The 115,343-nt window shown below is 57.0% G+C and carries 95 protein-coding genes, 1 riboswitch and 1 other annotated feature; of the genes, 38 read left to right on the top strand and 57 right to left on the bottom strand.

All coding sequences use genetic code 11. The features are described from left to right. Positions 1-275 precede the first annotated feature (275 nt). The 19 genes from lpxC to ilvI form a co-directional block, all read right to left on the bottom strand. Complete coding sequence (gene lpxC, locus PAG01S_RS17645) at positions 276-1,193, bottom strand: UDP-3-O-acyl-N-acetylglucosamine deacetylase (RefSeq protein ID WP_010253894.1); 918 nt, start codon at positions 1,191-1,193, stop codon at positions 276-278. Between the two features lie 101 nt (positions 1,194-1,294). Beyond that, entirely contained in the window at positions 1,295-2,449 is a 1,155-nt protein-coding gene (gene ftsZ / locus PAG01S_RS17640) for a cell division protein FtsZ (RefSeq protein ID WP_010253892.1), read from the bottom strand. A 71-nt stretch (positions 2,450-2,520) separates the two neighbouring features. After that, positions 2,521-3,777, bottom strand: coding sequence for a cell division protein FtsA (gene ftsA / locus PAG01S_RS17635; protein ID WP_010253890.1), 1,257 nt, complete (start codon positions 3,775-3,777; stop codon positions 2,521-2,523). Continuing rightward, entirely contained in the window at positions 3,774-4,613 is an 840-nt protein-coding gene (gene ftsQ, locus PAG01S_RS17630) for a cell division protein FtsQ (RefSeq protein ID WP_010253887.1), read from the bottom strand. Before ftsQ ends, ftsA begins: the two co-directional genes overlap by 4 nt. Before the next feature lies 1 nt (position 4,614). Then, a complete protein-coding gene (locus PAG01S_RS17625; protein WP_010253885.1) occupies positions 4,615-5,535 on the bottom strand; it encodes a D-alanine--D-alanine ligase in 921 nt (306 codons plus the stop codon). After that, positions 5,525-7,003 carry a UDP-N-acetylmuramate--L-alanine ligase gene (murC, locus tag PAG01S_RS17620; RefSeq protein ID WP_010253883.1) on the bottom strand — a complete coding sequence of 493 codons (1,479 nt, stop codon included), beginning with the start codon at positions 7,001-7,003 and terminating at the stop codon, positions 5,525-5,527. The genes PAG01S_RS17625 and murC overlap by 11 nt, the downstream gene beginning before the upstream one ends. Positions 7,004-7,073: 70 nt before the next feature. Beyond that, positions 7,074-8,132, bottom strand: a complete 1,059-nt coding sequence (murG, locus tag PAG01S_RS17615; protein ID WP_031594404.1) for an undecaprenyldiphospho-muramoylpentapeptide beta-N-acetylglucosaminyltransferase — start codon at positions 8,130-8,132, stop codon at positions 7,074-7,076. Beyond that, entirely contained in the window at positions 8,129-9,343 is a 1,215-nt protein-coding gene (gene ftsW / locus PAG01S_RS17610) for a cell division protein FtsW (protein WP_010253879.1), read from the bottom strand. The genes murG and ftsW overlap by 4 nt, the downstream gene beginning before the upstream one ends. After that, positions 9,343-10,659, bottom strand: a complete 1,317-nt coding sequence (murD, locus tag PAG01S_RS17605) for a UDP-N-acetylmuramoyl-L-alanine--D-glutamate ligase (protein ID WP_010253876.1) — start codon at positions 10,657-10,659, stop codon at positions 9,343-9,345. Before murD ends, ftsW begins: the two co-directional genes overlap by 1 nt. 2 nt (positions 10,660-10,661) lie before the next feature. Next, a complete protein-coding gene (gene mraY / locus PAG01S_RS17600; protein WP_003854755.1) occupies positions 10,662-11,744 on the bottom strand; it encodes a phospho-N-acetylmuramoyl-pentapeptide-transferase in 1,083 nt (360 codons plus the stop codon). Then, a complete protein-coding gene (gene murF / locus PAG01S_RS17595) occupies positions 11,738-13,096 on the bottom strand; it encodes a UDP-N-acetylmuramoyl-tripeptide--D-alanyl-D-alanine ligase (RefSeq protein ID WP_062759488.1) in 1,359 nt (452 codons plus the stop codon). The genes mraY and murF overlap by 7 nt, the downstream gene beginning before the upstream one ends. After that, on the bottom strand, positions 13,093-14,580 hold the full coding sequence (murE, locus tag PAG01S_RS17590; RefSeq protein ID WP_062759487.1) for a UDP-N-acetylmuramoyl-L-alanyl-D-glutamate--2,6-diaminopimelate ligase: 1,488 nt from the start codon (positions 14,578-14,580) through the stop codon (positions 13,093-13,095). Before murE ends, murF begins: the two co-directional genes overlap by 4 nt. Continuing rightward, positions 14,567-16,333, bottom strand: coding sequence for a peptidoglycan glycosyltransferase FtsI (locus PAG01S_RS17585; protein WP_010671821.1), 1,767 nt, complete (start codon positions 16,331-16,333; stop codon positions 14,567-14,569). Before PAG01S_RS17585 ends, murE begins: the two co-directional genes overlap by 14 nt. Before the next feature lie 16 nt (positions 16,334-16,349). Further along, a complete protein-coding gene (ftsL, locus tag PAG01S_RS17580; protein ID WP_003854764.1) occupies positions 16,350-16,670 on the bottom strand; it encodes a cell division protein FtsL in 321 nt (106 codons plus the stop codon). Next, positions 16,667-17,608: a 16S rRNA (cytosine(1402)-N(4))-methyltransferase RsmH gene (gene rsmH, locus PAG01S_RS17575; protein WP_010253859.1), complete on the bottom strand. Its 942-nt coding sequence runs from the start codon at positions 17,606-17,608 to the stop codon at positions 16,667-16,669. The genes ftsL and rsmH overlap by 4 nt, the downstream gene beginning before the upstream one ends. A gap of 2 nt (positions 17,609-17,610) precedes the next feature. After that, complete coding sequence (gene mraZ / locus PAG01S_RS17570; RefSeq protein WP_009092149.1) at positions 17,611-18,069, bottom strand: division/cell wall cluster transcriptional repressor MraZ; 459 nt, start codon at positions 18,067-18,069, stop codon at positions 17,611-17,613. A 494-nt stretch (positions 18,070-18,563) separates the two neighbouring features. Continuing rightward, positions 18,564-19,574, bottom strand: coding sequence for a catabolite repressor/activator (gene cra, locus PAG01S_RS17565; protein WP_010253851.1), 1,011 nt, complete (start codon positions 19,572-19,574; stop codon positions 18,564-18,566). Positions 19,575-19,770: 196 nt separating this feature from the next. Continuing rightward, positions 19,771-20,262, bottom strand: a complete 492-nt coding sequence (gene ilvN / locus PAG01S_RS17560; RefSeq protein WP_010253849.1) for an acetolactate synthase small subunit — start codon at positions 20,260-20,262, stop codon at positions 19,771-19,773. Between the two features lie 2 nt (positions 20,263-20,264). Beyond that, entirely contained in the window at positions 20,265-21,986 is a 1,722-nt protein-coding gene (ilvI, locus tag PAG01S_RS17555; RefSeq protein WP_031594410.1) for an acetolactate synthase 3 large subunit, read from the bottom strand. A gap of 731 nt (positions 21,987-22,717) precedes the next feature. Between ilvI and leuL the strand changes: the two genes are divergently transcribed. From leuL to leuD, 5 genes are all read left to right on the top strand, one after another. Further along, positions 22,718-22,801, top strand: coding sequence for a leu operon leader peptide (gene leuL / locus PAG01S_RS22750; protein WP_099257765.1), 84 nt, complete (start codon positions 22,718-22,720; stop codon positions 22,799-22,801). Positions 22,802-22,890: 89 nt separating this feature from the next. Further along, the gene (leuA, locus tag PAG01S_RS17550) at positions 22,891-24,453 is read left to right on the top strand and encodes a 2-isopropylmalate synthase (RefSeq protein WP_062759486.1); all 1,563 of its coding nucleotides are present in this window, start codon (positions 22,891-22,893) and stop codon (positions 24,451-24,453) included. A gap of 2 nt (positions 24,454-24,455) precedes the next feature. After that, positions 24,456-25,547 (top strand): 3-isopropylmalate dehydrogenase, encoded by a 1,092-nt coding sequence (gene leuB, locus PAG01S_RS17545; protein ID WP_062759485.1) that lies wholly within the window; start codon positions 24,456-24,458, stop codon positions 25,545-25,547. 4 nt (positions 25,548-25,551) lie between these two features. Beyond that, positions 25,552-26,958: a 3-isopropylmalate dehydratase large subunit gene (gene leuC, locus PAG01S_RS17540; protein ID WP_022625402.1), complete on the top strand. Its 1,407-nt coding sequence runs from the start codon at positions 25,552-25,554 to the stop codon at positions 26,956-26,958. Between the two features lie 3 nt (positions 26,959-26,961). Next, positions 26,962-27,567, top strand: a complete 606-nt coding sequence (gene leuD, locus PAG01S_RS17535; protein ID WP_062759484.1) for a 3-isopropylmalate dehydratase small subunit — start codon at positions 26,962-26,964, stop codon at positions 27,565-27,567. A 470-nt stretch (positions 27,568-28,037) separates the two neighbouring features. Here the strand turns inward: leuD and PAG01S_RS17530 are convergent, their stop codons facing one another. Further along, the gene (locus PAG01S_RS17530; protein ID WP_022625401.1) at positions 28,038-29,216 is read right to left on the bottom strand and encodes an MFS transporter; all 1,179 of its coding nucleotides are present in this window, start codon (positions 29,214-29,216) and stop codon (positions 28,038-28,040) included. Positions 29,217-29,470: 254 nt separating this feature from the next. Between PAG01S_RS17530 and sgrR the strand changes: the two genes are divergently transcribed. The 4 genes from sgrR (at position 29,471) to thiQ (ending at position 34,574) form a co-directional block, all read left to right on the top strand. Beyond that, the gene (gene sgrR / locus PAG01S_RS17525; protein ID WP_045140778.1) at positions 29,471-31,132 is read left to right on the top strand and encodes an HTH-type transcriptional regulator SgrR; all 1,662 of its coding nucleotides are present in this window, start codon (positions 29,471-29,473) and stop codon (positions 31,130-31,132) included. Positions 31,133-31,167: 35 nt separating this feature from the next. Beyond that, positions 31,168-31,270: riboswitch (TPP riboswitch) on the top strand. 46 nt (positions 31,271-31,316) lie between these two features. Continuing rightward, positions 31,317-32,303, top strand: coding sequence for a thiamine ABC transporter substrate binding subunit (thiB, locus tag PAG01S_RS17520; RefSeq protein ID WP_010253828.1), 987 nt, complete (start codon positions 31,317-31,319; stop codon positions 32,301-32,303). After that, positions 32,279-33,889 carry a thiamine/thiamine pyrophosphate ABC transporter permease ThiP gene (gene thiP, locus PAG01S_RS17515; protein WP_062759483.1) on the top strand — a complete coding sequence of 537 codons (1,611 nt, stop codon included), beginning with the start codon at positions 32,279-32,281 and terminating at the stop codon, positions 33,887-33,889. The genes thiB and thiP overlap by 25 nt, the downstream gene beginning before the upstream one ends. Continuing rightward, a complete protein-coding gene (gene thiQ, locus PAG01S_RS17510) occupies positions 33,873-34,574 on the top strand; it encodes a thiamine ABC transporter ATP-binding protein ThiQ (RefSeq protein ID WP_031594583.1) in 702 nt (233 codons plus the stop codon). The genes thiP and thiQ overlap by 17 nt, the downstream gene beginning before the upstream one ends. A gap of 5 nt (positions 34,575-34,579) precedes the next feature. Here the strand turns inward: thiQ and PAG01S_RS17505 are convergent, their stop codons facing one another. After that, positions 34,580-35,344, bottom strand: coding sequence for a DedA family protein (locus tag PAG01S_RS17505; protein ID WP_010253821.1), 765 nt, complete (start codon positions 35,342-35,344; stop codon positions 34,580-34,582). Positions 35,345-35,512: 168 nt separating this feature from the next. Between PAG01S_RS17505 and polB the strand changes: the two genes are divergently transcribed. From polB to rluA, 3 genes are all read left to right on the top strand, one after another. Next, positions 35,513-37,873, top strand: a complete 2,361-nt coding sequence (polB, locus tag PAG01S_RS17500) for a DNA polymerase II (RefSeq protein WP_088234232.1) — start codon at positions 35,513-35,515, stop codon at positions 37,871-37,873. 152 nt (positions 37,874-38,025) lie between these two features. Beyond that, positions 38,026-40,932, top strand: coding sequence for an RNA polymerase-associated protein RapA (rapA, locus tag PAG01S_RS17495; protein WP_062759481.1), 2,907 nt, complete (start codon positions 38,026-38,028; stop codon positions 40,930-40,932). A 39-nt stretch (positions 40,933-40,971) separates the two neighbouring features. Then, on the top strand, positions 40,972-41,625 hold the full coding sequence (gene rluA, locus PAG01S_RS17490; RefSeq protein ID WP_062759480.1) for a bifunctional tRNA pseudouridine(32) synthase/23S rRNA pseudouridine(746) synthase RluA: 654 nt from the start codon (positions 40,972-40,974) through the stop codon (positions 41,623-41,625). Between the two features lie 67 nt (positions 41,626-41,692). Here rluA and djlA read toward each other — a convergent pair whose 3' ends face one another. Further along, the gene (djlA, locus tag PAG01S_RS17485) at positions 41,693-42,502 is read right to left on the bottom strand and encodes a co-chaperone DjlA (RefSeq protein ID WP_010253811.1); all 810 of its coding nucleotides are present in this window, start codon (positions 42,500-42,502) and stop codon (positions 41,693-41,695) included. 182 nt (positions 42,503-42,684) lie between these two features. Here djlA and lptD point away from each other — a divergent pair, with 182 nt between their 5' ends. Genes lptD through apaH form a run of 6 tightly spaced genes read left to right on the top strand, consistent with a single transcriptional unit; the run spans position 42,685 to position 49,498 of the window. Then, complete coding sequence (gene lptD / locus PAG01S_RS17480) at positions 42,685-45,060, top strand: LPS assembly protein LptD (protein ID WP_010671814.1); 2,376 nt, start codon at positions 42,685-42,687, stop codon at positions 45,058-45,060. 54 nt (positions 45,061-45,114) lie between these two features. Continuing rightward, positions 45,115-46,410 (top strand): peptidylprolyl isomerase SurA, encoded by a 1,296-nt coding sequence (gene surA / locus PAG01S_RS17475; RefSeq protein WP_010253800.1) that lies wholly within the window; start codon positions 45,115-45,117, stop codon positions 46,408-46,410. Then, positions 46,400-47,392: a 4-hydroxythreonine-4-phosphate dehydrogenase PdxA gene (gene pdxA / locus PAG01S_RS17470; protein ID WP_010671813.1), complete on the top strand. Its 993-nt coding sequence runs from the start codon at positions 46,400-46,402 to the stop codon at positions 47,390-47,392. Before surA ends, pdxA begins: the two co-directional genes overlap by 11 nt. Beyond that, a complete protein-coding gene (gene rsmA, locus PAG01S_RS17465; RefSeq protein WP_062759479.1) occupies positions 47,385-48,206 on the top strand; it encodes a 16S rRNA (adenine(1518)-N(6)/adenine(1519)-N(6))-dimethyltransferase RsmA in 822 nt (273 codons plus the stop codon). The genes pdxA and rsmA overlap by 8 nt, the downstream gene beginning before the upstream one ends. A 3-nt stretch (positions 48,207-48,209) precedes the next feature. Further along, on the top strand, positions 48,210-48,587 hold the full coding sequence (gene apaG / locus PAG01S_RS17460) for a Co2+/Mg2+ efflux facilitator ApaG/CorD (RefSeq protein WP_003854807.1): 378 nt from the start codon (positions 48,210-48,212) through the stop codon (positions 48,585-48,587). A 53-nt stretch (positions 48,588-48,640) separates the two neighbouring features. Then, positions 48,641-49,498, top strand: coding sequence for a bis(5'-nucleosyl)-tetraphosphatase (symmetrical) ApaH (apaH, locus tag PAG01S_RS17455; protein ID WP_010253765.1), 858 nt, complete (start codon positions 48,641-48,643; stop codon positions 49,496-49,498). 33 nt (positions 49,499-49,531) lie between these two features. Here the strand turns inward: apaH and PAG01S_RS17450 are convergent, their stop codons facing one another. The 12 genes from PAG01S_RS17450 to ribF form a co-directional block, all read right to left on the bottom strand. Continuing rightward, entirely contained in the window at positions 49,532-51,415 is a 1,884-nt protein-coding gene (locus PAG01S_RS17450; RefSeq protein ID WP_062759478.1) for a PhoX family protein, read from the bottom strand. Between the two features lie 90 nt (positions 51,416-51,505). Next, complete coding sequence (folA, locus tag PAG01S_RS17445) at positions 51,506-51,988, bottom strand: type 3 dihydrofolate reductase (RefSeq protein WP_010253752.1); 483 nt, start codon at positions 51,986-51,988, stop codon at positions 51,506-51,508. Between the two features lie 234 nt (positions 51,989-52,222). Continuing rightward, positions 52,223-53,362 carry a porin gene (locus tag PAG01S_RS17440; RefSeq protein ID WP_010253747.1) on the bottom strand — a complete coding sequence of 380 codons (1,140 nt, stop codon included), beginning with the start codon at positions 53,360-53,362 and terminating at the stop codon, positions 52,223-52,225. Between the two features lie 253 nt (positions 53,363-53,615). Next, positions 53,616-56,843, bottom strand: coding sequence for a carbamoyl-phosphate synthase large subunit (gene carB, locus PAG01S_RS17435; protein WP_010253739.1), 3,228 nt, complete (start codon positions 56,841-56,843; stop codon positions 53,616-53,618). A 14-nt stretch (positions 56,844-56,857) separates the two neighbouring features. Next, a complete protein-coding gene (gene carA, locus PAG01S_RS17430) occupies positions 56,858-58,006 on the bottom strand; it encodes a glutamine-hydrolyzing carbamoyl-phosphate synthase small subunit (protein WP_010253731.1) in 1,149 nt (382 codons plus the stop codon). A gap of 62 nt (positions 58,007-58,068) precedes the next feature. Next, positions 58,069-58,383 carry a hypothetical protein gene (locus PAG01S_RS22300; protein ID WP_140417629.1) on the bottom strand — a complete coding sequence of 105 codons (315 nt, stop codon included), beginning with the start codon at positions 58,381-58,383 and terminating at the stop codon, positions 58,069-58,071. A gap of 91 nt (positions 58,384-58,474) precedes the next feature. Further along, a complete protein-coding gene (dapB, locus tag PAG01S_RS17425) occupies positions 58,475-59,290 on the bottom strand; it encodes a 4-hydroxy-tetrahydrodipicolinate reductase (protein WP_010253726.1) in 816 nt (271 codons plus the stop codon). A 223-nt stretch (positions 59,291-59,513) separates the two neighbouring features. Further along, entirely contained in the window at positions 59,514-60,467 is a 954-nt protein-coding gene (ispH, locus tag PAG01S_RS17420) for a 4-hydroxy-3-methylbut-2-enyl diphosphate reductase (protein WP_010253724.1), read from the bottom strand. Beyond that, positions 60,448-60,918 carry an FKBP-type peptidyl-prolyl cis-trans isomerase gene (gene fkpB / locus PAG01S_RS17415; protein WP_010253720.1) on the bottom strand — a complete coding sequence of 157 codons (471 nt, stop codon included), beginning with the start codon at positions 60,916-60,918 and terminating at the stop codon, positions 60,448-60,450. Before fkpB ends, ispH begins: the two co-directional genes overlap by 20 nt. Before the next feature lie 3 nt (positions 60,919-60,921). Then, entirely contained in the window at positions 60,922-61,428 is a 507-nt protein-coding gene (gene lspA, locus PAG01S_RS17410) for a signal peptidase II (RefSeq protein WP_010253719.1), read from the bottom strand. Continuing rightward, positions 61,428-64,244, bottom strand: a complete 2,817-nt coding sequence (ileS, locus tag PAG01S_RS17405; RefSeq protein WP_033770948.1) for an isoleucine--tRNA ligase — start codon at positions 64,242-64,244, stop codon at positions 61,428-61,430. The genes lspA and ileS overlap by 1 nt, the downstream gene beginning before the upstream one ends. A gap of 29 nt (positions 64,245-64,273) precedes the next feature. Beyond that, positions 64,274-65,203 (bottom strand): bifunctional riboflavin kinase/FAD synthetase, encoded by a 930-nt coding sequence (gene ribF / locus PAG01S_RS17400; RefSeq protein WP_010253714.1) that lies wholly within the window; start codon positions 65,201-65,203, stop codon positions 64,274-64,276. A gap of 306 nt (positions 65,204-65,509) precedes the next feature. Here ribF and rpsT point away from each other — a divergent pair, with 306 nt between their 5' ends. Continuing rightward, complete coding sequence (gene rpsT / locus PAG01S_RS17395; protein ID WP_008925553.1) at positions 65,510-65,773, top strand: 30S ribosomal protein S20; 264 nt, start codon at positions 65,510-65,512, stop codon at positions 65,771-65,773. 38 nt (positions 65,774-65,811) lie between these two features. On the opposite strand, the gene nhaR is transcribed toward rpsT, so the two are convergent. The 4 genes from nhaR to dnaK form a co-directional block, all read right to left on the bottom strand. Then, positions 65,812-66,720, bottom strand: a complete 909-nt coding sequence (nhaR, locus tag PAG01S_RS17390; protein ID WP_062759477.1) for a transcriptional activator NhaR — start codon at positions 66,718-66,720, stop codon at positions 65,812-65,814. Positions 66,721-66,750: 30 nt separating this feature from the next. Further along, a complete protein-coding gene (nhaA, locus tag PAG01S_RS17385; protein ID WP_062759476.1) occupies positions 66,751-67,929 on the bottom strand; it encodes a Na+/H+ antiporter NhaA in 1,179 nt (392 codons plus the stop codon). Positions 67,930-68,734: 805 nt separating this feature from the next. Then, positions 68,735-69,880: a molecular chaperone DnaJ gene (gene dnaJ / locus PAG01S_RS17380; RefSeq protein WP_010253699.1), complete on the bottom strand. Its 1,146-nt coding sequence runs from the start codon at positions 69,878-69,880 to the stop codon at positions 68,735-68,737. Positions 69,881-69,984: 104 nt separating this feature from the next. Beyond that, a complete protein-coding gene (gene dnaK / locus PAG01S_RS17375) occupies positions 69,985-71,895 on the bottom strand; it encodes a molecular chaperone DnaK (protein WP_052271120.1) in 1,911 nt (636 codons plus the stop codon). Between the two features lie 302 nt (positions 71,896-72,197). Here dnaK and satP point away from each other — a divergent pair, with 302 nt between their 5' ends. After that, positions 72,198-72,767 (top strand): acetate uptake transporter, encoded by a 570-nt coding sequence (gene satP / locus PAG01S_RS17370; RefSeq protein ID WP_062759475.1) that lies wholly within the window; start codon positions 72,198-72,200, stop codon positions 72,765-72,767. Between the two features lie 53 nt (positions 72,768-72,820). Here the strand turns inward: satP and PAG01S_RS17365 are convergent, their stop codons facing one another. The 3 genes from PAG01S_RS17365 to tal form a co-directional block, all read right to left on the bottom strand. Continuing rightward, the gene (locus PAG01S_RS17365) at positions 72,821-74,128 is read right to left on the bottom strand and encodes an MFS transporter (protein WP_033770945.1); all 1,308 of its coding nucleotides are present in this window, start codon (positions 74,126-74,128) and stop codon (positions 72,821-72,823) included. A 106-nt stretch (positions 74,129-74,234) separates the two neighbouring features. Continuing rightward, a complete protein-coding gene (gene mog, locus PAG01S_RS17360; RefSeq protein WP_010253692.1) occupies positions 74,235-74,822 on the bottom strand; it encodes a molybdopterin adenylyltransferase in 588 nt (195 codons plus the stop codon). Between the two features lie 126 nt (positions 74,823-74,948). Then, on the bottom strand, positions 74,949-75,902 hold the full coding sequence (gene tal / locus PAG01S_RS17355; protein WP_013356716.1) for a transaldolase: 954 nt from the start codon (positions 75,900-75,902) through the stop codon (positions 74,949-74,951). A gap of 209 nt (positions 75,903-76,111) precedes the next feature. Between tal and yaaA the strand changes: the two genes are divergently transcribed. Then, a complete protein-coding gene (gene yaaA, locus PAG01S_RS17350; protein ID WP_010253688.1) occupies positions 76,112-76,885 on the top strand; it encodes a peroxide stress protein YaaA in 774 nt (257 codons plus the stop codon). A gap of 61 nt (positions 76,886-76,946) precedes the next feature. Here the strand turns inward: yaaA and thrC are convergent, their stop codons facing one another. The 5 genes from thrC to PAG01S_RS17330 all read right to left on the bottom strand — a co-directional run bounded on the left by thrC (position 76,947) and on the right by PAG01S_RS17330 (position 82,673). Further along, positions 76,947-78,230, bottom strand: a complete 1,284-nt coding sequence (gene thrC / locus PAG01S_RS17345; protein WP_010253686.1) for a threonine synthase — start codon at positions 78,228-78,230, stop codon at positions 76,947-76,949. A 3-nt stretch (positions 78,231-78,233) separates the two neighbouring features. Next, positions 78,234-79,163: a homoserine kinase gene (gene thrB / locus PAG01S_RS17340; protein ID WP_010671694.1), complete on the bottom strand. Its 930-nt coding sequence runs from the start codon at positions 79,161-79,163 to the stop codon at positions 78,234-78,236. Between the two features lie 2 nt (positions 79,164-79,165). Then, complete coding sequence (thrA, locus tag PAG01S_RS17335; protein ID WP_062759474.1) at positions 79,166-81,628, bottom strand: bifunctional aspartate kinase/homoserine dehydrogenase I; 2,463 nt, start codon at positions 81,626-81,628, stop codon at positions 79,166-79,168. Positions 81,629-81,654: 26 nt separating this feature from the next. Beyond that, positions 81,655-81,773, bottom strand: a sequence feature (Thr leader region). Then, entirely contained in the window at positions 81,712-81,780 is a 69-nt protein-coding gene (gene thrL / locus PAG01S_RS21930; protein WP_071591720.1) for a thr operon leader peptide, read from the bottom strand. (Overlaps the previous feature by 62 nt.) Positions 81,781-81,968: 188 nt before the next feature. Further along, positions 81,969-82,673 carry a tRNA/rRNA methyltransferase gene (locus tag PAG01S_RS17330; protein ID WP_062759473.1) on the bottom strand — a complete coding sequence of 235 codons (705 nt, stop codon included), beginning with the start codon at positions 82,671-82,673 and terminating at the stop codon, positions 81,969-81,971. A gap of 609 nt (positions 82,674-83,282) precedes the next feature. Between PAG01S_RS17330 and arcA the strand changes: the two genes are divergently transcribed. Continuing rightward, positions 83,283-83,999 (top strand): two-component system response regulator ArcA, encoded by a 717-nt coding sequence (gene arcA / locus PAG01S_RS17325; RefSeq protein ID WP_010253677.1) that lies wholly within the window; start codon positions 83,283-83,285, stop codon positions 83,997-83,999. Positions 84,000-84,070: 71 nt separating this feature from the next. Here the strand turns inward: arcA and creA are convergent, their stop codons facing one another. Further along, positions 84,071-84,544: a protein CreA gene (gene creA, locus PAG01S_RS17320; protein ID WP_010253671.1), complete on the bottom strand. Its 474-nt coding sequence runs from the start codon at positions 84,542-84,544 to the stop codon at positions 84,071-84,073. A gap of 194 nt (positions 84,545-84,738) precedes the next feature. On the opposite strand from creA, the gene robA reads away from it, so the two are divergent. Then, positions 84,739-85,620, top strand: coding sequence for an MDR efflux pump AcrAB transcriptional activator RobA (robA, locus tag PAG01S_RS17315; RefSeq protein WP_062759472.1), 882 nt, complete (start codon positions 84,739-84,741; stop codon positions 85,618-85,620). A gap of 40 nt (positions 85,621-85,660) precedes the next feature. On the opposite strand, the gene gpmB is transcribed toward robA, so the two are convergent. After that, positions 85,661-86,308: a 2,3-diphosphoglycerate-dependent phosphoglycerate mutase GpmB gene (gene gpmB, locus PAG01S_RS17310; RefSeq protein WP_010253664.1), complete on the bottom strand. Its 648-nt coding sequence runs from the start codon at positions 86,306-86,308 to the stop codon at positions 85,661-85,663. A gap of 206 nt (positions 86,309-86,514) precedes the next feature. Here gpmB and yjjX point away from each other — a divergent pair, with 206 nt between their 5' ends. After that, the gene (gene yjjX, locus PAG01S_RS17305) at positions 86,515-87,033 is read left to right on the top strand and encodes an inosine/xanthosine triphosphatase (RefSeq protein ID WP_062759471.1); all 519 of its coding nucleotides are present in this window, start codon (positions 86,515-86,517) and stop codon (positions 87,031-87,033) included. On the opposite strand, the gene trpR is transcribed toward yjjX, so the two are convergent. After that, positions 87,034-87,354 (bottom strand): trp operon repressor, encoded by a 321-nt coding sequence (gene trpR / locus PAG01S_RS17300; RefSeq protein ID WP_062759470.1) that lies wholly within the window; start codon positions 87,352-87,354, stop codon positions 87,034-87,036. Between the two features lie 45 nt (positions 87,355-87,399). Continuing rightward, complete coding sequence (gene sltY / locus PAG01S_RS17295) at positions 87,400-89,319, bottom strand: murein transglycosylase (RefSeq protein WP_033756501.1); 1,920 nt, start codon at positions 89,317-89,319, stop codon at positions 87,400-87,402. 269 nt (positions 89,320-89,588) lie between these two features. Here sltY and atzF point away from each other — a divergent pair, with 269 nt between their 5' ends. From atzF to urtE, 8 genes are all read left to right on the top strand, one after another. Next, positions 89,589-91,385, top strand: a complete 1,797-nt coding sequence (atzF, locus tag PAG01S_RS17290; RefSeq protein WP_062759469.1) for an allophanate hydrolase — start codon at positions 89,589-89,591, stop codon at positions 91,383-91,385. A 2-nt stretch (positions 91,386-91,387) separates the two neighbouring features. After that, complete coding sequence (gene uca, locus PAG01S_RS17285; protein WP_062759468.1) at positions 91,388-95,005, top strand: urea carboxylase; 3,618 nt, start codon at positions 91,388-91,390, stop codon at positions 95,003-95,005. Between the two features lie 9 nt (positions 95,006-95,014). Further along, the gene (locus tag PAG01S_RS17280) at positions 95,015-95,716 is read left to right on the top strand and encodes a GntR family transcriptional regulator (protein WP_010671701.1); all 702 of its coding nucleotides are present in this window, start codon (positions 95,015-95,017) and stop codon (positions 95,714-95,716) included. A 28-nt stretch (positions 95,717-95,744) separates the two neighbouring features. Beyond that, positions 95,745-97,013, top strand: coding sequence for an urea ABC transporter substrate-binding protein (gene urtA, locus PAG01S_RS17275; RefSeq protein WP_033756912.1), 1,269 nt, complete (start codon positions 95,745-95,747; stop codon positions 97,011-97,013). 92 nt (positions 97,014-97,105) lie between these two features. Then, complete coding sequence (urtB, locus tag PAG01S_RS17270; RefSeq protein WP_010253640.1) at positions 97,106-98,671, top strand: urea ABC transporter permease subunit UrtB; 1,566 nt, start codon at positions 97,106-97,108, stop codon at positions 98,669-98,671. Next, entirely contained in the window at positions 98,671-99,744 is a 1,074-nt protein-coding gene (gene urtC / locus PAG01S_RS17265) for an urea ABC transporter permease subunit UrtC (protein ID WP_010671704.1), read from the top strand. The genes urtB and urtC overlap by 1 nt, the downstream gene beginning before the upstream one ends. Next, complete coding sequence (urtD, locus tag PAG01S_RS17260) at positions 99,741-100,532, top strand: urea ABC transporter ATP-binding protein UrtD (RefSeq protein ID WP_010671705.1); 792 nt, start codon at positions 99,741-99,743, stop codon at positions 100,530-100,532. Before urtC ends, urtD begins: the two co-directional genes overlap by 4 nt. Position 100,533: 1 nt before the next feature. Beyond that, positions 100,534-101,232: an urea ABC transporter ATP-binding subunit UrtE gene (gene urtE, locus PAG01S_RS17255; RefSeq protein WP_010253632.1), complete on the top strand. Its 699-nt coding sequence runs from the start codon at positions 100,534-100,536 to the stop codon at positions 101,230-101,232. 7 nt (positions 101,233-101,239) lie between these two features. Here urtE and PAG01S_RS17250 read toward each other — a convergent pair whose 3' ends face one another. From PAG01S_RS17250 to rbsK, 3 genes are read right to left on the bottom strand one after another with little or no spacing between them, the layout of a single operon-like run. Beyond that, positions 101,240-102,253: an aldose 1-epimerase family protein gene (locus tag PAG01S_RS17250; RefSeq protein ID WP_062759467.1), complete on the bottom strand. Its 1,014-nt coding sequence runs from the start codon at positions 102,251-102,253 to the stop codon at positions 101,240-101,242. Then, positions 102,250-103,575 (bottom strand): L-fucose:H+ symporter permease, encoded by a 1,326-nt coding sequence (fucP, locus tag PAG01S_RS17245; protein ID WP_061703614.1) that lies wholly within the window; start codon positions 103,573-103,575, stop codon positions 102,250-102,252. Before fucP ends, PAG01S_RS17250 begins: the two co-directional genes overlap by 4 nt. Positions 103,576-103,584: 9 nt before the next feature. After that, the gene (gene rbsK, locus PAG01S_RS17240) at positions 103,585-104,502 is read right to left on the bottom strand and encodes a ribokinase (RefSeq protein ID WP_062759466.1); all 918 of its coding nucleotides are present in this window, start codon (positions 104,500-104,502) and stop codon (positions 103,585-103,587) included. A gap of 392 nt (positions 104,503-104,894) precedes the next feature. Between rbsK and deoR the strand changes: the two genes are divergently transcribed. The 4 genes from deoR to PAG01S_RS17225 all read left to right on the top strand — a co-directional run bounded on the left by deoR (position 104,895) and on the right by PAG01S_RS17225 (position 108,361). Next, positions 104,895-105,659, top strand: a complete 765-nt coding sequence (gene deoR / locus PAG01S_RS17235) for a DNA-binding transcriptional repressor DeoR (protein WP_010253621.1) — start codon at positions 104,895-104,897, stop codon at positions 105,657-105,659. Between the two features lie 190 nt (positions 105,660-105,849). Next, positions 105,850-107,517 carry an energy-dependent translational throttle protein EttA gene (gene ettA / locus PAG01S_RS17230; RefSeq protein ID WP_010253620.1) on the top strand — a complete coding sequence of 556 codons (1,668 nt, stop codon included), beginning with the start codon at positions 105,850-105,852 and terminating at the stop codon, positions 107,515-107,517. Positions 107,518-107,581: 64 nt separating this feature from the next. Further along, a complete protein-coding gene (locus PAG01S_RS22295) occupies positions 107,582-107,746 on the top strand; it encodes a YhfG family protein (protein WP_109652447.1) in 165 nt (54 codons plus the stop codon). Positions 107,747-107,758: 12 nt separating this feature from the next. Then, on the top strand, positions 107,759-108,361 hold the full coding sequence (locus tag PAG01S_RS17225) for a putative adenosine monophosphate-protein transferase Fic (protein WP_062759465.1): 603 nt from the start codon (positions 107,759-107,761) through the stop codon (positions 108,359-108,361). Here PAG01S_RS17225 and PAG01S_RS17220 read toward each other — a convergent pair. Next, positions 108,342-109,238 (bottom strand): LysR family transcriptional regulator, encoded by an 897-nt coding sequence (locus PAG01S_RS17220; RefSeq protein WP_010253616.1) that lies wholly within the window; start codon positions 109,236-109,238, stop codon positions 108,342-108,344. The genes PAG01S_RS17225 and PAG01S_RS17220 overlap by 20 nt on opposite strands. Before the next feature lie 204 nt (positions 109,239-109,442). Between PAG01S_RS17220 and PAG01S_RS17215 the strand changes: the two genes are divergently transcribed. Next, complete coding sequence (locus tag PAG01S_RS17215; RefSeq protein ID WP_033756486.1) at positions 109,443-110,444, top strand: zinc-binding alcohol dehydrogenase family protein; 1,002 nt, start codon at positions 109,443-109,445, stop codon at positions 110,442-110,444. 45 nt (positions 110,445-110,489) lie between these two features. Here the strand turns inward: PAG01S_RS17215 and nadR are convergent, their stop codons facing one another. From nadR to serB, 3 genes are all read right to left on the bottom strand, one after another. Beyond that, positions 110,490-111,731, bottom strand: coding sequence for a multifunctional transcriptional regulator/nicotinamide-nucleotide adenylyltransferase/ribosylnicotinamide kinase NadR (gene nadR / locus PAG01S_RS17210; RefSeq protein ID WP_010253612.1), 1,242 nt, complete (start codon positions 111,729-111,731; stop codon positions 110,490-110,492). 75 nt (positions 111,732-111,806) lie between these two features. Then, positions 111,807-113,189 (bottom strand): DNA repair protein RadA, encoded by a 1,383-nt coding sequence (gene radA, locus PAG01S_RS17205; RefSeq protein WP_062759464.1) that lies wholly within the window; start codon positions 113,187-113,189, stop codon positions 111,807-111,809. Positions 113,190-113,202: 13 nt separating this feature from the next. Then, a complete protein-coding gene (serB, locus tag PAG01S_RS17200; protein ID WP_061901779.1) occupies positions 113,203-114,180 on the bottom strand; it encodes a phosphoserine phosphatase in 978 nt (325 codons plus the stop codon). 107 nt (positions 114,181-114,287) lie between these two features. Between serB and PAG01S_RS17195 the strand changes: the two genes are divergently transcribed. Further along, positions 114,288-114,938: a YtjB family periplasmic protein gene (locus tag PAG01S_RS17195; RefSeq protein ID WP_010253606.1), complete on the top strand. Its 651-nt coding sequence runs from the start codon at positions 114,288-114,290 to the stop codon at positions 114,936-114,938. Positions 114,939-115,343: the final 405 nt, after the last annotated feature.

Below are 115,343 nucleotides of genomic sequence, written 5' to 3'. Positions count from 1 at the left end.
TGCGCTCTTGTTTTCTGGTACCCGCCGCGAGCCGCAACGGATTTCGGCCTGTAAAAGCGCCACAGATAGTATCATTAATGTGGGGCATCCACACCTGGGATTAAAGTGATGGCGAGAGAAAACACGTGTGATTGTTCAGCAAATCAGCAGAACAGACAACGCTTTGCGAGCGAGGTCGCAGTCATCAGGCGTGTGATAAGAGGCAATAAAAAACGGCTGGCGCCGCTGACCGGAGAGGGTGTCAGCATAACCAGCCGTTTCACGTTCCGGGGTAATTAAGCCAGAACCAGATTCGGTGCTTTGAATGCCAGCGGCAGTTCAGCTTCGTCTTCGAAGGTTGCCCATTCCCAGGCTTCCTGCTTAGCCAGAACCGCTTGCAGCAGTTTGTTGTTCAGCGCGTGGCCCGATTTGAACGCAGTGAATGCGCCAATGATGTTGTGACCACACATAAACAAGTCGCCAATCGCGTCCAGCATTTTGTGACGGACAAACTCGTCCTCAAAACGCAGGCCTTCTTCATTCAGTACGCGGAAATCATCCAGACCTATCGCACAATCTAAGCTACCGCCCAGGCACAGGCCTTTAGACTGCAGATATTCGATTTCACGCATAAAGCCAAATGTACGCGCCCGGCTGATTTGACGAACAAAGGCGTCAGCAGAGAAGTTCATCGCATAACGCTGTGAGCTGGAATCGATAGCCGGGTGTTTGAAGTCGATGGTGAAATCAAGCGAGAAGCCGTTAAACGGTTTGATCTCGGCCCATTTGTCACCCTCTTCCACACGCACGGTCTGCTTAACACGCACAAATTTCTTCGCGCTGTTGAGCTGCTCGATGCCCGCATCCATCAGCAGATAGATAAACGGTGCTGCGCTGCCATCCATGATCGGGATTTCTGGCGCATCGACTTCAACAATAATGTTGTCGATACCCAGACCCGCCAGGGCGGCATTGAGGTGTTCAACCGTTGAAATACGTACGCCTTCATCATTCACCAGGCAGGTACTCAGCATGGTGTCGCGCACGTATTTTGCATCAGCCGGAAAATCTACCGGTGGATTCAAGTCGGTGCGACGATAGATGACCCCGGTATTAGCCGACGCAGGGCGTAATGTCAGGGTGACTTTTTTGCCGGTATGTAAACCGACACCAGTCGCCTGAACAATACGTTTTAATGTCCTTTGTTTGATCATCGTATTATCTCGCAATATCACCTGTCCGACCGCCAGTATACTTTACCAGCGGACAGAGACTTTAGCACAAAGAGCGGAGAATCCCAATTATAGGGTTAATCCTAATCGGCCTGCTTACGTAAAAAGGCCGGAATATCAAGATAATCGGGCTCTTTGTTCGACTGCGCAGCCTGGTCGTTAACGACTTTGGCAGCAGGTTTCTGCTCCTGCGGCAGCGGTGACATACCGTGCTGCTGATAGCGATGATCCATCACTGGCTGACTGGCTGGCTTGTTGGTTACCAGGGTGATTTCAGGACGCTTGTCCATGCCGATACCGGTTGCCACCACGGTGACGCGCAGTTCGTCATTCATTTCCGGATCCAGTGAAGTACCGATCACGACGGTCGCGTTGTCAGAGGCGAAGGCGCGGATAGTGTTACCCACGGTCTCGAACTCATCCAGACGCAGGTCGAAGCCCGCCGTAATGTTGACCAGCACGCCACGCGCACCAGAAAGGTCGATATCTTCCAGCAGTGGGCTGGAGATCGCCATTTCAGCCGCTTCTTCCGCACGATCTTCACCGCATGCGACGCCTGAACCCATCATCGCATAGCCCATTTCGGACATGACGGTACGCACGTCAGCAAAGTCGACGTTCATCAGGCCAGGACGGGTGATCAGCTCAGCGATACCCTGAACGGCGCCTTTCAGCACGTCATTAGCTGCACCAAACGCATCCAGCAGAGAGATACCACGGCCCAGCACTTTCAGCAGCTTGTCGTTTGGAATGGTGATCAGTGAATCGACATGCTTAGAGAGTTCGGCGATGCCCTGCTCGGCAAACGCCATGCGCTTTTTGCCTTCGAAGTTGAACGGCTTGGTGACAACCGCCACCGTCAGGATACCCAGCTCCTTAGCCACTTCAGCCACTACAGGCGCTGCACCGGTACCGGTACCGCCGCCCATACCTGCTGCGATGAAGACCATGTCTGCCCCTTCCAGCGCAGAACGCAGTGCTTCGCGATCTTCTTCTGCAGAGTTACGGCCCACTTCCGGGTTCGCACCCGCACCCAGACCTTTGGTAATGTTATTACCGATCTGAATGGTCTGGCCGACAGCTGTTTTACGCAGCGCTTGCGCGTCGGTATTCACAGCAAAGAATTCCACACCTTCGATACGCTCGCGTACCATGTGCTCTACGGCGTTACCGCCGCCGCCACCGACGCCGATGACTTTAATCACCGCGTCGTTGGTTAATTCCATAGGTTCAAACATGATTTCTCTCCGTTATGTGCCTGTCGCCTGGAGATCACTAAAGAAAACAGCATGATCCCCTTTCACAAAAATTAAAACTCTTTTTTTAACCAACTGTTAATACGCTTGAACCAGTTACCTACTGAGACCCGTTTTTCGGTCTCTGCATCACCGTTCATGTGCGACTCTTTGCCGTAATGCAACAGTCCCACGGCAGTGGAGTAGTACGATTCCTGCGCATAGTCAGTCAGGCCGGTAATATTCAGCGGCTGTCCGATACGCACCTGCGTATGGAATACGCGTTGCGCACAGGCCGCCAGTCCTTCGATTTGCGCTGCACCACCGGTCAGGACAATGCCTGCGGCTAAGTGATGCTTCACGCCCTGCTGACGCAGTTGTTCCTGTAACTGCAGAATCTCGTCATTGACCAGATTCAAAAGTTCGGTGTAACGCGGCTCAATCACTTCAGCCAGCGTCTGACGTTGCAGGCTACGTGGTGGACGTCCGCCCACACTCGGCACCTCAACGTTCTCATCTTTGCCGACAATCGAGCCCAGCGCGCAACCATGGCGCACTTTGATCGCCTCAGCATCCGTTGGTGGTGTGCCAAACGCATAGGCGATGTCGCTGGTAACGACGTTGCCTGCATACGGAATAACCTTAGTGTGCCGTAAAGCGCCGCCGGTATATACGGCTATGTCCATTGTACCGCCACCAATATCGACAACACACACGCCCAGCTCACGTTCGTCTTCAGTCAGAACGGCAAAACTGGAGGCGAGACCGGCAAAAATCAGCTGATCCACTTTCAGCCCGCAACGCTCAACGGCTTTAACGATGTTCTTCGCCATATCGTTGTGGCAGGTGATCAGATGCACTTTCGCCTGCATACGCACGCCGGAAAGCCCGACCGGATTTTTAATCCCTTCCTGATAGTCGATGGCGTATTCCTGAGGAATGACGTGCAGGATGCGATGCTCGTCACGTACTCTCACCGATTTGGCGGTATGTACGACGTTCTCTACATCATCCTGAGTCACTTCCTCTTCGGAAATCGGAACCATCCCGATTTCGTTCTGACAACTAATATGTTTGCCCGATAAAGCAAGGTAGACGGAGGAGATCTGGCAATCTGCCATCAGCTCAGCCTGATCGATGGCGCGCTGAACGCATTTCACCACCGACTCAAGGTCGTTTACGCCACCTTTATCCATACCGCGGGAAGGGCAGCTGCCCACCCCAATAATGTTGACCATACCATCGGGCAGAACTTCCCCAACCAGGGCGGCAACCTTCGCAGTGCCGATTTCGAGTCCAACTACCAGTTTTCTGTCCGTTGCCTTGATCATTGTTGTTTAGCCTGTGCCTGGTTCTGTTGCTGATTACTGTCCTGTGGCTCCATCACGATCGGTGTCCAGCCAACAGAAGCGCCAGAGTCGTATCGTAAATCCACGTAGCTGATACGTTTGCTCTCGTTCTGACCTTGCTGTTGCAGCACCGGGTAGAGCTCAATAAAGCGATTCAGGCGTTTCATGGTGTCGCTGCGGCCCAGTTCGATACGAACATCGTCGCTGGTGACCAGCTGCCATGAACGCCGCGCCGTCATCGACGCCACCTTCAGAGTAAACTTCCGGGCTTTCAGCACATCATCCATGCTGTGATAGCCCGCCAGGACCTCTTTCTCACTCCCTTCCGGCCCGTATAACATCGGCATTGTCTCTTTGCCGACATGACTGGCGGGTACGCTGAAGGAGACACCCTCAGCATCCACCATGTGCAAATCGTTCCAGCGCGCCACCGGTGTGTACTCCACAAGGTGGATCTTCAGTTCGTCCGGCCACTGCTTACGTACGCTGACCTGCTTAATCCAGGGCAGCCGCTCAATCTGCTGCTGCAGGATGTCCACGTCCTGAGACATAAACGTACCAGGCGGACCCAGCGACAAAATCGCCTGACGAATATCATCGTGTGTGGTGTAGTGCGTCTGTCCTGTCACCACCAGTTTTGACAATGGCAGCCGGGACGCATCGTTCATCCACTTCAGTACCACCAGCCCGCCAGCAACCATAATCCCGATGACGATCAGCAGAAAAATAATGCCGAACAGTCGGGCACCGTTACTGCGCCCGGTGCGAATACGCTCCTGCGGTTCACGGTTTCGAACTCTCATCGCCGCCTGTGACATATCAGTCGGCCAGCTCCAGAATATGGGCAACCAGCTGCGGGAAGCTCATGCCCGCCTGTTTCGCTGCCATTGGCACCAGACTGTGGCTGGTCATGCCCGGTGAGGTATTGGCTTCCAGTAACTGAAAGCGCCCTTCCCCGTCGGTCATCACATCAACCCGTCCCCAGCCGCGACATCCCAGCGCACGCCAGGCCGCAAGTACCAGCTGTTGTAATTCCGCTTCACGTTCAGCGCTTAAATCGGCCGGACAGACGTACTGAGTATCGTCAGAAATGTATTTAGCTTCATAGTCATAGAACTCGCTGGCGCTCTTTATTTCAATCGAGGGCAGAATACGATCGCCCACAATCGCGACGGTGTACTCCGCGCCACTGAGAAACGCTTCGACCAGCACGTCATTGTCATGCTTAAACGCCATGTCCAGTGCCGCCGGCAGCGCGCTCAGATCGTTAACCCGACTGATGCCCACGCTGGAGCCTTCACAGGCTGGCTTGACGAACAACGGCAGGCCAAGTGCCGCAATTGCCGCGTTGTTTTCTGCGTCCAGACCGGCATCAAACTGCTGACGCGTCAGCCAGACAAACTTTCCTGACGGTAAACCACGTCCCTGCCACAGCAGCTTGGTGCGCAGCTTATCCATAGTCACGGCCGATGCCATCACGCCGCTGCCGGTGTACGGCAGTTGCAGGAACTCCAGCACCGCCTGCAGCGTGCCATCTTCGCCGCCCCGGCCATGCAGTGCGATAAAGGCTTTGGTAAAGCCCTGCTCTTTCAGCGTCAGCACAGAGACATCACGGGTATCGATGCCATGCGCATCAATGCCCATTTCCCGTAATCCGGCGAGGACGGCCTGACCTGAGTTCAGCGAAACCTCGCGCTCTGCCGAGGTGCCACCCATTAATACTGCAACTTTATCCGCCATGACGATCCTCCGCTTTGCGTTCCGGCTGGAGCTTAGTGTCAGCCAGCTTGCGGGCAACCTTGCCGACGTTACCGGCTCCCTGCACCAGAATCAGGTCATTGCCTGACAGCAGCGGTGCCAGCATCTCTGGCAGCGCGTCATGTTCCGGCACCAGAATCGGATCCACCTTGCCGCGATTACGAATCGCACGGCACAGCGAACGGCTGTCAGCACCCGGAATAGCGGTTTCACCGGCAGAGTAAACATCCAGCATCAGCAACACATCCACATGCGACAGTACGTTGGCGAAATCATCAAACAGATCGCGGGTACGGCTGTAACGGTGCGGCTGAAACACCATCACCAGTTTTTTATCCGGCCAGCCTGCACGCGCGGCTTTAATTGTCGCGTCCACTTCGGTGGGATGATGACCGTAATCATCAACCAGCATCGCGGTGCCCGGCTGTCCGTTGACCGGCTCTGTCGGGAATTCACCCAGCAGATCAAAGCGACGGCCCGTGCCCTGGAAACTCTCCAGCGCAGCCAGGATAGCATTGTCTTCAATGCCCTCTTCACTGGCGACGGCGACGGCGGCTGCCGCATTCAGGGCGTTGTGGCGACCCGGCGCGTTCAGCGTAATCTGCAGCGGTGCTTTATCCTGACGGATCAAGGTGAAATGCCCCTGCGCGCCACTCTGTTCATAATTTTCAATGCGCAGGTCAGCATCATCACTGAAACCGTACGTGGTGATATGGCGTCCCACGCGTGGGATCAGATCACGAATAACCGCATCATCCACACACATCACCGCACGACCGTAAAACGGCAGGTTGTGCAGGAAGTTAATAAACGTCTGCTTCAGGTTCTCAAAATCGCCCTGATAGGTGTCCATATGGTCAGCTTCGATGTTGGTCACAATCGCCACCATCGGTTGCAGATGCAGGAACGACGCATCACTCTCATCCGCTTCAGCAATCAGATACCGGCTGTGACCCAGACGGGCATGGGTGCCTGCTGCTTTGACCAGTCCGCCGTTAACAAAAGTCGGATCGAGACCCGCTTCCGCATAAATACTCGACACCATCGCCGTGGTGGTCGTTTTGCCATGGGTACCCGCAACGGCGATGCCGTGACGAAAACGCATCAGCTCAGCCAGCATCTCCGCGCGACGGATCACCGGGATACGCTGTTCACGTGCCGCCACCAGTTCGGGGTTATCCTGCGAAACGGCGCTGGAAACCACCACCACGCTGGCATCGGTCACGTTTTCGGGGCGATGGTTAAAATAAATGGTGGCACCCAGCGCAATCAGGTTCTGCGTCACCGGGTTAGGGGCCAGATCTGAACCGCTGATATGGTAGCCTTCATTTGCTAACACTTCGGCAATACCGCCCATGCCAGCACCGCCGATGCCGACAAAGTGGATGTGCCGGACGCGACGCATCTCGGGCACGATAGAACGCAGTTTTGCCAATTGTTGTGTATTCATCGCTCTCAGTTACCTGCTATTTCAGTTTGTACCCAGTCCGGGTACAGGTCAGACGCGCTGACCGGAATGATTACTTTGCGGCGCGAGCCACTTCCTGAGCGACCCGTTCAGTCGCATCAGGGATCGCCACCTGACGGGCCTGCTCAGCCATCGTCAGCAGTGTTGCGCGATCCCAGTGGCGTAGCTGATCCGCTACAGCCTCCGCAGTAAATTGCGGCTGCTCAAAAATTCTGGCGGCGCCCGCTTTCTCCAGCGGCAGCGCGTTCCAGTACTGCTGGCGATCTTTGTGCTGAAATGGCACGAAAATCGCCGGTAAGCCAGCGGCAGCGACTTCGCTCACGGTTAACGCGCCGGAGCGGCACACCACCACATCAGCCCAGGCGTAGGCGGCAGCCATGTCATCAATAAACTCGGTCACCTTGTGCTGCGTCTGCCCGACCTGCTGATAAGCTTTCTCTGTTTCGGGCAACGACCCTTTACCGGTCTGATGCCACAGGGTGATCTCATCACCCACCAGCGCGGCAACCTGCGGCAGCGTCTGGTTCAGTATCCGCGCACCCTGACTGCCACCGATCACCAGCACCCGTATCGGGCCATGACGATCTGCCAGACGTTGCGCGGGTAAAGGCAGTGCCAGTACATCAGTGCGAACCGGATTTCCCACCACATCGGCGGCGGGAAACGCGCCCGGAAACGCCTGCAATACTTTCGTAGCGATTTTCGCCAGCCATTTATTGGTCAGCCCGGCAATACCGTTCTGCTCATGCAGCACCACCGGAATACCGCAACTCCAGGCCGCTAAGCCGCCAGGACCGGAAACGTAGCCACCCATGCCCAGCACGACATCCGGCTGCCAGGCTTTCATGATGCGACGGGCCTGACGCCATGCATTAAAGATGCGCAGCGGTGCCAGCAGCAACGCCTTCATGCCTTTACCACGTAATCCGCTGATGCGGATGAAGTCGATGTCGATGCCGTGCTTTGGCACCAGATCGGCTTCCATACGGTCGGCAGTGCCTAACCAGCGGACCTGCCAGCCCTGTTCCATCAGATGATGGGCGACAGCCAGACCGGGAAAGACATGTCCGCCGGTTCCGCCTGCCATCACCATCAATCGCTTACCGCTCATCGACCACCTCGGGTAAACGCCTGCGCTTTCGCCAGGCGCGTTTCATAATCTATGCGTAATAAAAAGACGATGGCAGTCGACATAATGATCAGACTCGACCCACCGTAACTGATCAGCGGTAAGGTCAGACCTTTGGTCGGTAACATACCGGCTGCTGCACCGACGTTAACCAGCGCCTGGAAGCTGAACCAGACTCCGATTGAACAGGCTAAAAAGCCGGAAAAACGCTGATCCAGTTCCAGAGCACGACGGCCAATCGACATCGCACGAAAAGCGACGAAGAATACCATTAAAAGTGCCATTACCACACCGACGTAGCCGAGTTCTTCCCCGATGATGGCGAAAATAAAGTCGGTATGCGCTTCGGGCAGATATTCCAGCTTTTGCACGGAGTTACCGAGCCCCTGGCCCCAGAATTCCCCGCGACCAAATGCCATCAGTGACTGGGTCAGCTGGTAGCCGCTGCCAAAGGGATCTTCCCACGGGTTCCAGAACGAGGTCACACGGCGCATACGGTAGGGTTCTGCAATGATCAGCAGGATCACCGCAAAGATGCCGGAACCGATGATTGCCAGGAACTGCCACAGTTTGGCGCCCGCCAGGAACAGCATCGCCAGGGTCGTCACAAATAGCACAACCACCGTACCGAGATCCGGCTGCGCCAGCAGTAACACGGCCAGCACCACCATCACGCCCATCGGCTTACAGAAGCCCCAGAAGTTGTTACGCACCTCTTCCACTTTGCGCACCAGATAACTGGCGAGATAGCAGAACAGAGAGAGCTTCGACAGCTCTGCAGGCTGAATACGCAGCGGACCCAGCGCGATCCAGCGCGATGCACCGTTAACCGAGCTACCGACTACCAGAACAATCAGCAGCATCGCGACCGTGACCATCAGCATCACGTTGCTGTAGCGCTGCCAGAAATCCATCGGCACCCGCAGCGTGACCAGCGCCATACATACAGCCAGCACGATGTAGAAGGCATCGCGCTTGGCAAAATAAAAGAGATCGTCATTCAGACGCTGACCCACCGGCATTGAAGCCGACGTCACCATCACGAAACCAATCACCGCCAGGCCCAGCGTCAGCCATAGCAGTGTGCGGTCATAGAGCACCAGCGAAGAGTCATCACTTTCGCGTGCGCCCATGACCCAGTCTTTCAGGCGTCCTGAGAAATATCCCGCCAGTCCGGCGCCAGGAATACGCATCAGCTCAGCTCCTTCGCCAGTTGCGCGAACTGCTCACCGCGCTGCTCAAAGTTACGGAACTGGTCAAGGCTGGCGCAGGCTGGCGACAGCAGAACCATATCGCCTGCTTTAACCTGCGGCGCAATCTGCTCCATCGCCTGGCGCATGGTCTCAGTGCGCACGGCGATCTCCGGACGCAGCGCCGCCAGCGCATCGCCATCGCGACCAAAGCAGTAAAGGCGCACATTGTCGCCCTGCAGCCAGGGGATCAGCGGCGTAAAATCGGCCGACTTGCCATCACCGCCCATCAGCAGCCACAGCGTTCCCTTCACCTGCAGGCCATTCAGCGCCGCTTCGGTGCTGCCGACGTTGGTGGCTTTGGAGTCATTGATCCAGCGCACGCCCTGATGCTCATGGACCAGCTGGAAGCGATGCGCCAGACCGTTAAAGTGCGTTAAGGCAGCCAGACTGGAAGCACGTGGCAGACCCACCGCATCGGCCAGCGCCAGCGCAGCCAGCGCATTGGTGTAGTTGTGCTGTCCCACCATCTTCATTTCAGCCGTGTTCAGAACTTTCTCGCCTTTCACCCGCAGCCAGATACTGCCCTGCTGCTTGTTAAGGTGGTAGTCCCCGAAATCGACACCAAAGCTGACGCAACGGGTGTCCGCGCCGCGTACCGGCATCGTCAGGGCATCATCGGCGTTAACGATGCAGACCTGTGCATTTTCATAGACCCGCAGCTTAGCGGCGCGATACTGCTGCATACCCAGCGGATAGCGATCCATATGATCTTCGCTGACGTTAAGTATGGTTGCCGCCGCGGCTTTCAGACTGTGCGTGGTCTCCAGCTGAAAACTCGAAAGTTCCAGTACATAGAGTTGCGCCGGTGACTGCAGCAGACTCAGCGCGGGAAGACCAATATTGCCGCCGACGCCCACCTGCCAGCCTGCGGCTTTCGCCATTTCACCCACCAGCGTCGTGACCGTGCTTTTACCGTTGGAGCCGGTGATCGCCACGATCGGCGCCTGCGCCTCGCGGCAAAAGAGCTCAATGTCACCGACAATTTCGATGCCGGCTTCGACGGCTTCGCTGAGAATCGGATGCGCCAGCGCGACGCCAGGGCTGGCAACAATCAGATCGGCCGCCAGCAGCCAGTCGCCGTTGATGCCGCCCAGATGGCGTTCAACCTGCCCGGGCAATTTATCCAGCCCCGGCGGCGAGACACGGGTGTCCATCACGCGAGGCGTAACGCCCTGCGCTAAAAAGAAATCAACACAGGAGAGCCCGGTGAGGCCCAGCCCGATGATGACGACTTTTCTACCCCGATAGTCAGCCATGATTAACGCACCTTCAGCGTGGCCAGGCCAATCAGCACCAGCATTAGCGAAATAATCCAGAAGCGCACAATGACGCGCGGTTCCGGCCAGCCCTTAAGTTCATAGTGGTGATGGATCGGCGCCATGCGGAAAATACGCTGGCCGCGCAACTTAAACGATCCCACCTGCAGGATCACCGACAGCGTTTCAACCACAAATACGCCGCCCATGATCACCAGTAAAAATTCCTGACGCAGCAACACCGCAATGGTGCCCAGCGCGCCGCCCAGCGCCAGCGAACCCACGTCGCCCATAAAGACCTGAGCCGGATAGGTGTTGAACCACAGGAAGCCCAGCCCTGCCCCGACAATGGCGGTACATACAATCACCAGCTCACCGGCGTGACGCAGATAGGGAATATGCAGATATTCAGCAAACTTCACGTTACCGGTGGCCCAGGCAACCAGCGCAAAGCCCGCGGCGACAAAGACGGTTGGCATAATCGCCAGCCCATCCAGGCCATCGGTCAGATTGACCGCATTACCCGTTCCGACAATCACAAAGTAAGCCAGCAGCACATAAAACAGACCTAGCTGCGGCATGATGTCTTTGAAAAAGGGCACGACCAGTTGGGTCGCGGGGGTATCTTTACCTGCCGCATAGAGCCCGAACGCGACGCCCAGCGAAATCACCGACATCCAGAAATATTTCCAGCGGGCGATCAGGCCTTTGGTGTCTTTGCGTACCACTTTGCGGTAGTCATCGACAAAACCGATGATGCCAAAGCCGATTAACACGAACAGCACGCACCAGACATAGGGATTCGACGGATATGCCCACATCAGCACCGAAATGGTGATGGAGGTCAGAATCATGATGCCGCCCATGGTCGGCGTGCCGCGCTTACTGAAATGCGATTCCGGGCCATCGTTACGGACGACCTGGCCAATCTGTAATTTCTGCAGCCAGGCGATCAGGCGCGGCCCCATCCAGAGAGAGATGAATAACGCGGTCAGCAGGCTGACAATGGCGCGAAACGTCAGATAGGAAAAGACGTTAAATCCCGAATAAAAAGCGACCAGATGCTCGGCCAGCCAAACTAACATGTTCCTTTCTCCTTTAAGCTCTGTACTACCTGCTCCATGGCGGCACTACGTGAACCTTTTATCAGGACGGTAATTTCTGAGTGTTCGGACAACAATTGACGCAAACGTTCAGTCAGCGCAGTCTTATCGCTGAAATGTTCGCCAACTTCACTGCTTTCACTGATGAAATGGCTGAATTTTCCGGTGCTCAGCACGCGATCAATGCCTGCATCACGTGCCGCTTGCCCCACTTCGCGGTGACAACTTTCGGTCTCTTCACCCAGTTCCGCCATATCACCCGTGACCAGCACCCGGTAACCCGGCATCTCTGACAGGACCTGAACAGCTGCTGTCATCGAACCGACGTTAGCGTTGTAGCTGTCATCCAGCAGCAGCTGATGCGCAGAGAGGCGAACCGGGAACAAACGACCTGGCACCGACTGCAGGTTTTTCAGCCCCTGCTGAACGGCGCTAAGCGGTGCATCCACTGACAGAGCCAGTGCCGCCGCCGCCAGGGCGTTGGCGATGTTATGCCGACCCGGCAATGGCAGCACGATCTCAGCTTCGCCACGCGGCGTTATCATCACAAAATGAGTACCATCCTGAGCAATGCGGATATCACGGGCGGAGAATTCACACTCTGCCGCCTGCGGTGAGAAACGCCACACGGTTTTATCCTGCAGCGTGCTCTGCCAGTTGGGCCAGTCATTGCTCTCTGCGTTCAGAATCGCAATGCCGTGAGCCGGTAAGCCCTGGAAGATTTCGCCCTTGGCTTTAGCAACACCGGCCAGCGAACCAAAGCCTTCCAGATGCGCCGCGGCCAGGTTATTCACCAGCGCGCTTTCCGGTTGAACCAGTCCGGTGGTGTAGGCGATTTCGCCCTGATGATTCGCACCGAGTTCGATGACCGCATACTGATGTTCTGCGGTCAGCCGCAGCAGCGTCATCGGTACGCCATAATCGTTGTTAAGATTGCCTGCGGTGTAGAGCGTTTCGCCACACTCACGCAGAATCGCCGCCGTCATCTCTTTAACCGAGGTTTTGCCGGAGGAGCCGGTCAGCGCCACTACACGGGCGGTCGACTGCTGACGAACCCATGCGCCCAGCCTGCCAAAGGCGAGACGGGTGTCTTCAACCACCACCTGTGGCACAGCGACAGGTAAATGCTTACTTACCAGCAGCGCCTGTGCGCCATTCGCAATGGCATCGCCGGCGAAGTCGTGCGCATCAAAGCGTTCGCCCACCAGCGCAACAAACAGGCTGCCCGCCGTGACTTTGCGGGTATCGGTGGTCACGTCACTCAGCGTTAAATCGCTGCCATGCAGCGTGCCGCCGGTGATCTCCGCCAGGGTTTTTAATGAAACCGGAATCATGCAACGCCTCCCAGCAGTGCCGCAACGGTGGCACGATCGGAGTAGTCGAGACGGCGATTGCCAATGATCTGATAATCTTCATGGCCTTTGCCAGCCACCAGCACGATATCGTCGGGCTGCGCCTGCATAACGGCGTTAGTGACCGCCTGCGCACGACCAGAGACCACGCGGGCGCGGCCTGGGTCCAGCAAACCGGTCAGAATATCTTTTACAATCGCCTGCGGATCTTCGCTGCGCGGATTGTCATCCGTAATCACCACCACATCCGCATATTGCTCAGCAATCGCGCCCATTAACGGGCGTTTGCCTTTGTCACGGTCACCGCCGCAGCCAAACAGGCACCAGAGTTTTCCTTTGCAGTGCAGACGTGCCGCTTCCAGCGCTTTTTCCAGCGCATCCGGGGTGTGGGCATAATCCACGACAACCGTCGGTTTTCCTGCGGCGCTGAACACTTCCATACGCCCGTTGACCGGCTGCAACTGCGGTGCAACGCTGATTAGCGTCGCCAGCGGATAATCCAGTGACAGCAGCGTCGCCAGCGCCAGCATCAGATTGCTGACGTTGAAGGCACCCATCAGCGGACTGTCGATTTCGCCGTTGCCCCAGCTGGAGCTGAAACGAATATGTGCGCCGTTATCGTGGTAATCCACCGCATCGGCTTTAAGCCAGCGCCCGTGGCAGCCCGGCTGGAGGTTATCCTCCATGGTGACCGCAACGGCATCAGGTAAGCGCGCCAGCCAACGACGACCGACTTCGTCATCCGCGTTAAGAATCGCCTGCCCGACCTGATGCTCAGAAAAGAGCAGCCATTTAGCTGACTCATAGCTCTGCATATCACCGTGGTAATCGAGGTGATCGCGGCTGAGATTGGTGAAGACCGCTGCGGCAAACGGCAGCGCAGCGACGCGATGCTGAACCAGTCCGTGTGACGAGACTTCCATTGCGGTCAGGGTCGCCCCTTTTTCAGCCAGATCGTGCAGCAGATGCTGAACATCAACCGCTGAACCCGTGGTATTTTCTGCCGCCGCTAAGTGACCTACCAGCCCATTTCCGACGGTGCCCATCACCGCGCTGGTCTCACCCAGTAGCGTCGCCCACTGCGCCAGCAACTGGGTGGTGGTGGTTTTACCGTTGGTGCCGGTGACGCCAATCAGCTTCTGTTTTTCGCCCGGCTGCTGATAAAAACGGCCTGCCAGGGCCGAAAGGCGCTGATGCAGCTGCGCCAGATAGATAACCGGTACGCCGTGCATTTCACGGATTTCGCCGTCGACCGCTTCACCCTCAGCTTCCGCCACCACAGCGGCAACGCCCTGCGCAATTGCCTGCGGAATGAAACGGCGTCCATCAACCTGATGGCCTGCAACAGCGACAAACAGATCGCCAGAAGCCGCAATGCGGCTATCCAGGGTCATGTCACGCAGTGGGCGCGCCGGCGCGCCTGGCACCCAGGGGCCGAGTAAATCGCGCAGGTTACGATCTGTCACTTGATTCCTCACTTCTGTTAGTCACCAGCTCATTCTTGTCATTGGTCGGTAACGCGTCCGGCTCGATGTTCATGGTACGCAGTACGCCACCCATGATGGCTCCAAATACCGGTGCAGAGACCGCACCGCCGTAATACTTGCCGGCCTGGGGATCGTTGATCACCACCACCAGCGCGAATCGGGGATGACTGGCAGGCGCGACGCCTGCGGTGTAGGCAATGTATTTATTGACGTAGCGTCCGTCCGGCCCGACCTTTTTCGCCGTACCGGTTTTTATCGCAATGCGATAACCCTTGATTGCCGCTTTGACGCCCCCGCCTCCGGGCAGCGCCACGCTTTCCATCATGTGCATCACGGTTTTCACCAGTGACTCATCGAAAACGCGTTGTCCCGCGACGGGCGGATCCACTTTGGTGATCGACAGCGGGCGATTAATGCCATAGCTGCCAATCGTTGCGTAGACTCGCGCTAACTGTAACGGCGTTACCATTAGCCCGTAGCCGAAAGAGAAGGTGGCCCTCTCTATGTCAGACCACCGTTGTTTTTTAGGGTATAAGCCACTGCTTTCCCCGACCAGCCCCAAATTGGTCGGTTTGCCCAGTCCAAAGCGCGCGTAAGTTTCTACCAGCGCTGAGGAAGGCATCGCTAACGCCAGACGTGAAACACCGACGTTACTCGACTTCTGTAAAACCCCTGTCAGGGTCAATTCGTTGTAGCGCGCCACATCTTTGATCTCATGACCATTGACGCGGTACGGCACGGTATTCAGGACGCTGTTCTCTCTCACCACACCACGCTGCAGCGCCGTCATCACCACCATCGGCTTCACGGTAGAGCCAGGTTCGAAAATGTCGGTGATGGCGCGGTTACGCATCAGATCTTTTGGCGTGTTGCCGAGATTGTTCGGGTTGTAAGCCGGGCTGTTGGCCATCGCCAGCACTTCACCGGTATTGACATCCACCAGCACCGCCGTACCCGATTCCGCTTTGTTAAAGGCAACGGCGTTATTCAGTTCACGGTAAACCAGCGCCTGTAACCGCTCATCAATGCTCAGCGTCAGGTTATGAGCGGCCCGGCTGTCCACCGAAGAGATATCCTCGATGACCCGACCGTACCGATCTTTGCGCACCGTCCGCTCGCCGGGTGCACCGGTCAGCCACTTATCAAAGCTCTTCTCGATGCCTTCAATGCCCTGCCCGTCGATGTTGGTAAAGCCAATGAGATGGGAGGTGACCTGCCCGGCAGGATAGTAACGGCGCGACTCTTCGCGCAGATGAATACCGGGAAGTTTGAGTTTTTTAACGTAGTCGCCGATAGCCGGATTGACCTGGCGCGCCAGATAGACAAAGCGGCCTTTGGGATTGGCATTCACGCGGGCGGCCAGCTGATCAAGGGGAATAGAGAGCGCATCGGAAAGCGCCTTCCAGCGGCTGTCCAGCGTCACGCCGCCACCGGCGTGCAGCTCTTTGGGATCGGCCCAGATAGCGTTGACCGGCACGCTGACTGCCAGCGGACGTCCGGCGCGATCGCTGATCATACCGCGTGAGGTGGGCACCGCCTGAACACGCAGCGAGCGCAGATCGCCCTCTTTTACCAGCTTGCCAGGATTAATCACCTGCAGCCAGGCCACACGTGACAGCAATCCACCCAGCGCCAGTAAAATACAGCCGCACAGCAACGCAAAACGCCAGCTTACAAAGCTGGCTTTATCTTCCGGTTTCTTCAATTTCAGCGTTCTGCCTGTGCCGCTCATTCGCTATCTGAGGTCCTTATTTCTGCACCACGATATTTTCTTGTGAAGGATCAACGTGCTGCAGTTGCAGCTTCTCGGTGGCGATGCGTTCAACACGGCTGTGATCGCCCAGTGCATTCTCTTCCAGGATCAGGTTGCGCCACTCGATATCGAGTGCGTCACGCTCCAGCACCAGTTGTTCGCGCTGCGCGGTTAACAGTCGTGTTTTATGGGTGGTAGTCACCACCAGCACGGCAGAAACCACCACAGCGATCAGCAACAGCACCGGAATCTTGCCCTTTCGCAGCAGATCCCCGCCGATAACGGCAGGCAGACTGTGACGCTCATTACCGATCATGCGTCGGTTTTCTCCGCGATACGTAATACCGAGCTGCGCGCACGTGGGTTCTCAGAGACTTCAGCATCACCCGGCGACATTTTGCCGAGCAACTTCAGTTCACGCCCACCCAGGGCACGCAGCTGATGTTCAGTCATGGGAATCCCAGGCGGCACCTGCGGCCCGCGACTCTGATCGCGCATAAAGCGCTTCACCAGCCGATCTTCCAGTGAATGGAAGCTGATAACAGAGAGGCGGCCCTGCGGGGCCAGCACTTCAACAGCGCCTTTCAGGGCAATATCGATCTCTTCCAGTTCGCTGTTAATCCAGATACGAATCGCCTGGAAGCTGCGCGTAGCCGGATGCTTAAACTTATCTTTTACCGGCATGGCGATTGAGATCACCTCAGCCAGTTCCCGGGTCCGGGTCATCGGCTGTTCACGATTACGCTCGACAATGGCCCGAGCGATGCGTTTGGCGAATCGCTCTTCACCGTAGGTCTTCAGGACAAACGCGATATCCGCCTCTTCTGCGTGCAGCAACCATTCTGCGGCGGAGTGCCCGCGCGACGGGTCCATTCGCATATCCAGCGGTCCGTCACGCATAAAGGAGAAGCCACGTTCGGCGTCATCCAGCTGCGGTGATGAAACCCCCAGGTCCAGCAAAATGCCGTCAATCTTTCCGACCAGATCCCGTTCGGAGACATACTCTGCCAGCGCGGAAAAAGGGCCATGAATAATTGAAAAACGCGGGTCGGTGATCTCTGCGGCAGCGGCGATAGCTTGCGGATCACGATCGATGGCGATCAGCTTTCCCTTCTCTCCCAGCTGCGAAAGAATCAGGCGTGAATGGCCACCACGACCAAAAGTGCCGTCGATGTAAATACCGTCTTCCCTGATATTGAGGCCGTTAACCGCCTCATCCAACAGCACGGTGGTATGTTTGAAATTTTCCTGCATAGCTATAGCGACAAGTCCTGCAACCGCTCAGATAAAGGCTCCTGAGCCGACTGTTCTGCGTCAATATCGTCCCTGACTTGTTGATACCAGGTCTGTTCATCCCACAGCTCAAATTTATTGAACTGTCCAACCAGCATCACTTCTTTGGTTAATTTTGCGTGCTGCCGAAGCGTATTCGCCAGCAGCAGGCGGCCTGCATTATCCATCTGACATTCACTGGCATGCCCCAGCAGCAAACGCTGCACGCGGCGCTCAAGTGGATTCATACTGGAAAGGCGTGCCAGCTTTTTTTCAATGATTTCCCATTCGGGCAGGGTATAAAGCAACAGGCATGGCTGGTGGAGGTCGATGGTACAGACCATCTGCCCCTGAGACTCCCCAATCAGCAAATCGCGATATCGCGTAGGTACGGCGAGCCGCCCTTTGCTGTCGAGATTGACTAACGTTGCTCCGCGGAACATGCCAGTCTCTTCTCCTCATCACCCATTTACGCCACTTTATCCCACTTTTTACCACGAAACGAGTTTAAGGATCCCATGAAATCCTTGTCAAGCCGGAGCGGCAGGTGAATATCACTATTTACAGAGTGAAGAATTAATCTCTGGCGACGATATAAACGAATAAAAGGGGAAAGTAAAAATTAAGCCGATGAATACCTGAATAAAAAAAACGACCCGGGAAAAAACGACTAAAAATGAAACAATGTAAAGGGCTAAATATTAATCGTGGTTTCTGAGACAGCGGCGGCATTTTAGGGGATTTCCGAAAGGAAGCCCAGCGGCTTCAGGCCAGACGGGAAAGTAAGTTTGTTGAAGTTGTAAGCAGATAATAAAAATAACCCTTTCTGCTTTGTTAGATTTGATGAGCAGAATTTACGCTTTTTTACGTCGACCTGTTTATTTAATCAGTTAAATCGTTAAATAAAAGAGGCGGGCAGCGTAATACTGCCCGTGACTCATTTAACTTTTCGGCTTAATTGTCCGCGACGGTATAAATTACGGCGAATGCGGGTTAACCCGGGTTTTGGTTTTCTGGGTTCATCCAGCGAGGCTAAAACTAATTCCAGCACGCGCTCTGCCACGTCGCGATGACGCTGACCCACCGCCAGCACCGGACACTCAAGAAAGTCCAGTAATTCGTGGTCGCCAAAGGTGGCGATGGCCAGCTCGGTCGGAAGCCGTCCGTCTCGTTTCAGCGTCACATCCATCACACCCTGCAGCAGACCAAATGAGGTGGTAAAAAGCGCCTCCGGCATCGGGTGATCTTCAAGGTATTGTTCAAACAGTGCCGCGGCGGCTGTGCGTTCGAAGCTATTGCAGTAGATGTAGTCAATCGGCCGGGGATCGTCTTTCCATGCATCGCGGAAACCCAGCTCGCGCAGGAAACTTACCGACAGCTCGGGTAACGCACCGAGGAACAGCACATTTTTGACCTCAAGCTGACGCAGTTCAGCCGCCAGCATATGGGCATCGTCCTGATCGGCACCCACTACGCTGGTGAAATGTTCACGATCCAGCGCGCGATCTAACGCAATAATCGGCAGGGGATCGTTGATCCAGCGCTGATAAAAGGGATGCTCTGGCGGTAACGAGGTAGAAACGATGATCGCATCGACCTGGCGCTGTAACAGATGCTCAATGCAGCGCATCTCGTTATCGGGCTGATCTTCAGAACAGGCGATCAGCAGCTGATAGCCGCGCTGACGGGCCTGCCGCTCAAGATAGTTCGCAATACGGGTATAACTGGTATTTTCCAGATCGGGGATCACTAACCCAATTGAGCGCGTACGCCCGGCGCGCAGCCCGGCAGCCACCGCATTAGGGTGATAATTATGCTCACGTACCACCGCCATGACTTTCTCAACGGTTTTGTCGCTGACACGATACTGCCGCGCTTTGCCATTGATCACATAACTGGCCGTGGTGCGCGACACGCCTGCCAAACGCGCAATTTCATCCAGTTTCACGATAACCCCACCATCAAATCCGCTTTTACGGCAGAAATAGCCGCAGTTAAGCTATGGATAACTCATGGCTATCATCTAACAGCAGAAAAGTGCGCGGAGCAACCGCTTTTCTGAATGTAACTCGCCTGGCGCATAAAAAATAAAAAAACCCGGCATTTCGCCGGGTTAGGTGTGGATTGATGATGACGCTGCGTGATTAACGCATGATACGATCGCCGCGTGAAACGCCGACGATACCGGAGCGTGCCACTTCAACAATTTCGGCGACATCGCGGACGGTATTCAGGAAGGCGTCCAGTTTGTCACTGGTTCCTGCCAGCTGAACCGTGTACAGCGTCGGCGTTACGTCGATGATCTGACCACGGAAGATCTCGGCGTTACGCTTCACCTCTTCGCGGCCATAACCGCTCGCCTGAATCTTCACCAGCATGATTTCGCGCTCAACATAGGCGCCCTGCCCCAGCTCGGTAACGCGCAGCACATCTACCAGCTTGTGCAGCTGCTTTTCAATCTGCTCCAGCACCTTCTGATCGCCCACCGTCTGAATGGTCATCCGCGACAGCGTAGGATCATCCGTTGGCGCCACGGTCAGGCTCTCAATGTTATAGCCGCGCTGCGAGAACAGGCCGACGACACGGGATAATGCGCCGGATTCGTTCTCCAGCAGAACTGATAAAATACGACGCATAATTATGTCCTCTCCGTTTTGCTCAACCACATCTCATCCATGCTGCCACCGCGAATCTGCATCGGGTAAACATGCTCGCTACCGTCAACGGTGACATCCACAAATACCAGACGTCCCTTCGCCAGGGTTTCCAGCGCCAGCGTCAGCTTCTCTTCCAGTTCAGCCGGATGTTCAATCGCGATCCCGACGTGGCCGTAGGCTTCCGCCAGACGCACGAAGTCAGGCAGTGACTCCATATAAGACTGGGAGTGACGACCGGAGTAGATCATATCCTGCCACTGCTTCACCATGCCCAGCACCCGGTTGTTCAGGTTCAGCACCAGCACCGGCAGATCGTACTGCAGCGCGGTGGAAAGCTCCTGAATGTTCATCTGGATACTGCCATCGCCCGTTACGCAGATGACTGTTTCGTCCGGCAGCGCCATCTTCACACCCAGCGCAGCGGGCAGGCCAAAGCCCATGGTGCCCAGACCACCGGAGTTGATCCAGCGACGCGGTTTATCGAAAGGATAATAGAGCGCAGCAAACATCTGGTGCTGGCCCACATCCGAGGTCACATACGCATCGCCTTTGGTCAGACGGCTGATGGTTTCAATCACCGCCTGCGGCTTGATTTTGTCGCTGGTGCGATCAAATTCCAGGCAGTGACGACTGCGCCAGCCCTCAATCTCCTGCCACCAGTCGTGCAGGCTCTCAGCGCGCTGGCTTTCACTTTGCGCCAGCAACTCCAGCATCTGCTGCAGCACCTGCTTCGCATCACCGACAATCGGGATATCCGCCGCCACCGTCTTAGAGATAGAGGTCGGGTCGATATCGATATGCATCACCGTGGCGTTGGGACAATACTTCGCCAGGTTGTTGGTGGTGCGGTCATCAAAGCGCACACCGATACCAAAAATCAGGTCGGTGTTGTGCATCGTCATGTTGGCTTCGTACGTGCCGTGCATACCGAGCATGCCAACGCACTGACGATGAGTGCCAGGGAACGCGCCCAGGCCCATCAGCGAGGTCGTCACCGGAATATTCAGGCTTTCGGCCAGCTTTAACAGTTCGGCTTCGCAGCCTGCGGTAATGGCACCACCACCAGCGTAGATCACCGGCTTCTTCGCGGCCAGCAACGTGGTCAGCGCACGCTTAATCTGACCTTTATGGCCCTGAATGGTCGGATTGTAGGAGCGCATGCTCACCGTATCCGGCCAGTGATAAGGCAACTTGTTGGCCGGATTCAGAATATCTTTCGGCAGATCGATCACCACCGGCCCCGGACGTCCGGTGGAAGCCAGCCAGAACGCCTTTTTCAACACGGTTGGGATCTCTTCGGTACTTTTCACCAGGAAGCTGTGCTTCACTACCGGACGAGAGATGCCGACCATGTCGCACTCCTGAAAGGCGTCATAGCCAATCAGCGACGAGGGAACCTGACCCGAGAGGATCACCAGCGGAATCGAGTCCATATAGGCGGTGGCGATACCGGTAATCGCATTGGTTGCGCCGGGTCCGGAGGTGACGAGCACCACGCCGACTTCACCGGTGGCGCGTGCCAGGCCGTCAGCCATGTGCACCGCACCCTGCTCATGACGCACCAGAATGTGATCGATACCCCCGACGGTTTGCAGCGCATCATAGATATCCAACACTGCGCCACCCGGATAACCGAATACCTGCTTAACGCCCTGATCGATTAACGAACGGACGACCATTTCGGCTCCTGACAACATCTCCATCTTCTGCCTCCAGGCTTGCGGACCCGGCTCTGTTAATACGCCCGTTAGCGCGTACCACAAAGCCCTGGTGCCTGCTTTGCCAATCAAAATCTTATGTTTATGCATGACAGCGGAAACAACTGCCGCTGTCCGGTTACAGAGAAATCTGTTGAGTTTATTTTTCTGAGAGTAGGTCGATTACCATAACCGCAGTTAACCGGGCAGGCAAACCGCAAACCCACGTAAATTAAAAGGCAGGGGCGTAAAGGCTCTGCCCGATAAGAATTGGCTGCGCGGATTAAACTAATTACGCGGCAGAACCGCAGAGGAAAATGCTGATTAAGAAATTATTTTCAGCGTGATCTAAGAAATAACGAAAACTTATTACCCGACTGCCCTGGCCCACAATCGCCTGACACTTTTCTTTTCTGGCGTAATTAACCATTAAATCGTTGAAGCGCATTCGATTATGCTAAAGAGCAGGTGATATATCCTGTATCCTCGTGAGACACCCTCCCGATAAAGTCTTTAATTTTCAACATAATAAAATCAAACACCCGCAGAATCAGTGCTCATTCCCGGGTCGATTGCCTCCGCAGCCTCTACGGCGCTGTTCATTACGCTGCCTGACCGTTAAATAACAGAATATCTTCCTCTGACACCACTAAGAATACCCCTGCATTGAAGGTTGACATCCCTGAGTGATTCCAGTACCAATATGTACAGCACAACATTTTATAAGGTTTGAATCCATGTTTCGTTCTGTTCGCCTTCTCGGTCTACTACTAAACGCACTCAGCTTGCGCGGTAGACTTGTGGGCGGAATCAAACACTGATTCAAACCTGCTGAAAGTTAAAAACCCGCGCCTGTCGCGGGTTTTTTTATGCTCGTTGCCAGGCCAGAAAAAGCATAAGGATGATTACGATGAGCCAGCAAGTCATTATTTTCGATACCACTCTGCGCGACGGTGAGCAGGCATTACAGGCCAGCCTGAGTGTGAAAGAAAAATTGCAGATTGCTTTAGCGCTGGAGCGCATGGGCGTGGATGTGATGGAAGTCGGTTTCCCGGTCTCCTCACCGGGCGACTTTGAGTCTGTGCAGACCATTGCGCGCACCATTAAAAACAGTCGGGTTTGCGGTCTGGCACGCTGTGTGGAAAAAGATATTGATGCGGCGTACGAATCACTGCGCGTTGCCGAAGCCTTCCGTATTCATACCTTTATCGCTACCTCACCGATGCACATCGCCACCAAACTGCGCAGCACGCTGCCAGAAGTGATTGAGCGTGCGGTGCATATGGTGAAACGTGCGCGTAATTATACCAGCGACGTTGAGTTCTCCTGCGAAGATGGCGGCCGTACCCCGATTGATGACCTGTGCCGGATGGTAGAAGCCACGATTAATGCCGGTGCCACCACCATCAACATCCCGGATACCGTTGGCTACACCCTGCCAGGCGAGTATGCCCACATCATCAGTGAGCTGATGAATCGCGTTCCTAACATCGACAAAGCAATTATCTCTGTTCACACCCACGATGACCTGGGTATGGCAACCGGCAACGCCCTGGCTGCCGTACAGGCGGGCGCGCGTCAGGTGGAAGGAACGATGAATGGCCTGGGTGAACGTGCCGGTAACTGTGCGCTGGAAGAGGTGATCATGGCGATTAAAACCCGCCAGCAGATCATGAACGTGCATACCAATATCAATCATCAGGAAATCTACCGTACCAGCCAGATGGTCAGCCAGATCTGCAACATGCCGATCCCGGCGAACAAGGCAGTGGTCGGCTCTAACGCCTTCGCTCACTCCTCGGGTATCCATCAGGATGGCGTGCTGAAGAACCGCGAGAACTATGAAATCCTGACGCCGGAATCGATCGGCTTACACAAAATCCAGCTGAACCTGACCTCACGTTCTGGCCGCGCGGCGGTAAAACATCGCATGGAAGAGATGGGCTATGCCGAGCAGGATTACAATCTGGATACGCTGTATGACGCCTTCCTGAAACTGGCCGATAAAAAAGGGCAGGTTTTCGATTACGACCTGGAAGCGCTGGCCTTCATCAACAAGCAGAATGAAGAGCCGGAATATTTCCAGCTGCACGAATTTAACGTCCAGACCGGTTCCAGCATCACCGCCACCGCCTCTGTCAATCTGGGCTGCGGCGATGTCGCTAAATCGGATGCAGCCACCGGTAATGGCCCGGTTGACGCGGTCTACCAGGCGATTAACCGTATCACCCAGTTCGACGCCGAGCTGGTTAACTACAAGCTGACCGCGAAAGGCCACGGCGAGAATGCGCTGGGTCAGGTCGATATCGTCGTGAGCTACAACGGCCGCAAGTTCCACGGCATTGGTCTGGCGACCGATATTGTGGAGTCCTCCGCCAAAGCGATGGTCAACGCTCTGAACAATATCTGGCGTGCCCGTCAGGTTGAACAAGAATTGCAGCGCAAATTTAAAGATCAGAAGGAAACCGTATAACCATGTCCAGCTCATCTCATATCGCAGTTTTACCCGGTGATGGTATCGGCCCGGAAGTGATGGCGCAGGCTATGAAAGTGCTGGATGCCATTCGTCAGCGCTTTGATATGCAGATCACCACCCAGGAGTATGCGGTCGGCGGCATTGCTATCGATCAGCATGGTGAACCCCTGCCACCCGCAACGGTTGCAGGCTGCGAGCAGGCCGACGCGATTCTGTTTGGTTCCGTTGGCGGCCCGAAATGGGAGCACTTACCGCCGGCATCGCAACCGGAGCGCGGTGCGCTGCTGCCGCTGCGCAAACATTTTAAGCTGTTCAGTAACCTGCGTCCGGCTGCGCTCTACAGCGGACTGGAGGCGTTTTGCCCGCTGCGCGCCGACATTGCTGCCAAAGGTTTCGACATTCTGTGCGTGCGTGAACTGACCGGCGGTATCTATTTTGGTCAGCCGAAAGGACGTGAAGGCAGCGGCCCGGAAGAGCGTGCATTTGATACCGAAATTTATCACCGTTTCGAAATTGAGCGCATCGCCCGCATCGCGTTTGAATCGGCGCGCAAACGTCGCAATAAAGTCACCTCGGTTGATAAAGCCAACGTGCTGCAGACCTCCGTGATGTGGCGTGAAATCGTCAACGAAGTGGCCAAAGAGTATCCGGACGTGCAGCTGAGCCACATCTATATCGACAACGCCACCATGCAGTTGATCAAAGACCCGTCGCAGTTTGACGTGCTGCTCTGCTCCAACCTGTTCGGTGACATTCTCTCTGATGAGTGCGCCATGATCACCGGCTCAATGGGGATGCTGCCTTCCGCCAGCCTGAATGAAGCGGGCTTTGGCCTGTTCGAACCCGCGGGTGGCTCGGCGCCGGATATCGCCGGTCAGAATATTGCCAACCCGGTCGCCCAGATCCTGTCGCTGTCGCTGCTGCTGCGTTACAGCCTGAATGCCGATGAGGCTGCCGACAGTATCGAACGCGCCATCAGCCGTGCGCTGGAACAGGGCTATCGCACCAAAGATTTAGCCGGTGATGGCCCAGCGGTCAGCACAGATGAGATGGGCAGCATCATTGCCCGCTTTATCGCCGAGGAAAAATAAAAAAATGAAAACCTTATACCAGAAGTTATTTGATGCACATGTCGTCCACGAAACGCCAGAAGAAACGCCGTTACTCTACATTGATCGCCATCTGATCCATGAGGTGACCTCGCCCCAGGCCTTTGATGGTCTGCGCGCGCACGGACGTAAAGTCCGTCAGCCGGGCAAAACCTTTGCCACCATGGATCACAACGTTTCTACGCAGACCAAAGATATCAATGCTTCGGGAGAGATGGCGCGTATTCAGATGCAGGAGCTGATGAAGAACTGCGCTGAGTTTGGCGTACAGCTGTATGACCTGAATCATCCGTTCCAGGGCATCGTCCACGTTATCGGTCCTGAGCAGGGCATGACGCTGCCGGGTATGACGATTGTGTGCGGCGACTCGCACACCGCCACGCACGGTGCGTTTGGCTCGCTGGCCTTTGGTATCGGCACCTCTGAAGTTGAACATGTGTTTGCTACCCAGACCCTGAAGCAGGGTCGGGCAAAAACCATGAAGATTGAAGTGCTGGGCCAGGCGTCAACCGGCATTACGGCTAAAGATATCGTGCTGGCGATCATCGGCAAAACCGGCAGCGCAGGCGGAACCGGCTATGTGGTCGAATTCTGCGGTCCGGCGATTCAGGCGCTGAGCATGGAAGGTCGTATGACCCTGTGCAACATGGCGATTGAGATGGGTGCGAAAGCGGGCCTGGTGGCACCGGATGAGACCACCTTCAACTATCTGAAAGGTCGTCAGTTCTCGCCGCAGGGTGAGAAATGGGAGCAGGCCGTTGATTACTGGCGCACCCTGAAGTCTGACGAAGGCGCGAAATATGATGCGGTGGTAACGCTGCATGCTGAAGAGATTGCACCGCAGGTCACCTGGGGCACCAATCCGGGTCAGGTCATTGCCGTTGATCAGGTGATCCCGAATCCGGCCTCGTTCGCCGATCCGGTTGAGCGCGCCTCAGCCGAAAAAGCCCTGGCCTACATGAACCTGCAGCCAGGCATCAGACTGACTGATGTGGCGATTGATAAAGTGTTTATCGGCTCCTGCACCAACTCACGCATCGAAGATCTGCGTGCCGCCGCCGCCATCGCCAAAGGCCGTAAAGTGGCGCCTGGCGTGGTCGCCATGGTGGTGCCGGGTTCCGGCCCGGTGAAAGCGCAGGCCGAAGCGGAAGGTCTGGACAAAATCTTCCTGGAAGCGGGCTTTGAATGGCGTCTGCCAGGCTGCTCTATGTGTCTGGCGATGAACAATGACCGCCTGAATCCGGGCGAGCGTTGCGCGTCAACCAGCAACCGTAACTTTGAAGGCCGTCAGGGCCGTGGTGGACGTACCCATCTGGTCAGCCCGGCGATGGCCGCGGCGGCTGCCGTAACCGGCCACTTTGCCGACATCCGTGAACTGACGACAGGAGCTTAAGTCATGGCGAATAAATTTACTCAGCACACCGGCATTGTTTCGCCGCTGGATGCCGCGAACGTCGATACGGACGCGATCATTCCCAAGCAGTTTTTGCAGAAGGTCACCCGCACCGGTTTTGGACAGCATCTGTTCCACGACTGGCGCTTTGAAGATGACGCGGGCACCGTGCCAACGCCCGGCTTTGTGCTGAACAAGCCTGAGTTCAAAGGCACGAGCATCCTGCTGGCGCGTGAAAACTTTGGCTGCGGCTCTTCACGTGAGCATGCGCCCTGGGCGCTGACCGATTTTGGTTTTCACGTGGTGATTGCGCCGAGCTTCGCGGATATCTTTTATGGCAACAGCTTCAACAACCAGCTGCTGCCGGTGAAGTTAAGCGAAGAGGAAGTGGATGAGCTGTTCAGACTGGTTGCGGACCAGCCCGGCATCAGCTTTACGGTAGACCTGGAAGCGCAGACGGTCACCGCTAGCGATAAAGTCTATTCGTTCGAGCTCGACAGCTTCCGCCGCCACTGCATGATTAACGGCCTGGACAGCATCGGTCTGACGCTGCAGCACGAAGCCTCCATTTCGCAGTATGAGCAGAATCAGCCCGCCTTCCTGCGCTGATTGAGTTAAAGCAGGGCGACATCGGGTCGTAATGCTGATCAGTTAAGATTAGATTTGTAAAGGCTGCCACGGTCAAACGTGGCAGCTTTTTTTCCGGGCGAGCGAGCCGCAGTGCGGGCCAGCGCACCTCTTGCTGCTGCCGGGCCGTCCTCGCGCCGCTCACGCGGTACCTTCGGCTTTGAGCCTCCACTCTCGTGCCCTTCTTAACAATACACACTGAAGTTTCAGAGCAGGCCGGGGCCGGGCAGGGGCAGGCAATCCGCAGCGCTGAACAGAATGAGTCTGCCAGGAGAGCCCGCAGGACGCGGGCGAAAGGCGGGGCGGCACAGGATGTGCCATCCCCGGCGGTCCGTCAGGCAGAGGAATGAAGTGAAGGAACCGCGCAGCGGCGCGAGGACCGCCAGCCCCTGCCCGGCACCAGACTGCGTTATCACCTGTCGCTTAACTGACTGGCATTACGCCCTTCTTCTTTATACGTCGCGCACCCGTGCCGACATCACCAGCGCCACAATAGCCAGCCCGAATGCCAGCCAGTAAACCGCCTCATGTCCCAGTCGCTCGCTGAGCGTGCCCTGAATCACCCCAGCCAGAATCATGCCGGTCGAGATCGAGTTGGTGAACATGGTGGTCGCCGCACCAGGCCGTCCTGGCATCAGATCCTGAAACCACAGCATCCCTATGCCAGCAATAATCCCGACAAACACCGCGTTAAACAGCTGTAACACCATCAGCGACGTGCGGGAATTGAATAGCACCAGCCCCAGATAAAACAGTACGCCAGCCGCCACCGCGATCAGCATTAACCGGCGCTTGCCGATACGCCGCGCGTAATGTCCGGCCAGCAGCATCACCGGGATCTCCAGCCCTGCCGCCGTCCCCATCAGCAGACCGGCCAGCTTCTCAGGCAGCCCCAGCGTGGTGCTGATATAGAGCGGCATATCGATGATATACATCGTGTTGCAGGTCCACATCGCGACTGAGGCCAGGAACAGTAAACGCACATCCCGATCGCGCCAGCCACTTAGCGGCAGCCCGCCGCTTTGCATCAGGGGCTGCGAACGTGGCACCGACGGCACGGTGAACCAGATCAGCAGGATACAGATCAGAAACAGCGCGGCGGCCACCATAAATAGCGTCACAAAGCCGTAGTTCAGCGCCAGCGCGAAGGAGAGCGGCGGCCCAATCACCCACGCCAGCGACAGCTGCGCACGCATCACCGAACTGAACATCACCGCTTCACGCGCCGACTGATCGGCATATTCCCGCGCCAGCGCAAACAGCTGAGGCATTGAGACGCTGGCCAGCGCTGACAGCAGCACGCCCAGCGTCAGTAAGGTCAGATAGTGGCGGGTAAAGGCAAACAGTAGCGCATTGACCAGCGCCATCAGGCAGCAGAAGAGAATGATATGACGACGATCGCCGACGCTGTCAGAGCGCTTTGCCACCAGCATGCTCACCACGATACCGGCCACCGCATTGATGGTGAAAAACAGTCCGACCCAAAAGGGCCGCGCCTGCACCTCGCGCGTCAGAAACAGGCTGAGCGTCGGCGCCTGCAGTGCGCCCGCGATGCCCAGCATGAACGAGGCGACCATAAAAGCGAGGTAAACCGGATTGATGCGGCGCTGCCGCGTTAACAGCGATTTCATACCGAAATCCCTTACAGAACAAACAGAGGGGAAAAAAGAAGGGTAGACGATACCGCGCAACATGAAAAAAGCCAGCAGAGATCATCTGCTGGCGGTGTAAATGCACCCTACTCAGAAAAGCACTCCGCTGGACAGCGAAGTCAGGGTCGAACGCCATTCAGTGCTGAATGCCTCCCGCTCTTCCCATAACGCAAAGTTTGCTCTTAAAATAGGGCAAGAAAAACAGAGCGCTTTTCACCGGGAGTTCCTCTTTTATGTCCTCATCACGTCTGAAGCAGCAGTTCATTCGCCTGTGGCAGAGCTGTCAGGGGCAAACGCAGGAGATTACCCTTAGCGAACTGGCTGACCTGCTGCACTGCTCGCGCCGCCATATGCGCAATCTGCTCAACCGGATGCAGGCCGCGGGCTGGCTGATCTGGCAGGCGGAAGCCGGGCGCGGCAAGCGTTCACAGCTTACCTTCTGCTATACCGGACTGGCTTTGCAGCAGCAGCGTGCCGAGGATTTGCTGGAGCAGGATCGCATCGATCAGCTGGTCCAGCTGGTGGGCGATAAAAATCAGGTACGGCAGATGATCGCCGCGCATCTGGGCCGCAGTTTCCGTCAGGGCAAGCATATCCTGCGGGTGCTCTACTATCGTCCGCTGCTCAATCTGCTGCCCGGTTCGCCGCTGCGGCGCTCCGAAACCCACATTGCGCGACAGATTTTCAACGGCCTGACGCGGATAAATGAGGAAAACGGGGAAATCGAGCCCGATATTGCGCACCACTGGCAGCAGACTTCCCCGCTTCACTGGCGCTTCTTTCTGCGTCCGGCGATTCGCTTTCATCACGGCAGAGAACTGGAGATGGAGGATGTGCTGGCCACGCTTGAGCGTCAGCGCCCTCATCCGCTCTTTTCCCATATCGAGCAGATCGACTCGCCCGCGCCCTGGACGCTGGATATCCGCTTAAGCCAGCCCGACGAGGGATTACCCTGGCTGCTGGGCAGCGTCAGTGCGATGATCCTGCCGCGCGAATGGCCGACGCTGCACGATTTTGCCCGCCAGCCCGTTGGCACCGGTCCTTACCGGGTGATCCGCAATCAGGAGAGTCAGCTGAAGATCGAAGCATTTGATGACTATTTTGGTTTTCGCGCCCTGATTGATGATGTCTCTATCTGGGTACTGCCCGACATCAGCGATGAGCTGGTCTATGCTGGTGTCCGTCTGCAGGGCGATGGAGCCGATGAGGTTCAGGAGGAGAGCCGCCTTGAAGAGGGCTGCTACTATCTGCTGTTCGACCAGCGTTCAGAACAGGGACGCAACGAGGCGGTCCGGCGCTGGGTCAGCTACCTGTTTAATCCTATCGCCCTGCTCAATCACGCCGGTGTCGGCTACCAGCGATACTGGTTTCCGGCGTATGGCCTGCTGCCGCGCTGGCATCACCGGCGCGACCTGACGCCAGTGGAAAAACCGCCCGGCTTAACCCACCTGACGCTGACCTGGTACAGCCAGCACGTGGAGCATGAAGGCATCGCTAACGCGCTGCGTCCGCTGCTGGCAGAGCATGGCGTCACGCTGGAGACCCGCGAGATCAGCTACGAAAGCTGGTATCAGGGCGAAGCGGAAAGTGATATCTGGCTTGGCAGCGTGAACTTTACCCTGCCGCTGACTTATTCTCTGTTTGCGCAGCTTTATGAGATCCCGTTGCTGCATCACTGTCTGCCGATCGACTGGCACAGCGATGCGGCCCGCTGGCGCGAGAAAACGCTGCCGCTGGCCGAATGGAGTAAACAGTTAGTCGAAGAAGCGGGTCTTCATCCGCTGTTTCACCACTGGCTGCTGCTTGAAGGTCAGCGCAGCATGCGCGGCGTTCGGATGAATACGCTGGGCTGGTTTGATTTTAAATCCGCCTGGTTCGCGCCACCCGCGCTGTGAGGCTTTCGCCCCGGCGCTGAAATGACTAGAATGTGACGTTCTCAACGGGGTGCCGCCTGCCACCAGCAAGCAGCTGAGAGATACCCGTCGAACCTGATTCGGTTAATACCGACGTAGGGATTTGGGAGGCCTCTGTGCTCAGATCCTTTGCGACTCATCCCCTATTCTCCTGAAGGAGCGCAAAGTGTTAAACAAAGTTCTGCCGGTGCTGCTGTTACTCTCCGCCCCCGTTCTGGCGGCTAAGCCGGTTCTCACGGTCTACACCTACGACTCCTTCTCCGCTGACTGGGGCCCTGGCCCGGCGGTTAAAAAAGCCTTCGAGGCGCAGTGCAACTGCGAGCTGAAATTCGTCACGCTGGAAGATGGCGTGTCGCTGCTGAACCGCGTGCGCATGGAAGGGAAAAACAGCAAAGCCGATCTGGTACTGGGGCTGGATAACAATCTGGTACAGGCGGCGCAGAAAACCGGTCTGTTTGCCGAAAGTCAGGTCGATTCCTCGACATTAAAACTGCCCGGCGGCTGGCACAACACCACTTTCGTGCCGTTTGATTATGGCTACTTCGCGTTTGTCTATGACAAAACCCGGCTGAAGAATCCGCCAAAAAGCCTGAAAGAGCTGGTCGACAGCCCGGAGAAGTGGCGGGTGATCTACGAAGATCCCCGAACCAGCACCCCCGGCTTAGGTCTGCTGTTGTGGATGCAGAAAGTCTATGGCGATCAGGCACCGCAGGCGTGGCAAAAGCTGGCGCAGAAAACCGTGACGGTGACCAAAGGCTGGAGTGAAGCCTATGGCCTGTTCCTCAAGGGCGAAGGCGATCTGGTGCTGAGCTACACCACCTCACCGGCTTACCACATCATCGAAGAGAAAAAAGAGAACTATGCCGCCGCGCCGTTTGCAGAGGGCCACTATCTGCAGGTTGAAGTTGCCGCGCAGTTAGCCAGCAGCAAGCAGCCGGCGCTGGCACAGCAGTTTATGAAGTTTATGGTGTCACCCGACTTCCAGCGCACGATTCCCACCGGTAACTGGATGTACCCGGTAATCGACACGCCACTGCCTGCCGGTTTTAGCGCACTCACTGTGCCCGCCACCGCTCTGCAGTTCTCGCCGGAAGAGGTTGCCAGCCAGCGTTCAGGCTGGATCAGCCAGTGGCAACGCGCCGTCAGCCGCTGATGCCGCGCTGGCTTATCCCCGGTTCGCTCGCCACGCTGCTGTTAATCAGCGTCGCGCTGCTGGCCTTCGGTGCACTCTGGAGCGCCGCGCCAGAGAATGACTGGCGCAGCGTGCTGCAGGATGATTACCTGCATCACGTTATCGCCTTCTCTTTTGGTCAGGCGCTGCTCTCCGCGCTGTTGTCGCTGCTGCCAGCGTTGCCGCTGGCGCGCGCGCTCTATCGACGCCGTTTCCCTGGCCGTCAGCTGCTGCTGCGTCTGTGCGCCATGACCCTGGTACTGCCGGTGCTGGTGGCGGTATTTGGTCTGCTCACCGTCTATGGTCGTGTCGGCTGGCTGGCGCAGCTGTGCCAGCTGGCAGGGATTGATTACCACTTCTCTCCCTACGGTCTGTCGGGCATTTTGCTGGCGCACGTCTTCTTTAACCTGCCGCTGGCGACCCGCCTGATGCTGCAGGCGCTGGAGAGCATTCCGGCGGAACAGCGTCAGCTGGCGGCACAGCTCGACCTGCGCGGCTGGCACCATTTTCTTCTGCTGGAGTGGCCATGGCTGCGGCGTCAGCTGCTGCCGACCGGCGCGCTGATCTTCATGCTCTGTTTCGCCAGCTTTGCTACCGTGCTCTCACTGGGCGGCGGCCCGCAGGCGACGACCATCGAGCTGGCGATTTTCCAGGCGCTGAGTTATGACTACGATCCGGGGCGCGCTGCACTGCTGGCGCTGATCCAACTTGGCTGCTGCGTGACGCTGGTGCTGCTCAGCCAGCGCTTCAGCAAAGCGATTCCCGCCGGAACCAGCCAGCTGAATGGCTGGCGCGATCCGCAGGATTCGCGCGGGGCGCAGCTGGTTGATGCGCTGCTGATCCTGCTGGCGCTGATCCTGCTGCTGCCCCCGCTGGCGGCGGTCATCATCGATGGTCTGCACGGCGGACTGCGCGGCGCGCTGGCGCAGCCTGCACTCTGGCAGGCGACGTTTACCTCACTGCGCATCGCCACCGGCGCCGGTCTGCTCTGTGTGGTGCTGACCATGATGCTGCTGTGGAGCAGCCGCGAGCTGCGCCTGCGTCAGCGCCCGGCGGCGGCAACCCTTATCGACACCAGCGGCATGCTGATTCTGGCGATGCCAGGCATCGTGCTCGCCACCGGCTTTTTCCTGTTGTTTAACGCCACCATTGGCCTGCCGGCGTCGGCGGACGGGCTGGTGATCTTCACCAATGCGCTGATCGCCATTCCCTATGCGCTGAAAGTGCTGGAGAACCCGATGCGTGACGTCGCGGAGCGTTACGGCAGACTCTGTGATTCGCTGGATATCCACGGCTGGAACCGGCTGCGGCTGATTGAACTGCGGGCGCTGAAACGTCCGCTGGCCCAGGCGCTGGCCTTTGCCTGCGTGCTGTCGATCGGTGATTTTGGCGTGGTGGCGCTGTTTGGTACTGCCGATTTCCGCACCCTGCCGTTCTACCTTTATCAACAGATCGGTGCCTATCGCGGTGCTGACGGTGCAGTGACCGCGCTGCTGCTGCTGCTGCTCTGTTTGCTGCTGTTCACCCTGATGGAAAAATTACCAGGCCGCCATGCTGACACTGAATAACCTCACGTACCTTTATCAGCATCTGCCGATGCGCTTTAGTCTCAACGCCACCCGCGGCGAGCGCATCGCGATCCTCGGCCCCAGCGGGGCCGGTAAAAGCACCCTGCTGAGCCTGATTGCCGGTTTCCTGCCGGTGAAACAGGGCACCCTGATGATTGACGGCCAGGAGCACACCCACAGCGTGCCGGCCAGACGGCCCGTGTCGATGCTGTTTCAGGAGAACAACCTGTTTCCGCACCTCAGCGTGCAGCAGAACATGGCGCTGGGATTGCACCCCGGACTGAAGCTGAGCGCCGGGCAGCGCCAGCAGCTTGCAGCGCTGGCCGATCAGGTGGGATTAGGCGATCTGCTGACGCGGCTGCCGGGCGAGCTGTCAGGCGGACAGCGACAGCGCGTGGCGCTGGCACGCTGTCTGCTGCGTGACCGTCCGGTGCTGCTGCTGGATGAGCCTTTTTCTGCGCTGGATCCCGCGCTGCGTGGAGAGATGCTGCAACTGGTGCGTTCGGTGTGTGAAGCGCGCAGCATCACGCTGCTGATGGTGTCGCACAGTCTGGAAGATGCCCAGCAGATTGCGCCGCGCAGCGTGGTGATTGTGGATGGCCGGGTTTACTGGGATGGCGAGACCCGACAGTTACTGTCGGGCGACACGCGGGAGGCCGACGTGCTCGGCATCCCGCGTCGTTAAGCGATTCAGGCGAAGAAAACCTGCCACAGCAGATGACGGAAAATGGGCATCATCGGATGGAACTGAATACCGACGAAAGCCGCGACGGCAATCACCAGCCCCAGCGGCCCTGCCCAGCGCAGGCGCTCAGGCGGCAGCCAGGCCGATGCCCAGTCGCGACTCTTGCCGCTGCGCCACCAGCGCCAGCATAACCAGACACCCAGCCAGATCAGCAGTGCTGCGCCGAGTAACAGCCATTTAAAGCTGCCGCCCTGCGCGGCTTTGGGCACATCGATCGCCACACCCGCCAGAATACCGGGCAGCAGATAGAGCGGCGGCCAGAGAATGCAGCCGATAATGTTCGGCGGCAGGAATTTACGCACCGGCAGCTCCAGCATACCGGCCGCCAGCGGGATCAGCGGACGCGTGGGGCCAACAAAGCGTCCGACCAGAATCGTAAACATGCTGTGCTGATGCAGGGCGTGCTCGGTTTTATCCAGCAGGCCTTTATACTTTTGCAGATACTTCCAGCGATGCAGCGGCCCCTGAAATTTCCAGCCGATGCCGTAGGAAACCCAGTCACCAATCAGGCAGCCCGCAAAGCCCGCCGCCCAGGCCGGGTAAAGGCCAAGTTCGCCACTGCCGACCAGCGCGCCCAGACTGGCCATCATCACCGTACCTGGCAGCAACAGCCCGACCAGCGCCAGCGACTCCAGAAACGTCACCAGCGCAACGGCAAACAGCGCCCACTCCAGGGACTGCGTAATCAGTTGTTGAATCCAGGCTTCCATAATCATCCTAAGTAAAAGCAGAAGGCTGGATTGTCCTGAGCCAGCCACACAGCGTCAAGGCAAGAATTGTAGGACAATGTTGACAAAAGCGGGTGGCGGGAACTGTATAAATATCCATGTTATACTGAAGCGGTTTTCTCATCCTGAAATGCTGAGTCCGGAGAACATCTGAATATGCCCCGCGCAGGTTTTCTGCTCACCCGCCACTGGCGCGACAGCCCGCATGGCACCGAAATTATCCTCTGGCTCGCGACCGATGCGGGCGCGCAGCGCGTGGTGCTGCCGGTGCAGGAGTCCGTCGCGTTTATTCCTGAGGAATTTCAGGCGCAGGTCAGCGAATTACTGAAAGATGAACGTCAGTTTCGGATTCAGTCGCTGGCGCTGAAAGATTTTCGGCGTCGCCCGGTTTTCGGCCTCTACTGCCAGCAGAACCGCCAGCTACAGCGCATTGAAAAACGGCTGCGCGAAGAGGGTATTCCGGTCTATGAAGCCGATATCCGTCCGCCGGAGCGCTACCTGATGGAGCGTTTTATTACCGCGCCGGTCTGGTTTGACGGCGAGCAGCGCGGTGACAGCGTGGTCAATGCGCGGCTCAAACCCCATCCCGACTATCGCCCGCCGCTGAAATGGGTCTCGCTGGACATTGAAACCACACAGCATGGCGAGCTTTACTGCATTGGGCTGGAGGGATGCGGTCAGCGCCAGGTCTTTATGCTCGGCCCGGCCAACGGTGATGCCAGCACGCTGGATTTCGAGCTGATCTATCTCGACAGCCGGCCGCAGTTACTTGAAGCGCTGAACCAGTGGTTTGCAGAGCATGATCCGGATGTCTTAATTGGCTGGAACGTCGTGCAGTTTGACCTGCGGGTGCTGCAAAAGCATGCCGATCGTTACGGCATTCCGCTGCGCCTGGGACGCCAGCATGCCGCGCTGGAGTGGCGTGAACATGGCTTCAAACCCGGCGTATTTTTCGCTCAGGCCAGTGGCCGGTTGATTATTGATGGTATTGACGCGCTGAAATCGGCGTTCTGGGATTTTCCCTCATTCAGCCTCGAGTCCGTGTCGCAGCAACTGCTGGGAGAAGGAAAAGCGATTGATAATCCCTGGCAGCGTATGGAGGAGATCAACTGGCGCTTTGCCAACGATAAACCGGCGCTGGCGCGCTACAACCTGAAAGACTGCGAGCTGGTGACGCGCATTTTTCACAAAACGGCGATTATGCCGTTTCTGCTGGAACGCGCGGCGGTCAATGGACTGGCGGTGGATCGCCACGGCGGTTCGGTAGCGGCCTTTGGTCATCTCTATATTCCGCGGATGCATCGCGCCGGGTTTGTCGCCCCGAACATGGGTGATGTGGCCCCGGAAGCCAGTCCTGGCGGTTATGTGATGGATTCGCGCCCCGGCCTGTATGACTCAGTGCTGGTGCTGGATTACAAAAGCCTCTACCCGTCGATTATCCGCACCTTCCTGATTGACCCGGTGGGTCTGGTGGAAGGGCTGGCCCATCCTGATGATGCCGATTCGATTGAAGGTTTCCGTGAAGCGCGTTTTTCGCGGCATACCCACTGCCTGCCTGCGATAGTTGAACAGATCTGGCTGGGTCGCGAAGCGGCGAAAAAGCAGAATAATCAGCCGCTGTCCCAGGCGCTGAAAATCATCATGAACGCCTTCTACGGCGTGCTGGGCACCAGCGCCTGCCGCTTCTTTGATCCGCGGCTCGCCTCCTCTATTACGCTGCGCGGTCACGCCATCATGCAGCAGACCCGAACGCTGATTGAGGCGGAAGGCTACGACGTCATCTATGGCGACACCGACTCCACCTTTGTCTGGCTGAAGTCGGCGCACAGTGAAGAAGATGCCGCCGCGATTGGTCTGCAGCTGGTGCAGAAAGTGAACGACTGGTGGCGCGACCATCTGCAGCAGACGCAGGGGCTGACCAGCACACTGGAACTGGAGTATGAAAACCACTTCTGCCGTTTTCTGATGCCCACCATTCGCGGCGCGGAACAGGGCAGCAAGAAACGCTACGCCGGACTGATTCGTGACGCCGCCGGTGAGCGCATGGTCTTTAAGGGGCTGGAGTCGGTGCGAACAGACTGGACGCCGCTGGCAAAAGCATTCCAGCAGCAGCTCTACCACCGTATCTTCCACCGTCAGCCGTGGCAGGATTATATCCGTACAACCGTGGCGCAGTTGCTGGCGGGTGAACTCGACGATCAGCTGATCTACAAAAAGCGGCTGCGGCGTCCGCTGAAAGAATATGAACGAAACGTGCCCCCGCACGTGCGCGCTGCCAGGCTGGCCGATGAGCACAATCGTAAATTAAACCGGCCCTTGCAGTACCAGAATGGTGGCCGGATCCGTTATGTCATCGCCACCGCAGGCCCCGAGCCACTGGAGGCGCGCAGCACGCCGCTGGACTATGACCACTACGTGACGAAGCAACTTCAGCCGGTTGCAGAGGGGATTCTGCCCTTTGTCGAGGGGGACTTTGCTACACTTATTACCGGACAGCTGGGGCTTTTTTGACAGGTGACGAACGTCCTGCCATCCAGTACCATAGCGCCCTTCCTGAAACTCACCGCTCTTAAGTACGCTCCAGGCCTTGTTGTCTGGCGGTAACGCTATTGCCTGAGCTTTGGGAACACCTCTAAAAACGTTAAAATTCGAGCAAAAAATATATGGTTTTTACATTAGGTCAGCGCTGGATTAGTGATACGGAAAGTGAACTGGGACTGGGCACCGTGGTGGCGATCGATACCCGCATGATCACCCTGCTGTTTCCGGCCACGGGGGAAAACCGCCTCTACGCCCGCAACGATTCGCCAGTTACCCGCGTCATCTTTAATCCGGGTGATACCATCACCAGCCACGAAGGCTGGCAGATGCGCGTCGATGAAGTACGCAACGAAAATGACCTGATGACCTATATCGGTACCCGTCTGGATACCGAAGAGAGCGAAGTGATGCTGCGCGAAGTCATGCTCGACAGCAAGCTGGTGTTCAGTAAGCCGCAGGATCGCCTGTTTGCCGGCCAGCTCGACCGGATGGATCGTTTTGCCCTGCGCTTCCGCGCCCGTAAATACCAGAGTGAGCAATATCGCCTGCCAATCAGCGGCTTACGCGGCATGCGCACCAACCTGATCCCTCACCAGCTGCATATCGCCCACGATGTCGGCCGTCGCCATGCGCCGCGCGTCCTGCTGGCCGATGAAGTTGGCCTGGGTAAAACTATTGAAGCCGGGATGATCATCCAGCAGCAGCTGCTGGCTGGCCGTGCCGACCGCATCCTGATTGTGGTACCTGAAACTTTACAGCATCAGTGGCTGGTCGAGATGCTGCGCCGCTTCAACCTGCGCTTTGCGTTGTTTGATGACGACCGCTATACCGAAGCGCAGCACGACAGCGATAACCCGTTTGAAACAGAGCAGCTGATTATCTGCTCACTGGACTTCGTGCGCCGTAACAAGCAGCGTCTTGAGATGCTGGCCGATGCCGAATGGGATCTGCTGGTGGTCGATGAAGCGCACCATCTGGCCTGGTCAGAAGGCGAGCCCAGCCGTGAATATCAGGTTATCGAACAGCTGGCTGAGAAAACCGCCGGGGTTCTGCTGCTGACCGCAACGCCGGAGCAGCTGGGCATGGAGAGTCACTTCGCCCGTCTGCGTCTGCTCGACCCTAATCGTTTCCATGACTTTGCCGCCTTTGTTGAAGAGCAGCAGCATTTCCGTCCGATTGCCGATGCCGTCACCGCGCTGCTGGCCGATAAAGCGATCTCCCAGGAGGAGATGAACCGGATCAACGATCTGGTCGGCGAGCAGGATATTGAGCCACTGCTGCAGGTCGCCAACAGCGACCGTGACGGCAAGCTGGAGGCGCGTCAGGAGCTGATCTCCATGCTGATGGACCGCCACGGCACCAGCCGCGTGCTGTTCCGTAATACCCGTAACGGGGTTAAAGGCTTCCCGAAACGCGAACTGCACCAGATCCGCCTGCCGCTGCCTGCGCAGTATCAGACGGCGATTAAAGTCTCCGGCATTATGGGCGCGCGCAAAAGTGCAGAAGAGCGGGCGCGTGACCTGCTCTATCCGGAACAGATTTATCAGGAATTTGAAGGCGACAGCGGTACCTGGTGGAACTTCGATCCGCGCGTGGAATGGCTGATGGGCTATCTCACCACCAACCGCAAAGAGAAAGTGCTGGTGATCTGCGCCAAAGCGGCCACCGCGCTGCAGCTGGAGCAGGTACTGCGCGAGCGCGAAGGTATCCGCGCAGCGGTGTTCCACGAAGGTCTGTCGATCATTGAACGTGACCGTGCTGCCGCCTGGTTCGCCTCGGAAGAGAATGGCGCGCAGGTGCTGTTGTGCTCCGAGATCGGTTCTGAAGGCCGTAACTTCCAGTTTGCCAGCCGTCTGGTGATGTTCGACCTGCCGTTTAACCCGGACCTGCTGGAGCAGCGTATCGGTCGTCTGGATCGTATCGGTCAGGCGCACGACATTCAGATTCTGGTACCGTGGCTGGAGCAGACCGCACAGGCGGTGCTGCTGCGCTGGTATCACGAAGGGCTGGACGCGTTTGAACACACCTGCCCGACCGGCCGGACAATCTATGACAGCGTCCATTCGCAACTGATCGGCTATCTGGCCGCGCCGGAAAACAGCGAAGGTTTTGATGCGTTTATCACCGACTGCCGTAAACAGCATGACGCGCTGAAACTGCAGCTGGAACAGGGTCGCGATCGCCTGCTGGAGCTGAACTCCAACGGCGGCGAATCGGCTCAGCTGCTGGCCAATGCCATCAGCGAGCAGGATAACGACACCGGCCTGGTGAACTTCGCGCTTAACCTGTTTGATATCGTTGGTATCAATCAGGAAGATCGCAGCGATAACCTGATTGTGCTGACCCCTTCCGACCACATGCTGGTGCCCGATTTCCCTGGCCTGCCAGAAGATGGCTGCACTATCACCTTTAACCGCGATCAGGCGCTGTCACGCGAAGATACCCAGTTCATTACCTGGGAACATCCGCTGATCCGCAACGGTCTGGATCTGATTCTGTCGGGCGATACCGGCAGCAGCGCACTGTCACTGCTGAAGAACAAGGCGCTGCCGGTGGGGACGCTGCTGGTCGAGCTGATCTATGTGGTTGAAGCGCAGGCACCGAAGCATCTGCAACTGACCCGGTTCCTGCCGCCAACGCCAATCCGTCTGCTGATGGATACCAAAGGCACTAACCTGGCGGACAAAGTGGAGTTCGAAAGTTTTAACCGTCAGCTGAATGCGGTTAACCGTCATACCGCCAGTAAACTGGTGAATGCGGTGCAGCAGGATGTGCATGCGATTCTGACCCAGGGCGAAGAGAGTGTGGTCAGCGAAGCGCGTGCGGTGATTGATGCAGCGCGTGCCGAAGCGAACGAGAAGCTGGGCGCAGAACTCTCCCGTCTCAACGCGCTGAAAGCGGTGAACCCGAACATCCGTGACGATGAAGTCGAGGCGCTGGAAAGCAACCGTGAACAGGTGCTGGAAAGTCTCGATCAGGCCAACTGGCGTCTCGACGCACTGCGCCTGATTGTGGTGACACACCAGTAAGCTCAGGGGCCGCATGGCCCCTTATTTTTGGAAAGCCCCATGGAACCTTACAATCCACCGCGTGAACCCTGGCTGCACATCCTTTATCAGGATGCGCACATCATGGTGGTGAACAAACCCAGCGGTCTGCTCTCGGTACCCGGTCGGCTGGACGAACATAAAGATAGCGTGATGACGCGGGTTCAGCGTGATTTCCCGCAGGCTGAATCTGTCCACCGACTGGATATGGCGACCAGCGGCGTAATGGTCGTGGCGCTGACTAAGGCTGCTGAGCGCGAGCTGAAACGACAGTTCCGTGAGCGGGAGCCTTCCAAGACTTACGTGGCCTGCATCTGGGGTCATCCGGCGAAGGAAGAGGGATTGGTTGATCTGCCGCTGATTTGCGACTGGCCAAATCGTCCGAAGCAGATGGTCTGCTTCGAGACCGGCAAAGCCGCGCAGACGGAATATCAGGTGCTGGAATATCGTGCGGATAACAGTGCGCGTGTTTCGCTGAAACCGATTACCGGCCGCTCACACCAGCTGCGGGTGCATATGCTGTCGCTGGGCCATCCGATTCTGGGGGATAACTTTTATGCGCATCCGGAGGCCAAAGCGATGGCGCCCCGTTTACTGCTGCATGCGGAGTCACTGACCATTACCCATCCGGCATTTGGTAATGCCATGACGTTTCGTCAGCCCGCCGATTTTTAAGGTTTACTGCTCGCCAGTCAGTCACCGTGGCCTCCTCTGTTGCAGAAGCGGCCACGGAACATGGTATTTACTTAAAGCCTTTCTCTTTGCGAATCAGATCGTACGCCGCCTGAATTTCCTGCGCTTTCTGCTTCGCCATCTCCATCATCTCTGGTGGTAACCCTTTCGCTACCAGCTTGTCAGGATGATGTTCGCTCATGAGTTTGCGGTAGGCGCGTTTGATGGTGGTGGCGTCATCGCTACTCTTCACACCCAGCACGCTACAGGCATCTTCCAGCGTTGGCCCGCGTTGCGCCTGCTGAAAACCGCCTGAACTGCGCTGACCACCGCCAAACTGCTGGCCACCTTCCATCATGCGCAGGAACTGATCGAACTGACCGCGCGAAATGCCCAACTCTTCGGCAATCACATAGAGCACCTGTCGCTCATTGGGATGCAGTGAACCGTCGGCAAAGGCGGCCTGAATCTGGATCTCCAGGAACATCCGAATCAGATCAAACCGGCCAAAACAGGCGCTGCGCAGTTCACGCAGTTTGCTGCGTAACGGATAATCCGCCTGCTTGCCTTCGCGGAACGCGCGCTGGGCAGCCGTGCGAGAGTCACCGTGCAGCTGCATCCGCTCCATTAACAGCGAAGCAATCTGAATATCCGCTTCCGTGACGCGCCCTTTTGACTTGGTCAGATGGCCCATCACCTGAAAGGTGGTGCTGAAAAACAGCGTCTGTCGGGTCTGATTATTTGAGAAGTAAGCCTTGCCTTGCGCGCCGCGTACTTTGTCAATCATATGGCCAATGATCAAACCGATCACAATACCCCAAAAGCCTGCGCCGGAAAGTAATCCCACCGCCAGACCCACAACTTTTCCCCAGTAGCGCATAAACTCCTCAATTCGCCATGCTTGCGGCTGAAAATTGCATTATCATACCTGTCATTTATCTCAGCGCCTAACGGCAACGCTGACTGACCAGGATTAACACTGGCGCAACGCCGGGCAGTAAGTTAGTCTCTGACCCGATTGTCGGCATGATGCCAGTTTTCATGGAATTCTCGATACCGCGTATGAAAAAACATATACCTACCCTGCTGGCCACACTGATCGGCGCAGCCATTAGCCAGCAAGCCTTTGCCGACGATTTGATGTCGCAGTGTATGTTAGGCGTGCCGAGTTATAACCGCCCGCTGGTGAATGGCGATACGAATCAGATGCCCGTCACCATTCACTCCGACGCCGCCAAAGGGAACTATCCCAACGATGCGGTATTCACCGGTAATGTGAATATTGAGCAGGGCAACAGCCGTATGCAGGCGGATGAAGTCCAGCTTCATCAGCGTCAGCAGGAAGGCCAGACCGCGCCCGTACGTACCGTCGATGCGCTGGGTAATGTGCACTACGATGACAATCAGGTCATCCTGAAAGGTCCGAAAGCCTGGTCAAACCTCAACAGCAAAGATACCAACGTCTGGAATGGTCAGTACCAGATGGTAGATCGTCAGGGACGCGGCGTCGCAGATCAGATGAAGCTGCGCGGCGATAACCGCTACACCATTCTGGAAAACGGCACCTTTACCTCCTGTCTGCCCGGCTCCAACAGCTGGAGCGTGGTGGGTTCAGAGGTAATCCAGGATCGCGAAGAGGAAGTAGCGGAGATCTGGAACGCCCGCTTTAAGATCGGTTCCGTTCCGGTGTTCTACAGCCCCTATCTGCAGTTACCGATTGGCGATCGTCGCCGCTCCGGTTTCCTGATCCCGAATGCAAAATATGGCAGCAACAATGGCTTTGAGTTCACGCTGCCCTATTACTGGAACATCGCGCCGCAGGCCGATGCGACCATTACGCCGCACTACATGAGTAAGCGCGGCATGCAGTTTGAAAACGAATTCCGTTATCTGACCACGCTGGGTGCAGGTCTGGTTGAATTCGACTACCTCGGCTCGGACAAACAGTACGATAACGACAAAGCGGTGCGTGGCATCGCCGAAAATGACAGCTCCGATCGCTGGCTGTTCTACTGGCGTCATGCCGGTGTCTATGACCAGAACTGGCGTTTCAACGCGGACTACACCAAGGTCAGCGATAAGTACTACTTCAACGATCTCGACTCGAAGTACTACAGCTCGACCGACAACTACGCCACGCAGAAATTCAGCATCGGCTATGCGGACACCAACTGGGATGCCACGCTCTCCACCAAAGATTTCCAGGTGTTCGGCGATACCACCAGCAATAACGTCTACCGCGCCATGCCGCAGCTGGACGTCAATCTCTATCAGAACGATATCGGCCCGTTTGATGGCCGGGTTTATGCCCAGGCGGTGAAGTTCACCAACGTCAGCAGCCGCTATCCCGAAGCGACCCGTTTACATGTTGAGCCAACGCTGAACCTGCCGCTGTCAAACGGCTGGGCCAGCCTGGATACCGAAGCGAAGTTCCTGGCGACCCACTATCAGCAGACTGACGTTGATTTCTATAACAACGCAGCCAATGGTCTCAGGGGTGATAAGAGCGGCGAACTGGATGAGTCAGTCAACCGCACCCTGCCGCAATTTAAAGTTGATGGTCGTCTGGTGTTTGACCGCGATATGAACTCGGCGGTGGGTTATACCCAGACGCTGGAACCGCGCGTGCAGTACCTTTATATCCCGTATCGTAATCAGAGCAATATCTATCCGTACGACTCAACGTTGCTGCAAACCGACTACACCGGTCTGTTCCGCGATCGTACTTATAGCGGCCTGGATCGCATCGCTTCCGCCAATGAAGTGGCTACCGGCGTCACCTCGCGTATTTATGATAACGATCTGGTTGAACGTTTTAACGTTTCTGTAGGTCAAATCTACTCGTTTACCCCTTCTCGTACTGGTGTGAATCAAACCAGTAAAGAAGATGATACCGGCAGCCTGATCTGGGCTGGCGATACATACTGGAAAATCAGCGATCGCTGGGGCGTCCGTGGTGGGCTGCAATATGACACCAAACTCGACAACGTCTCCCAGGGCAATACCGTACTGGAATACCGTCGTGATGCCGACCGCATGGTGCAGCTGAGCTACCGTTACAGCAGCCCGGAGTATGTTGCGACCGCGCTGAACGATAGCAGCCTGGTCACAAATCCTATCTACAAAAATGGGATTTCACAGGTAGGTACTACGGCCAGCTGGCCGATTGCCGACGCATGGTCTGTGGTAGGCGCTTACTACTACGATACCCGCAACACGCGTCCGGCTTCACAACTGGTTGGCCTGCAATACAGCTCATGCTGTTACGCTATCCGGGTCGGTTACGAACGCAAAATTAACGGTTGGGAAAACAACGACAGTAAGTACGACAACCAAATCTCATTCAACATTGAGCTGCGTGGTCTGAGTCCGAACTATGGCTTAGGCACCAACGATATGCTGCGTCAGGGCATTATCCCTTACCAGCCTGCTTTCTGATGTTGTGATGTTTGACAGGCAATCCCGCAGTGCGGAACCAACAATGGATAAAGTATGAAGAACTGGAGAATGCTGATTCTTGGTGTGGCAATCAGTGCCAACACCGCGTTCGCAGCACCACAAGTCGTTGATAAAGTTGCAGCCGTGGTCAATAACGGCGTGGTTCTTGAGAGTGACGTGGATGGCATGATGAGCACCGTTAAATCTCAGGCCCAGCAGGCTGGTCAGCAGTTGCCGGATGATAAAACGTTGCGCCATCAGATTCTGGAACGTCAGATCATGGACAACATCATTCTGCAGATGGGTGATAAAGCGGGAATTCAGATCAGCGACGAGCAGCTGGACCAGGCTATTCAGAACATCGCTGCGCAGAACAAGATGAGCCTTGATCAGCTGCGTAGCCGTCTGGCTTATGACGGCATGAACTACAGCGTGTATCGTTCTCAGATCCGCAAAGAGATGACTATCGCCGAAGTGCGCAACAACGAAGTGCGTCGTCGTGTCACGATTCTGCCGCAGGAAGTGGATACGCTTGCTACCCAGATCGGCTCTCAGAACAGCCAGGGTACTGAACTGAACGTCAGTCATATTCTGCTGCCGCTGCCGGAAAACCCGACGCAACAGCAGGTTGATGAGCAGGAAACGCTGGCGAAACAGCTGGTTGGCGAACTGAAAAATGGTGCTGACTTCGGCAAGATGGCCGTGACCTACTCTGCCGACTCCCAGGCGCTGAAAGGCGGCAACATGGGCTGGGGTAAAATCGAAGAGTTACCGACCCTGTTTGCTCAGGCACTCTCAAGCGCCAAAAAAGGCGATATCGTCGGGCCGGTGCGCTCTGGTGTGGGCTTCCACATCCTGAAAGTGAACGACCTGCGTGGCGAGAGCAAAAATGTCTCGGTCACCGAAGTCCATTCGCGTCACATTCTGCTGAAGCCATCGCCGATCCTGACAGACGATCAGGCACGCGCGCAGCTGGAGCAGATTGCTAACGATATCCGCAGTGGCAAAACCACCTTTGCGGCGGCGGCTAAACAGTACTCTGACGATCCGGGTTCGGCGAACCAGGGCGGCGACCTCGGCTGGACCTCTCCGGAAGTCTTTGATCCGGCGTTCCGTGACGCGCTGCTGCGCCTGCAGAAAGGCCAGACCAGCCAGCCGGTTCACTCCTCTTTCGGCTGGCATCTGATTCAGTTGCTGGATACCCGTCAGGTAGATAAAACCGATGCGGCCCAGAAAGAGCGTGCTTACCGTATGCTGTTTAACCGTAAGTTCGCGGAAGAAGCGCAGACCTGGATGCAGGAACAACGTGCCAGTGCCTACGTGAAGATTCTGGATGGCAATGCGCAGTAATGCCCGTGTGGTGATCACGCCCGGCGAACCTGCCGGGATTGGTCCCGATCTTACCGTTCAGCTGGCCCAGCAGTCGTGGCCGGTTGAACTGGTGGTCTGCGCCTCGCCTGCCCTGTTGCAGCAGCGTGCGGCGCAACTCGGTCTGCCGCTGACGCTGCGGCCCTACCAGCCTGGCGTGGCAGCCGAGCCACAGCAGGCGGGTACACTGACTATCCTGCCAATTGAAACGGCAGCGCCGGTCACACCCGGCGAGCTTTGCGTCGCCAACAGCGACTATGTGCTGGCCACGCTGACGCGCGCCTGCGACGGTTGTCTCGACGGTGAATTCGCTGCCCTGATTACCGGCCCGGTGCATAAAGGCGTGATTAACGATGCCGGCATCGCCTTTACCGGCCATACCGAATTCTTCGCCGATCGCGCAGGCGGCCATCGGGTGGTCATGATGCTGGCGACAGAAGAACTACGAGTCGCACTGGCCACCACCCATCTGCCGCTGAAAGATGTGCCCGCTGCGGTAACCCGTGAATGTCTGCATGAAGTGATTACGATTCTGCATCGTGATCTGCAGCAGAAGTTTGCGATTGCCGAGCCGCATATTTACGTCTGTGGTCTTAACCCTCATGCCGGCGAAAGCGGTCACATGGGTCGGGAAGAGATCGAGACCATCACGCCGGCACTCAATGAACTGCGTCAGCAGGGCATTAATCTGACCGGCCCGCTGCCTGCGGATACCCTTTTCCAGCCCAAATATCTGCAATACGCCGATGCGGTGCTGGCGATGTATCACGACCAGGGCCTGCCGGTACTCAAATTTCAGGGGTTTGGCCGGGCGGTAAATATCACCCTGGGCCTGCCCTTTATCCGGACTTCAGTTGACCACGGCACCGCGCTTGAACTCGCTGGCCTGGGTCAGGCTGAACCGGGCAGCTTCATCACGGCGCTTAACCTCGCCATCACTATGATCAAGAGCAGTAATGAATAATCGCGTCCATCAGGGGCACTACGCCCGTAAACGTTTCGGGCAGAACTTCCTGAACGATCAGTACATTATCGACAGCATTGTCTCCGCCATCCATCCTCAGCGCGACGAAGCGCTGGTGGAGATCGGCCCAGGCCTGGGTGCCTTAACCGAGCCGGTAGGCGAACGCCTCGATAAATTAACGGTGATAGAGCTGGACCGCGATCTCGCTGCGCGTCTGGAAACGCATCCGTTCCTTGGCCCGAAACTGACTATCTTCCAGCAGGATGCCATGACCTTCGACTTCGCCGCGCTGGCGCAGGAGAGAGGCCAGCCGCTGCGGGTATTCGGTAACCTGCCGTACAATATTTCGACCCCGCTGATGTTCCACCTTTTCAGCTATACTGGTTCGATCAAAGATATGCACTTCATGCTGCAGAAAGAGGTGGTTAATCGTCTGGTTGCCGGTCCGGGTAACAAGACTTATGGTCGCCTGACGGTGATGGCACAGTACTACTGCCAGATCATTCCGGTGCTGGAAGTGCCTCCGCACTCTTTCACGCCACCACCGAAAGTGGACTCTGCCGTGGTGCGTCTGGTGCCGTATGCCGAGCCGCCGTATCCGGTCAGCGATGTGCGTATCCTGAGCCGTATTACCACTGAAGCGTTCGGCCAGCGTCGTAAAACGCTGCGCAACAGCCTGAGCCACATGGTGGCCGCCGGTGCGCTGGAAGAGTTATCCATAGATCCAACCCTGCGTGCCGAGAACGTCTCGGTGGCGCAATATTGTCAGCTGGCGAACTGGCTGGCGAATCATCAGGGAAAACCGCAGGAGTAAGTCATGAGTGAAACGGCCCGCGTCTCCGTCCATGTGCAAAGCCAGTACGTCGCCTCACAATCCTCACCGGATGATGATCGCTACGTCTTCGCCTATACCATTACGATACGCAATCTGGGCCGTTCCTCAGTGCAACTGCTGGGACGCTACTGGTTGATTACCAACGGTAACGGCCGCGAAACGGAAGTTCAGGGTGAAGGCGTGGTCGGTGAACAGCCGCTTATCGCGCCAGGCAATGAATTTCAGTACACCAGCGGTGCCGTGATCGAAACACCGATGGGCACCATGCAGGGGCACTATGTGATGGTCGACGAACAGGGCGACACCTTTCACGTAGAGATCCCGGTGTTCCGCCTCGCCATTCAGACCCACATTCATTGATTCACACGCTTTTTGCCCGTTAAGTCGGGCACCTTCCTGATGGATAAAACGTTATGAGCACATACCTGATTGGCGACGTTCACGGTTGCTACGATGAATTACGTGCATTGCTGCAACAGGTCGACTTCAATCCTGAACAGGATACCCTGTGGCTGACCGGCGACTTAGTGGCGCGCGGTCCTGGCTCACTGGAAGTCTTACGCTACGTAAAATCGCTGGGCGACGCGGTGCGTCTGGTGCTGGGCAATCACGACTTGCATCTGCTGGCGGTCTACGCCGGCATCAGCCGTAACAAGCCTAAAGATCGCCTGACCCCGTTGCTGGAAGCGGATGATGCGGATGAGCTGATCAACTGGCTGCGTCGTCAGCCGCTGTTACAGGTTGATGAAGAGAAAAAGCTGGTGATGGGACACGCCGGTATCACGCCGCAATGGGATATTGAGACCGCGAAAAAGTGCGCGCGTGAAGTCGAAGCGGTTCTCGCCAGCGACAGTTATCCGCTGTTCCTGGATGCCATGTATGGCGACATGCCGAACAACTGGAGTGAAGATCTGACCGGCCTGGCGCGTCTGCGCTTCAGCACCAACGCCCTCACCCGCATGCGCTACTGCTTCCCTAACGGCCAGCTGGACATGATCTGCAAAGATGCCCCGGAATCGGCGCTTCCGCCGCTGAAACCCTGGTTTAACATTGAGGGGCCGGTCGCACGTGACTACACCATCGTCTTTGGTCACTGGGCCTCGCTGGAAGGCAAAGGCACGCCAGAGGGCATTATCGGGCTGGATACCGGCTGCTGCTGGGGCGGAACGCTGACCCTGCTGCACTGGGAGACACAACGCTATGTGGTGCAGCCCTCTAATCGCGAAAAAGCACTGGCCTCCAGCGACAGTCTGGCACCGCCCACGCTATAACGGCGATGCTGGCCATCAGGCCAGCATCCTGTTTTATGCGCCGATAATGCCGCCATCTTCACGGGTGATCATAATCACCGACGACCGCGGACGCGGACTGTTGTCCGGGAAGTGCGAGTCACCCTCTTCGCCGGGATGCTGCACATTCACGAACAGCGTTTTATAATCGGGCGTGAAGGTAATACCGGTCAGCTCGCACGATTTTGGACCGACCATAAACCGGCGGATTTCGCCACTATCAGGATCACCCACCAGCATCTGATTATTCCCCTGCCCCTGATAATCCTCTTTGTTGCTGTATTTGCCGTCGGTCAGGATCCATAACCGCCCATGCGCATCAAACCCCAGCCCATCCGGACTGTTAAAGGTATTCTCCGCGGTGATGTTCGGTGTGCCACGATAGATCCCCTCAGGATGCGCTATCGGGTTGCCACACAGCGCATAGATATCCCACTCAAACGTCTGCGCGGTAGCATCGCCTTTCTCATCCCAGCGAATAATCTGACCGTAGATATTTTTTGGCCGCGGATTCGCTGCATTGACCGGCATGCCTTCATTTCCGCGCTTGTTGTTGTTGGTCAGGGTGCAGTAGGCACGGCCGTCATGCGGGTTAACCGCAATCCACTCCGGCCGGTCCATTCGCGTTGCGTTGACCACATCTGCCGCGGCACGCGCATTGATCAAAACATCTGCCTGGCTATTGAATCCCTTTTCAGCGGTGAGTCCATTTTCGCCCCACTTCAGCGCCAGCCAGCGCCCGGTGCCTTTAAGCGGCGTGCCCTGCGCATCGCCGTTGAACTGCGCCACATAGAGCGTGCCCTTATCAAGCAGTCCGTGATTGGCTTTAGCATCATCCGGAGTGACCTTGTCATCTGAGACAAATTTATAGATATACTCGCCGCGCTCGTCGTCGCCCATATAAACCACCAGCTGGCCGGTTTTCGCGACCGTCACGGCGGCATTCTCGTGCTTGAAGCGGCCCAGCGCGGTCCGCTTTACCGGCACGGAGTGAGGATCGAAAGGATCGATTTCGACAATCCAGCCGTGACGGTTGAATTCGTTGGGATTCTTAGCGATATCGAAGCGGGGATCAAAGTCGGCCCAGTTGCGCTCCGGCTCAGCGGCATTCAGGGTATAGCGCTTCTGCTGTGGGGTCGGCGTAAAGTCCGCCTGATGGGTGCCAAAGTAGGTGTCGTAGTTCTCTTCACAGGTGAGATAGGTGCCCCACGGCGTTTTGCCGTTGGCGCAGTTACCAAAGGTGCCCAGGACATGCATTCCCTGCGGATCGGCGGCAGTCTGCAGCGCTTTATCCCCCGCTGCCGGACCGGAGAAGCGCATCGGGGTATTGGCGGTAATGCGGCGGTTATAGTCAGAAGGACGTACCACCTGCCAGCGATTGTCCTCACCCCGTTTGACTTCAACGATGGAGATACCGTGCGCCGCCTGCGACTTTTTGACATCTTCCAGGCTGGTCGCTTTACTGCCGCCGTGGGCGAACAGCGTTGGCTCATTCACATATTCATTGTTAATCGCCATCACGCCGCGATGGTCATTAATCGCGAAGAAGCTCATACCGTCGTTGTTGTCACCGAACTGCTTTTCCTGATCTTCGGCGCTGTTGTTGCCCTGCGGATCAAACGCGGCTGCGCCATTCACCAGCGGATCACCCCAGGAGATCAACACGTCGGCGCGATAGCCAGGGGCTACCACAATCTCATCGGCCGTGGACGCGGCAATCGCCTGAAAGCCCAGCAGTGGGCTGCCCGCAGGCTTCTCCTGCGCCAGTGCACTGCCCGAGAGCGTCAGGCCGCCGCTGAGAAAGCCGGTCAGGCCGATAGCACCGGAACCGGCAAGGAATTTACGACGCAGTGGATCAGGCAGGCGGTCAGTGCTTAATGCGGAGAGTTCGATTTTCATTAGTGATTGCTTCCTTTGTGTCGATCCCAGAAAAGAAGCAATGCTAATGAATAAAGATGACAGCCAGGTTACAGCCCGGCAGGGGTGGGATTAGCGACGACGGTCAAGGATCTCAAAGCAGTAGCTGTGGGAATTTTGCTCGTCAGCGTCGTGGAATTCGCTGAACGTTGACTGCCACTCATCCGGCTCGTAATCCGGAAACTGCGTATCACCTTCGACTTCCGCATCAATGTGCGTCAGATAGAGACGATCGGCACGCTTCAGCATCTGCTCATAGACGCGGCCACCGCCAATCACCATGATCTCTTCAGCGTCACCGGCTGCCTGTAACGCCTCATCCAGCGAAGTGACCCAGGTAACGCCTTCGGTGGTGCCCGGCTGGCTGCTGACCACGATATTCAGTCGGCCAGGTAACGGACGGCCAATAGATTCAAAGGTCAGTCGGCCCATAATCACCGGTTTCTTCAGCGTATGGCGCTTGAACCACGCCAGATCTGCAGGCAGGTCCCACGGCATGGCGTTCTCCATTCCAATAATGCGATCTGCTGCTAATGCCGCGATAAGACTAATCATGTTAACCACTCACTGAAAAAAATTGGCGCCATGATACGTAAAGGTGAAACTTTCGTCGATAGGGGGAAAGGTCTAATTGCGTAAAGCTTTTCATGACGTCGTTTTTCACGGCCTGTGCAGCGTTTTTCACCGCCTAATCACGTCAGTTTGCCGCAGCTCGCCAGCGATCGGCCTCAGGCTGGCACAAAAGTCGTGCGCAAAAGAAAACGGCTCCCGGAGGAGCCGTCAGGGTTATCAGAAGTCGTAGCGCAGACGCACCAGATTCATATCACCCAGGTTATCGGTGCTGGAGGTAAACACATGTTCGTAATCCACACGGAAACCATAGTCGAGGAACAGCACCACACCCAGACCGTTGTCGATGCGCTGATAATCACGGCCTGTCGCATACTCAATGCGATCGCCCATGACATACGGCTGTACCGCTTTCAGACCATACTGCCCCACCGGAATCTTGTAACCGGCGAAATATTCAATGCCCCACGCGTCGCCGGCAAAGTAGTCATGCACATCTTTGCGTTTGGTGGTCATGAAGTTCTCATACCAGCCACCGCCGGCTGACAACGTCCAGTTACCTGGGGTCCAGCTCAGCGCGGTGCCGTAAATGTTCTGATCGTAATCGCGGCTGTCGCCGTTGTTCGGGTTACGCATCGCCGCGCGGGTGTAGTTCCACGCCGTGCCCCAGCTCAGATCGTCCGTGATGTGGTAGTCCACACCCAGCGAGCCGCCGCCTTTGCGCTTATAGCGCAGGCCGTTGCCTGGCAGATACTCGTTATCTTCGAACAGATAAGAGGCGTAAAGATCCGCATCGCCGAAGCTGTTTTTATACTTCAGCTGTTTGCGTGAGCGGTAAGATCCGTCGTAGTCGCCATTGATCCCGTTACCCGGAGCCTGGCCGACCATGTCGTAATCCCAGATATCGGTCTTGGCGCCCACGGTATCGTAATAGACGCTGTTCTGCTGACCAAAGGTAAGCTGGCCCCAGGTTTTGCTTTTCAGACCGGTGTAGAGCTGACGACGCGTGGTGTTATTGGCACCGTCCGCATAGTGACGATCCCAGCTGAAGACCGCCGGGACGTTAACGCCCAGCTCGTAGTAGCTGATCCAGCTGACGTCATCAAACAGGTAGTAGTCAGCGCCGAAACGGAAACGGGTGCCGCCATCAAAACCGTCGCGCTTGTAGGATTTATCATCCACGCCGGTCTGATGATTGAACTGAGCACGAATGCTGCCGCCAAAAGTAAAGTTAAGACGGCTAAGCGGATCGCCTGCCTGCGGATCCTGTTTTAACAGGGTAATTTCCGCCTGGCTGGCGAAAGGAAGAATTGCCATCAGTGCAGCCACTGCACTCAGAGAAAAAGTACGCATTTTCATTTTTTATTTATGTCCTGATACGCTCCAGTGATGAGCGGCAGGCATAGTACTGACGAAAAATCCGCACAGGAAGTGTTTATATTATAAATTTGTGCGAACCGGCCTTATTCGCACCTATAGCTAAAAAATTAAGCCAAATCAGTCACTTTAATGCAAACTCTTTGCTTTTTATGGACCCTGTTTTCGGATTATCGCCAATAAGATGGTCAAAAAAAACGGCTCCCGCAGGAGCCGTTTTTCACATTACATCGCCTTACATCGCCTTGATCTGGGCATGCATCTCCTGAACGGAGATAACCTGTTCCGTCGGGTCTGCATTCAGTGCCATCGCGGTGGCGAAGCCGCCGTTCAGCGTGGTGTCGTAGTGCACTTTATACTGCAGGGCACTACGGCGAATCAGTTTCGAATCTTCAATCGCCTGACGACCCGCCGTGGTATTGACGATGTAGCTATACTCGCCATTCTTCAGACGGTCCTGAATGTGCGGACGCCCTTCGTGCACCTTGTTCACCAGGCGCGGATTGATGCCCGCTTCGCCCAGCACGACCGCCGTGCCGTGAGTCGCATCCAGTTCGAAACCAAACTTCTGCAGCTTAGCGGCCAGGTCGACAATACGTTTCTTGTCGCCTTCACGCACCGACAGCAGCGCACGGCCCGACTTCTTCATGTTGCTCTGTGCGCCCAGCATCGCTTTAGAAAACGCCTCAGCGAAGGTGCGGCCCACGCCCATGACTTCACCGGTAGAGCGCATTTCTGGCCCCAGAATCGGGTCAACGCCCTGGAACTTGTTAAACGGCAGCACCACTTCTTTGACAGAGTAGTAAGGCGGAATCACCTCTTCAGTGACGCCCTGCTCTGCCAGCGTTTTGCCTGCCATCACGCGCGCGGCAACTTTCGCCAGCGGGACACCGGTCGCTTTAGAGACGAACGGCACGGTACGCGCCGCGCGAGGGTTAACTTCGATCAGGTAGACTTCGTTGTCTTTCACCGCGAACTGGACGTTCATCAGGCCACGAACGTTCAGCTCAAACGCCAGCTTCTCAACCTGCTGGCGCATCACATTCTGAATCTCCTGACTCAGGGTGTAGGCCGGCAGTGAACAGGCGGAGTCACCGGAGTGAACGCCAGCCTGCTCGATGTGTTCCATGATGCCGCCAATCAGCACCCGCTCACCGTCGCAAATCGCATCAACATCCACTTCGACCGCATCATCCAGGAAGCGATCCAGCAGCACCGGTGCATCGTTGGAAACCGAGACCGCCGTCTGGAAGTAGCGCTTGAGGTCGATCTCGTCGTAGACGATCTCCATGGCGCGGCCACCCAGCACATAAGAAGGACGCACCACCAGCGGATAACCCAGGCCCGCGGCTTTCTCAACCGCCTGCTCCAGTGTGGCCACCGTGGCGTTGGCGGGTTGCTTCAGGTTCAGGCGATCAACCGCCTGCTGGAAACGTTCACGGTCTTCAGCACGGTCGATGGAATCCGGGCTGGTGCCGATGACCGGTACGCCTGCGGCTTCCAGCGCACGCGCCAGTTTCAGCGGAGTCTGACCGCCATACTGCACAATCACACCTTTTGGCTGCTCAATGCGCACAATCTCCAGCACATCTTCCAGCGTGACCGGCTCGAAGTAGAGGCGATCAGAGGTGTCGTAATCGGTCGAGACTGTTTCCGGGTTACAGTTGACCATAATGGTCTGATAACCATCTTCACGCAGCGCCAGGGCGGCGTGAACGCAGCAATAGTCGAATTCGATACCCTGGCCGATACGGTTTGGCCCACCGCCCAGAATCATGATTTTTTCGCGATCCGGACTTGGATTAGCTTCGCACTCCTCCTCATAGGTGGAGTACATATAGGCGGTGTCTGTCGCGAACTCTGCGGCGCAGGTATCCACGCGCTTGTAAACCGGGTGCAGGTTAAACTGCTGACGCAGCTTGCGGATTTCGCTCTCTGCCACGCCCGCCAGTGTCGCCAGCCGTGCATCAGCAAAGCCTTTACGCTTCAGGGCGCGCAGGAACGTCTCATCCAGACTATTAACCCCTTCACGGGCAACCTGCTCTTCCAACCGCACCAGCTCTTCGATCTGCACCAGGAACCAGCGGTCAATATTGGTCAGGTTGAACACGCCATCCACTGACATGCCGGCGCGGAAGGCGTCCGCGATGTACCAGATGCGGTCTGAACCGGCATCTTTCAGCTCACGGCGGATGCGGGTTAATGCTTCCGGGTCGTCGAGGTGGACTTTCGGGTCGAAGCCGTTAGCGCCTACTTCCAGGCCGCGCAGCGCTTTCTGCATGGATTCCTGGAAAGTACGACCAATTGCCATCACTTCCCCGACCGACTTCATCTGCGTGGTCAGGCGATCGTTGGCACCGGCAAATTTTTCGAAGTTGAAACGCGGGATCTTGGTGACAACGTAGTCGATGGAAGGCTCGAACGAGGCAGGCGTTAAACCGCCGGTGATATCATTCATCAGCTCGTCGAGGGTATAGCCGACCGCCAGTTTGGCCGCCACTTTAGCAATCGGGAAACCGGTCGCTTTGGAGGCCAGCGCCGAGGAGCGTGACACGCGCGGGTTCATCTCAATGACAATCAGGCGGCCATCTTTCGGATTAACCGAGAACTGCACGTTGGAGCCACCGGTTTCAACACCGATCTCACGCAGTACCGCCAGCGAGGCGTTACGCATGATCTGATACTCTTTGTCGGTCAGCGTCTGGGCAGGTGCCACCGTGATGGAGTCACCGGTGTGGATCCCCATCGCATCGAAGTTTTCAATTGAGCAGACGATGATGCAGTTGTCGTTTTTATCGCGCACCACTTCCATCTCATACTCTTTCCAGCCAATCAGCGACTCATCAATCAGCAGCTCATTGGTCGGTGAGAGGTCCAGACCGCGTTCGCAAATCTCTTCAAACTCTTCGCGGTTGTAGGCGATGCCGCCACCGGTTCCGCCCATAGTAAATGAGGGACGGATAATGCAGGGGAAACCGACATCTTCAGCCACGGCCAGCGCTTCTTCCATGGTGTGCGCAATGCCGGAGCGCGCGGTATCCAGACCGATGCTTTTCATCGCCACGTCGAAACGACGACGATCTTCTGCTTTGTCGATCGCATCAGCCGTTGCGCCGATCATGGTGACGCCAAACTCTTCCAGCACGCCATGACGTTCCAGCTCCAGCGCACAGTTCAGCGCTGTCTGACCGCCCATGGTCGGCAGTACCGCGTCCGGGCGCTCTTTTTCGATGATTTTGCGCACCACTTCCCAGTGAATCGGCTCAATGTAAGTCGCATCAGCCATTTCCGGGTCGGTCATGATCGTCGCCGGGTTGGAGTTCACCAGAATGACGCGGTAACCCTCTTCACGCAGCGCTTTACACGCCTGCGCACCGGAATAGTCAAATTCGCAGGCCTGGCCGATCACAATCGGACCGGCACCAAGAATCAGGATGGATTTTAGGTCTGTACGTTTTGGCATGAATTAGCTCCTGATTACTTCGCTTGCAGACGGAATGCGTCAATCAATTCAATAAAGTGGTCAAACAGCGGCGCAGCATCGCCTGGGCCCGGGCTGGCTTCCGGGTGTCCCTGGAAGCTGAATGCGGGCTTGTCAGTGCGGTGAATGCCCTGCACGGTTTTATCGAACAACGAAATGTGAGTTACACGCAGGTTAGCGGGAAGATTGTTCTCATCGACCGCAAAACCGTGGTTCTGCGCGGTGATCATCACGCGATTGTTATCGAGATCTTTCACCGGATGGTTGCCGCCGTGATGGCCCAGCTTCATCTTCACGGTCTTAGCCCCGCTGGCCAGCGCCAGCAGCTGATGACCCAGACAGATTCCGAACACCGGGATCTCTGTTTTCAGGAAGGCCTGAATTGCGCTGATAGCGTAGTCGCACGGCTCCGGGTCGCCAGGACCGTTGGAGAGGAAGATGCCATCCGGATTAAGCTTCAGTACTTCTTCGGCAGGCGTCTGTGCCGGAACGACGGTCAGACGACAGCCGCGATCGACCAGCATCCGCAGAATGTTGCGCTTGGCACCGTAATCGTAAGCCACCACATGGTAAGGCAGTGATTCAGCGTCGGCCTGCTCTGGCAGCCCTCCCTCCAGCGTCCAGCTGCCCTGCTGCCAGCTGTAGGTCTCAGTGGTGCAGACCTCTTTCGCCAAATCCATCCCTTTCAGTCCCGGGAACGCCTGAGCTTTTTGCAGCGCCAGCGCGGCATCCGGATTATCGCCCGCAATGATGCAGCCGTTTTGCGCACCTTTCTCACGCAGCAAGCGCGTCAGCTTGCGGGTGTCGATATCGGCAATCGCCACGATGTTGTTGCGCTGCAGGTAGGCGGATAAGCCCTCTTCACTACGGAAGTTGCTGGCAATCAGCGGCAGGTCACGGATAACCAGGCCCTGCGCATGAATCTGGCTGGATTCTTCGTCGGCGGCATTGGTTCCGACATTACCGATATGGGGATAAGTGAGAGTAACGATTTGGCGGGAATAGGAAGGATCAGTGAGGATTTCTTGATAACCGGTCATTGAGGTATTGAAAACGACTTCTCCCACTGCCGACCCTGTTGCCCCGATGGCCCGACCGTGGAATTGGGTTCCGTCTTCCAGAACCAAGAGCGCTGACTTAATCAAAACATCCTCCAGGGAATAAACAGTCACAATATCTGCATATTAATTCAAAATAGCCGCCTGAATCAATGCAAAAACCGCCTGAATTGTCGATTTTTGGCAAATTGCGCGCATTCTAATGATCGCCCTGGCCATTGTCTACCCTGCGGCGGGATTTTTTCACCCTTATCTGCCTTCTGAGGAAAATAACGGGCATAAGCAGCAAAAAGAGAGGAAAACTCGGTGGAATAATCGTTTGCCAGGCAGCGTAAAAGCAAAACAGATGCAGCGCGGCCTTTATTTTTGACCAAATGGTCAAAAATAGCATCCAGCAGAGCAAATAAATGAAGAAAACAGGCAAAAACAGAAGTCAGAGATAAATTTATATCGGGAAGGCACATTTAAGGTAAAATTAAGGGCAATGAAAACATTGCCCCTTTTCAATCAAGCGATTATCGATTGAAACAACCACATCACGATGGTTCACAACACTTACAACATCGACAAATCCAGCACATCCCGCATATCAAACAGGCCAGATTTCTTATCTTTCAACCATAAAGCGGACTTAACCGCGCCATTTGCAAAGGTCATACGGCTTGAAGCCTTGTGGGTTATCTCTACGCGCTCGCCGATATCTGCAAACATCGCAGTATGCTCACCGACGATGTCGCCCGCGCGTACTGTTGCAAAACCGATGCTCTGCGGCTGGCGTTCGCCGGTGTGGCCCTCACGCGTATAGACCGCATGCTCATCCAGTTTCCACTGCATCGCATCGGCAATCGCCTCACCCATCGCCAGCGCGGTTCCGGAGGGCGCATCCACTTTATGGCGGTGGTGCGCTTCAACGATCTCAATATCTGCGTACTCCCCCATCACTTTGGCAGCCTTCTCCAGCAGCTTCAGCACCAGGTTAACCCCCACGCTGAAGTTAGCGGCGAACACAATAGGGATATCTTCTGCCGCGGCCCGAATGGCCGCTTTGCCTGCTTCATCAAAACCGGTGGTGCCGATCACCATCGCTTTGCCCTGCTCACGGCAGATCGCCATATACTCCAGCGTGCCTTCCGGGCGGGTGAAGTCGACCAGCACATCAAAATCGTTAATCACCGCGCGTAAATCGTCAGCGATGATGATGCCATTTTTTCCGATGCCCGCTAATTCACCAGCGTCGCTGCCGGTCAGCGATGAGCCCGGGCGAGCCAGTGCCGCACCCAGTTCTGCGCCTTCTGCCTGCTGCGTCGCCTGAATCAGATTACGGCCCATACGGCCCGGCGCGCCCACAATAGCAATGCGGATTGTGTTCATATTTATTCATTCCTAAAACAAAACTATGCATCCAAAGCGTCATCAGGTTAACGATGAGTTAACAGTCACGCCACTATTAATCCGTGATAATAAGAATTTTATGCCAGCCGCCCGTGATTATCAGTAAAAGCAATCACCGCAGCAAATAACGACTTTTTTTGTCAGATTCAAAAAACAAAAAAGGCCGAACAGAGTCGGCCTTTTTATCAGTAATATCGCAGAGTTACTGCACGTTACGCACTTCGACACGCAGCTCTTTGGGCACTTCGAAGACAATATTCTCTTCACGGCCAATCAGCTCAATTGCCGCTTCGCCGCCCAGTTCACGCAGCCGCTGGATCACCTGCTGCACCAGAATATCGGGCGCTGACGCGCCTGCGGTGACGCCGATGCAGGCCACGCCTTTTACCCACTCTTCCTGAATATCATCCGCAGAGTCGATCAGCTTCGCCAGCTTACCGGCACGCTGAGCCAGCTCAGCCAGACGGTTAGAGTTAGAGGAGTTCTTCGACCCCACCACCAGCACCACTTCCGCATCTTTAGCCAGAGTACGAACCGCTTCCTGACGGTTGGTGGTGGCGTAGCAGATATCATCTTTACGCGGCCCGATGATCGCCGGGAAACGCTGACGCAGGGCATCAATGATGTCAGAGGTGTCATCCACAGAGAGCGTGGTCTGCGTCATGAAGCTCAGATTGTTTTCGTCTTTCACTGTCAGTCTGAAGACATCTTCCGGTGACTCCACCAGATACATGCCGCCATTAGGGTTGTTGTACTGCCCCATGGTGCCTTCGACTTCCGGATGACCTGCATGACCAATCAGTATTGCCTCAACGCCTTTACGGCTGGCGCGTGCCACTTCCATATGCACCTTGGTCACCAGCGGACAGGTAGCGTCAAACAGCATAGTCAGATTGCGCGCTTTGGCTTCGGCACGCACTGCCTGAGAAACACCGTGCGCAGAGAAGATCAGAATCGCGTTATCCGGCACTTCACTGATCTCTTCAATGAAGATGGCACCGCGCTCACGCAGGCTGTTTACCACGTAACGGTTATGCACCACTTCGTGACGGACATAGATTGGCGCGCCATACATCTCCAGCGCGCGCTCAACAATACTGATGGCACGATCAACGCCAGCGCAGAAGCCGCGCGGATTAGCTAACAGGATTTGCATCGTTGGCCTCCAGTGCGGGATCGATTTCCAGCACCTCTACATCAAACTGAATACGACGACCTGCCAGCGGATGATTGAAATCCACGGTGATAGAGTCACCGGAGATTTCACGGATCACGCCAGGCATTTCACTGCCGCCCATGCCGCTGAACAGCATGATGGCTCCCACTTCCGGCTCACCCGCATCGATAAAGTCCCGACGCGAGAAATACTGGATCAGGTCAGGGCTGACGCCGCCAAAGGCGTCGTCCGGTTCCAGGGTAAACTGTTTAGTTTCACCCGCTTTCAGCCCCAGCAGTGCCTGCTCAAGTGCCGCAGAGAGGCTGCCATCACCGAGACGGAACAGCGCGGGCTTGCCGTTTGCACGGGTCGATTCCGCCGTCGAGCCATCTTCCAGCTTCAGCGTAAAATGCACCAACACCGCGCTTTCGCGCTGTACGGACTCAGTCATCACTTACCCTTTCTGTTTAGCCTGTTTGCCGTTCGGGCTGAAAAAGCCCTCCAGCACCACCAATGCAGCACCGATACAGATGCCGCAGTCAGCGATATTAAATGTAGCGAAGTGCCAGTTACCGACATAGAAATCGATAAAATCGACCACAAAGCCATGGTATGAGCGATCAAACAGATTGCCTATCGCGCCGCCGATGATCAGGGCATACGCGATGTTAGCGATCTTCTGACTGGCATGATTACGATACATCATCACGACCAGTGAGATCACGATAGCCAGCGCAATACCGGCAAAGAACCAGCGCTGCCAGCCGCCTTTGTCCGCCAGGAAACTGAACGCCGCGCCGTAGTTGTGCGCGTAGAACAGGTTCAGGTAGGGCATCAGTGGCTGGGTTTCATGCAGCATCATGTTGTTCATCACCCACTGCTTGCTGGCGAAGTCGACAACAATCACCACCAGCACCAGCCACAGCCAGCGCAATCCGGTTGATAAAATAGGTTTACGCATCAGGCAAATTCACGCTGTTCGCCGTCACCGGCTACGTTAGTGTAACAACGACCACAGACCTCAGCATGCTCAGGATTCTGTCCGACGTCGGTAGTGTAATGCCAGCAGCGCTGACATTTCTCGCCTTCCGCCTTGTGCAGCGCGATTTTCAGACCTTTCAGCAGCTCACTCTGCTGTGCTTCGTCGTTCGCCAGGGCGTAATCAGCCACCTGTGCGCCAGAGGTCAGCAGCACAAAGCGCAGCTCATTACCCAGCGCCTGCAGTTTAGCCGCCAGCTCCGGATCGGCATAGAGCGTGACCGTTGCTTCCAGTGCGCCACCGATACGTTTATCCGCACGCGCCTGCTCGATCACCTTGTTCACTTCGCCACGCACTTTCAGCAGCTCAGCCCAGTAGGCGTCATTCAGCGCTTCATCTTCAGCCAGGCCAAACAGCCCCTGATACCACTCTTCGGTGAAGACATACTGCGCACGTTCGCCCGGCAGGTAGCCCCAGATCTCATCCGCCGTAAAGGACATGATCGGTGCCATCCAGCGCACCAGCGCTTCGACGATATGCCACAGCGCGGTCTGGCAGCTGCGACGCGCCAGGCCATCGCCTTTCGCGGTGTACTGACGATCCTTGATGATGTCGAGATAGAAGCTGCCCATCTCAATTGAGCAGAACTGCATCAGTCGCTGGATCACTTCGTGGAAATCGTAGTTCTCGTAAGAGGCAACGATATCGGCCTGTGCCGCCTGAGCGCGACCGACGGCCCAGCGATCCACCACCACCATCTCTTCCGGTTTCACCAGATCGGTCGCCGGGTTAAAGCCGCTGAGGTTAGCCAGCAGGAAACGCGCGGTGTTACGGATGCGGCGATAGGCATCGGCAGAACGTTTAAGGATCTCATCGGAGACCGCCATTTCGCCCGAGTAGTCGGTTGATGCCACCCACAGGCGCAGAATATCGGCGCCCAGTTTGTTCATCACATCCTGCGGCGCAACCGTGTTACCGATCGATTTCGACATCTTGCGGCCCTGACCATCCACGGTGAAACCGTGTGTCAGTACCTGACGATAAGGCGCTTTGCCCTTCATCGCCGTGGAGATCATCAGCGAGGACATAAACCAGCCGCGATGCTGATCGGACCCTTCCAGATAGAGGTCAGGCGCATGTCCGTCAAATTCCGGACGCGCATCAACCACGGAATAGCTGGTTGAACCGGAGTCAAACCAGACATCCAGCGTATCCGGCACTTTTACGTAATGATCGGCATCGTCGCCCATCAGCTCGCGCGGATCGAGATCCCACCAGGCCTGAATCCCCTCCTGCTCAACGCGCTGCGCCACTTTTTCCATCAGCGCCAGCGTGTCCGGGTGCAGCTCTTCGCTCTCTTTATGAACGAACAGCGCCATCGGTACGCCCCAGGTACGCTGACGAGAGATACACCAGTCAGGACGGTTCGCCACCATCGATTCGATACGCGCCTGGCCCCAGTCCGGGATCCACTGCACGCCTTTGATCTCCTTCAGCGACTGCGCACGCAATCCTTTCTGATCCATGCTGATGAACCATTGCGGTGTGGCGCGGAAGATGATCGGCGTTTTATGGCGCCAGCAGTGCGGGTAGCTGTGCAGCAGTTTCTCAACGTGCAGCAGCGCGCCCTTCTCTTTCAGCAGCTCAACGATCATGTCGTTGGCTTTAAAGACGTTGACCCCATCCAGCGTCGGATAGGTGCCTGGCAGATAGCGGCCATCCGGTCCGACCGGATTGGCGGTTTCGATGCCATATTTCTGACCGATAACATAGTCATCCGGACCGTGGCCAGGTGCCGTGTGGACTGCACCGGTACCCGCTTCCAGGGTGACGTGATCGCCCAGCACCACCAGCGACTCAAGCGCCAGGAACGGATGCTGGAATTTCTGTAGCTCCAGCGCCGCGCCTTTGCATTCGCCCAGTACCTGCCATTCGCTGACGCCCGCGCGCTTCATCACGCTCTCGACCAGATCTTTTGCCAGGATCAGCGCGCGACCGTCGATCTGCAGCAGCTGATACTCAAATTCCGCGTTTAACGAGATGGCGCGGTTAGCTGGCAGCGTCCACGGTGTCGTCGTCCAGATCACCAGTGAAATCGGGCCATTAACCTGTGCCACACCAAACGCCTGACGCACCGCGTCGGCATCAATGGCGTTGAACATCACATCAATCGACGGTGACGTTTTGTCGTAATACTCCACTTCCGCTTCTGCTAAGGCAGAACGGCAATCCAGGCACCAGTGCACGGGCTTAGCGCCTTTGTGCAGGTGGCCGTTGCCGATGATTTTACTCAGCGCACGAATGATGTTGGCTTCGGTACCGAAATCCATGGTCAGGTAAGGACGATCCCAGTCGCCCAGCACGCCCAGACGGATAAAGTCCGCCTTCTGGCCTTCAACCTGTTCTGCGGCGTATTTGCGGCACGCTTCGCGGAATTCAGCAGCGGTGACTTTCTCGCCTGGCTTGCCGATCATCTGCTCAACTTTGTGTTCGATTGGCAGACCGTGACAGTCCCAGCCCGGCACATACGGCGAGTCATAACCCGCCATGCCTTTCGACTTAACGATAATGTCTTTCAGAATCTTGTTAACGGAGTGACCAATATGAATGCTGCCGTTCGCATACGGAGGGCCATCATGCAGGATAAAGGTTTTTTTCCCTTTTTTGGCTTCGCGGATGATGCCGTACAGGTTGTCGGCATACCAGCGTTGCAACATTCCCGGTTCGCGTTTGGCCAGATCGCCACGCATCGGGAATCCCGTTTCCGGCAAATTCAGGGTAGATTTATAGTCACTCATCAGATTCTCGATTCCGTTTTTCGCTCAGGTTAAAGCAGCCCAAAGAACTGCCGGGCCGTTACCACATCGTTCGCAATTTGTTCTTTCAACGCCTCCAGTGAGGCAAAGCGCTGCTCGTTTCGTATTTTCTGTTTCAGCACCACATCAATGTGACGACCATAGAGATCCATATTGATGTCGAGCAGGTGAACTTCAAGCTGCTGGCGTAAACCTTTTACGGTCGGACGGGTGCCGATATTGGCGACACCTGGCAGTGGCTCGGGCGTCAGACCCCGTACCTCTACCGCATAAACCCCTTTCACCGGCGAGACGCTGCGGCGTAAAGGGAGGTTCGCCGTGGGGAAACCCAGCGTGCGTCCCAGTGCATCACCGTGCACAACGCGGCCGGAAATAGTGAAAGGGTGACCAAGCAGCGACTGCGCCAGCGCTAAATCATCCACGGCCAGCGCCTGACGCACGGCAGTACTGCTGATTCGCTTACCGCCATCACAGAAGGTTTCGGTGCTGACGACCTCAAAGCCGTACTCCGCACCGGCTTTCTGTAATAACAGGAAATCACCCTGGCGACCAGCGCCGAAGCGGAAATCATCGCCTACCGCAAGGTACTTTACGTCCAGCTTTTCGACTAACAGGTCACTGATAAAACGCTGGGCGGACAAAGCCGCAAAGCGACGGTCAAACCGCACGCACAACACTTTATCGACGCCGGCTTCCGCCATGTATCGCAGTTTTTCACGCAGACGCGTCAGACGAGCCGGCGCTTTGTCACCGGCAAACAGCTCCAGCGGCTGTGGCTCAAAAACCATGACCACCACCGGCAGATTGCGCTTACGTCCCTCTTCACACAGCCGCGACATCAGCGCCTGATGCCCACGGTGCACGCCATCGAAATTACCAATGGTCAGAACGCAGCCGCGATGCTGCTCGTTAAGATTATGAATACCGCGGATAAACTTCATGGCTGGCCCAAACCGGTGGAAATCGGCGGATTATACCCTTGAAAGCGACTCAGGTTAACCCGTCAGCACGCCTTTCATGCTTTAGGCGCTGCATTTCCTGTTGCAGAAGCGCATGTTAAGAATTTTGTCGCGAAATACTGTATTCAGCGAGGGGAAGCTGGTAGAATCCTGCGCCATCAAATACGTAACCGAGTGCCGCTCTCAGGGCGACGCTTATTTGCACAAATCCATTGACAAAATCAGGTTAGAAGGGCATAGTCCTCGGCCTTTGATTTGTCTCTATAGAACACATTTGGGAGTTGTACCTTGGCTAATATCAAATCAGCTAAGAAACGCGCCGTAACATCTGAGAAACGCCGTAAGCATAACGCTAGCCGCCGCTCTATGATGCGTACCTTCGTTAAGAAAGTATACGCGGCGATCGCTTCAGGCGACAAAGCTGCTGCGCAGAACGCATTCAATGAAATGCAACCACTCGTGGACCGTCAGGCTGCTAAAGGTCTGATCCACAAGAACAAAGCTGCACGTTATAAGTCTAACCTGACTGCACAGATCAACAAACTGGCTTAATCGCCTGTTGTTAATCGCTTTGTTAAAAAAGCCGGCGCTTACGCCGGTTTTTTTTCGTCTGTACCCTGGCGGGGAAAGAGTTCGCTGAAGTCTGCGTGACAGAGTCGCTGCACCGCCGGATGCTGAATCATCCGCTCCGCGAAGAGTATGTGATACTCCTCTGATACCGCGTCGAGCCGCCCGACTTCATATATTTCCTCACGTTGACCCATCTCCAGCAAAGGCGAGACAAAAATCGCATTCTGTCGCGCACCAAACGCCGTCATCAGTGCCGCATCATCAAACTCACCCAGAATCTCCACCTGCAGCCCCTGGGTGCTGATCCAGTTGAGGATTTTGCGCCCCAGCATGGAGCGGCGCCCCGGAATCAGCAGGGGACGCGTCTCCAGGCAGGCCGGAAAAGAGAGATTGCTGAGCGGCTGGGTTGACCAGAAGCTGATCGGGCATTCCCCCAGCTTCACCGAAAACAGGCCTTCCTGTTGGGTGGGGTCGATGGAGCAGTCAGAGATAATCATATCCAGCTTATGCTGACTGAGTTGCTCCAGCAGCATTTCATGGGTCGATTCAAAACAGCGCAGATGAATTTTCTCCTCTGCGACCACCGCCGTCTCCAGTACCTTGCTGACCAGCTGCTTTGAGAGCGCATCTGCCACGCCAACATCCAGCAGCAGATGGGACTCTTTGCGGTAATTCACAATATCCAGCATCTCCTGACTCAGCATAAACATGCGGTCAGCATAGCGAAAAACCAGCTGCCCCAGCTCCGTCGGTAACAGGCCTCGTCCCTGACGCCGGAACAGCTTGCCCTGCAGGCGATCCTCGAGGGCCTTAATCTGCCCGGTAATGGTCTGTGGCGTCAGGGAGAGTGCCTCTGCTGCCGCCGTAATTGATCCCGCACGGCAGGCGTGCCAGAAGTAGTAGAGATGATTGAAATTGAGCTGATTCATAGAAAAAAGGAGGCTTTCGCCTCCTCTCCATTAACGCAGTTTAATTCGCAGCAGCGTATAGCCGATGACGGCTGAAAGCAGTGAGCCGGTCAGTATGCCCAGTTTAGAAAAGGTCACCAGCTGTTCATGCGCGGCATCAAAGGCCAGCGAACTGATAAAAATTGACATAGTGAAGCCAATTCCGCATAGCACACCAATCGCCATAATATCGCGTATGGTTGTGCCGTTGGGTAAAACTGCCAGCCGCAGTTTTACCGCCAGCCAGCAGAACAGGGTAATGCCTAATGGCTTACCGATTAACAGTCCGAGGATAATGCCTGACGGTTCAGGCGAGAGGACATCACTCAGCGTAATGCCAGCAAGTGAGATACCGGCATTAGCAAAGGCAAACAGCGGCAGAATCATCCAGTTCACCCAGGGCATCAGACCATGCGCCAGATGTTCCGCTGGAGAGTGCCCCTCTTTCTTCTCCAGAGGCACGAAGAAGCCCACAATGACGCCAGCCAGGGTTGCGTGGACGCCCGACTTCAGCACGGCGGTCCAGAGCACGATACCCACCAGTATGTAGATTGAGATTCTACGGACGTTAAAGCGGTTCAGGAGTGCCAGCACGACAATTGCGCCAGCAGCCACGCACAGGGAGAGCACTGAGAGGTCGCTGGTATAGAACAGAGCGATAATCACAATGGCACCCAGGTCATCAATAATCGCCAGTGCCATCAGAAAGACTTTCAGCGCAACGGGAACACGACTGCCCAGAAGGGCCAGCACACCCAGCGCAAAAGCGATATCGGTTGCGGTGGGAATGGCCCAGCCGTTGCGTGCAATCTCATCACCATGGTTGAAAAACAGGAAGATCAGGGCGGGTAACGCCATGCCGCCTATTGCCGCGATGACCGGGAAGATCGCCTTGTCACGGCTGGCAAGTTCGCCGACCATCAACTCACGCTTTACTTCCAGGCCAATAACCAGAAAGAAAAGCGCCATCAGCGCATCGTTGATCCACAACAGCAAGTTTTTGCTGATATCCAGCGCTCCGAAGCGGATTTGTACCGGTTCATTCAGCAACGCCTGGTAACCCTGGGCGGTAGCGGCCGTATTGGCGAGGATCATCGCCGCGACCGCCGCCACGATCAACATCACGCCATTGCTGGCATCACTTTCAATAAAACTTTTTAGCAGATTCTTTAATTTGCGCGGCTTGTTCAACGTTCATCTTCCTGAGCAGAGACAGAATGTTAAACAGTGTAACGATTCATATAGTTCGTTAAAAGCAGCTTATACCGCGCTATATGCTCGGTTTCGCCGAGCAGTAATAGCAGTAAACGTCGACATTTTTATGAGTGCTGCGGTGAGGGAGAGATAATGCAGCCATCACAGGCAGGGGATTTAAAGTAAAAAAAAGCGGAGCCGGGGCTCTAATGCTGGTCAGTTAAGATTAGATTTGTAAAGGCTGTCACGGTCAAACGTGGCAGCTTTTTTTCCGGGCGAGCGAGCCGCAGTGCGGGCCTGAGCACCTCTGCTGCTGCCGGGCCGTCCTCGCGCCGCTCACGCGGTACCTTCGGCTTTGACGGCGTGCCGACGAACCGTTCGGGGATCGGCCCTCCCTGGCCGGCCCCGAACTGTCCACGCTTCCCGGCGTGGACTTCTGGCCCGCCGTCACGCCTCAGCGCTGCGGATAGCCCTTTCAGCAGCAGAGGCGCTCAGGCCTCCACTCTCGTGCCCTTTTTAACACTACACACTGAAGTTTCAGAGCAGGCTGGGGTCGGGCAGGGGCAGGTAATCCGCAGCGCTGAACAGAATGAGTATGCCAGGAGAGCCCGCAGGACGCGGGCGAAAGGCGGGGCGGCACAGGATGTGCCATCCCCGCCGGTCCGTCAGGCAGAGGAATGAAGTGAAGGAACCGCGCAGCGGCGCGAGGACCGCCAGCCCCTGCACGGCACCAGACTGCGTTATCACCTGTCGCTTAACTGACTGGCATCAGAGCCGGGGCTCCGCTTTTTATCAGGCAGACTTAACGAGTCAGATCATCAAAGAATTTTTTCACGCCGTCGAAAAAGCTCTTGGAGCGTGGGCTGTTATGCTCGCCGCTCGGGCCGCCAAAACTCTCTTCCAGTTCACGCAACAGCGCTTTCTGTTTCTCATTCAGGCTGACCGGTGTTTCCACCACGACACGACACAGCAGATCGCCGACCGCGCCGCCACGCACAGATTTTACGCCACGTCCGCGCATGCGGAACAGCTTGCCGGTCTGAGTTTCTGACGGCACTTTCAGCTTCACGCGACCATCCAGGGTCGGTACTTCAATCTCACCGCCCAGCGCTGCCATCGCAAAGTTGATCGGCACTTCACAGTAAAGATTGTTCTCTTCACGCTCGAAGATCGGGTGTTTCTTCACCGAGACCTGAACGTAGAGATCGCCTGCAGGTGCGCCCTGCTCGCCCGCTTCGCCTTCGCCGCTCAGACGAATGCGATCGCCGGTGTCGACCCCTGCCGGGATTTTCACTGACAGCGTTTTCGACTTCTCAACGCGGCCATGACCATGACAGGCGTTGCACGGATCTTTAATCACCGAGCCGCGACCATGACAGGTCGGACAGGCCTGCTGAACGGTGAAGAAGCCCTGGCGCATCTGCACCTGGCCTGCACCGTGACAGGTTGAACAGGTTTGTGGCTGCGTTCCCGCTTTCGCGCCGCTGCCGTGGCAGACGTCACACTCTTCCAGCGTTGGAATGCGGATCTCTTTGGTCACGCCGCGTACCGCTTCTTCCAGCGACAGCTCCATGTTGTAGCGTAAATCGGCGCCACGGGATGCGCGCTGACGGCGTCCACCACCAAAGATGTCACCGAACACGTCGCCAAAGATATCGCTGAAGTCTGCGCCGCCGCCACCAAAGCCGCCGCCGCCGTATCCACCGCCACCCATACCGCCCTGTTCAAAGGCTGCATGACCATATTGATCGTAGGCCGCACGCTTCTGCGCATCGGTCAGGATTTCGTACGCTTCCTTGACCTCTTTGAATTTGGCTTCGGCTTCTTTGTCACCGGGATTACGGTCCGGGTGAAATTTCATTGCCAGGCGTTTGTAAGCCTTTTTGATTTCACGCTCGTCCGCGGATTTGGCGACGCCTAAAATCTCGTAGTAATCACTCTTCGCCATGTTTATTTAGCCCTTAACATGATCGCACGGGCGTGGAGAGATCTCCTACGCCCGTGCTGGTTTCAACGGCTGTCAGGCCAACCGTCGCGCCCGGTCAGGGGCAATTATTTCTTGTTGTCTTTCACTTCTTCGAATTCAGCATCGACAACGTCGTCATCTTTCTTCGCTGACGCGTCACCGGCATCCGCTGCACCCGCCTGAGACTGCTGTGCTGCTTCCATCAGTTTGCCGGACACTTCCATCAGCGCCTGCATTTTGGCGTCGATTTCCGCTTTGTCTTCGCCTCTCAGCGCAGTTTCCAGCGCGGCCAGAGCGGCTTCGATTGGCGCTTTGTCATCAGCTGACAGTTTTTCGCCCGCTTCTTCCAGCTGCTTACGCGTGCTGTGGGCAATCTGATCGCCCTGGTTACGCGTCTGTACCAGCTCTTCGAACTTGCGGTCAGATTCAGCGTTCGCTTCCGCATCACGCACCATTTTCTGGATCTCTTCATCGCTCAGACCTGAAGAGGCTTTAATGGTGATTTTCTGCTCTTTACCGCTGTTCTTATCTTTCGCCGACACGTGCAGGATACCATCCGCATCGATGTCGAAGGTCACTTCGATCTGCGGCAGACCGCGTGGCGCGTTCTGGATACCGTCGAGGTTGAACTGGCCCAGTGACTTGTTGTCATTGGCGCGCTTACGCTCACCCTGCAGCACGTGAATGGTCACGGCTGACTGGTTATCTTCAGCAGTCGAGAAGACCTGGCTGTGCTTGGTTGGGATAGTGGTGTTCTTGCTGATCAGCGAAGTCATCACACCACCCATGGTTTCGATACCCAGTGACAGCGGGGTAACGTCCAGCAGCAGCACGTCTTTCACGTCGCCACCCAGTACACCACCCTGAACTGCAGCACCGACCGCGACCGCTTCATCCGGGTTCACGTCTTTACGTGGCTCTTTACCGAAGAACTCAGTCACTTTGGCCTGAACCAGTGGCATACGAGTCTGACCACCCACCAGGATAACGTCGTTGATGTCTGAAACAGACAGACCCGCATCCTGCAGCGCAACTTTCAGTGGCGCGATTGAGCGAGCAACCAGATCTTCAACCAGTGACTCCAGTTTAGAGCGGGTCACTTTGATGTTCAGGTGTTTAGGACCGGTCGCATCTGCCGTGATGTATGGCAGGTTAACGTCGGTCTGCTGTGCAGAAGAAAGTTCGATTTTCGCTTTCTCTGCCGCTTCTTTCAGACGCTGCATCGCCAGTGGATCGTTGTGCAGATCGATGCCCTGGTCTTTCTTGAATTCAGCAACCAGATAGTTAATCAGGCGGCTATCGAAGTCTTCACCACCCAGGTGGGTATCACCGTTGGTCGCCAGAACTTCAAAGGTTTTTTCGCCGTCAACTTCGTCGATCTCAATGATTGAGATATCGAAGGTACCGCCACCCAGGTCATAAACCGCGATGGTGCGGTTACCCTGGCCTTTATCCAGACCGTATGCCAGTGCAGCAGCAGTCGGTTCGTTAATGATACGTTTGACTTCCAGACCCGCGATACGGCCGGCGTCTTTGGTCGCCTGACGCTGCGCATCGTTGAAGTAAGCCGGTACGGTAATAACCGCTTCAGTCACTGGCTCACCGAGGTAATCTTCGGCGGTCTTTTTCATTTTCTTCAGCACTTCAGCAGAGATCTGCGGCGGTGCCATTCTCTGACCTTTCACTTCCAGCCATGCGTCGCCGTTGTCAGCGCCGGTAATTTTGTACGGCATGATTTTAATATCACGCTGTACTTCTTCGTCCTGGAAGCGACGACCGATCAGACGCTTAATTGCGAACAGGGTATTCTGCGGGTTGGTCACTGCCTGACGTTTAGCCGGTTGACCGACCAGAATTTCGCCATCCTGTGTATACGCAATAATTGAAGGCGTGGTGCGATCGCCCTCGGCATTTTCCAGAACGCGTGCTTTAGTGCCATCCATGATCGCAACACAAGAGTTGGTTGTACCCAGGTCAATACCAATAATCTTACCCATCTAAACATCTCCCACTTAAATTCGTTGCCAATTTGGGTTGTGAACCTTTTATGTGGGCGGGTTGTTTGCATTCAACTGCCAGCACATGCTTTTTTTCCAACGTTCACAACGCTCGATGACAAGTAAATGGGGCCGCTTCGATGCGCATCAAGGGCTAAACCAAAAAAAAATTTTTACCTTTGGCCCTGTCGGGATCAAAGAACGCTGCCACAACGCTGAATATGATGCGTCGCCTTGTTCCCCTCAGGGAGCAGGACGAAATCCGTTTATTACATCAACGATCATTTTACTGCCGAGGAACTATGGCAAATTCAACGCTGGCTAACCCTGCCCCGCTGGGATTAATGGGATTTGGCATGACGACCATTTTGCTGAACCTTCACAACACGGGCCTGTTTGCCATGGACGTGGCGATTTTAGCCATGGGCATTTTTTATGGCGGAATTGCGCAGGTGCTGGCCGGTCTGCTGGAGTTTAAAAACAACAACACTTTCGGGCTGACCGCCTTTACCTCTTACGGCATGTTCTGGTTAAGCTTTGTGGCGATCCAGCTGTTACCTGAAATGGGTCTGGCAAAAGCGCCAGACGAACGTTTCCTGGGGGCCTGGCTGGCACTGTGGGGCATTTTCACGCTGTTTATGTTCGTCGGTACGCTGAAAGGTGCGCGGATGCTGCAGTTTGTTTTCGGCTCGCTCACGCTGCTGTTTCTGCTGCTGGCCGTGGCTCATCTTATGCACCTGCCGGCGCTGGTGGTCTCCGCGGGCTGGGTCGGGATACTCTGTGGAGTCAGCGCCTGCTATCTGGCGATGGGTGAAGTGCTGAACGAAACCTTTGGCCGCACCATTCTGCCGATTGGCGCGAAATCGCTTTAAGCCTGCTTTTACGCATAAAAAAAAGACGCGGAGCCAGGCTCCGCGTCCCCGCATTACAAAGAGTTAATCCCCTGCTGCAGGCCAGGCTCGTGGCTGACATCACGCCGCAGCCAGATCCCCGTCAGCAATCCTACCAGCGCCAGCGCCATCACATACCAGCAGGGTGCCATCTCTGAGACGTTCATCAGCAGCGACACAAAGATCGGTGTCAGCCCGCCAAAGATCGCATAGGAGAGGTTGTAGGAAAATGAGAGTCCGGTAAAACGCACTTCTGCCGGAAAGGCGCGCACCATCACAAAGGGCACCACGCCGACGATACCGACGCTGAGACCCGCCACGCCATAAAGCAGGAAGAGCTGCTGTGGATAGAGGGCGGTCAGGTGATAAAACTGCCAGCTACAGATCGCCAGCAGCAGGCTGCCGACACACAGCGTACGACTGGCACCAAAGCGATCGGCAGCGAGCCCGGCAATAATGCAGCCAATGCAGAGCATCACGGTAGCGATGCTGTTGGCCTGCAGGGTCAGCGCAGGCGCGATGCCCTGCTGTTTTTGCAGCCAGACCGGCGACATCAGGATCACCACCACGATGCAGGCGGAGAGCAGCCAGGTCAGCAGCATAGAGATGACAATCGACTTTTTATGCTCTGCCAGCACGGTCTTCAGCGGCAGGGTTTCCGCCAGCGCTTTACGCTGCTGCATCTCGATAAACACTGGCGTCTCATGCAGCCAGCGACGCAGGTACATCGCGATCAGCCCGAACACGCCGCCGAGGAAGAACGGGATGCGCCAGCCGCCATCATGGATCGCCTGCTGCGACATTGAGGTATTGATCAGCGTGGCTACCAGCGACCCCAGTAAAATGCCGATAGTCAGCCCGGCCGTCAGCGTGCCGCAGGCGATGCCGATACGTTTATAGGGCACGTGTTCCGCGACAAACACCCAGGCGCCCGGCACTTCACCGCCAATCGCCGCGCCCTGTAACATCCGCATCAGCAGCATCAGCAGTGGCGCAGCAATGCCAATCGTCTGCCAGGTGGGTAAAGCGCCCATCATCAGGGTCGGCAGCGCCATCAGCAGAATGCTCAGGCTGAACATCTTTTTGCGTCCGAGCTTATCGCCAAAATGCGCCATCACGATGCCGCCCAGCGGACGAGCCAGATAGCCTGCGGCAAAAATGGCAAACGTCTGCAGCTGACGCAGCCATTCCGGGATATCCGAGGGGAAAAAGAGTTCGCCAATCACGGTGGCGAAGAAGACGAAGATAATGAAGTCGTAGAATTCCAGCGCGCCGCCCAGCGCGGCCAGCGCCAGGGTCTTGTAATCCTTACCGGTCAGACGCTGAGTGTGAGTCGGATTCATAATATTCCAGAGGCAAAAGAGATAAGGTTGTAAAGATCTTATTACTATACCGTCAATCTTTTGCCACACCAGCAAGGCTATAGCTTATGCCTGAAATGGGGAATATTTAGTTATTTATCTCACGTATAGCGCTTTTAGGCCGAAATGCTGCTACTACGCTGGAATGCGTTTCGACGTAAGGCCCTTCCAGCAACTGTAAACAATAAGGTACAGATGCAAAGATGCCGTGAACTTTTACGTTGCCCTGCTCATCCTTCAGCCCTTCCAGCGTCTCTTTGATCGACTTCGGCTGACCAGGCAGATTGAGGATCAGCGACTGCTTGCGGATCACCCCGACCTGACGCGACAGAATCGCGGTCGGTACGAACTGCAGGCTGATCTGGCGCATCTGCTCACCAAAACCAGGCATTTCACGATCGGCAACGGCTAAGGTGGCATCGGGCGTGACATCGCGTCGGGCCGGACCGGTGCCGCCGGTGGTTAACACCAGATGGCAAAAACGTTCATCGACCAGTTCGCAAATCGCCTGCTCTATCATCGGCTGTTCGTCGGGCACCAGTCGGGACTCAATCTCAAACGGGCTGCTGATTGCGCTGCCGAGCCAGCTCTCCAGCGCGGGAATACCCTGATCCTGATAAATGCCGTTCGCGGCGCGATCGGAGACCGAGATCAGGCCAATGCGTAATGTATTCATGATTAGCTTCGCTGTGATTTACCGCGGTGCGGTTGGAGTAAAAGGGGAATAGCCGAGAGGATAATATAAAGTGAAAGGGTCGGAAAAGGGAAAACCGTGGCAGCCTGCGCCGCCACGGTCAACAGATTACAGCAGTTCTGCCAGCATCTTCTCAAGTTTGCCCTGATCAACGGCAAAATTGCGGATACCTTCTGCCAGCTTCGCAACCGCCATAGGATCCTGGTTGTGCTGCCACAGGAACTCAGACTCGGTCATGCGGGCCGGACGCGCTTTCACTTCGCCGCTGTAGCTCAGTTTACGCTCCAGAGTGCCTTCGCTCTCCGCCAGCTCTTTCAGCAGCGCAGGAGAAATGGTCAGACGGTCACAGCCAGCCAGCTCGATAATTTCGCCGACGTTACGGAAGCTGGCGCCCATCACCACGGTTTCATAGCCGTGCTGCTTGTAGTAGTTGTAGATTTCAGAAACTGAAACCACGCCTGGATCTTCGTGCGCGGCATACTCTTTCTTGTCGGTGTTGGCTTTGTACCAGTCGAGGATACGGCCAACAAACGGAGAGATCAGGAACACGCCCGCTTCAGCACAGGCACGCGCCTGAGCAAAGGAGAACAGCAGCGTCAGGTTACAGTTGATACCCTCTTTTTCCAGCTGCTCTGCAGCACGGATGCCCTGCCAGGTAGAGGCCAGTTTGATCAGGATGCGGTCGTTGCTGATACCGGCATCATTGTAGAGTTTGATCAGGCTGCGGGCTTTGGCGATGCTGCCTTCAGTGTCGTAAGAGAGACGCGCATCCACTTCCGTCGAGATGCGGCCTGGGATCAGTTTGAGAATTTCCAGACCAATGTTCACGGCCAGCTTGTCAGAAACCAGCTGCAGCTGCTCTTCTTTGTTGCTGCTCTGCTCACGCGCCCAGCCGATCGCTTCATCGATCAGTTTACGGTATTCAGGAATTTGCGCGGCGTTGAGAATCAGAGAAGGGTTGGTGGTGGCGTCTTGTGGCTGATACAGCTTCATGGCTGCAATATCACCGGTGTCGGCGACGACGGTGGTGAGCTGACGCAGGGAGGTAAGTTTGTCCGTCATGTTCTTTTCTCTTAGTTAACTGTCAGTGTGAAAAAAGGCTGTTGCGATAATATCACGCGGCAACGGTGGCGCAAGGTCAGGGAATGCCGTTTACGATAGCGCGAACAAATAGGTGTGATTCGTCATTCTTTGCGGCTTTTTTGGTACACTGCGAAGCCTGATAAGCAGCCAATGCCCTGTTAAACCAGGCATTAACCGAGGAAGCAACTATGTTGATGGTGATCTCTCCCGCCAAGACGCTGGATTATGAAAGCCCGCTGGCGACAACGCGTTTCACCCAGCCTGCGCTGTTAGAAAAGTCACAACAGCTGATTGAAATTGCGCGCGAGCTGTCACCCGCCAGCATCGCCTCGTTAATGGGCATCAGCGATAAACTGGCGCACCTCAATGCCGAGCGCTTTAACAGCTGGCAGCCCGATTTTTCCCCTAAGAATGCCCGTCAGGCTATCCTGGCGTTCAAAGGTGATGTCTACACCGGTTTACAGGCAGAGACCTTCAGCGATCAGGATTTCGATTTTGCTCAGCAGCACCTGCGTATGTTATCAGGCCTGTATGGCGTACTGCGTCCACTCGATTTAATGCAGCCTTACCGTCTGGAGATGGGCATTCGCCTGGCGAATCCGGCGGGCAAAGATCTCTACACCTTCTGGGGCGATCTCATCACTGAAACGCTGAATGCCGCGCTGGCGGAACAGGGCGATGAGGTGCTGATCAACCTCGCCTCGGACGAATATTTCCGGGCGGTTAAGCCGAAGACGCTGCGGGCACAGATGATTAAGCCGGTGTTCCTCGACGAGAAGAATGGCAGTTACAAAGTGATTAGCTTCTATGCCAAAAAGGCGCGTGGATTAATGAGTCGCTATGTGATTCAGCAGCGCCTGACGAAGCCGGAACAGCTTAAGGCGTTTGATCTGGATGGCTATCGTTTTGATGCAGCCAGCAGCAGCGAGAGCGAGCTGGTCTTTAAGCGCGCAGAGCAGTAACACCCCGCGCCCTCTGCTTTCCACAAACAGGCTTCCCGCAACCGGGAAGCCTTTCACAGGTTTACTTCAGCAGAAACGCCCGCAGCGAGGCGAAATCACCCTTCATCTGATGCGACAGCAGCGGCAGGTCGGCGCGCTCCGCTAACTCCGGCGGCAGCGTCAGGGTCTGTTCAAGGATCGCTTCCACACTTTCGCGGAATTTCGCCGGATGCGCGGTTCCCAGGAACACACCATACTCCCCTTCCTGCAGCTGATCGCGCAACAGACGCCAGGCAATGGCGGCATGCGGCTCGGAAATGTAGCCCATCTCAGCCAGTTCACGCATGGCGGTGCGCGTGGTCTCATCCGAGACCGCACCACAGGCCAGATCGGTTAAGCGCCAGGTTTTACGGCGGAACAGCTCTTCCACACGCGGCCAGTTATTAGGCTGGCTGACATCCATGGCATTCGACAGCGTAGAGACCGTCTGGTTTGGCTGCCACTCGCCGTTGCCCAGGAAGCGCGGCACCGTGTCGTTAGCGTTGGTGGCGGCGATAAAACGTTTGATCGGCAGGCCCAGCGATTTCGCCAGCAGACCGGCGGTCAAATCACCAAAGTTGCCGCTCGGCACTGACACCACCAGCTGATTACGTTTTTCCTGAGGCAGCTGTGCGACCGCTTCAAAGTAGTAGCAGATCTGCGCCAGCAGGCGGCTGATGTTGATGGAGTTAGCCGAGTTCAGGCCAATCGCGCGCTTCAGCTCTTCATCATCAAACGCCTGTTTCACCAGCGACTGGCAGGCATCAAAATCGCCGTCGATAGAGATGGTTTCGATGTTGCCGCCCAGGGTACAGAAGAGTTTCTCCTGCAGCGGACTGATTTTGCCCTGCGGATAGAGGATCACCACGCGCACGTTCTTCATGCCGTAAAAGGCGTGCGCCACGGCCGCGCCGGTATCACCGGAGGTGGCGGTCAGAATGGTGATCTGCTCATCTGAGCCTGAGACATACGACAGCATCTGCGCCATAAAACGGCCGCCGAAATCTTTAAACGCCAGCGTCGGGCCGTGGAAAAGCTCCAGACAGGCGATATCTTCGCTGACGGCTTTCACCGGGGCCGGAAAAGCAAAAGCGGCTTTAACACGCTCATGCAGCTGCTGGGCCGGAATCTCGTCACCAATGAAAGCCGAGAGAATTTTGCTGCTGCGGCTGACGAAATCCATCTCCAGCATCGCGTCGATGTCGGTCAGTTCAAACTCCGGCAGTTCCAGCGGAAAGAACAGACCCTGCTGCGAACCCAGACCCTGTTTCACCGCCTGGGCGAAGCTGACCTGCTCGTTGTGATCCTTAAGATTGTAGAGTTTCATGCGTTATCCCAATTGTCGTGCGCCAGCCGTGTCGAGACGGCAGATATGGACGAAGCCTTCATCATTCTGCAGATAGTGCTGGCTCAGCCAGTCAGCCATCCGCTGTGCCGTTTCCATCTGATTGCAAACGGCGAAAAGTGTCGGACCAGAGCCTGAGATACCGCACGCCAGTGCGCCAATATCTTTCGCGGCCTGCCGCGCCTCGGTGAAGCCTGGCAGCAGCCGGGTCCGGTAAGGTTCGGCAATCACATCCTGCATAAGTTTAGCTGCCAGCTGCGGCTGACGCGTATGGCAGGCGTGAATGAAACCGGCCAGCAAACGGCCATGCCTGATGCAGTCCTCTTTGCGGTACTGTGCCGGTAAAATGGCGCGCGCTTCTGCGGTCGAAACTTTAATGCCCGGATAGGCCATTACCCACAGCCAGTCATCAAAGCCCGGCACCGCCTGGCTGATAATGTCATTCTCCTGCAGCATCAGCTGAATGCCGCCGAGGAAGCAGGGGGCGACATTATCATAGTGCACGCTGCCGGAGATTCGCCCTTCCAGCTCGCCCATCAGGGTCAGTAACGTGCTGTCGCTGAGAGGCTTGCCGCAAAACTCGTTCATCGCCATTAAACCGGCCACCACCGAGCAGGCGCTGGAACCCAGCCCGGAGCCGATGGGCATGTTCTTCTCCAGCGTCATCGCCACCGGGATCGCTTTGCCGATTTCCTGGCAGAAACGCTGCCAGCACTGGTAAACAATATTCTCTTTCGGATCGGCGGGCAGCTTACTGACAAAACGTCCGGCGTTGGTCAGTGAAAACTGCTCTGCCGCTTCTACGGAGACGCAGTCACCCAGCAGGGAGCCATCTACCGGCGAAACCGCCGCGCCCAGCACATCGAAGCCGACGCTGACGTTACCAATCGAGGCCGGTGCGTAAATTTTTACCATGATTAAACTCCCAACTTCCATGACAGTGTCCGCAGCAGGTCGGCAAAGACACCGGCCGCTGTGACATCATTTCCTGCACCGTATCCGCGCAGCACCAGCGGAATCGGTTGATAGTAGCGGCTGTAAAACGCCAGCGCATTCTCGCCGTTTTTCACCTTAAAGAGTGGATCGTTGCCGTCAACGGCGTCGATCTTCACTTTGCAGATGCCGCCCTCTTCAATCACGCCAACATAGCGCAATACTTTGCCCTCATCCTGCGCCTGCGCAACCCGGGCGGCAAAAGCGTTATCCAGCTCAGGCAGACGCTGCATAAACTGCTCAATGTCCTGGATTTCGGTCAGGCTGGCGGGCAGCAGCGGCTCAATCTCAATGTCGCTCAGCTCCAGCTGATGACCCGCTTCACGGGCCAGGATCAGCAGCTTACGCGCCACATCGGTGCCGGAGAGGTCGTCACGCGGATCGGGCTCGGTAAAGCCCATCTCACGCGCCATCGTTGTCGCCTGCGACAGTGACATTCCGTCATCCAGCTGGCCGAAAATGTAGGACAGCGAGCCAGAGAGGATACCGGAGAAGCGCAGCAGCTCATCACCGGCGTTCATCAGGTTCTGCAGGTTTTCGATCACCGGCAGTCCGGCGCCGACGTTGGTATCATAGAGGAATTTACGCCGCGATTTGGCAGCGGCGGCGCGCATCTGCTGATAGTAATTCCAGGAGGAGGTGTTGGCCTTTTTGTTTGGCGTCACCACATGGAAACCTTCGCTGAGAAAGTCAGCATACTGATCGGCGACCGCCTGGCTGGAAGTACAATCCACAATCACCGGATTGAGCAGGTGATACTCTTTTACCAGACGGGTCAGACGACCGAGATTGAACGGCTCTTTCGCTTCGCCTAATGCCGCCTGCCAGTTGCTTAAATCGATGCCGTGGACGTGGGTTAACAGCGCACGGGAGTTAGCGATGCCGCAGACGCGCAGGTCGATATGCTTTTTCTTCAGCCACGCCTGCTGGCGATGTAACTGATCCAGCAGCGCGCCGCCGACGCCGCCGACGCCGACCACAAACACTTCGATTACCTGATCGGTGGCGAACAGCATCTGATGCACCACGCGAACCCCGGTGATCACTTCATCATTGTTCACCACCACCGAGATTGAACGCTCGGAGGAGCCCTGAGCAATCGCCACGATATTGATATTGGCGCGCGCCAGCGCCGAGAAGAATTTGGCTGAAATGCCGCGCAGCGTGCGCATGCCATCGCCCACCACCGAAATCACCGCCAGGTTTTCAATGATATCCAGCGGATCCAGCAGGCCATCTTTCAGCTCCAGGTAGAACTCCTCCTCCAGCACCTGACGCGCCCGCGCCAGCTCGCTCTGCGGCACGCAGAAACTGATGCTGTATTCGGAAGAGGATTGGGTGATCAGCACTACAGAGATGCCGGTGCGCGACATCGCCGCAAAGACTCTGGCCGCCATCCCGACCATCCCTTTCATGCCAGGACCGGAGACGTTGACCATCGCCATATTATTCAGGTTGGTGATGCCTTTTACCGGGTTCTCATCCTGTTCGCCTTCTGCTCCAATCAGGGTGCCGGGTGCCTGCGGATTGGCCGTGTTTTTGATCAGGCAGGGGATCTGGAACTGAGCAATGGGCGCGATGGTGCGAGGATGCAGCACTTTGGCGCCGAAATAGGAGAGCTCCATCGCCTCCTGATAGGACATCGACTTCAGCAGGCGCGCATCCGGCACCTGACGCGGATCGCAGGTATAGACGCCATCCACATCAGTCCAGATTTCACAGCAGTCGGCGCGCAGACAGGCGGCCAGCACAGCGGCTGAATAGTCAGAACCGTTACGGCCCAGTACGACCAGCTCGCCTCGCTCGTTACCAGCCGTGAAGCCTGCCATCAGGATCATGTTCTGCGGCGGAATCTGACTTGCTTCAATGCGGCGGGTTGATTCGGCGATATCGACAGTAGATTCAAGGTAGTGGCCAACCGCCAGCAATTTTTCCACCGGATCGATCACGCTGACCTCATGGCCGCGCGCCTGCAGCAGCGCTTCCATGATCGCAATCGAGAGTTTTTCACCGCGGCAGATAATCGCCGCGTTGACGCTGTCCGGGCACTGTCCCAGCAGGCTGATACCGTGCAGAACCTGCTTCAGCTGCGCAAACTCCAGGTCAACGCGGGTTTTCAGTCGATCGTACTCAAAGCCCGGCTGCGCGTCAGCCAGTCCCTGCAACAGCTCGCTGAAGATGCGTTCGGCGTCGCTGATATTCGGCAAAGCATCCTGACCACTGATGGTTTTTTCAATCATCGCCACCAGATGGTTAGTGATCTTTGCTGGCGCAGAGAGCACGGTTGCAACCTGTCCTTGTTGCGCATTACTTTCCAGAATGTCAGCGACGCGAAGAAATCGCTCCGCATTCGCTACCGAGGTCCCGCCGAATTTCAGCACTCGCATAATATAAACTCTCCTGAATTTAAGCCGAAAAAAAAGCCCGCACTGTTTAGGTGCGGGCTTATTTTCTGTTTTTCCTGTATGCGTCAGCCCGCACCGTTACCTGTGGTAATGGTGGTGGTAATAATTGTGGTGTTCAGGCTGATTTTACGCATTTAGATTTATTTTCTGTCTGTTTTTGTCTGTCCGTCTTGCTTCCAGAAGTAAAGCAAAGCGCACATTAAGTCAACCCGATTTGTCCGGCGGACAGATTTCCACCACTGCGCACAGCCACCGGTGAAAGCGTAAAACGCTGTTCGATCGGTTGCGATGCAGAAATTCCCTGCGATCTGTTGCTGTAAAATCAGCTTTTTGCCGAGGATTTATCTGTGAGTTTTTTTTCAATATCGTTCAGCAGACGATGCAGCATCGCACTGTCGCGCTGTTCCAGCAGCCCCACCCGCTGATCGATCCAGTCTGACAGCTTCTCATCATCACTGACCTCCAGTTGCGCCAGCAGCTGATGGAAACGCTGACGCAGCGCCTGCAACTGCTGCCCATCCGCCGCAGAGGCTTTTGATGCCTCAACCTGATTCAGCTTCGACAGCTGATAGCAGTAGACCATCACCGCCTGTCCGAGATTGAGTGAAGGATAGTCATTCGCCATCGGGATGCCGGTCAGCAGGTCTACAAGCTCCAGCTCCTCGTTGGTCAGCCCGCTATCTTCGCGGCCAAACACCAGCGCCATACTGTTTACCCACTGGCGTTTCTCCAGCAATTGCGTTTCAACCTGCTCCGGTGTGGCGTAATAACGAAACTTTGCCCGGCTGCGCGCGGTGGTCGCGACCGAAAAATCGATGTCCGCTAACGCGTCGGCCAGGGTTGCAAAGGTCTGAACGTTGTCGAGAATTTCGCCAGCACCATGTGCTACCCGGCGTGCGGCGGGATCCTGCCAGGCGTCACTGGCAACGATGCGCAGCTGGCTGAATCCCATGGTTTTCATGGCACGCGCCGCAGCGCCGATATTTTCTGGCCGCGCGGGCGAGACGAGAATCAGGGGAAAAAGCATATTTATTCCATTGGTCCATTAACATAACGCCATATTAACATGGCTGTTAATGATTCAGTCGCCAGAAGGTAATAAGAAAATCGTGTGTTAACCATGTTAAAACTGGTTAAAAGTGATGGCCTGAATCTTTTTATCCCTGAAACGAGCTTTATTAAAGAAATCATTATTAAACCATTTAACTTCAACGAGATAGAATGTGATTTCCGGCGGGTTTTATTTTGGCCCGACTGCGTAAAAAATGTAACGAAAATGATGCTTTTTGTGAGCTAAACAGGCAATCTGCGAGAAGTTTTTCACAAAAGTGTTAACGTGCTACAATTGCATTTGATATAAGTCAACGAAGCGTTGTTTTTATGCTTATCGGTTGTAGTTGGTGCTGTTAGGTTGCTGTTAATACAGTTAGGATATGCGCCATTATCATTAACGCCCGGGGCATGCAATTTTCATCCTGACTGGCTGAGCTAATACTGTTGTTGACGTTGATAGATGGCTTATCAAAATATGATTTCGTACAACGGTTCAGCGCGGCCCGCCGCTCTCGATGATGGAGAACGCCATACCGCTGTACGCCCTGTTTTCAATTTGTTGGCAAATTTTAGGTAGCTAAACATGCAGACCCCGCACATTCTTATCGTTGAAGACGAACTGGTCACGCGTAATACCCTCAAGAGTATTTTTGAGGCGGAAGGTTATGTGGTGTATGAGGCGACTGATGGTGCTGAAATGCATCAGGTGCTGACCGACAATGACGTTAACCTGGTCATCATGGACATCAACCTGCCCGGTAAAAACGGCCTGTTGCTGGCCCGTGAACTGCGTGAGCAGGCCAATGTCGCCCTGATGTTCCTGACCGGTCGTGACAACGAAGTCGATAAAATTCTTGGTCTGGAAATTGGCGCTGACGACTACATCACCAAACCGTTTAATCCGCGTGAGCTGACTATTCGTGCCCGCAACCTGCTGTCGCGCACCATGAATCTGGCCATGCCAGGCGAAGAGCGTCGTCAGGTAGAGAGCTACAAGTTCAACGGTTGGGAGCTGGATATCAACAGCCGCTCACTGATCAACCCGAACGGCGAGCACTATAAACTGCCACGCAGTGAGTTCCGCGCCATGCTGCACTTCTGCGAAAACCCGGGCAAAATTCAGACCCGTGCCGATCTGCTGAAAAAAATGACCGGCCGCGACCTCAAGCCACACGATCGCACCGTTGATGTCACCATTCGTCGTATTCGTAAGCATTTCGAATCAACGCCGGACACGCCAGAGATCATCGCCACCATTCATGGTGAAGGTTATCGCTTCTGCGGTGACCTGCAGGATTAAGCCCCTGTCAGACGCGGCAAATAAAAAACGCCCCTGCGGGCGTTTTTTTTGTCCTTAGCGTGACGGCATAATCAGTGCCACGGCATAATTGGCACAGCGCTAATCGCATTTTTCGGTGAGCCATCAACCACTTTATCGGAATAGGTCAGATAGACCAGGGCGTTGCGCTTTTTGTCGAAGAAGCGTACAACCTGCAACTTCTTGAAGATCAATGAGGTGCGCTGGCGGAATACCACTTCACCCTCTGCTTTGCCCTGCGCGATTTTATCACTCAGTTCGACCGGACCCACCTGCTGACAGGAAATCGCGGCATCAGAGGTATCTTCTGCCAGACCCAGTCCGCCTTTAATACCCCCGGTTTTCGCCCGGCTGATATAACAGGTTACATTTTTAACGTCCGGATCATCGAAAGCCTCAACGACAATCTTGTGGTCAGGCCCGAATATCTTGAATACCGTATCAACAGAGCCAATCTGTTCGGCAAACAGCGGGCTGGAAAAGGTCAGCGTGGTCAGCGCAGCGATCATAAGTCGGAATATTGTCATGGAGTTACCATTGCAAATGGAATAGATGAGAATGTAATGTACTGTTAATTGAGTTAATGACCAAACCAAAACGGGTTGAAGCCCGTACTGATTTAGCACAACCTTCCCCGGAAAACGGCCCACGTCTTTTGAGCAATGAGTGCTAATATTCTTCGAATGCGTTTAGCTGCACCACCAGAGTATGAGGATGTTTTATGGACCAAGCCGGTATCATTCGCGATTTGCTTGTCTGGCTGGAGAGCCATCTGGATCAACCCCTTTCACTGGACAATGTTGCCCAGAAAGCCGGTTACTCTAAATGGCATTTACAGAGGATGTTTAAAGACGTAACCGGACACGCAATAGGTGCCTATATTCGTGCGCGTCGTCTGTCTAAAGCCGCCGTGGCGCTGCGCCTGACCAGCCGCCCGATTCTGGACATCGCACTGCAGTATCGTTTTGATTCACAACAGACTTTTACTCGCGCATTCAAAAAACAGTTTGCTCAGACACCAGCGTGGTATCGCCGCTCTTCCGACTGGAACTCATTCGGTATTCGTCCCCCTATTCGGCTGGACGATGAGACGCAGCCGGAACCGGCATACGTCACCCTGCCGGAGACGGTGCTGGTAGGACAAACCCAGAACTACACCTGTATTCTGGAGCAGATTTCCAGCTACCGCGACGAGATGCGTATGCACTTCTGGAAGCAGTTCCTGCTGGAAACCGATACGGTGCCGCCGGTACTGTATGGCTTGCATCAGGTGCGCGCCAGCCAGGACAAAGATGATGAGCAGGAGATTCTTTACACCACGGCGGTGCCTGCTGACAGCGCGGTCAACCTGCACTCCGGGCAGAACGTGATTCTGGAAGCGGGCGACTACGTGCAGTTCACCTATACCGGCCCGCGCGTCAATCTGCAGGAATTTATCCTGCTGCTCTATGGCACCTGCATGCCGACGCTGGGGCTGACCCGCCGTCAGGGACAGGACATCGAACGCTTTTACACCGATGGCGGTAAAAAACGCGCTGAGCCACCGACCGAGATCCGTTGCGAATATCTGATTCCCATTCGCCGCCAGACCCTAGCCAGCTGACGTTAAGGCTGCCGTCATCGCGACGGCAGCCTTAAGTAAATCAGCGTTGAAGCTCGTCGAGTGCAGGCGCATCCAGATGGGAAATATCCCCCGCCGTCTCGACAATCCAGCCTTCTGCCAGCCAGGCGCTCTGCTGATAATCAACACGTGAGAGTGAGCAGTTACGCAGACGCAGACGACGTTCCGCATAGGCAGGCAGACCGAGAATCGTGCTGACCAGCGCCCCCAGCGCCATACCGTGACTGACGAGCAGTGGACGGCTTCCGGCTGGAAGATCAAGACAGGCATTCAGCGCGGCGTGCATGCGCGTCGCCATCTCAGTCATCGACTCCCCTTCAGGAATACGGCCCCCTTCGGTGCCGTTGACCAGCGTGGCGCGCCACTGCTCTTCTTCCGCGGTTAAGCCATCCAGCGGACGCTTCTCCAGCACCCCCATATTCAGCTCACGCAACCGCGGATCAAGCGTGACTGAGCAACCGCAGGCATCCGCAATAATCTCCGCGGTGCGGCGCGTACGCCCCAGATCGCTGGCAATAATGTGCGTAATGCCCAGATGTTTCACGCGCTCACCCACCTGCCAGGCTTGCTGCTCACCTTTTTCCGTCAGCGGACTGTCGGACTGACCCTGAATGCGACGCTCCGCATTCCATACCGTTTCACCGTGACGAACAAGATAGACCTGTAGCATGTTAGTTTCCGTTATACTGCGACAAAAATCGCTTTAGAGCTTACCCCATCAGGCGTCATTGTTGCAGTCAGTCTGCACACGGAGAGCGCGAAACAACCGGCGCGTACGGAAAGTACGTGAGGATTGTGAGCACTGCCCGGGTTCAGAATGACAAATCAAACAGCCCGATGGACCAGGCGCTTAATCACCTGAGGGTTCAACCAATTATGTACCATGTTGTCGCAGCCACCACCAATCCAGCGAAAATTCATGCGATTGCTCAGGCATTCAACGACGTTTTCGGCGAGGGATCCTGCCATATTGAAGGGGTCGAGGTCGATAGCGGTGTAGCAGCACAACCGTTAACCCATCTCGAAACGCGAACTGGCGCACGTCAGCGCGTGATGAATGCCCGGCAGGTCCGGCCAGAAGCGGCGTTCTGGGTAGCGATTGAGGCGGGCATCGAAGATGACAGCGCGTTTGCCTGGATGGTGGTAGAAAATCAGAAGCAGCGCGGCGAATCGCGCTCGGCCAGTTTCACCCTGCCGCCGGTGGTGCTGGCGGGTCTGCGTGAAGGCCGGGAGCTGGGCGAAGAGATGGCGCGGTTAACCGGCATCGAAAATATTAAACACCAGGGTGGCGCTATCGGGACGTTCACAAACGGCCTGCTCAGCCGCTCCAGTGTCTATCATCAGGCACTGATTCTGGCGCTCTGCCCGTTCATCCATCCGCTTTACCAGCAGTGATCAGGCGCGTCCCAGACGCGCTTCCAGCCAGCGTTTCAGCTCCGGCGGCGCCTCTTTCAGGCTGTTCGAGCCACGGGTAATGGTCGCAATGCCAACGCCGAGCTCATTTTTCAGTTCGCGCTGGCTCATCTCGCCGTTCATTAACTCTTCGATAATCCGCAGACGGGTGCCGAACGCTTCCCGCTCGTCGGGCGTCATCATCAGTTGCATCAGTGGCAGCGCATGACCATCAGCAAAGGCCTGCTGCATCAGCACGACAAAGCGCTGCCAGCTATCTTCTGCCGGATGCTCAGCGGTAGAGGGGGAATCAGAATGGGTCATGAAGAGGCTTCCGTACTCGCTAAAGAGTACGGAAGCTTAGCACAGCTAGTAACGGCGATTCCACTCAGCATCTGACAGGATCTTGTCAGGCTTGCCCATGAAGTGACGATAGTAGGCGTCGTACGCCAGCACATTCTTCACATAGCCACGCGTTTCAGAGAACGGGATGGTCTCGATAAACGCGACGGCATCAAGATTGCCCGCACTGGTTTTCTGCCAGCTTCGCACCCGGCCCGGCCCAGCATTGTAGGCCGCCGAGGCGAAGATCCGGTTCTGATTGAACTGCTGATAGACATATTCCAGATACTGGGTGCCGATCTGAATATTGGTTTCCGGATCGAGCAGCTGGCTGGTGTTGCTGTAGCCAGGGATGTTGTACATCTTCACGGTATGCGCCGCCGTGGCAGGCATAATCTGCATCAGACCGCTGGCGCCGACCGGTGAACGCGCTTTCGGATTCCAGGCGCTCTCCTGACGCGAAATCGCCATCGCATAGCTTGGCGGGATCTGCTTCACCGCGGTGTTGCGCTCATAGACGCTCTGCCACGCCAGCGGGAAACGCTCTTTCAGGCTGTCCCACATTTTGGCCGTGATGGTCGCCTGCACGCTGAGATCCCACCAGTCCTGCTCATTGGCGTAGCGCGCCAGCATCTGCTGCTGCGTGTGCGTGCGGCTGCCGATGAGATTGCTCCACTCGCTGCGCGCCAGGTTATCCAGACCCCAGTACATCAGCTCGCGAACGCGGGCCAGCTCCGGTCCCTGCACCGTGGCACTGTCAGGCTTCGGCGCTTCATCCACCTGCAACGGGTAGTCAACGCCCAGCCGCTGCGCGGCCACCATTGGATAGAAGCCACGCGCCTGCATCAGTTTGCGCAGGATCTCTTCCGCTTCCTCTTTGCGATCTTTCTCAAACAGCAGATCGGCCTGCCAGTACTGCCATTCATCTTTCTCTTTGGCTTCCAGCGGCAGACGAGCGATCCAGGTGTTAAGGCCGCGTCGGTCATGCTGAGAGAGTGCCAGTCGTACCCGGCGTTCTACCAGCGCGGTAGACTCGCTGTTCATCACCACCGCATCGCGCCAGCGTGCCTGCTCAGAAGTGAGATCGCTGCCCATCATGCGCCAGACCACAATCTCCTTCAGCGCCTGCTCATCCTCCGGCCCCATCTTCTGCGCCCGGACCAGGATCGGAATCAGGCTGCGGGCATTTTCCATGTCCTGCCGCGCCACACGCGTAAAGGCGTAAATCGTCGCCTGGCGGGTAAAATCGGTTGGCCCGACAGCGCTGGCGAAGGTGCTGACCGTTAACGGATCCTGCTGCAGGGCCTGTATCGCGTCAGACATGGTCTGATAGTCAGTTGGCAACGTTTTCGCCAGATAGCTCACCAGGCTGTCGTTGCCTGCTTTCATCGCCAGCCGGATACGCTCCAGGATCGTAATTGGCGAAATCTGACCGGACGCCTGCCAGACCGAAAAGAGCTTATCGCAGTCCGCGGGCAGCGCCGTGCCACGCAGCCAGATCTGCTTCGCGCCGTCAAACGCGGCCTGCTGCTGACCGGTGGCCCATTTGGCGTAATACCAGTTACAGCGTGCCTGCACCGGCTTAGGTTCGGTCGGACTGAAGTTCAGCACACCCTGCCAGTCCTGTCGGTAAGCCAGCACATTAATAAAGCGGGTGCTGAGCGAACGCGCGGGTGGCAACGTAGGATACTGGCGAATAAAGTTCTGTACCGCCAGGGTGGTCTCCTGATCGAGATCCTGTGCCAGCAGCCGATATTGCAGATAAGGATAGAGCGGATAATCCTGTAGCGTGGGCAACAGCTGATCCACGGTGGCCATCTGATTGCTGTCCCAGGCCTGTTTAATTTGTTGATAACGTTGCCGTTGTTGATCAAGCGAATCGGCCCATGCGCTGCTGGCCGTGCCGGCCATGCAGATCCCTATTATCCAGTTACGCCACTTCACCACGTAAATCTCCTCTGTTGCTGGGGCCGGCGAGTTGCCAGACAGTCTTCATGCTAACCAGGCCACCGGACTCTTGCCATGTTCTTCACAAAATTTACGCATACGAAAGGTAAACGCACCGTCATCGTTCAGCGTGCGCGCCGTAATTGTGCAAATTATCATCAGAAAATCTTATCACTGAACGCATTAAACTGTTGAATCATTGCGTTAAAAAAGTGGCACAGCCTTTGCTCTGTTGAATTCCATCTTGTATACCAGCTGGAATTCTTCGTATGACTTCAACCTTTGGCCTGACGCTTCACGCCTGGCAGCAGCGTTATCAGCAGGCGCCGCAACAGATTACGTCACTGCTGAGCGCCCACCTGGCGGCTCTCGACACGCACGATAATGCCTGGATCTATCTGGCGACACCGGAGCAGTTAGCGGCTCAGATTGAGCCACTGCTGGCGCACTATCAGCGCGATCCCGGATCGCTGCCGCTGTTTGGTGTTCCCTTCGCCGTCAAAGACAACATTGATGTGGCGGGCTGGCCGACCAGCGCCGCCTGCCCCGCCTTTACCTATACCGCCAGCGAAGACGCGGTAGCGGTCGCCCGGCTGAAAGCCGCCGGCGCGATAGTCATCGGCAAAACCAACCTCGATCAGTTCGCTACCGGCCTGGTGGGCACCCGCTCCCCGTTTGGCGCGGTCAGTAACACCTTTGATGCCGATTACGTCAGTGGCGGCTCCAGCTCCGGCTCCGCATCGGTGCTGGCGCGCGGGCTGGTCGCCTTTTCACTGGGCACCGATACCGCGGGATCGGGCCGCGTTCCGGCGGGCTTTAACAATATTGTCGGACTGAAGCCGACCAAGGGCTGGTTCTCTGCACGCGGCGTGGTGCCCGCCTGCCGCCTCAACGACACGATTTCCGTGTTTGCGCTGACGGCAGAAGATGCCTTTAGCGTCGCCAGCGTCATGGGTGGCTATGATGCCGGTGACGCCTATTCGCGCATTAATCCGCGCACCGCACCGGCCAGCCTGCCCGTCCATCCCCATTTTGCTGTACCTTTGAACCCGGAGTTTTTTGATGATGCCGCCGCCGAAGCCGCCTGGGACCAGGCGCTGGAGGCATTGCAGGCGGGTGGCGTGACGCTGCACCCTGTCGACTTCACCCCGTTCCGGAAGCTGGCTGAACAGCTCTACTACGGTGCCTGGGTCGCTGAACGCACGGCGGCGGTGGGCGGGATGCTTGATCGCCCGGCGGAGATGGACCCGGTGGTACACGAGATTATTGCCAGTGGCCTGAAATACAGCGCAGTCGATGCCTATAAGGCGGAGTATCTGCGGGCCGAACTGACGCGTCAGATTCAGCAGACGCTGGCACAGTTTGACGCGCTGGTGGTGCCGACCTCGCCCACGATTCATACCCTGGAGGAGATGAAGCAGGAGCCGATTCACTTCAACTCGCAGTTCGGCACCTATACCAACTTTACCAACCTTGCCGACCTCGCCGCGCTGGCGCTGCCCGCACCGTTCCGCAATGACGATCTCCCGGCAGGCATCACGCTGATTGCGCCCGCCTGGCACGATCGGGCGCTGGCTGAGTTTGGCATTCGCTGGCAGCAGCAGCTTGCTCTGCCGCTGGGCGCGACCGGCCAGCCCTGCCCTGCCTGGCGCACCAGCCTGCCCGCCTCCGCCGACCATGTCCGGCTGGCGGTAGTGGGCGCGCATCTCACCGGAATGCCGCTTAATTTCCAGCTCACCGATCGCCATGCCGTCTGGGTGGAAGAGACGAAGACCGCGCCACACTATCGCCTGTTTGCCCTGCTGGAGGGCGCGATCAAAAAACCCGGCCTGATGCGTGACGAACAGGGCGCCGCTATCACCGTGGAGCTGTGGGATATCCCGCTGGCGCGCTTTGGTGAGTTTGTGGCCGAGATTCCCGCACCGCTGGGCATCGGCAGTCTGACGCTGGCGGATGGGCGGGTGGTGAAAGGCTTTATCTGCGAAGGCGCGGCGCTGAACAACGCGCTGGAGATTACTGAGACGGGCGGCTGGCGCAACTGGCTGGCATCACAGGGGAGTCACTGATCATGTTCACCACCGTACTGATTGCCAACCGCGGCGAAATCGCCTGCCGCGCCATTCGGACGCTGAAGCGCCTGGGCGTCAAAAGTGTCGCGGTATATTCAGATGCTGACCGCAACGCGCAGCACGTTAAGCAGGCGGATATCGCTATCGCGCTGGGCGGCGATAAAGCCAGCGACAGCTATCTGCGCATCGACAAAATTCTGGCGGCGGCTCAGCAGAGCGGCGCCCAGGCTATCTGGCCGGGCTACGGTTTTCTTTCAGAAAGCCAGCCGTTTGCCGAAGCCTGTGAAGCGGCAGGGATCGCCTTTGTCGGCCCCACCGCGCAGCAGATTGGTGAGTTCGGCCTTAAGCACCGTGCCCGTGAGCTGGCAGCCAGTGCAGGTGTACCGATGACGCCAGGCACACCGCTGCTTGCGTCGCTGGAGGAGGCAATACAGGCGGCCGATAAGATCGGCTATCCGGTGATGCTGAAAAGCACGGCGGGCGGCGGCGGCATTGGTCTGACGCGCTGCGCCGACGCCGGAGCGCTCGCCAGCGCCTGGGAGAGCGTACGCCGTCTTGGCGAGCAGTTCTTCAGTGATGCGGGCGTGTTTCTGGAGCGCTGCATCGATCGCGCCCGCCACGTAGAAGTGCAGATTTTTGGTGACGGTAACGGCACTGTGGTCGCGCTGGGTGAACGCGACTGCTCACTGCAGCGCCGCAATCAAAAGGTGGTGGAAGAGACGCCCGCGCCCGGTCTGTCTCCGGCGACGCGTGATGCCCTGCTCGCCTCAGCGGTGCGGCTCGGCGAGCGGGTGAACTACCGCAGCGCAGGCACCGTAGAGTATATCTACGACGTCGACCAGCAGGCCTTTTACTTTCTGGAAGTGAACACCCGCCTGCAAGTGGAGCATCCGGTCACTGAGTGCGTCACCGGACTCGATCTGGTGGAGTGCATGTTGCAGGTGGCGGCGGGCGATGCGGTTGACTGGTCGCGTCTGCAGCAGGCGCCGCAGGGCGCCGCCATTGAAGTGCGGCTCTATGCGGAAGATCCACTCAAGAACTTTCAGCCCAGCCCCGGCCTGCTAACCGGCGTAACTTTCCCTGACGGCGTGCGGGTCGACAGCGGCATCGAAACCGGCAGCGAGGTCTCCAGCTTCTACGATCCGATGATCGCCAAACTGATCGTGCATGCCGACACCCGCGATGCGGCGCTGGAAAAACTTCGCCATGCGCTGGATGCCACTCAGCTGCACGGCATCGCCACCAACCTCGACTATCTGCGCCAGATTACCGCCAGCGACGCGTTTCGCAGCGGCAACGTCTGGACGCGCTACCTCGACAGCGTGGTGCCTGCCTCCTCCGTGGTGGAAGTGCTGCAACCCGGTACCTTCAGTTCGGTTCAGGACTATCCTGGCCGCCTCGGCTACTGGGATATCGGCGTGCCGCCTTCCGGCCCGATGGATGACTTCGCTTTCCGGCTGGCTAACCGCATCGTCGGTAATCATGACGCGGCGGCGGGGCTGGAATTTACCCTGCAGGGGCCGACGCTGCGTTTCCACTGTGATGCCATCGTGGCGCTGACCGGTGCTGACTGCGACGCCACGCTGGAGGGCGAACCGGTCAGCACCTGGCAGCCGCTGGCGGTGAAAGCGGGAGAGACTCTGGCGCTGGGACGCGCCCGGACGGGCTGCCGCAGCTATCTGGCCGTGCGTAACGGCTTCGACGTGCCGGAGTATCTGGGCAGCCGCAGCACCTTTTCGCTGGGCCAGTTTGGCGGTCACGCCGGACGCACCCTGCGGGTTGCCGATATGCTGGCGATCTCCCAGCCTGAGCGGGCAGCCTGCACCACGCCTGCCCCGGTCAGCGATCCGCAGCCGCTCGATGCGGCGCTGATTCCGCACTACGGCAGCGAGTGGCGCATCGGCGTGCTCTACGGCCCGCACGGCGCACCGGATTTCTTCACCCAGGCCGCCATCGATGCGTTCTTTGCCAGTGACTGGCAGGTGCACTACAACTCCAACCGCCTCGGCGTGCGGCTGGTCGGCCCGAAACCGACCTGGACCCGCGCCAACGGCGGCGAAGCGGGCCTGCATCCCTCCAACGTTCACGACTGTGAATATGCCATTGGCGCGGTCAATTTCACCGGCGACTTCCCGGTGATCCTGACGCACGACGGCCCAAGCCTCGGCGGCTTTGTCTGTCCGGTGACCATCGCCAAAGCCGAGCTGTGGAAAGTGGGCCAGGTTAAACCTGGCGACACCATCCGCTTCCACCCCATCACCGCAGACGATGCGCTGGCGCGGGAAAAAGCGCAGATGCATCTGATTGAGACATTGCGCCCTGAGCATCCGCCCACGTTTGCCGTGCCGTCACTGGCCGAAACCGCCCACGGCTCCGCCACGATTCTGGCCGCTCTGGAGGCCACGACCAGCACGCCGAAAGTGGTCTATCGCCAGGCGGGCGACAAATATGTGCTGATTGAGTATGGCGACAATGTACTGGATCTGGCGCTGCGTCTGCGTGTCCATCTGCTGATGAATGCGCTGACGGCGCAGGCGGAGCCTGGCGTAGAGGAGCTGTCGCCTGGCGTGCGTTCGCTGCAGGTGCGCTACGACAGCCGCATCATTAACCAGTCCCGGCTGATGTCACTGCTGCTGGCGCTGGAAGCGACGCTGGGCGACGTCAGCACGCTGAAAGTGCCCTCCCGCGTGGTGTGGATGCCGATGGCATTTGAAGACAGCGCCACGCTGGGCGCCGTCAGCCGCTATCAGGAGACGGTGCGCGCCAGCGCCCCCTGGCTGCCCAACAACGTGGACTTTATCCAGCGGATTAACGGCTTAAGCAGCCGCGATGAGGTGCGCGATACCCTGTTCAACGCCAGCTATCTGGTGCTGGGGCTGGGCGACGTCTACCTTGGCGCGCCCTGTGCCGTTCCGATCGATCCACGCCATCGCCTGCTGAGTTCCAAATACAGTCCGGCGCGCACCTTCACCGCCGAAGGTACCGTAGGGATCGGCGGCATGTACATGTGCATCTACGGCATGGATTCGCCCGGCGGCTATCAGCTGGTGGGCCGCACGCTGCCCATCTGGAACACCTTCCTGAAAAATCCGCAGTTCGCTACCGATGCGCCGTGGCTGCTGCGCTTCTTCGATCAGGTGCGCTTCTATCCGGTGAGTGAAACCGAACTGACCCAGCTGCGCGAAGATTTCCGCGAAGGCCGTGCCAGCCTGCGTATTGAAGAGACGCAGTTTGATTTTGCCGCCCATCAGCAGTTCCTCGCCGACCACGCCGCTGAAATTGCAGCGTTCCGCCAGCGCCAGGCCGCCGCCTTTGAACAGGAAGTGCAGCTATGGGCGCAGGAGGAGCAGAACGCGCCGCCGGAGGATGAAACGCGCGCCAGCGTCAGCGAAGAGGAGGAGAACGGGCTGCCGGTGCAGGCGGATCTCAATGGCAACATCTGGAAAGTGCTGGTGCAGCCGGGCGACGAGGTCAGCGCCGGGCAGACGCTGATTATCGTGGAGGCGATGAAGATGGAGCTGGCGATTGTCGCCCCGCAGGCCGGTCGTGTGACGCGGATTGCCTGCCAGGCGGGCCGTCCGGTCAGTCCTGGCGATAACCTGCTGTGGCTGGAATAAGGAGCGGTAATGACAACGCAACCCCACTCCCCTAAAGCCCGCCCGGAAGCGCTGGCGGAACGGGTTTATCAGGCGCTGAAGGACGATATCTTCGCCTTTCGCCTGATGCCCGGCGATCGCTTCAGTGAAAGCGAAATCGCCGGACGGATGGCGGTCAGCCGCACCCCGGTCCGTCAGGCGCTGTTCCGGCTGGAACGCGAAGGCTTTGTCGACGTCTGGTTTCGCAGCGGCTGGCAGATTAAGAACTTCGATTTCGCCTGGTTCGAATCGCTGTATGACCTGCGCACCGTGCTGGAGTGCGAGGCGGTAAAACGCCTCTGCGCCCTGCCCGCGCCGCAGTGTGCCGCGCTGTTAAACGAACTGAACCAGTTCTGGTGCGAGGCGGAGCCGCTTACAGAGGGCCTGGTGGTATCGCAGCATGACGAGGCATTTCACATGACGCTGGTGGCGGCAGCGGGTAACCCGGAGATGGCACGCATTCACGCCGAACTCACCGAGAAGATCCGCATTATCCGTCGGCTCGACTTCACTCGCGACGATCGCATCTGTGCCACTTATCAGGAACATGCACAGATTTTACAGGCAATTTTTCAGCAGCAGACCGCCGGGGCGCAACGCATCCTGACCGATCACATCGCCGTGAGTAAGGCGGAGGTCAGAAAGATCACGCTGCACCGCCTTCAGCAGGCCCGGCTCCAGCTCACCGAATAACACAACAACTACTCAGGGGTTTCAGATGATGAAAAGACGTTCGTTGATCAAGGCTTTCGCCCTCTCCGCCACCGTTGTCAGCATGGGGTTCGCCTGGAGTGTGCAGGCGGCTGACACCATCAAAGTGGGGATCATGCATTCGCTCTCCGGCACCATGGCGATTTCAGAAACGCCGCTGAAGGATGTGGCGCTGATGACCATCGATGAGATCAACGCCAAAGGGGGCGTGCTGGGGAAAAAGCTGGAGCCGGTGGTGGTCGATCCCGCCTCTAACTGGCCGCTATTTGCCGAGAAGGCGCGGCAGCTGCTGACTCAGGATAAGGCGGCGGTGGTGTTTGGCTGCTGGACCTCGGTGTCGCGCAAATCGGTGCTGCCGGTGTTTGAAGAGCTGAACGGCCTGCTGTTCTATCCGGTGCAGTATGAAGGGGAAGAGATGTCACCCAACGTCTTCTACACCGGCGCTGCGCCTAACCAGCAGGCGATTCCGGCCGTGGAGTATCTGATGAGCGAAGATGGCGGCAGCGCGAAACGCTTCTTCCTGCTTGGCACCGACTATGTCTATCCGCGCACCACCAACAAGATCCTGCGCGCCTTCCTGCACAGCAAAGGCGTGGCGGATAAAGATATCGAAGAGGTCTACACGCCGTTTGGTTACAGCGACTACCAGACCATTGTCTCCAACATCAAAAAGTTTGCGGCTGGCGGCAAAACGGCAGTGGTTTCCACGATCAACGGCGACTCCAACGTGCCGTTCTACAAAGAGCTGGCGAACCAGGGGATCAAAGCCACTGACATTCCGGTGGTCGCTTTCTCGGTGGGCGAAGAGGAGCTGCGCGGCATCGACACCAAACCGCTGGTGGGTCAGTTAGCCGCCTGGAACTATTTCGAGTCTATCGATAATCCGACCAACGCGAAGTTTGTCGCCGACTACCGCGCATATGCCAAAGCACATAACCTGCCGAACGCCGCCACCGTCGTCACCAACGACCCGATGGAAGCGACCTATGTTGGCATTCATATGTGGGCGCAGGCGGTGGAAAAAGCGGGCACCACGGATGTGGACAAAGTGCGGGCGGCGATGGCCGGTCAGACCTTTAAAGCGCCGGATGGCTTTACCCTGACCATGGATCAGACCAACCATCATCTGCATAAGCCGGTCATGATTGGCGAAGTGGAAGAGAACGGCCAGTTCAGCGTGGTGTGGCAGACCGATCAGCCGGTACGCGCGCAGCCGTGGAGCCCGTACATTGCCGGTAACGACAAAAAACCCGATCACCCGGTGAAGACCGCGCAGTAATCGCGGGTTGCTGATTGATACGCAGCGTCACCCGCTGTGAAGCGGCAGCACGGCACCCCGCCGTGCTGCCCTCCCCTGACGAGGCTCCTTTTATGAATCTATGTCGCTGCTTTTTCAGCCTGCTGCTGCTGATGCCGCTGTTGGCCAGTGCCGGACCGGCGGCTGACTTTGCCGCAGCCAGCCGCAGTCAGCAGGCCACGCTGCTGCAACAGTGGGCCGCCGCACCGGACAGCCATCGCCTGCCGCTGCTGGAAGCGCTGCATGCCGAAACGGTGGTCATCGACCAGAATAAACAGCCGTTCAGCCAGCAGGGATCCACGCTGCAGCCGCTGGATGCGGTGGCGCAGCCCACAGGAAACCTGAAAAAGCTGTTTATGAACAATCGCCTGCGCGTGCTGGTTAACAACGCGCTGGCCGCCCACCAGCTTGTCAGCACTGATACGGCCCTGCGTCTGCGCGCAGCGCAGCAGCTGCAAAGTGAGGGCGTTGCTGACCAGTTGCCGCTGCTGGAGCAGCGTTTTGCCGCCGAGCAGGACAGCCGGGTTCATGCCGCACTCGCGCTGGCGCTGGCGAACCTGCAACTGGCAGATGGCGAGCCGATGGTGCGCCTGCGGGCGGTGAAACTGCTGGGTGAGTCCAGCGATCCCAATACGCAGGCCAGCCTGCAACGCCTGACCCAGCCCGCGAATGAGCCGGACGCCACGGTACGGGCCGCCGCGGCGGAAAGTCTGCAACAGATTCAGAAGCGGCTGATGTGGGGCGATCTGCTGGGGCAGGCCTTCAGCGGCCTGTCGCTGGGTTCCATCCTGCTGCTGGCCGCGCTGGGTCTGGCGATCACCTATGGCCTGCTCGGGGTGATCAACATGGCGCACGGTGAAATGCTGATGCTCGGTGCTTACGCCACCTGGTGGGTACAGAGCCTGTTTCAGCAGTTTGCGCCGCACTATTTAGCCTGGTATCCGCTGCTGGCGCTGCCGGTCGCCTTTCTGGTCACCGCCGCCATCGGCATGGCGCTGGAACGCACGGTGATCCGCCATCTCTATGGCCGTCCGCTGGAGACGCTGCTCGCCACCTGGGGGATCAGCCTGATGCTGATCCAGCTGGTGCGGGTGCTGTTCGGGGCGCAAAACCTGGAGGTGGCGAATCCGGCGTGGCTCTCCGGCGGCTTACAGCTGCTGCCCAATCTGGTGCTGCCGTGGAACCGCATCGCGGTGATCCTGTTTGTGGTGTTTGTGCTGGCGCTCACCTGGCTGCTGCTGAACCGGACCCGCCTTGGCATGAACGTGCGCGCCGTGACCCAGAACCGCGCCATGGCGGATTGCTGCGGCGTGCCGACCGGCCGCGTCGATATGCTGGCGTTTGGCCTTGGCTCGGGGATTGCCGGGCTGGGCGGCGTGGCGCTGTCGCAGCTCGGTAACGTCGGGCCGGAGCTGGGCCAGGGCTACATTATCGACTCGTTCCTGGTAGTGGTGCTGGGTGGCGTCGGTCAGCTGGCGGGCACCGTGGTTGCCGCGTTCAGCCTGGGCATTCTCAACAAAGTGCTGGAGCCGCAGATTGGCGCCGTGCTGGGCAAGATCCTGATTCTGGTGATTATCGTGCTTTTTATTCAGAAACGTCCGCAGGGGCTGTTTGCGGTTAAAGGAAGGGTGACTGACTGATGACGCAACCCATCACGCTTCGCGTGGCACGCACCGCGCCGCGCCTGACCATCAGCATCGGCCTGGCGATCACCGTGGCGCTCCTGGTGATGCCGTTTCTGGCCCTGCTGCCCGCTACGCATCCGCTGGCGATCTCCACCTATACCCTGACGCTGGTCGGCAAAATCCTCTGCTACGCGGTGGTCGCGGTAGCGCTGGATCTGGTGTGGGGCTACGCCGGACTGCTGTCGCTGGGCCACGGCCTCTTTTTCGCCCTGGGTGGATATGCCATGGGCATGTATCTGATGCGCCAGGCCGCAGGCGAAGGTTTACCCGCCTTTATGTCCTTTCTCTCCTGGCGGGAACTGCCCTGGTTCTGGACCGGCACCGACTATTTCGCCTGGGCGCTCTGCCTGAGCATGCTGGTGCCGGGCCTGCTGGCGCTGATTTTTGGCTTCTTCGCCTTTCGCTCGAAGATCAAAGGCGTCTACTTCTCCATCATGACCCAGGCGCTGACCTACGCCGGGATGCTGCTGTTCTTCCGCAACGAAACCGGTTTTGGCGGCAACAATGGCTTTACCGGCTTTACCACCCTGCTCGGCTTTTCGGTGACGGCAACCCCCACCCGTATCGGGCTGTTTATCGCCACGGTGCTGCTGCTGCTGCTGAGCCTGGCGATCGGCTTCGCCCTGGCGCGCAGCAAATTTGGCCGGGTGCTGACTGCGGTGCGGGATGCGGAGAACCGTCTGATGTTCTGTGGTTACGACCCGCGCGGTTTCAAGCTTTTTGTCTGGACGCTCTCCGCCGTGCTGTGCGGCCTGGCCGGGGCGCTCTATGTGCCGCAGGTCGGCATTATCAATCCGGGTGAGATGTCACCGGCCAATTCGATTGAAGCGGCGATCTGGGTGGCGCTGGGCGGACGCGGCACGCTGATAGGCCCGCTGCTGGGTGCCGCGATTGTTAACGGCGCGCGCAGCTTCTTCACCGTCGCCTTCCCCGAATACTGGCTCTTTTTCCTGGGGCTGATGTTTATCCTGGTCACGCTGTTTCTGCCGCACGGCGTGATTGGCCTGCTGCGCCGGAGGAAAAAATGAGTGATGCCCTGTTTACCCAAACTCAACTGGCGGATCGCCATCGGGTGCAGCGCGATCCGGTGCTGCAACTGGAGAAGATCAGCGTGTCGTTTGAAGGCTTCCGGGCGCTGACCGATCTTTCGCTGCAGATCGGCGTCGGGGAACTGCGCTGCGTGATCGGCCCCAACGGTGCGGGCAAAACCACGCTGATGGATGTGATCACCGGCAAAACCCGGCCCGACGCTGGCCGGGTGATCTACGACCAGGACAGCGATCTGACCCGTCTCTCGCCGGTGGAGATCGCCCGCGCCGGGATCGGCCGCAAGTTCCAGAAGCCCACGGTGTTTGAGGCGTTAACCGTGTTCGAAAATCTGGAGATCGCGCTTAAAGCCGATAAATCGGTCTGGGCCAGCCTGCGCGCCCGCCTCAGCGGCGAACAGCGTGACCGCATTGATGAGGTGCTGAAACTGCTGCGGCTGGGCGGCGAACGCCAGCGTCGCGCGGGCCTGCTGTCGCATGGCCAGAAGCAGTTTCTGGAGATCGGCATGCTGCTGGTGCAGGAGCCGCATCTGCTGCTGCTGGATGAACCGGCCGCGGGCATGACCGATGCCGAAACGGACTACACCGCCGAGCTGTTCCGCAGCCTGGCGGGCAAGCATTCGCTGATGGTGGTGGAGCATGACATGGGCTTTGTCGAAACCATTGCCGACCACGTGACGGTGCTGCATCAGGGTCAGGTGCTGGCCGAGGGTTCGCTGCGCGACGTGCAGGCCAACGAGCAGGTTATCGACGTTTATCTGGGGCGCTGAAATGTTACAGGTTACTGAACTGAATCAATATTATGGCGGCAGTCATATTCTGCGCGGCCTGTCGTTTGAGGTAAAGATTGGCGAAATCACCTGTCTGCTGGGGCGCAATGGCGTTGGGAAGACCACGCTGCTGAAATGCCTGATGGGGCTGATCCCGGCGAAGTCGGGCGAGATTCACTGGCAGCAGCAGCGCATGAATGGCCGCAAGCCGCACCAGCGGGTGCAGGCTGGCATCGCCTGGGTGCCCCAGGGGCGGGAAATCTTTCCGCGTCTGACGGTGGAAGAGAATCTGCTGATGGGGCTGTCACGCTTTCCGGCTGCGCAGGCGCGTGAAGTGCCGGAGGAGATCTACCAGCTCTTTCCGGTGCTGCTGGCGATGAAGTCACGCCGGGGCGGCGACCTCTCTGGCGGTCAGCAGCAGCAGCTGGCGATTGGCCGGGCGCTGGCCTGTCGGCCCCAGCTGTTGATCCTTGATGAGCCGACCGAAGGGATCCAGCCTTCGGTGATCAAAGAGATCGGCGCGGTAATCCGCCAGCTGGCACAGCGGGGAGATATGGCGATCCTGCTGGTGGAGCAGTTTTATGACTTCGCGGCGGAGCTGGCGGACAGCTATCTGGTGATGTCGCGCGGAGAAATTGTGCAGCGTGGCCGCGGCGACACCATGGAAGCAGAGGGTGTGCGCGGCCTGGTGGCAATTTAAACCCGGCTCAGAGTAAGCCGGTCTCGACAGAAAAGTGGCGCTGTTCACCGTGCGCCAGGATGATCAGCGTGCCAGCCTGCTGCGCGGCAAGAAAGCCCTCTGGCCGGCAGGTGGCGGGCAGAATATAGGCCGCCACCTGCTGATCGTGGTTGTGCAGCAGCCAGCGAGTGGCGTGCGGGAACTGTGCGGTAGAGAAGCGCGTCATCAGCGCATAGCCCTGCGGCGAATGCAGCTCAAACTGCACCTCATCGCCATACTGCGGCAGATCGTCCGCGAAGAAGACGATCTCCGGATCGCAAAGCTGCGGCTGATCGAGCTGCTGTAACGCCTGCGGATCGCGCGCCAGCCGATCGGTGTAATCCCCCCAGGCGGGCGTCGGTCGCAGATGCGCCGGGATCGAGCGACGCAGCTGGAATGCCTGTTCGGGGATCGACTGCCGGAAGCGGCCCTGATCGATCCACGCGCTGTTAAGGTGACACATATACTGCAGCGGCATCGGCGCGCCAGCCAGATTAGTGACTGTCATTTCAATCGTCAGCCGGGGCTGATCGGCCGGAATGCGGACGGCGGGTGCGGCCAGGTAGTGATGGCCGAAGCCTTTGACATATTCACACTCCCCTTCCAGCGACAGCGTCTGATCCTCCAGCACCAGCCAGGCGCTGTCCATGCGGGCGCAGGCCATCTCACCGTGCAGCGGATGATCGTCCTCTGGTGAGGGACAGCCGTTGGCCAGCAGTCCCGAATGAAACGCGAAACAGCCATAGGTGTCGATGATCGAATTTGCGGGCAGTGGCTGCTTAAAACTGTGGCCCATGGTCAGGTTGTGATCGTCGAACTCTGCGTCCCAGATCATCTGCCCGAGAAACGGCAGCACGGTCACGCTGCCGCGCCGGTTATGAATGCGCACCGCCTCAATGCCCGCCGGATAGCGAAACAGCTCAACCCGGAAATCATCGCTCTCCAGCAGCACCCAGGGTGTGGTGTGAAACTGTTCACGCGCTAAGGGTAAACGGGTTTTCATGGTAACTCCTCCGCCAGACGACCGGTCGCAACCGGCTGTTTTTTATGGCGCAGTTCGCCATAGAAGTAGAATCCGACCCAGGCGAAACAGAGCAGCGAGACACCAAATGCCAGCTGCATTGAACCCAGTGAGTCCGAAACCAGGCCCTGCAGCGCCGGGACAAAGGCCGCACCGACAATCGCCATCACGATAAACGCGCCCGCGACTTCGGTGTATTTGTTATCGACCGTCGCCAGCGTTCCCGCGTAGATCGTCGCCCAGCAGGGACCAAACAGCACGCTGACAAAAACGGCGGCGTAGACGGCGGTAAAGTTCGGCACCAGCATCACATAAGCCAGCGTCAGCACGCCCAGCACCGAATAGGCAATCAGCACCTTCTCTGCGCGGAAACGGGTCATCAGGAAGTTCGCCACGAACTTGCCGATAAAGAAGCAGATGAAGCTGTAGATCATAAAGTTTGAGGCGTGACGTTCATTAGTCGCCCCCAGCGTTAGCGCCAGACGAATGGTAAACGACCAGACGGCCACCTGCATGCCGACATAGAGGAACTGAGTCACAATTCCGCGTTTAAAGTGTCGGTTGCCAGCCAGATAGCGGAAGGTCTCGCCCAGCGAGGGGCGCGACCTCTCGCTGCTTTCGGGTTTACAGCGCGGATAGCGGGTGAACATAAACAGCAGCATCACCACTACCAGCACCATCACCAGATATTTGTAGGGCTCCAGCGTGTGTTCCAGCATCGTCAGGCGGAACGCATGCGCCTGCTCTGCCGTCATGGTCGCCATCTGACTCTCCAGGCTGTCGCCCTCCTGGAACACCAGATATTTGCCCAGCACAATCCCCATCAGCGCACCGATCGGATAGAAAGTCTGGCTGACATTGAGGCGCAGCGTGGCGTGATCACGATGGCCAATCATCGAGCTGTAGGTGTTGGCGGCGGTTTCCAGGAAACTCAGGCCGATGGCGATGGCAAATATCGCCGCCAGGAACATGGTGTAAGTCGCCATGTGCGAGGCGGGATAGAAGGCGATACAGCCGGCAATGTAGAGCGCCAGGCCGATCATAATCGCCATCTTATAACTGGTCTTGCGGATCACCAGCGACGCGGGGATCGCAATCAGAAAATAGCCGCCATAAAAGGCACTCTGCACCAGTGCACTGGCAAAGTCGCTCAGGGCAAATACGCTTTTAAACTGGGTGATCAGGATATCGTTAAGACTCGCCGCACAGCCCCAGAGCGGAAAGAGGCACGACAGCAGAATGAACTGGAACAGCGGCGTTTTATTCAGATAGCCATCAGATTGCTGAACAATTTTCTGTTGCATGGCAGACCCTCAGTTACGGTTGAAAAAGCGCTGGAAACTCTCTGCGTCGGGATAGGCGCGCTGGGTGCCGCGCCCGGTGACGCTGCAGGCGGCATAGGCAGACGCCTGGGTCATGGCGGCGGCCACATCGCCGGTTTCCACCAGCAGATACGCAAAGCAGCCGATAAAGGCATCGCCCGCGCCGCTGGTGTCGACCGCCTGAACCGGTGTGGCATCCACGCGATGGATCTCGTCGCCGCTCATCCAGACCGATCCCCGGCTGCCCAGGGTGATGATCAGATTTTTAAGGCCGCGCTTCAGCAGCGACTGTCCGGCGAGGATCACCTCTTCATCGCTGCTGACCGGCAGACCGGTGAGGATCTCCAGCTCGGTTTCATTGGGCATAAAGAAGTCGCATTTGCAGGCGTAATCAATATCAAGCGTGGCGACGGCCGGCGCCGGATTAAGAATCACTGTGATCTGATGCTGGCGGGCAAAATCGATGGCGTAATAGACCGTCTCCAGCGGGATCTCCAGCTGCAGGATGATCAGCTGGCAGGCTTTCAGCGCTTCAGCCGCGTCGTCGATATCGGCCGGTTTCAGCTGCTGGTTAGCACCTTTGATAATCAGAATGCGGTTCTGCGACTGGTCATCGACAAAAATCGGTGCCACGCCGCTGGAGGTGCCCGGTGCGGTGGTGACGAAGCGCGTGTCCACGCCCTGCTGTTGAAGATTTGCAACGGTGTTCGGAGCAAAGAGATCGTCACCGACCTTGCTGACCATCATCACGTTGCCGCCCATTTTTGCCGCCGCGACCGCCTGGTTGGCCCCTTTACCGCCGCAGCCAATGGCAAAGTCGGGCGCTTCAAGGGTTTCGCCCGCTTTTGGCAGGCTGTTGGTATAGGTAATCAGATCGACCATGTTTGAGCCGATGACCGCAATTGTCATGACCTTTTCTCCCGGATGTTTTTTAAACTTAAAATGTTATTAAAGTAACAATAACAATTCTTAAAGGTTAAATATGTGACAAAAACCACATCCTGAGGCGGTGATAATAGGCAAATTACGCCATAAAATGGGATTTTCAGTGTTATTATTATAACAAGCTAACATCACTGAACGCGCTGTATGAAAGCCACAACCGCCCGCGGTGATGTGCCGATATCACCACGCGCTGACAGCACGGCGGAGGTTTGCGGCCCTCACAGATTGCGGGTAAGATTGACTGCCAGCCTGGCGGATGAGACGCAACTCATTCAAATCTGTGAGGTTTGTAGCGTATTGACGTCGATCCCGGCGTCTTTCCTCCGCACTGCAGGATAGGGAACAGAGAGATGACCATGGAAACCCGGCGCGACGAACGCATTCACAAGCTGACGCAGGCGCTGAAACGCACCGACAAACTGCATCTGAAAGATGCGGCCCAGCTGCTCGGCGTCTCAGAGATGACGGTTCGCCGCGATTTAACCGAGCCGGGCTCCAGCGTGGTCCTGCTGGGCGGCTATATCGTCAGCGATCCGAAAAGTCATGCCAGCCACTATTTTGTCAGCGATCAGCATGGCCAGAATGCCGCCAGAAAGCAGCGACTGGCACAGGCGGCCGCCAGCCTGATCAACGAGAACGATACGGTCTTTTTTGACTGCGGCACCACCCTGCCCTACATCGTGGATGCGATTCCCGACACTCTGTCGTTTACCGCCATCTGCTGCGCCATGAATACCTTTCTGACCCTGAAAGAGAAACCGGCCTGTAACGTGATTCTCAGCGGCGGTGAATTTCATGCCGACAACGCGCTGTTTACGCCGATTGGCGTGCATACCATCCTTGACGATCTCTGCCCGACGCTGGCCTTTATCTCTGCGGCGGGCATCGACAAAGATCAGGGCGCGACCTGCTACAACACCAATGAGCTGATGATGAAACATCACGCCATGCTGCGCGCCCGAAAGTCGGTGCTGGTGGCTGACAGCAGTAAATATGGCAAGGTGCTGCCTGCCCGCATCGCCGAGCTGCAGCGCTTTGATCTGCTGGTGAGTGACAGCGCGCCCGATCAGGCGTTGCAAAACTGGCTGGCCCAGCAGGCGATCCCGCTGCGCCTGCCCTGACGCCTCTTTCTGACATCCTCTCCTGACCCTGTCAGCGATTGAGCGTGGAAATCAGTCAGTTATGCCTGGATCGCCCGGCATCGGCTCCGCCACGCTAATATTCGCCGCCCCCCGGCTGGGATTAAACGGTGAAAAAGGCTAAACTTCGACATCATTCAAACGACCAACAGACCCAGAGGCTCAAACCAACGTGGCTCAATTCGTCTATAGCATGCATCGCGTCGGCAAAGTGGTTCCGCCGAAGCGACATATCCTGAAAAACATCTCGCTCAGCTTCTTCCCTGGCGCAAAAATTGGCGTACTCGGCCTGAACGGCGCGGGTAAATCTACCCTGCTGCGCATCATGGCCGGCATCGATAAAGATATCGAAGGGGAAGCGCGTCCGCAGCCAGGCCTCAAGATTGGCTACCTGCCGCAGGAACCGCAGCTTAACCTTGAACACACCGTGCGTGAGTCGGTAGAAGAAGCGCTGTCAGAAGTCGTTGGCGCACTGAAGCGTCTCGACGAAGTCTATGCGCTCTATGCTGAAGAAGGTGCAGACTTCGACAAACTGGCCGCTGAACAGGGCCGTCTGGAAGAGATCATCCAGGCTCACGATGGTCACAACCTGAATACCCAGCTGGAACGTGCTGCCGATGCGCTGCGCCTGCCTGACTGGGACGCGAAAATCGCCACCCTTTCCGGTGGTGAACGTCGTCGCGTCGCCCTCTGCCGCCTGCTGCTGGAAAAACCAGACATGCTGCTGCTGGACGAACCGACGAACCACCTGGACGCCGAATCTGTCGCCTGGCTGGAGCGCTTCCTGCACGACTTCGAAGGCACCGTCGTCGCGATTACGCATGACCGTTACTTCCTGGATAACGTTGCAGGCTGGATTCTGGAACTTGACCGCGGCGAAGGGATTCCGTGGGAAGGTAACTACTCCTCCTGGCTGGAGCAGAAAGATGCGCGTCTGGCGCAGGAAGCCTCCTCTGAAGCCGCTCGTCGCAAGTCGATTGAGAAAGAGCTGGAGTGGGTACGCAAAGGGCCAAAAGGCCAGCAGTCTAAAGGCAAAGCCCGTCTGGCACGCTTTGAAGAGCTGAACAACACCGACTACCAGAAACGTAACGAAACCAACGAACTGTTCATTCCGCCAGGTGCCCGTCTGGGTGACAAAGTGCTGGAAGTCAGCAATCTGCGTAAGTCTTATGGCGACCGTGTGCTGATTGACGATCTCTCGTTCTCGGTACCGAAAGGCGCGATTGTCGGGATTATCGGTCCGAACGGCGCGGGTAAATCAACGCTGTTCCGCATGATGTCTGGTCAGGAACAACCTGATTCTGGCGAGATTGTACTGGGTGAAACCGTCAAGCTGGCCTCTGTGGATCAGTTCCGCGACAGCATGGATAACGCCAAAACCGTGTGGGAAGAAGTTTCCGGCGGTCAGGACATCATGCGCATCGGTAACACCGAGATGCCAAGCCGCGCCTATGTCGGCCGCTTTAACTTTAAAGGCGTCGATCAGGGCAAACGCGTAGGCGAACTGTCGGGTGGTGAGCGTGGTCGTCTGCACCTCGCGAAGCTGCTGCAGGTTGGCGGCAACATGCTGCTGCTCGATGAGCCAACCAACGACCTGGACATTGAAACCCTGCGCGCGCTGGAAAACGCCCTGCTGGAGTTCCCGGGTTGTGCCATGGTGATCTCGCATGACCGCTGGTTCCTGGACCGTATCGCCACGCACATCCTGGATTATCAGGATGAGGGCAATATCGAATTCTTCGAAGGTAACTTTACCGAATATGAAGAGTACAAGAAGCGTACCCTCGGCGCCGAAGCGCTGGAGCCGAAGCGCATCAAGTACAAGCGTATGACGAAGTAACGATGTCAGGGGGAGGCTCAGGCCTCCTCCTGCTTCACCAGTGACGTTTTAAGGGCTGAATGCAATGAAGAAAAAAGCTGAGCGGCCAGTGGCTAAAAAAGCTGAAGCGATTTATGAAGCCACTAAAGTCGCAAACTTTGCCGCAAGTTCCCTGCTGGAGGGGATACGTATTTCAGCAGATGCTGAATTATCGACCCTGGAACAGGTTCGACGCCGCTATAAGCAGTAGCAGGAAGCCAACGTGAATCGTTATCTTGTCTGGCGAGATCACTACTGTTATCCCGATTCCGATGTGCTGATCAATCGCTATAATATCCGCGAACAAACCCTGCTGGATCAGGCTGAGCGTGATGTTACCGCACTGACCATTCACACCATTAAGCTCTCTCATCCTCCTTTTACCCTTCAGTCACTGTGTCACATTCATTACTGCCTGTTTAACGAGCTTTATAGCTGGGCGGGGCAGATACGCGATATCTCTATCAGCAAAGGAGAGACCCGCTTTTGCCAGCCCGCTTTTATTCTGCGTGAAGCGGAGAAATTATGTGCAAAACTGGCGTGTGAAAGATGGCTTGAGCAGACTGACCATGAAGCTTTTTGTCATCAGGTTGCCTGGTATTACTGCGAGTTCAATATCCTGCATCCCTTTCGGGAAGGAAACGGTCGGGCATTACGCATTCTGTTCGAGCATATCATTCTTCACGCAGGCTATCAGGTGAGCTGGGAAGGCGTGAGCCCCAGCGACTGGTTAGCGGCAAATATCGCAGGTTACCAGAGTGGCCCGGAAAAAATGGCGGCACTGTTCCTGCGCCACATTGTACCGGTCAGCGATAAAACTCCCTGAACACCGGTGACTGCAGCGCGAACTCAATAAATCGCGCCAGCGCAGGTGAATTCAGTTTACGGCCCGGATAGACCAGCCACAGCTCATTCCCTTCGATTTCCCATTCCGGCAATACCGGCACCAGCCGGGGATCCGCCATCGCCCCGTCGGTCAGAAAGTGCGGCAGCAGCGTAATGCCCGCATCGCCCAGCGCAGATTCGCGCGCATAGAGTAAATTATCCGTGAGATGGCCTGGCGGCAGCAGCCAGCGGTAGAACTCGTCATCGCGCTGCAACACCCATTCATTCCAGGCGCGATGTGCTATACAGCGATGGGCCGACAGCTGCTGTGGATGAACCAGCGGCGGATGCTGATCAAGATAGCGCTGTGAAGCGACCAGCAGTCGCGGGCAGTTGCCTATCCGGCGGCCAATCAGCGAAGACTCCTGCGGCTGACCGGTGCGCAGCGCCACATCAAAGCCCTCCTGCACCAGATCACGCATCTCATCGGAGATCGAGACATCCAGCGTCACATCGGGATAGAGACGTAAAAACGCCGCGTTACAGCGCGCCAGCAGCGTGGCACCAATCCCCGCCGGGCTGGTGATGCGCAGACGCCCGCTGGGGTTTTCGCGCAGGCTGGCGATCGCCTGATCGGCGCGTTCACTGGCCTGCATCATCTCCTGACAATGCAGCAGATAACGCTCACCGGCAAAGGTCAGATTGAGCTGGCGGGTGGTGCGGTTCAGCAACCGAATTCCCAGCCGCTGCTCCAGCTGGCTGATGCGCTGACTGACGCTCGATTTTGGCAGCCCTGCACGTTCTGCCGCGCCGGTAAAGCTGCCGCACTCCGCCACCAGCGCAAACAGTGCCATATCCTGCCACTGACGAAATGCCATTGTTCACCTCAGACGAACACTCTATGAAAGATTGTCCATCTTATCACTGCTAAAATCAGGTTCTACACTTAAAGCCTGTTCCGAATCATCAGCCAGTCTGCCACAGACAGCGTGGCACAGCCCCTGCGGAGTGTGAGCACTCTTCAGGGCCAGAATGGCAACCACCAGATCCAGGCTTCCAGCCTGACTAAACAGGAAAAATTTATGTCTATTCGCGCTATCGCAATTAATCCGGAAAGTCCTGAAAACTTCACTGAAATTTTCCCTGACACCCCAGCGCCAGGGGAGTATGACCTGCGGGTCGAAGTCAAAGCCGCGTCGGTCAACCCGGTCGATACCAAGGTTCACAAAGGGGCGAAGAAGAACGGATTAGAGCAGCCACGCATCCTCGGCTGGGATGCCAGCGGTGTGGTGCTGGAAGTGGGCAGCAAAGTCAGCAACTTTAAGCCAGGCGATAAAGTTTTTTATGCGGGTGACCTGACCCGTCCTGGCAGTAACAGCACCGAGCAGCTGGTTGACTCACGCATCACCGGTCACAAGCCAGAGAGCCTGGACTGGGCGCAGTCGGCCGCGATCCCGCTGACGGCCCTGACCGCCTGGGAAGGACTGTTTGAGCGACTGAACCTTGAGTCAGCAACGGAAGATCAGACGCTGCTGATCGTGGGCGGCGCAGGCGGCGTCGGATCGCTGGCGATCCCGCTGGCGAAACTGCGCAGCAAGGTGAAGATCATTGCCACCGCTTCGCGTGAAGATTCCGCGCAGTGGTGCCGCGATCGTGGCGCCGATCTGGTGATCAACTACAAAGATATGATTGGAGAGCTGGAAAAACAGGGCATTAAACAGGTCGATTATATCTTCTGCCTGAATGATACCGACGGTCACTGGGAAACCATGGCAAAGCTTATCGCCCCGCAGGGCCATATCTGCACCATCGTGGAAAACGAACATCCGCTGTCGATGGATCAGCTGAAGCTGAAGAGTGCTGCCCTGCATTTCGAGCTGATGTACACCCGCAGCATGTTTAACACGCCGGATATGGCGCGTCAGGGCGAGATTCTGGATGCCGTCTCGGCGTTGCTGGATGAAGGTAAGCTGCAAACCACACTGAGCGAGACGCTGCACGGCTTAAGCGTTGAGACCTTAACCGCCGCCCATCAGCGCGTACTGGAAGGCCACATGCGCGGCAAAGTAGTGATGGTGTATTAATGCGCTGACCCGGCTGCCCTGCGGCAGACCGGGTTACAGCATGCGTTACGGCTGGGCGTTTTTCTCGCCCAGCATCGCTTTCACCAGTTCAATGCAGCGCAGGAAACGGGTGTCATAATCATCTTCCTGCACGTGCAGGAATTCGATGTTGTTTTCCCGCAGCATCGTCACCAGCATCGACTGAAACTCCCGTCGATCCACGGAACTGCCCAGGCTGCGCAAGCCATCGGCAACCCACGGCACGTTGTTCTCCAGCAGGATCACCAGATCAAAGCGATATTCATCGATCAGTGCCTGCACAAATGGATGTTCACGCCCTTCATACTTCAGACAAAACGCCTGCGTGGTCACAAAGTCGGTGTCGATAAACGCCACTTTATTGGCGTATTTAACCGCGAAATCGATGTACTGCGCCTGGCCCAGCGCGATCTTGTCGTAATCTGAATATTGCAGCGCCATTTCATCACCGCCCAGGTGGGAGAAGACATAGTCGCGGCCATATTCCCAGGCACTGGTGGTATTGAAGATGTTGGCGAGTTTATTCACCAGCGTCGATTTACCGCTCGACTCCCCGCCGAGGATCGCCACGGTGCGCACAAAGAAAGGTTTCACTTCGGTCGGGATATAATCCCAGAAGCGGAACGGATCCTGACGGATCTGCGCGCCGCTGATGCTCATAAAGGATCGGCTGGGATCGACCAGTACGGTCTGAATGCCAAGATGCTGTTGATACATCTCCGCATCGGGCGCTTCGCTGGTGTAGATGCAATCCGGCGCAATACCATGCTCGCTGAGAAACGCGCTGACGCCCTTACTCCAGACATCCCAGCCGTGCGGATAGGGCTCAATCCCCTCCTCATCAAAGGCGTGAATGCGGATATTTTTCTGATACTTAAAGGTCTGCAACAGCCAGCGCAGGCGATCGCTGACCGTGGGCTGTTGTGACATCGCGCTGTTCTCAAACAGTTCGCGGTCACGTGGCTCGTCGTAGCCCATAATGATATGCAGCTCATCGACCTGGCTACAGGCGCGCTGAATCAGATAGATATGGCCGGTGTGCAGCGGATAGAATTTACCAAACACCACGCCGACCGTTTTATCGCGGCGCGGAAACTCCAGACCCAGAAAACGGTGCAGCGCCTCCAGCTTTTGCGCGCTGGGGCTTTTGATTTTGGCATTGAGCAACTGGCTCAGATAGCCTTTGGTCATGCCGCTGGCATCAGCGACCTGTTGCAGCGTGTGGCCCTGCTGGCGAATGGCCGTTTTCAGATAATCAAACGACGACATGTCGTGCCTCCTGCATCAATGCGGTTAAGGTGGGAGCGGCCTGCCAGCGGCTTTTCGCTGGCGGCCGCAGGCGCGTTACAGATCGTCCATAATCGCCAGCGCATCGGCCAGCTTCTTCGCGCTGAAAACCTGCATCCCGGCAATCGGTTTTTTCGGTGCATTCCCTGCCGGCACAATGGCGCGTTTGAAGCCATGCTTCGCCGCTTCAGCGATGCGCTCCTGACCGCTGGGCACCGGACGGATTTCGCCCGCCAGTCCCACTTCGCCGAAGATCACCAGATCCTGCGGCAACGGACGATCGCGCAGGCTCGACACCATCGACAGCATCAGCGCCAGGTCAGCACTGGTTTCAGTGACTTTGACGCCGCCGACCACGTTGACGAACACATCCTGATCCGCCATCTGCAATCCGCCGTGCCGGTGCAGCACCGCCAGCAGAATCGCCAGGCGGTTCTGCTCCAGACCCACTGCCACGCGGCGTGGATTGCCCATCATCGAGTGATCGACCAGCGCCTGAATCTCCACCAGCAGCGGTCGCGTTCCCTCCCACAGCACCATCACCGAACTGCCCGAGGTGATCTCTTCGCCGCGCGACAGGAAAATAGCTGACGGGTTGCTGACTTCACGCATGCCCTGCTCGGTCATGGCAAACACACCCAGTTCATTGACCGCGCCGAAGCGGTTTTTATGACTGCGCAGGGTGCGGAAGCGGGAATCGGCATCGCCATCCAGCAGCACTGAACAGTCGATACAGTGTTCCAGCACTTTCGGTCCGGCCAGGGAGCCATCTTTGGTAACGTGACCAACCATGATGATCGCCACGCCGCGCGTCTTGGCGAAGCGCGTCAGGTAAGCGGCGGTTTCACGCACCTGGGCGACGCTGCCGGGCGAGGACTGGATCTCCGCCATGTGCATCACCTGGATCGAGTCGATCACCATCAGTTGCGGCTGCTCCTGTTCGGCGATCAGGCAGATCTGCTCAATGCTGGTTTCCGACAGCATATTCACATTTTCGGTGGGTAATCCCAGACGATGGGCGCGCATCGCCACCTGCTGCAGTGACTCTTCACCGGTGACATACAGGGTTTTCATCCCCTCTGACAACCGGCACATCACCTGCAGCAGCAGCGTGGATTTGCCTGCGCCGGGGCTGCCGCCAATCAGAATGGCGCTGCCCGGCACCACCCCGCCGCCCAGCACCCGGTCAAACTCTTTGAAGCTGGTCGAGAAGCGCGGTAACGCCTCCAGGCTGATTTCAGAGAGCTTCTGCACCCGGCTGGTGCCGGCGCTGCCAGCATAGCCACTCAGGCGCTCGTTACGCGCAGCCGCGGGCGAGGCGGCAATGCGCACCTCGGTGATGGTGTTCCAGGCGTGACAGGCGCTGCACTGCCCCTGCCAGCGTGGGTAATCTGCGCCACATTCGTTACAGACAAATGCGCGTTTTGCCGCTTTGGCCAAATCAATACCTCAGTTAACGCTCTTCGTGGATCAGGCTGCCGGTGAGGATGCAGAACACCCCCATTAAATCGGCATGGCGAATGGTGACCGCAGTCTGCTCATTCACCTTAGGTTTAGCATGGAACGCAATGCCCAGTGCTGAGGCTTTGATCATCAGCAGGTCATTGGCACCATCGCCGATCGCCACCGTCTGTTCCGGCGCGATGTCAAAACGCTGCGCCAGCTTCTTCAGGGTATCGGCTTTGTATTGTGCGTCGACAATCGGTCCCAGCACGTTGCCGGTCAGTTTGCCGTCGCGAATTTCGAGTTCATTAGCCACCACCGCCGACAGATGCAGCTTGTCGCGCAGGTATTCGGCGTAGTAGGTAAAGCCGCCAGACGCGATGGCAACCTGCCAGCCCAGCGCCTGCAGCTTCTGCGTCAGCGTCGTTAAGCCCGGCATCAGCGGCAGGGCATCACGCACCTGTTTCAGAATATTGGCGTCTGCCCCCTGCAGTGTGGCCACGCGCTGACGCAGGCTGGCGGTGAAGTCGAGTTCGCCGCGCATCGCACGTTCCGTGACTTCCGCCACCTGCTCGCCGCAGCCCGCCAGTTTTGCAATCTCATCGATGCACTCGATCTGAATCGCGGTGGAGTCCATATCCATCACCAGCAGGCCTGGCGTTTTGAGATGCGGGATTTTGCCCAGCGGCGCAACATCCAGGCCAGCGTCGTGCGCCAGCTTGCTGGCAAACGGCGTCAGCGATCCCGCCAGGCGAATCACCCGATACTCATCGACGTTCCAGGCGCTGACGATCACCATGGCGGCACCCAGCTGGTGCTGGTAATCGGTCAGCCGCTGCTTATCCAGCCCGCGACCATACAGCAGCCAGCCGGTACGGCCAGCGCGATAATCCAGCGGCATCACTTCATCACCGCTAAGAGAAAGGGGCAAACCCGGCCAGAGGGAGACATCGGCGGGAAGATCGCACCAGGTTAAACGATTTGGCATCAGAGCTCCTGTAGGGACAACAAAACCACGCAAGAGGCTACCTTGTCTGCGCCGCTTCTGGCAACATAATCTCCAGGCTTTCTGTTGTGATATGACCCGGATGATTAATGGCTAAAACCGCACTGAAATTTCGCTTACATCGTACCGTGATCGTTCTCATCTCGATGGCGCTGCTGGTCGTGCTGATGCAGGGCGCATCCTGGTTCAGTCTCGGCCATCAGGCGGCGCGTTCTGAACAGGTCGAGGAGCTGGCGCATACGCTGACCAGCCAGGTGGCGTTCAGCCTTAAGCCGTTGATGGACAACAGTGAAAATAACCGGACTCAGATAGAAGCCATTCTTAATCAGATGACGGCTAACAGCCGTATTCTGGATGCATCGGTCTATGACGGCGACGGCAGCCTGGTGGCGCACAGCGGTGAAAACATCAATGTCCGCGATCGGCTGGCGCTCGACGGCCAGCGCGCGGGCAGCTATTTCAACCATCAGATTGTGCAGCCGCTGGCCGGAAACGAGGGTCCGCTGGGCTTTTTACGCGTGACGCTGGATACCCATGTGCTGGTCACCGACTCGCATCAGGTCGATAACACCACCAATATTCTGCGTCTGATGATGCTGCTGGCGCTGGCAATTGGCATTATTCTCTCACGCACCCTGCTGCGCCACCGCCGCACCCGCTGGCAGCAGTCGCCGTTCCTGCTCACCGCCAGCACCCCGGTGAAAGAGGATCGGGATGAGGACGACGAGAAGAAAGAGTAGTGTTCCGGCGCTGCGGTAAAGATAAAACAAAAAAGGCCCGCACAGCGGTAATGCTGGTCAGTTAAGATTAGATTTGTAAAGGCTGTCACGGTCAGACGTGGCAGCTTTTTTTATGGGCGAGCGAGCCTCAGTGCGGGCCAGCGCACCTCTGCTGCTGCCGGGCCGTCCTCGCGCCGCTCACGCGGTACCTTCGGCTTTGACGTCGTGCCGACGAACCGTTCGGGGATCGGCCCTCCCTGGCCGGCCCCGAACTGTCCACGCTTCCCGGCGTGGACTTCTGGCCCGCCGTCACGCCTCAGCGCTGCGGATAGCCCTTTCAGCAGCAGAGGCGCTCAGGCCTCCACTCTCGTGCCCTTTTTAACAATTCACACTGAAGTTTCAGAGCAGGCCGGGGCCGGGCAGGGG

This window comes from Pantoea agglomerans NBRC 102470 (genome assembly GCF_001598475.1).
Classification (GTDB): domain Bacteria; phylum Pseudomonadota; class Gammaproteobacteria; order Enterobacterales; family Enterobacteriaceae; genus Pantoea; species Pantoea agglomerans.
This window is presented reverse-complemented; position numbering and strand designations above follow the sequence as displayed.

Coding starts and splice junctions, on each gene's coding strand:
- lpxC (WP_010253894.1), bottom strand. CDS start 1,193: ATGATCAAACAAAGGACATTAAAACGTATTGTTCAGGCGACTGGTGTC.
- ftsZ (WP_010253892.1), bottom strand. CDS start 2,449: ATGTTTGAACCTATGGAATTAACCAACGACGCGGTGATTAAAGTCATC.
- ftsA (WP_010253890.1), bottom strand. CDS start 3,777: ATGATCAAGGCAACGGACAGAAAACTGGTAGTTGGACTCGAAATCGGC.
- ftsQ (WP_010253887.1), bottom strand. CDS start 4,613: ATGTCACAGGCGGCGATGAGAGTTCGAAACCGTGAACCGCAGGAGCGT.
- PAG01S_RS17625 (WP_010253885.1), bottom strand. CDS start 5,535: ATGGCGGATAAAGTTGCAGTATTAATGGGTGGCACCTCGGCAGAGCGC.
- murC (WP_010253883.1), bottom strand. CDS start 7,003: ATGAATACACAACAATTGGCAAAACTGCGTTCTATCGTGCCCGAGATG.
- murG (WP_031594404.1), bottom strand. CDS start 8,132: ATGAGCGGTAAGCGATTGATGGTGATGGCAGGCGGAACCGGCGGACAT.
- ftsW (WP_010253879.1), bottom strand. CDS start 9,343: ATGCGTATTCCTGGCGCCGGACTGGCGGGATATTTCTCAGGACGCCTG.
- murD (WP_010253876.1), bottom strand. CDS start 10,659: ATGGCTGACTATCGGGGTAGAAAAGTCGTCATCATCGGGCTGGGCCTC.
- mraY (WP_003854755.1), bottom strand. CDS start 11,744: ATGTTAGTTTGGCTGGCCGAGCATCTGGTCGCTTTTTATTCGGGATTT.
- murF (WP_062759488.1), bottom strand. CDS start 13,096: ATGATTCCGGTTTCATTAAAAACCCTGGCGGAGATCACCGGCGGCACG.
- PAG01S_RS17585 (WP_010671821.1), bottom strand. CDS start 16,333: ATGAGCGGCACAGGCAGAACGCTGAAATTGAAGAAACCGGAAGATAAA.
- ftsL (WP_003854764.1), bottom strand. CDS start 16,670: ATGATCGGTAATGAGCGTCACAGTCTGCCTGCCGTTATCGGCGGGGAT.
- rsmH (WP_010253859.1), bottom strand. CDS start 17,608: ATGCAGGAAAATTTCAAACATACCACCGTGCTGTTGGATGAGGCGGTT.
- mraZ (WP_009092149.1), bottom strand. CDS start 18,069: ATGTTCCGCGGAGCAACGTTAGTCAATCTCGACAGCAAAGGGCGGCTC.
- ilvN (WP_010253849.1), bottom strand. CDS start 20,262: ATGCGTCGTATTTTATCAGTTCTGCTGGAGAACGAATCCGGCGCATTA.
- ilvI (WP_031594410.1), bottom strand. CDS start 21,986: ATGGAGATGTTGTCAGGAGCCGAAATGGTCGTCCGTTCGTTAATCGAT.
- leuL (WP_099257765.1), top strand. CDS start 22,718: ATGTTTCGTTCTGTTCGCCTTCTCGGTCTACTACTAAACGCACTCAGC.
- leuA (WP_062759486.1), top strand. CDS start 22,891: ATGAGCCAGCAAGTCATTATTTTCGATACCACTCTGCGCGACGGTGAG.
- leuB (WP_062759485.1), top strand. CDS start 24,456: ATGTCCAGCTCATCTCATATCGCAGTTTTACCCGGTGATGGTATCGGC.
- leuC (WP_022625402.1), top strand. CDS start 25,552: ATGAAAACCTTATACCAGAAGTTATTTGATGCACATGTCGTCCACGAA.
- leuD (WP_062759484.1), top strand. CDS start 26,962: ATGGCGAATAAATTTACTCAGCACACCGGCATTGTTTCGCCGCTGGAT.
- PAG01S_RS17530 (WP_022625401.1), bottom strand. CDS start 29,216: ATGAAATCGCTGTTAACGCGGCAGCGCCGCATCAATCCGGTTTACCTC.
- sgrR (WP_045140778.1), top strand. CDS start 29,471: ATGTCCTCATCACGTCTGAAGCAGCAGTTCATTCGCCTGTGGCAGAGC.
- thiQ (WP_031594583.1), top strand. CDS start 33,873: ATGCTGACACTGAATAACCTCACGTACCTTTATCAGCATCTGCCGATG.
- PAG01S_RS17505 (WP_010253821.1), bottom strand. CDS start 35,344: ATGGAAGCCTGGATTCAACAACTGATTACGCAGTCCCTGGAGTGGGCG.
- rapA (WP_062759481.1), top strand. CDS start 38,026: ATGGTTTTTACATTAGGTCAGCGCTGGATTAGTGATACGGAAAGTGAA.
- rluA (WP_062759480.1), top strand. CDS start 40,972: ATGGAACCTTACAATCCACCGCGTGAACCCTGGCTGCACATCCTTTAT.
- djlA (WP_010253811.1), bottom strand. CDS start 42,502: ATGCGCTACTGGGGAAAAGTTGTGGGTCTGGCGGTGGGATTACTTTCC.
- lptD (WP_010671814.1), top strand. CDS start 42,685: ATGAAAAAACATATACCTACCCTGCTGGCCACACTGATCGGCGCAGCC.
- surA (WP_010253800.1), top strand. CDS start 45,115: ATGAAGAACTGGAGAATGCTGATTCTTGGTGTGGCAATCAGTGCCAAC.
- pdxA (WP_010671813.1), top strand. CDS start 46,400: ATGCGCAGTAATGCCCGTGTGGTGATCACGCCCGGCGAACCTGCCGGG.
- rsmA (WP_062759479.1), top strand. CDS start 47,385: ATGAATAATCGCGTCCATCAGGGGCACTACGCCCGTAAACGTTTCGGG.
- apaG (WP_003854807.1), top strand. CDS start 48,210: ATGAGTGAAACGGCCCGCGTCTCCGTCCATGTGCAAAGCCAGTACGTC.
- apaH (WP_010253765.1), top strand. CDS start 48,641: ATGAGCACATACCTGATTGGCGACGTTCACGGTTGCTACGATGAATTA.
- PAG01S_RS17450 (WP_062759478.1), bottom strand. CDS start 51,415: ATGAAAATCGAACTCTCCGCATTAAGCACTGACCGCCTGCCTGATCCA.
- folA (WP_010253752.1), bottom strand. CDS start 51,988: ATGATTAGTCTTATCGCGGCATTAGCAGCAGATCGCATTATTGGAATG.
- PAG01S_RS17440 (WP_010253747.1), bottom strand. CDS start 53,362: ATGAAAATGCGTACTTTTTCTCTGAGTGCAGTGGCTGCACTGATGGCA.
- carB (WP_010253739.1), bottom strand. CDS start 56,843: ATGCCAAAACGTACAGACCTAAAATCCATCCTGATTCTTGGTGCCGGT.
- PAG01S_RS22300 (WP_140417629.1), bottom strand. CDS start 58,383: ATGTGCCTTCCCGATATAAATTTATCTCTGACTTCTGTTTTTGCCTGT.
- dapB (WP_010253726.1), bottom strand. CDS start 59,290: ATGAACACAATCCGCATTGCTATTGTGGGCGCGCCGGGCCGTATGGGC.
- ispH (WP_010253724.1), bottom strand. CDS start 60,467: ATGCAAATCCTGTTAGCTAATCCGCGCGGCTTCTGCGCTGGCGTTGAT.
- fkpB (WP_010253720.1), bottom strand. CDS start 60,918: ATGACTGAGTCCGTACAGCGCGAAAGCGCGGTGTTGGTGCATTTTACG.
- lspA (WP_010253719.1), bottom strand. CDS start 61,428: ATGCGTAAACCTATTTTATCAACCGGATTGCGCTGGCTGTGGCTGGTG.
- ileS (WP_033770948.1), bottom strand. CDS start 64,244: ATGAGTGACTATAAATCTACCCTGAATTTGCCGGAAACGGGATTCCCG.
- ribF (WP_010253714.1), bottom strand. CDS start 65,203: ATGAAGTTTATCCGCGGTATTCATAATCTTAACGAGCAGCATCGCGGC.
- nhaR (WP_062759477.1), bottom strand. CDS start 66,720: ATGAATCAGCTCAATTTCAATCATCTCTACTACTTCTGGCACGCCTGC.
- dnaJ (WP_010253699.1), bottom strand. CDS start 69,880: ATGGCGAAGAGTGATTACTACGAGATTTTAGGCGTCGCCAAATCCGCG.
- dnaK (WP_052271120.1), bottom strand. CDS start 71,895: ATGGGTAAGATTATTGGTATTGACCTGGGTACAACCAACTCTTGTGTT.
- satP (WP_062759475.1), top strand. CDS start 72,198: ATGGCAAATTCAACGCTGGCTAACCCTGCCCCGCTGGGATTAATGGGA.
- PAG01S_RS17365 (WP_033770945.1), bottom strand. CDS start 74,128: ATGAATCCGACTCACACTCAGCGTCTGACCGGTAAGGATTACAAGACC.
- mog (WP_010253692.1), bottom strand. CDS start 74,822: ATGAATACATTACGCATTGGCCTGATCTCGGTCTCCGATCGCGCCGCG.
- tal (WP_013356716.1), bottom strand. CDS start 75,902: ATGACGGACAAACTTACCTCCCTGCGTCAGCTCACCACCGTCGTCGCC.
- yaaA (WP_010253688.1), top strand. CDS start 76,112: ATGTTGATGGTGATCTCTCCCGCCAAGACGCTGGATTATGAAAGCCCG.
- thrC (WP_010253686.1), bottom strand. CDS start 78,230: ATGAAACTCTACAATCTTAAGGATCACAACGAGCAGGTCAGCTTCGCC.
- thrB (WP_010671694.1), bottom strand. CDS start 79,163: ATGGTAAAAATTTACGCACCGGCCTCGATTGGTAACGTCAGCGTCGGC.
- thrA (WP_062759474.1), bottom strand. CDS start 81,628: ATGCGAGTGCTGAAATTCGGCGGGACCTCGGTAGCGAATGCGGAGCGA.
- PAG01S_RS17330 (WP_062759473.1), bottom strand. CDS start 82,673: ATGCTTTTTCCCCTGATTCTCGTCTCGCCCGCGCGGCCAGAAAATATC.
- arcA (WP_010253677.1), top strand. CDS start 83,283: ATGCAGACCCCGCACATTCTTATCGTTGAAGACGAACTGGTCACGCGT.
- creA (WP_010253671.1), bottom strand. CDS start 84,544: ATGACAATATTCCGACTTATGATCGCTGCGCTGACCACGCTGACCTTT.
- robA (WP_062759472.1), top strand. CDS start 84,739: ATGGACCAAGCCGGTATCATTCGCGATTTGCTTGTCTGGCTGGAGAGC.
- gpmB (WP_010253664.1), bottom strand. CDS start 86,308: ATGCTACAGGTCTATCTTGTTCGTCACGGTGAAACGGTATGGAATGCG.
- yjjX (WP_062759471.1), top strand. CDS start 86,515: ATGTACCATGTTGTCGCAGCCACCACCAATCCAGCGAAAATTCATGCG.
- trpR (WP_062759470.1), bottom strand. CDS start 87,354: ATGACCCATTCTGATTCCCCCTCTACCGCTGAGCATCCGGCAGAAGAT.
- atzF (WP_062759469.1), top strand. CDS start 89,589: ATGACTTCAACCTTTGGCCTGACGCTTCACGCCTGGCAGCAGCGTTAT.
- uca (WP_062759468.1), top strand. CDS start 91,388: ATGTTCACCACCGTACTGATTGCCAACCGCGGCGAAATCGCCTGCCGC.
- PAG01S_RS17280 (WP_010671701.1), top strand. CDS start 95,015: ATGACAACGCAACCCCACTCCCCTAAAGCCCGCCCGGAAGCGCTGGCG.
- urtA (WP_033756912.1), top strand. CDS start 95,745: ATGAAAAGACGTTCGTTGATCAAGGCTTTCGCCCTCTCCGCCACCGTT.
- urtB (WP_010253640.1), top strand. CDS start 97,106: ATGAATCTATGTCGCTGCTTTTTCAGCCTGCTGCTGCTGATGCCGCTG.
- urtC (WP_010671704.1), top strand. CDS start 98,671: ATGACGCAACCCATCACGCTTCGCGTGGCACGCACCGCGCCGCGCCTG.
- urtD (WP_010671705.1), top strand. CDS start 99,741: ATGAGTGATGCCCTGTTTACCCAAACTCAACTGGCGGATCGCCATCGG.
- urtE (WP_010253632.1), top strand. CDS start 100,534: ATGTTACAGGTTACTGAACTGAATCAATATTATGGCGGCAGTCATATT.
- PAG01S_RS17250 (WP_062759467.1), bottom strand. CDS start 102,253: ATGAAAACCCGTTTACCCTTAGCGCGTGAACAGTTTCACACCACACCC.
- fucP (WP_061703614.1), bottom strand. CDS start 103,575: ATGCAACAGAAAATTGTTCAGCAATCTGATGGCTATCTGAATAAAACG.
- rbsK (WP_062759466.1), bottom strand. CDS start 104,502: ATGACAATTGCGGTCATCGGCTCAAACATGGTCGATCTGATTACCTAT.
- deoR (WP_010253621.1), top strand. CDS start 104,895: ATGGAAACCCGGCGCGACGAACGCATTCACAAGCTGACGCAGGCGCTG.
- PAG01S_RS22295 (WP_109652447.1), top strand. CDS start 107,582: ATGAAGAAAAAAGCTGAGCGGCCAGTGGCTAAAAAAGCTGAAGCGATT.
- PAG01S_RS17220 (WP_010253616.1), bottom strand. CDS start 109,238: ATGGCATTTCGTCAGTGGCAGGATATGGCACTGTTTGCGCTGGTGGCG.
- PAG01S_RS17215 (WP_033756486.1), top strand. CDS start 109,443: ATGTCTATTCGCGCTATCGCAATTAATCCGGAAAGTCCTGAAAACTTC.
- nadR (WP_010253612.1), bottom strand. CDS start 111,731: ATGTCGTCGTTTGATTATCTGAAAACGGCCATTCGCCAGCAGGGCCAC.
- serB (WP_061901779.1), bottom strand. CDS start 114,180: ATGCCAAATCGTTTAACCTGGTGCGATCTTCCCGCCGATGTCTCCCTC.
- PAG01S_RS17195 (WP_010253606.1), top strand. CDS start 114,288: ATGGCTAAAACCGCACTGAAATTTCGCTTACATCGTACCGTGATCGTT.